We start from the raw sequence: 112,962 nt of genomic DNA, 5'->3' as shown, positions 1-112,962 counted from the left end.
ACGAACTTCTCAACGGCTTCCCAGCGGAGGTAGTCTTCCTTGTACATACCGCCTTCGACGAACGGCACACTTCTCCTGGATTCGATGTCGTAGATGCCGTTGACGTTCATGTGACTGTCAGCGCTGTCGTTGATCATTCCATCATCGACATATTCCACGCACTCGTAGTCAGTGTCATCGACCGTCAAGATTGCTCGGACCATCTGCTCGCCGAAAAACGAAAGTTCGCTCATGCTAGCGTTCTCAATTGCTGTGACCATTGTCTTGCTCCTTGTGATCGGTGGCTCCATGCCGTGTCCGATGACTAAGGCTGTATCGAGAATCCGATACAAGCAAGAGGAAAATCGAAATAATCTATTGTCAACAATTACTTAGGTTAAATTCCTTCGATTTTACGCCACGAAGTCCACGGATTTATCCGTGATATTTGCACCGGCGCATTCTCGATTTGTTGATCTCGGCCGACGAGCGGATCCTGGTCCCAACAAGACAAAGGAGATGTCGAATGGAAAAGAAGAAATCGATGTGGAACTTGGTGAACCCATTCGCGTGGCTCAACGCCGCATTCGGCTTGCTGACATGGATTTTCGGGCCGATCTTGAGATTTTTCGGAATGATGCCGCACCCGCCGACAACCGGATTCGCGAACATTCAGAAAGCCGATGTCGACGATGCTGCTGCGGACGCGACGAACGCGCAAGAAGCTATCGACGCGATCCTCCGCGAGATGTCTCCAGCGGAAGTGGTTCACGCATTCGCGAATGCAGCGCCGGACAACCGTATAACCATGGATTTGTCCGTCATAGATGAGGACGGTCAGAACTGGTTGCTCAATTTGTCGGACGACGATTTGACGCTACTAGCTATGTCGACCGTCGGAGGATGCGCAAGGAGTCTTGAGAGCCGGGCTGTCATTCCTACCTATCCACGGCCGTCAGTGAATGAAAAAGAGGCCGAGATACTGACGATCCCGACCCCTGAAGATATCGATGAGATGAACAGGCAACTCATTGCTGAGCGATTCCGCGAAGAGCTGCGAGCGCTATCGCCGCGTCCTGGAAACTTGAATCCGCAGTACGTTCCCAGCGCCACGCTGCACTGAGATAGCGTTAGACCTGACCCTGAAGCCGCCCGGAACACAGTTCGGGCGGCTATTCATTTCTGATACACGGATCGCGTTCCACAGCTCTGGGATCTCGAAGAGAATGTCACCGAAATGCGCAGCCATCGCTTCATCCGAGAGATCATTGTTACTCATACGGCGGCAACACGGTTACGGGCGATATGAGCCTGACGTTGAGACAGAGCCACACGCAGACGACGGACCTCAGCTTCAAGGGAAGCAACGTGGCGCACGGCACGGACTGCAACGCGGCCTAGCTCGTCAGCGCGACCACGCGCTTCAGACAGCTCGCAAGCGTATTTGTACGCAGCGCGGCGTTCTTTGCGCTCTTCTGCAGCTTGCTTGCCAGCAGCGTGGGCCGCCGTCATGGATTCGACGATGCCGTAAGTTAGGAGAGCAAGTTCGCCAGCGGCGCGGCCTGCAGGGTCTCGGCTTGTAAACATCGTCATACGCAGCACTCCAACAATTGATCCGGATGCCGACGTTATCGGGACCCGAATCGCTTGTGAGCCCCAGTTTTCAACTTTCTCCTGGGAGCGTTAATAGAGTGCGATCGTTCTCATGGAGAAATCCGTGATGTCACCGTTTCGCTTTTCCGGTTGTCCAGGAGTTGTTGCCGCGATTGCCGCATTTCGTACACCGCAGTCGAGGCATGAGTGCGGCGATGACTGCGTGCTTTCCAACTCGACGCGCGAGCGCCCAGCGATCGATGAATCCCTTATGGATGCAGGAACTGCATTTGCCGCCCAGGGTGTACCACTCTTCTAGTTGGCCCAGCGTCAGACGGTCGGCATAATACGATCGGAATGTCGCGGCCCCGCCATCAGTTGGCGTGGCCGCTGCAACTCCGGGAGGGGCGGATCCGGGGCGCGCTCGCACGACATGTGATATCTTGCGTTCATGTGCACCAGCACTTTCCCAGGACGCGCGCGAACCGCAGCTTTTAGAGCGGCGCAGCTCACCGCGAAATCCGTCGACCGTGAGATCGTCTCTACGAGGATGCCGCCTGATCCGGGCTCAGCGGTCCAGACTTCGACGCGATATGCTTGCTCTGGCGTGGATCGACGGCTGCCTCCGCCGAGCGTGTTCCCGATACCGCCGTTCTCGCCGACTAAATCGATGCCGCAGCGGTGCTTCATTCCACGCGCTCGAACTTAGGTGCCCAACCGCGGCCGACACCTTTGCTCATGAGCGAAGAGGCTATGAAGAGTTGGTCTCGGAGGAAATCGGCGTCTGCTATCAAAGAACGGATCGCAACAAGTGCATCTCCTTCGGCGGCTGCGAGTACAGACACGGCGAGATCGTCGAGATCGGGCGACTGGGCGTCAGTTTTTGGCGTGATGATATCGTTCGTTTGTTGCTGTGACATGAGATCTCCAGAGGAATGCTTCCGTTGTCAACGGAATTTGTTCCTATTTTGTTCTCATTTAATGAGGAGTCAATATCTCTAAATGGTTTTCACCAGACGCTTGTTCTTCAAGACGAGGTTTGCCAATTTGCAGTCGCCGGACATCACTGCTAGAAGCTGGTCGATATCCGGCCTGAGCATGTCAAATGCGTAGACTTCAGATGCGGGGAGGTTCTGACCGCCATCTTCGATAAGAATCTCTGCCCGGACGCTGCGCAATTCGTCGACGACGGTCTGGAGGTCACAACCGTACCCGGTTACGCGGCTGATACCTGGCTCGATCGAGTATGCGTACACTGTCACTCCCATGCGTGCCTCCGTTGCTGAGGAGTCTGAACGTAACCGGCGAAAATCGTGGCGTCGAGGCCCTTGTTTCTGGCTCCGCCGGCGACGATCATAATGGGGTGGTCGGCGTAGTTCAGATGGTTAGAACACGGGGGCAACTTTGGCATTAGCTAGCGGTGCTGAAATCCCTGACGAGCCGGGTTCAAGACCCGGGGTCGATCGCAGGCACTGTGCTGCGTAGCTCAGAAGGTCAGAGCACCTGCGGAAGCGGGAGGTCGTTGGTTCGAATCCAACCCGGTAGAGTTGAGGGCGGCACGGAGAGATCCTGCCGCCTTTTCTGCGTCTCAGAGTTGGCAGCCTTTGATCGACTTCTCTTCCGGCCAACCGATGACACCGCCGCCGAGCTTGATGACCAACTTTCTCTCTGGATCAGCTACATCTCTGACCGCCATCGAAACCCTCGCCGTCGGCGGCGTCTCTCTGGACAACAGGCTGAAGCTGGTGGAGAGCGTGCGCGTCTCGCCCGGCTCGATGCCGCCAGAGATGCTCTGGACGAAATTGTTCTCTTCCCAAGGCACCGACCGATTGTCGGACTTGATCGTGTAGTCGATCCAGATGCCTGCGATGGCATATGGAAGGTTGTTCGTCACCTTGAATTCAGAAGAGTAGCCGTAATCCCCTTTTTTGAAGCTAGGTGAAGAGATTGTCACTTTCTTTCGCAGACACGCCGTCAAGTCTGCAATTGCGGAGCCTGCTGCGGCGTGGGAGGTCGACTTGCTTGCAGCCACCAATTCTCTCCCGCGGGCCATGATTTCGTCGGCCGTAACGCCCGCCATGTTGATTTGGGCGGACTCGATGGCTTGAGGCATGAATTGGAGCAGTGCGAATCCCTGGGCACCCGCAGCCGGGGGATACTTCGTAACGATCAGATTGATCAGCCCTTTGCTGAAAACTTCCTTATCCTCCGGAGACAGTTGGCTTGCCATGGCTTTGATCGAACGCTCGTAAGATTCTTTCGAACTCCCGTCGACGCTTCCATCGAGAGCAAACGCCGCTCCGCTCATCGCGAGAAGAATGGGAAAGGAAAGTAGATAGCTGCGCATGCTCTGGCCCCCAAAAAATCGAATGAACTATGTTTATCGTGTTCCAAGATACTTTTCGAGCGGAGTTGACGAGGGGAGTCGAACTCGAATTTTGCAGGGAGATAAGGCAAGATCTATCGGATGACCCGAAAAGTCGAGCCTTCCGGGAATCAGGATTGCCCATGCGGGACTTCGCCACGGTGAAGCTATCCGCCGTTCTGTTCAAAACCGAGTGACGACTTCGTAAGAGCGACCGCAACTCTCATCCGCTAAAGGGGGCGGATCGACCGTACCAGTCATTTGTAGCGATGACGCTTTAGCTACATCAGCGACGAGTTTGGACTTATCCACAGTTCGTTGACAAACGCAGAAATTACGAAGAATTCCTGTCAACAAAATTCCGGTGATTTGCTGGTGATTTTGGGGTCTAGGTGTGTTTTGATTGCTGACTGATCTACCAGCCTAACTCATTGATTTAATGAGAGAAAATGGTGGGTGATGTAGGGCTCGAACCTACGACCCGCTGATTAAGAGTCAGCTGCTCTACCAACTGAGCTAATCACCCGCCGCCGCCGTGTCTGGCGGTGTGAGTGGCCGTATAAAGAGGATAATTCGGCTTGTCCAGCGTGGAAATGACATTTCTGCGAAATTTGTTTCGTAAAAATCTCGACCACGCTGAAAAACCCTTGAGGACCGGGCCTTTTTAAGGCCCGGTCCTTTTGTTCATCAGCCGCGGCGGAAAGCTCGGGCTATCGCAATCAGGACGCAGGCACCGATGAAGCCGGCGATCAGGTAGCCGATCCAGCCCGTCAGCACGACACCGAACACTGCGAGAATTGCGTTGGCGACGATAGCGCCCACGATTCCCAAAATAATGTTCATGAAAACACCCATATTGCTCTTCATGAACTGTTCGGCGAGCCAACCGGCTATGCCACCAATGATAATCGCGGCGATCCAACCAATACCAGCAGTTTCCATGACGTTCTCCTTGTTTGCGCACAACATATATTCGGTGATTGTAATGGTTGAGACCGCTAAGAAGTTCCGCGCTATTCCTGCGCTTGCTTCTTGATACGCAAAACTTGCCGTTTATTTTGATCGAATGATTCGGCAGCAGCACAAAGGGCACTCTTGATGACGTTTTCGATAAGGCAGCAACGGTGGTTACCTGCCCTGTTCCTATTGCCCGTATTATGGTTGCTGCTGTCCTCATTCGCCTTTGCTCAGGTCACGGATCAAGGCGCGTCCAGCGCTTCGCTTCCCATCGTGGAGCAATCCAAGGCCGATCTTGAAAAATCGAAAGCCACGCTGGCGCAAATCAACCAGCAGATCGAGGATGCGAGAGGCGAAGACCCGCGACTGGTCGATCTCAAGGGCAAGGCAGACGATCTCGCCAGCACGGCCAGCGGCACGGTCACCAGCCTGCGCAGCAGGCTCGATGAGATCAATTCGCGCATCACTTCGCTTGGCGAACCGCCCAAGGAAGGACAGCCGCCTGAAGCCAGCGTCGTCACCGACGAGCGGACGCGGCTAAACTCCGAGAAGTCGCAGATCAATGCGGTTCTAGGTGATGCCGAAGCCGTGTCAGGCCACGCCACACAGCTTTCCAACAACATCACGGCAATGCGCCGTGCCCTGTTTGCCGCCACACTGTTCAAGCGCACGGAAATATCGCCATCCGTGCTGGCCGATGCAGGCACCGAATTCGTCGGCGAGATCAGCGCACTCAGCAGTTCGCTGACGGGTTGGGCCATCTTCGTCTGGAACTACAAGCGCCTGTCTATGTTTGGCGCGGTCTCGCTTTCCGTCATGGCTGCGGTGCTGTTCCTTTGGGGTGGATACCGCATTCTGGGTCACCGGATGGAGCGCCGCGCCTTCTCGGGCGAGCCGTCCTACCTCAGACGCCTGTCCGTGGCCTTCTGGTCCACGACCATCCAGGCCATGTCCGTCTTCCTCCTGATGGTTACCTCCGCATTCTTCCTGGATAATTTCGGCGTGCTAAGACCGGATATCGCACCCATCGTCTATGTCGCGATGTCGGTCATTGCGTTCGTCTACTTCGTATCGCGCCTGACCTACGCCATCTTTGCGCCGACGCAGCCGGAATGGCGTTTGCTGCACGTTTCCAACCATGGCGCCCATGTGTTGTCGTCAGCCGTTCTCCTCATGTCCTTGGTCAACGGGCTGGATTACCTCTTCAGCACCATCAGCGAGACGTTGAACTCCCCGCTGATCCTGACGGTCGCCAAGAGTTTCGTCGCCTCGATCATCATCGGCGTCATTCTATTCGCGATGTCGTTCCTGAAGCCGATGATTGGTGAAGGTGAGGATGCCGAAAACGGCCATCATCGCCTGCCCCGCTGGCTATCCATCCTGCTGCGCGTCGGCGGCCTGTTACTCATTGGCGCGTGCCTGACCGGCTATGTCGGCTTGGCGCGTTTTCTGGCAACGCAGATCGTCGCGACGGGCGCGGTGCTTGCCACTGTTTATATCGGCATTCTCTCCGGCAAAGCCATTTCCAAACAGGGCGCTTTTGCAGAAACGCTGGCCGGACGCTATCTCGGCAGACGCTTCGGTCTTGGCCCCGTTCCTCTGGATCAGGCGGGCCTTGCCGCCGGTCTTGGAATTTATGGAATAGCGCTCGCATTCGGCATTCCCCTCATTCTGTTTTCCTGGGGCTTCCAGCCGGGCGATATTGAGGGCTGGGCCTATCGTCTGTTGACGGGCTTCAGCATCGGCAACACCTCCATCTCGCTGATCAGCATTTTCACCGGCATTCTCGTCTTCGTGGTGGGTTATGCGGTTACCCGCTGGTTCCAGAGATGGCTGGACCGCAACGTCATGGCACGCGGTCAGGTGGATGCGGGCGTGCGCAACTCCGTTGGCACCGGCATCGGTTATCTCGGCATCGTAGTGGCCGCCATTTTCGGTATCTCATCCGCCGGTCTCGATCTGTCGAGCCTCGCCCTCGTCGCCTCGGCGCTGTCGGTCGGTATCGGTTTCGGCCTACAGAACATCGTGTCGAACTTCGTGTCCGGCCTTATTCTTCTGGTCGAACGCCCCTTCAAGGTCGGTGACTGGGTGGTGACGGGCACGGTCGAAGGAACCGTCAAGCGCCTCTCGGTGCGTGCGACCGAAATCGAGACTTTCCGAGGCCAGTCCATCATCGTGCCGAACTCGGAGTTCATCAACTCCTCCGTCGGCAACTGGACGCATAGAAACCGCATCCAGCGCGCCGAGATTCCCGTTTCCGTTTCCTACGACACGGACCCACAGCGGGTGATGGATATTCTGCTGGAACTGGTGAAGAAGCAGCAGCCGGTTCTTCGCAACCCGGAACCGCATGTGGAATTCCTGCGGTTTGGAGAGTTCGCACTGGACTTCGAACTGCGTTTCCATCTGGCCGATCTCAGCCATGGCCTGACGGTGAAAAACAATCTGCGAATGGAGATTTTGAAGCGGTTCCACGAAGAAGGAATCAGCATTCCCATGAAGCAGCGCAATCTGAACATTCATGTCGATGCCGACAATAACCCCAATGCGCTGGCCGCCTTGATGGGTGACGAAGGCGACAAGTCGGTGGTGGCACCAGCCCCAACCGCTGCCGCACCGAAGCAGGACGCGCCCAAGCCCGAAGATCATGACGCACCCGCAAAGAATGCGGAAATAGAGACGGCAAGAAGTGCTGCGCGCAACCGCAGAGGCTGATGGTCTGAGACCTTGAAAATCGTCAAAAGGCTCGCCGTCGCGGCGAGCCTTTTGCATGTCGTAATCAGGCGTTTGAGCAACGGTGCGACATTGCATAGTCTGGCCCTGACGGGCTTGATAAAGCCTGCGTGAAAGCGGACGAACAGGCTTCAAGGGGAATTTTCATTATGAAGACACATGCGCGGGCGGTGGTGATCGGTGGCGGCGTCGTCGGTGTTTCGACGCTTTATCATCTGGCCAAGAAGGGCTGGAGCGACGCCGTTCTGATCGAGCGCAAAGAGCTGACCTCCGGCTCCACCTGGCACGCCGCCGGCCTGCTGCCGCTGTTCAACATGAGCTATTCTGTGGGCCAGATCCACAAATATTCGGTGAAGTTCTATGAAGAGCTTCAGGAAGAAACCGGCATGAATGTCGGTTTTTCCAAGGTGTCCAATATTCGTCTCGCCCGCACCAAAGATCGCTGGGACGAATATATGTATTATTCCGGCATTGCTGAAACCATCGGCGTCAACGTCAAGATGCTGACGCCGGAAGAGGTCAAGGACGTCTGGCCGCTCTGTGAGACCGATGGACTGCTGGGTGCCATCCAGCACCCTGACGATGGCTACATTCAGCCCGCAGACCTCACACAGGCGCTTGCCAAGGGCGCGCGCGACCGCGGGGCCACCATCTACCGCAACACGACTGTCACCGCGCTGGAGCAGCTTGAAGATGGTCACTGGAAGGTGATGACGGACAAGGGCGAGATCATTGCCGAACACGTCATTTCCTGTACCGGCAACTTTGCCCGCAAGACCGGTGAAATGGTCGGCATCAACATTCCCGTCATTCCGGTCGAGCACCAATATATCGTCACCGAACCGCATCCGGCCATTCTGGAACGCCGCAAACAGGGCCTGCCAGAAATGGGCGTGCTGCGTGAGTCCGATAGCGCTTGGTACATGCGCGAAGAAGCAGGCGGCCTCATCCTCGGCCCTTACGAAGTTGGCGCGCCCGTCTGTTATGTCGATGGTCCCTCAGACCAGAGCGAATACGAGCTGTTTCAGGAGGAGCTCGACCGCCTGATGCCGCACATCGAAGCGGCTATTGCCCGCGTTCCGGCCTTTGGTGAAGTCGGCATCAAGAAGGTCTATAACGGCGCCATTGCCTATACGCCGGACGGTAACCCTATTGTCGGCCCTGCGCCGGGTCTGAAGAACTTCTGGCTGAACGAGGGCCACTCCTTCGGCATCACCGCAGCTGGCGGCGCTGGCTGGCAGCTCGCTGAATGGATCGTGGATGGCGAACCAACGCTGGACCTGATGGGCGTCGATCCGCGCCGCTTCGGGCCCTATGCCACCGAAGGCTACCTCATCGCCAAGAACGAAGAGGCCTATGCCAATGTCTTCACCATGCACTACCCGGATGAAGAGCGTGCAGCCGCTCGTCCGCTCAAGACGACGCCGATCTATGACCGCCTGAAGAAACTCGGCGCCGTTTTTGGCAGCGTCTATGGCTGGGAGCGCGCCAACTGGTTCGTGCCGGATGGTTACGAACTGAAGCCGGAAGAACTCGGTGTCGGTGCCGACGTCATAACCAACCACAATCACGCACCAGCGCTGGATGATTGTCGTATCGTTGAGAAATGGTCGTTCCGCCGTTCGAACTACTTCGAGCATGTCGGCAACGAGGTGAAGAACGTCAGCCAGAATGTCGGCGTGCTGGATATGTCGGCCTTTGCCAAGATGGAAGTCTCCGGCCCCGGTGCGCGCGCTTGGCTCGACAGCATCCTCGCCAACGCCATCCCGAAGAAGCGCGGGCGCATTGCGCTGACCCACCTTCTGACGAAGGATGGTGGCGTGAAGGCGGAATTCACCGTCTATGAGTGGGCACCGGGTCGATTCTACCTCGTTTCCGCCGGTGGTCTTGAAAACCACGACCACGACGTCCTGCGCCGACTGGCACCGACGGATGGCTCTGTTATCCTCCAACCCATCACGCAGAAATATGGCGTGCTGGCATTGGCTGGTCCAAAGTCGCGCGATGTCCTGAAGAAGCTGACCCGCACCAGCCTCGACAACAAGGATTTCCCGTGGCTGACCGCCAAGGAGATCTCGGTTGGTGTCGCGACGGCGCATGCGCTGCGCGTCAACTTCGTCGGCGAATTGGGCTGGGAACTCCACCATCCCATCGAAATGCAGGCCTATATCTTTGATCGCCTGATGGAAGCCGGTGCCGAATTCGGCATCAAGCCCTTCGGCATCCGCGCGATGGTCTCGATGTCGCTGGAAAAATCCTACCGCAACATGGGCCGCGAACTCTCGGTCGAATACAATGCCTACACGTCAGGCCTCGACCGCTTCATCAAGCCGGAAAAACAGTTCATTGGTCGTGACGCCGTGGTGGCGGGCAAGGAAAAAGGGCTGAAATGGCTCTTCTCCACCCTCGTGGTCTCCGGCAACACGACAGTGGACGCCCGCGGCTCGGAAGCCATCTACAACGCCTCTGGAGACGTCGTCGGTCGCGCCACGTCAGGCGGCTTCGGCTGGCGTATCGGCAAATCGCTGGCGCTCGCCATGCTGGCACCGGACCATGCGGCGGTTGGTACCAAGCTGAAAATCAAGATACTGGGTGATCTCTACGACGCCGAAGTGGTGGTCGAAAGCCCGTTTGACCCCGATAACGCCGTGCTGAGAGCCTGACGCGAACAACGGTACGACACTCTCCGTTACCTCGGCTTTATCAACAATCGGCCGGGGGGTAACGGAGAGATTATTAGGCACCGATAATCTCTGTGACGGGCGGATAACGGAACGTGCAGGCGCCACAGCCAAACGTCACAACGCGTGTGTCATCAACACGCGCGACTCTAGGGGGCAGCGCTAAGCTGTTCCATACCGCTAAATCATAGGGAATTTAACCCGCCGGACGCGATCAGTCCGCGTCGCCAGCCGAGATGTTTTGTGCAAGCGAGATCGCCACGCGGCGATCGTCTTCTGCTGCCACGGAGAAAGCCTGCTCCTGCAGGTTTTGGATCCATTTGCAGTTGACGGAGGAACACTTGTCCAGCGCAGCCGTCATGAAAGCGAGGCCACGAACGGTCTGGCCTTCCTGAAACAACAGATTGCCGAAGATCGACATTGCACCGGCATGACCGTGCTTGCGGGCCTGGTTCAGCCACTTCTTGGCCTGCTGCGCATCGGCACGACCGCCCTCGCCCGCCAGGATCATCTGCGCGAGTTCGAACTGCGCCTCGGCAACGCCGAAGGTAGAGGCGACCTGGAAATAAAGCTGGCGCGCCTGAGACAGGTCCGTCTTCACGGGGCTGCCGGGAATGCCGTGGCGGTAGTAATCGGCAAGCGAAAGCAGGGCGTTCACGAAAAAGCCCGTGTCTTCGGAACCGGGCTCCACGCCCTGGCTGGCAATCTCGCTGTAAATCTTGAAGGCTTCGAAGTCATTCTTGGCCACGCCGTCGCCAAAGGCATACATATTGGCAAGCGCCCAGCGGGAGCCCGTATGGCCCTTTTCCGCAGCATAGCGGTATGCCTCGACAGCATCGTCCTTCTTGCCGCTCTTGTAAGATTTGAAGCCGAACTTGAACAGGTCGAAAGGACCGGATTCCTTGGTCACGCCGGAATTGATATCAAAAGCAGCAGCAGGCATTGCAAGCGTCGCAAGCAATAACCCGGTACACAGCGGCTTCAAAACGTTGATGTCACATTTCAGCATTTAAACGGACTTCTCTCACTCTTCCCGGCGTATAGCGAATACTCACGCAATACTGCAAAGCCAATTCACACCAGGCTGCAACTTTGGAACACACTGCGTCTTTCCAGCCGCACTTTTGACAGTGCTGCCAGTCATGGCTTCCGGCGATAGATCAGTCTTTGCATGGGAACAAATGTAGGAGCCGTTTCCGGCAATATAACGGCGTCTGACTGCCGTCATGATCGTCTGGAGCAAGACCACGAATTCAATTCGTGCGTTTACTTGCTTAGACACTGAATCCACACTTGTTTTCACATTAACCACTTCCGCAGAACCCCTGTCGAAGCTTGCATATTCTTCCATTTCCCGCGCCCTCGAAGACAAACAAGCAACTTGTTTGTGGCGGGAAATGGACAAATAGGCAGGCATTCTTACGCTACGTGAAGGTTGCAGAAATATGTTGCCAAATCGTCACAATATTGCGAGCGGGCAACAAAAAAACCCGGCCTTGGCGGACCGGGTTTCAGAATAGTTCAAGCGCTGACTAGAACTTGACTTTAAGCGATGTCGAAACAGCCGCAACAAGGTCGTTACCAAAGCTGTAAGAGGCGTCATTACCGTAGACCTGACCGTTGATCGTGGTGAGACCAGAGGAACCACTTGTGAGGATGCCAAGAGCACCAGCAAGACGCAGTTCGACATTTTCGGTAGGAGAGTAGGAGACACCGGTACCCAGCGTCCACGTGTCTGTCTGAGTACCGAAGCCCTGAGAGGTTCCACGATCCCATGTTACGGTTACGGCGCCGCTCCACTGATCATTGAACTTGTGACCTACGCCGCCTGAGATAGTCCAGCCGTCGCGATAACCCAAATCAAGGGAGGTAGCGGGGTTTGCTCCACAGATAGGCACACCTGCCGTCGAGCAGTAAAATGGGACTTTCGAAAATTGGCTCCAGTCAACCCACTTCACAGAACCGAGCGCAAGCCAACCAGGTGCTATACCCGTCTGAAACTTGAACTCAAGCGTGTCTGGCATCGCCTGTGACCCGGAAACAGGCACGACTGGACCACCTAGTGCCGCGACCTGCGAAAGGTTAAGCGTGCCCGTGATGTCGTTCAACTTCACTTCACTATTATAAACAAGGCTCGCACGAAGTGCGTACTCTGGAATTTCATACGCGATGCCTGCGCGCCATCCCCAGCCATCACCTTTCAAATCAAGGCGACCAACACCTGTACCCAAAATATTAGCTGGCAAAACTTGACGTTCTTTAAAGCCAGAAAGCTCCTGATAAAAACCACCCCCAATGAAGCGAAGCTGTCCTTGTCCGACATCAAACTTGTAGGAACATGTTAAAGCATAGTTATCGCTCTCTACCTTGGTTTCGATATTCTCATTTACACCTGCCCAATTTCTTCCCGGCTTAGTATGCGCGCCCCAAGGCTGGGAATAATCAACCATACAATCCGTGGCATCACCGAATCCAGCTTTTAAGCCGACTCGAGGTACCCAGTAATTTTCGCTATCGTCTGTTGATGAAGACAAATTGTTGTTGTCGCCATTCTGTCCGAGAAGCGGGTTATTGCCGGTGTTCGTATCTCTCGCATTCTTCAACTTACGCTGAGGAGCAACGAACGTCGCAGTCGATTCTGCTGCAAATCGTGAACTATCAAAAAGCAGGTCAATATTATACCCGCCGCGCTCCAACCCACCCGCAAACGCAGGCGTCATCGATGTCAAACCGACCGCAAAGCTCAAGGCACCACTTAAAATGATATTTTGTTTTGCCATGTCTCTCCCCAATCAAGGCAATGCGTTGGGAAAAACGTGCCGTGCTTTGAAAAAAAAGGCAATCTACCGCCTGCTGAGCAAAGCGTTTTGCACTGCAAAAATAATTTACGTAAGATGCCCATCTACAGCGTATACGGGTTCTTTACAGCTAATTTGTTCTAACTATTAGGGATTAATCAGGCCAAAGCGGAATGAAATCCCACCAATTGACCGTTGTGTGACTCTGCCACCACAGCCATGTTTTTCACATTCAAAAGCCGTTATTTCGCCTGCTTCGCCCTATGGTCGCATCTGCCATCGAGGTTTCTGCAAAATTGTGAAGCGATTCTCTTGCTCGGCATCATTGCCGTAAGCATGGGGCATAAACCGCTGATCCGTTGCCAGTCTCCTGAAACACAGCTGCCGAAAAAGTTTGGCGGCATTTCCGTGTCGTGGTACTGGATCGACGAAATCGCCTCCTGAAAATGGCTGGCTTCCCAATCAAACCAACATGTCCGCCGGAACGCACATCGCGCTCTATGGCGGTGCGGGTGTACGATGCAAGACAAGACTTATTCCCCCATTCACGTCATCGGCGGCGGGCTGGCCGGTTCTGAAGCGGCCTGGCAGATTGCGCAGGCGGGCGTTCCAGTCATTCTGCACGAGATGCGCGGCGTGCGCGGTACGGATGCGCACAAGGGCGATGCGCTGGCGGAACTCGTCTGCTCCAACTCCTTCCGCTCGGATGATGCGACAGCCAACGCCGTGGGTGTCATTCACGCGGAAATGCGTCTTGCCGGTTCGCTGATCATCGCCTGCGCAGACCGCCACAAGGTGCCCGCTGGCAGCGCGCTCGCCGTGGATCGTGACGGCTTTGCCGATGCGGTGACGGCAGAGCTTGCCGCCCACCCGCTGATCACTGTCGTCCGCGAAGAAATCTCCGGTCTGCCGCCGCAGGAGTGGGACAACACCATCATCGCCACCGGCCCGCTGACTTCGCCGAACCTGGCGGCCGCCATTCAGGCCGAAACGGGTGAGGATGCGCTTGCCTTCTTTGACGCCATCGCCCCCATCATCCACCGTGACAGCATCAACATGGATATCTGCTGGTACCAGTCGCGCTATGACAAGATCGGCCCCGGCGGCAATGGCAAGGACTATATCAACTGTCCGCTGGATGAGCAGCAATACCATGCCTTCATCGACGCGTTGATCGCGGGCGATACGGTCGGTTTCAAGGAGTGGGAAGGCACGCCCTACTTCGACGGCTGCCTGCCGATCGAAATCATGGCGGAGCGCGGACGCGAAACGCTGCGTCACGGGCCGATGAAGCCGATGGGCCTGACGAATGCCCACAACCCGACCGTCAAGGCTTACGCCGTGGTTCAGCTTCGGCAGGACAATGCGCTAGGCACGCTTTACAATATGGTCGGTTTCCAGACGAAGCTGAAATACGGCACGCAGGCGGATATTTTCCGTATGATTCCGGGTCTGGAAAACGCCGAGTTCGCGCGTCTCGGCGGTCTGCACCGCAATACCTATATCGATTCCCCTCGCCTGCTCGATCCATCGCTGCGGTTGAAATCGCGGCCCTCGGTGCGCTTTGCGGGTCAGATCACCGGTTGCGAAGGCTATGTCGAAAGCGCCTCCATCGGCCTGCTGACGGGTCGCTTCGCCAGTGCGGAGCGCAAGGGCGAGCCGGTTAGCCTGCCGCCTGCGACGACAGCCCTCGGTTCGCTGCTCAGCCACATCACCGGCGGCCATCTTTCGACGGATGAAGAACCCGGCAAACGCTCGTTCCAGCCGATGAACGTGAATTTCGGGCTTTTCCCGGAACTCGCGCCCGGCTCCATCGTCAAGCCGGAGGGCGTCAAACGCTTCCGCGGCAAGGACAAGACGATCATGAAGCGGCACCTCATGGCCAAGCGTGCGCTGACCGATTGCGCATCATGGCTTGGCGTTCCCGCCCCTGTGTTCGCTCAAGTAGAAGAGGACGGCGACGGCGTGGAAGCAGGGGCATCCGCCGCCTGATCCTCTGAAATCTCCGGCAGGCTTTCGGCGGCTTCCAGATAGCTGCCGAGCAGCCACAGAGAGACTTCCGCCGCCTCGCCTGCCGATTTGAACCGGTACGCGCCGCTATATTTCGGCGCGTCGACAAAGGTCACCACGAACCCGTCGCCGGTTTCCAGTTGCTCCACCGTAATGCGCTCGGGATCAATGAGCATGCAGGCGTGGTGCTTGCCCATATTTCGCATGAAACCGGCCTTGTTGTCGTGCAGTCGCACGAACACGGCCATGCCATCTGCGGTCATGTGCAAGCTGCGAATGGCTTCGGTTGGAAAAGCGCGCGCGAAGTCGAGAATGGCCTGTCCGGTGTCGTGACTGTCATCGTCACCCGCATCCCGTTTCATCCGCCAGAAATACATGCCCAGAAAGCCGAGCGGAACGAGAATGACGATCCAAATCAAAGGGTCCATCGACGTTGCTCCATGCGGCGGCTGGTGGTGTTGGCGGGGAAGTGTCTCATTGCTGTCGGTTCATAGCCAGCGAGCCTTGCGCGAATATTGAGGAGGCTAAAACCGCTTCAGCACCGAGGCCTTGCCCAGCAGCCACTGCCGCCGCAGCATCGATGGCTGCATATCCTGTTCGAATAGCCCGGCCCCTGCCCGGCGTGCATCGGCGATCACCCTGCCCGTCAGTGCCACCGGAATGAAGGCCGGGAATACGGGCTTAGGTATCGTTGCGCCACGCGCCTTTTTCAGATGGTCTTGCGCGTGGACGCAAAAAATCTCGATGGCTGCGGCGATACGCGACGTGTCCTTGCCTTCCAGAAATGTCTCCCGGTCCAGTCCTGCCGCCGACAGCATGTCGAGCGGAATATAGACCTGACCGCGCCGTCTGTGCAGCGGCGCCAGCAACAGCATTCCCGCCATAGCCTGCGCCACGCCTGCGTGACCGGCGGCATGGGCGCTCAGGGTCGCATCGGCGGGCGATAGCACGAGGCTGCACAGCTGAATCAGTGCCGATGCCGTTTCCCCGGCATAGCCTTCCATCGCGTTGCGATCTTCGAAAGGGTCGTCATAGAGATCGAATATCCTGGCGTCGATCATGTCGATCAACGTCTGGCGCGGCAGGCCGAAGGTTTCGATGGCGCTCAGCAGCCCCGCGGCGACAGGGTTGGCAAGGCTTTCGCCATGCGGCGATCCGTCCAGAAAATCACGCCACCATTGCATCCGTACCTCACCCGGCAAAGCTTCGCGCACGAGGTCGCGAATGCGGGCAATCTCGGCGTTGAAGGCGTAGAGCGCAGAAAGAGCGGGGCGTTTGTCTTCAGGCGAAAGCAGACAGGCGAGATAGCGGTCTCGGTCGAGATCACGCAACATCGTCAGGCACGCGTCCTTGTCTGCCAACGGCTCGGTCATGACTGTTCCGCTCTTTCAGCCTTCGACGGCAATCAGGGCTGCCGCAACGGCACGCGCTTCCGATAGCATGATGTTGTACGTCCGCACCGCAGCCCCCGTGCTCATCGGGTCAGCGGCAATGCCTGCGTCCCGCAAAGCCTGCTTCAACTCTTTGGGAAGGACACGCATCGTATCGCCCATGCCGACCAGCAAGACTTCGATGTCGCCGGCCTGCGCAATGATCCGCGAAAAATCCTCGACGGACAGTTTTGTCGCATCATCGACGCTCCAACCGTGAATGCCCGAAGGCAAACAGAGGATGGAGCCGCGATGGGACATGTCGGCAAAGCGAAAGCCGCCATTGCCATAGGCATCAATTGGCGCCCGGCCGGGAAAATGGGCCGGGCGTATTTCTATACCAGCCGCCATCAGACCGCAGGCTTGCCGTCAATGGCGTTTGTCTTGCCATTGGACTTGGCATCGGCCTTCTCGTCCTCGGTGTCATTACCACCTGGGCGAAGCTTGAAGGCGATAAGCACTGGTGCAGCGATGTAGACCGACGAGAAGACGCCGATACCCACACCGAACAGCATAGCAAAAGTGAAGGACCGGATAACTTCGCCGCCGAAGAGGTAGAGCGACAGCAGCGCCAGCATCACCGTCAGACCCGTGAGGATCGTACGGGACAATGTCTGATTCAGCGAAACGTCGATGATCATGGACAGCGGCATCTTCTTGTAACGCCGCAGGTTTTCACGAATTCGGTCATAGATGACGACGGTATCGTTCAGCGAATAGCCGATGATAGTCAGGATCGCCGCGATACTGGTGAGGTTGAACTCGATGCCTAAGAACACGAAGAGACCAACCGTCAGCACCACGTCATGCACCATCGAGATGATGGCACCGAGCGCGAACTGCCACTCGAACCGCACCCAGATGTAGGCCATGATAGCGACCATGGCGAGCAGAATGCCGATGGTGGAGGTGAAGGTCAGGTCGCCTGAAACGGCAGGACCGACGACTTCCACGCGCCGGAACTCGTACTTGTCCTCAAGCTCGCCACGCACCAGCGTGATGGCAGACTGTTCGGCATTCTCGCCACCTTCCTGCGCCTGAATGCGGATCAACACGTCCTGTGGCGTACCGAAGCCCTGCGCCTGGATTTCGCCAAGGTTGAGCTGGCTCAACCGGTCGCGAATGTCGGCAATGTCGGCATCACCCTGCTTGGCCTTGACCTCGATGACGGAGCCGCCCTGGAAGTCGATACCCAGGTTGAGACCCTTGGTCATGAATCCACCAACGCAGGCCAGCATCACCGCACCGGTGAAGAGGAACACGTAACGGCGGTAGCGCATGAACGGAATATCCTTGCCATCGAAAATGGCGGTGCGGATACCGTTCGGCAGATGCTTTGGACGGCTGCGGCGAACCCATACACCGAACAGCCATGCCGTCAGCGTGTAAGCGGTGAAGACGGTGGTGACGATACCGACGGCAAGCGTGACCGCAAAGCCCTTGACAGGGCCCGTGCCCATATAGAACAGCACGCTGGCGACGATCAGTGTCGTCAGGTTGGCGTCGATGATGGTCGCAAAGGCGCGCGTAAACCCGTTCTCCAGCGAGGATATCAGCGGTTTGCCGCTTTTCACCTCTTCACGAATACGCTCATAGATCAGCACGTTCGAATCGACGGCCATACCGATGGTCAGCACGATACCGGCGATACCCGGCAACGTCAGCGTCGACCCGATCATACTCAGCACCGCCAGCAGCATGACGATGTTCACGATCAGCGCGATGTTCGCCAGCAGGCCGAAGAAGCCGTAGAAAATGAACATGAAGATGACAACGCCGACCGCACCGATGGCGCTGGCCATCAGACCGGCGTTGATCGAATCGCTACCAAGGCTTGGGCCAACCGTGCGTTCTTCAACAACGGTCAGGGTTGCCGGAAGTGCACCGGCACGCAGCAGAACGGCGAGGTCGTTTGCGCCCTGAACCGAGAAGTTACCGGAAATCTGGCCCGAACCACCGATGATCGGCTCGCGAATCACAGGCGCGGAAATGACTTGGTTATCGAGAATGATGGCGAAAGGCTTGCCGACATTCTGCTGTGTGGCCTGCGCAAAACGCTGCGCGCCACGGCTGTCGAAGCGGAAGGTCACGACAGGTTCGTTGTTCTGCTGGTTAAAGCTCGCCTGCGAATCGACCAGATTGTCACCGGAGACCAGTGCGCGGCGCTCGACCAGATACGGAACCGGCGGATCGTCCTGTGAGTAGAGAATTTCAGATGTTGCTGGCGGACGACCATTCAGGGCCTCCTGCACCGGCATCGACGTATCGACCATGCGGAAGGACAGCTTTGCCGTCTGGTTCAACAGCGACTTCAAACGCTGCGGATCCTGAAGGCCCGGCACCTGCACGATGATGCGGTCGGAACCCTGACGCTGGATCAGAGGCTCGGTGGTACCGACCTCGTCCACGCGGCGGCGAACGACTTCGATGGACTGCGATACGGCAGACGACAAGCGGTAGTTGATGCCGTCATCGGTGAGGTTGAGGCGCAGCAGATTGTCGCCAGCATCGCTCATCGTGACTTCATTGATGGATGTGCCGACCAGCGTACCGGAAGAGACGGGCAGCGTCAGGTCGCGAAGTGCGGTCTTTGCGGCCTCGTACTGGGCCGGATCGCTGATGCGGACCTGCACCTGTTGGCCGTTACCGGCAAGGCCGGAATACTTGATGTTGGCATCACGCAGCTGGGTGCGCACATCGCCCACGATGGTCTCGAGACGTTCCTTCACGATGTCGGAACGCTCGATCTTGAGCATGATGTGGGAGCCACCCTGAAGGTCGAGACCTAGCGTTACCTTATTATCCTTGTACCAGTTGGGCATGCCCTCCAGCTGCTTGTCGGTAAACAGGTTTGGAGAAGCGATAAACACGCTTATCAGCACGGCCAGCCAGATGAAGGCTGTTTTCCAGCGGGAAAAATGAAGCATTGAGGTCTCGGTCAGGGTTGGGTGTCAGAACCCAGGCTGCGGTCGCCGCAGCCTGCTTATTAGGTGCGTCGCGTATGTTACTTCGCGTTGGCAGGCGCTTCGGTCTTCACCGGCTCACCCTTGACGCGGACTTCGGCGATGTAGGTGCGCGATGCACGAACCTTGACGCCTTCGGCGATTTCGACTTCCAGCTCGTTGTCATCGATGACCTTGGTCACCTTGCCGACGATACCGCCACCGAGAACGACCTGATCGCCGCGACGGATGGCCGTCAATGTTTCCTGACGCTTCTTCAACTGTGCGCGCTGTGGACGGATCAGGAAGAAGTACCAGACCACCATCAACGGTGCGAACAGGAAAAGCATTTCGAGGCCAGACCCGAATGCAGATGGTGCGCCCGCTGCATCCTGGGCAAAAGCTTGGCTAATGAACATTAAGAACTCCTCAGATTATCGGGCGCAGTCTTCGCCACTGGCCGGCTTTTCAAGCCGCCGGAATATAGTTGCGATCCCCTAGAATGCAACAGACAGACACTGCGCGCCGTACCGTTTCCACGCCTCATAACCTTTCAACGCAATAAACACCATGCTACCCCGCAGAAATTCTAGGCTTGTGCCGCCTTCATGGCGTGGAAAACACAACGGGAACTGTTTGCAGGGAGACGCGACGATGACGCCGGAAGAAACCAACATGGCTCTGCTTGCCGAAGTTCGACGCATCGCCACCGCGCTGGAGCGCCTGGCGGGCCCCGCCCCCGCCGCAAACGACTGGAACAGCGCCGATTGCTTCGTCTGGGTGCCCGCCAATAGCTGGCTACAGCCCGTGCCCCGGCCAAACCGCATTGCTCTTCAACTTATTCGTGGCGTGGATCATGTACGCGATATCCTGCACGAGAACACGCTTCGCTTTGCGGAAGGCTTTGCCGCCAACAATGTCCTTCTCTGGGGCGCGCGCGGCATGGGTAAATCCTCGCTGGTCAAAGCTGTTCACGAAGACGTGCGTGCAGCCAGCGGCGCGGCCTTGAAACTAGTGGAGGTCCACCGTGAAGACATTCATACCCTGCCCGCCCTCCTCGATATATTGAAAGCATCTGATCAGCGCGTCATTCTCTTTTGCGACGACCTGTCATTCGACCACGATGATACCGCCTACAAATCGCTCAAGGCAGCGCTGGATGGCGGCATAGAGGGGCGGCCTGACAACGTGTTGTTTTACGCCACCTCCAACCGCCGCCACCTCCTGCCCCGTCACATGATGGAAAACGAGCAATCGACCGCCATCAACCCGTCCGAGGCCGTTGAGGAAAAGGTGTCGCTGTCAGATCGCTTCGGCCTGTGGCTCGGCTTCCACAAATGCAGCCAGGATGACTATCTGACGATGATCGATGGCTACAGCGACTACTTCGATCTGGGGATGTCGCGAGAAACGCTCCATCGCGAAGCGCTGGAATGGGCAACCACACGCGGCGGTCGTTCAGGCCGCGTCGCATGGCAATATATACAGGATGCCGCAGGACGTCTGCGCAAACCGCTGGACCGATAGGCTAGATTCGCGACAATCTGCGCGAGTAAAGCCGGAAATATTCGGCGGCGAGACGAAAGTTTTAGCCGTCGAAGATATAATATCGACCTTAATTAGTATTTCAGACGATACTTCGGAACAAACCGATCACGATTTCGTTTTTCGCAGGCGCAAAACAAGCGCTACTGTCAGGAGAGCGAAATGACCGACCAAACAAGATATGCCACTACGACGACAGGTGTTCACGCTCCTGTACTGCGCGATTCGATTGCAAATGTTTCCTGGGGCAGCATCTTTGCTGGTGTCGCCATTGCGCTTTCGCTGCATTTGCTGCTCAACCTCTTAGGCCTCGCTATCGGCGCAGGCGTCATCGATCCCGCGCAGAACGACACGCCAACAGCAGCTTCTCTTTCCACCGGCTCCGTTATCTGGGTCATCGTCAGCGGCATCATCGCAGCCTTCATCGGCGCTTATGTTGCAAGCCGCCTGTCGGGTCGGGTAGTTCGCTCCACGGGCGCTCTGCATGGCCTCGCATCCTGGGCTGTCACGACACTGATCGTCTTTTACCTGCTGACAACATCCGTTGGCGCATTGGTCGGCGGCGCGTTCACAGGCGTAACGAGCGTTTTCTCTGGCGCCGGTTCCACCATCGCAACTGCGGCAACCGCTGCTGCACCATCGCTCGCTACGGCGAACAACCCGATGTCGACAATCGAACAGCGTATCCGTGAAGCAAGCGGCGGCAACGACCCGCAGGCCCTGCGCGATGCAGCCGTCAGTGCCATGCGCGCTGCTCTGACCGGTGATCAGGCTCAGGCAGACGATGCCCGCAACCGTGCTGCCGATGCTCTGGCCCGCGCCCAGGGTATCCCTGTCGATCAGGCCCGCCAGCAGGTTACCGATTACGAAAACCAGTACAAGCAGGCCGTCGAACAGGCAAAGAAGACCGCAACTGAAGCCGCTCAGGCAACCGCCACAGGCGTTTCCACCGCTGCTTACGTTGCTTTCGGTGCACTTCTGATCGGTGCCATCGCAGCCCTCTTCGGCGGCAACATCGGCGCAGCTCATACGGACCGTCGCCGCGAAACCATCATCGAGTAAACAAAAGCATAGTCATCGCGGTGCCCGTAAAAACGGACATCGCGACACTTCCACGGGTCGCTTCCAAGCGGCCCGTTTTTTATTGGAACTCGAAGATTTGCCGGAAGACACCGGGTGCAATCAACGAAAGAGGGTTGATCGTCAGGCGCGGTGAATCGGTCTGGCCGGTCAGCTTGAATGTGATGCCCAGCAATCCGCGATCCCGCCCGTTGCCGAGGAAGATGCCGATAAAGGGCAACTCGCCGAACAGGCGGTTCAGACCATAGGCGGGCATGAACGTGCCGGTCATATCCATATTGCCATTCTGATCCTTGACCAGACCCTGGAATGTCGCGCCGATCTGCTCACCCCTGATGACGCCATTTTCCAGCGCCAGCGTGCCATTGACATAGACCACACGGGCAAAACCACGCTGAAACTTTTCCGAGCTGACATCGATATTGCGGCGAACGGCGTTATTGAGGCTTCGCCCATCCTCGCCCGTGGGCGTGGCGACGATATCCTGAAGCTTGGCTTCGTTCAGAACCGCGAAGTTGCGCATGTCGAGCGATCCGCTCCAGTCGTTGCCGTTGGCCGTCGTCAGTGCAAGGTTCAGTAGGCCGCCACGCACGCGCGAATAGAGGTTGGTGAAGCGGGCAAAGGAACCTGCATCGCTTGTGGTCAGATTGATCGTTCCGCCGCCGCCCCGGTTGGTGGTCTGGGCAACCAGCGCCTGCCCCCGGCTGGTGACGGCCTTCATGTCGATGGTCCGCAGCTTGCCATCGCGCAAATTGACGTCGGCATTGACGTTGCTCATCACCTCGTCATTGAAACCGTAAACCTTATCCAATTGCGCCTTGATGGAGAAAGCACCGAAATCGGTATCGTCGGATGGTACAGCGCCGCCATTCTTCGCCGACGAGTTCCGCAACCTTGCGATCAGGGGCCTTAGATCGATGGACTTGCCGCTGGCGTTGATCGTGTAATTCTTGCGCACTGAGGAAACGCTGACAGAGACATCGTCCTGTGGGGAAAGCTGGAAGCGCGAGAAATTGGCAGCGGTCAGCCCGGATTTGTCGAATGTCAGATCACCCGCCGCGCCGAAACCATCGCCCTTCAGCGAAAAATTCTCGATGGACGTACGGCCATCCGCCGTCTCCATCACGAAGGATGCGGATGCCGGAATGCCCGCACCTTTGGTCCAGCCAATGCCGGGCAGCACGATGGAAGCGTTCGAGAGATCAAGCTTTACGGTCTGGCGACGCGGGTCGGAGGCATTGATCTCGAGCATGGTCGTGCCGCCGAGAAGCTTGGTCAACTCAGGCGCGAGCTTGGCCACCTGACCCGGCTCTAGCGTTGCCTTGATCACCATCTGCCGCGGCACGGTGCTGGTCTTGCGCGTCGGCTGCACGACATCGATATCCATCGCGACATCATCGACGCGCGCTTTGCCCTTTAGCCGCAGGGCGTCGTTGTCGATCGTCAGCGGTCCATTCACCGCCGAGATATTGCGACCCGAGAAGGGCTTGGTCAGCGCGACACCGTCCAGATCCAGCCGCGCAGACCATGCAGGCGGCGGCGGGCTTTGGCTGGCCAGCAGGCCGATCCGCAGCTTGGCATTGGCTTTCACCTGCCCGGCGAAATCACCCGGCTTGAACTCCGTGTCGCGCAGAGCATTGATCGGCTGGAAGGTCGCAAGCTCCGCCACCGCATCCGCCGAGCCCGAGACATTGAGGTCCAGATCAACCATCAGCGGCTTGTCATAGACGGATTTGATCGAGAACGTGCTGTTTTCGAGCGTCAGCGTGCGATTGGAGGGGAAGAACGATGTCGCCTTAATGATATCGACATCGATCGTCTCGCCGATCAGCTCAAAGTGAGCGTATACATCGCGCAGCGGCGGGATATCGCCAGCTACATTAAGACGGGTGTTTTCCACGTCGAACTTAATCTGCAATTCGCTATCGGCAAGTTCCAGCGGGCAACCGGGGCCACACATCCGTCCCTGCGGAATAAAGACGGAAATCGATCCGTTTCTGATCGTACCGCCGAACAGGTTGGACACCACCCAAGGCCTTGCCTTGCGGGCCATCCAGAACGGCCATAACTGCTTGACCGCTGTCGCCTCCATCTTGGCGATCTGGCCGCCGAAACTGATTTCAGGCGAACCCTTGCCGACGAAATGGACCTTGAGAGACCCGGCCATATCGCCGAGTGCACTCTTTACATAGAGCGCTGGCACATCGAGCAGGAGTGTCGATTTGTTGAATGTTCCATCCGCCGTCAGGTCGAAGGTGACGGGCGGTTCTCCACCCGCTTCGGCCAGCGCAGTTGCCCGCTCCATGCGCAGGGCAAGGTCGTAGCCGGTGGCGCTGTCCTTGATTTCGCCCCGCAGCGGCAGAATGGTCTGGCGGAGCGTCAGGTGCGAGTTTTCGAGCGCAATGACGGTCTTGTCGAAATCGTAGCGGGCATTGATCACGCCGCTCGATACCGGCTGCGCATCGCCGCCGATATAGAGCTTACCATCGCCGATGCCGACAGAAACGGACAGAGAAGGCTCCGCATCGCCGTGATCGCGATTGCCGATGATATTGAAGCCCGCCTTGACGTTCAGCCCCTGGTGCATCAGCCCTTCCGGGTCGTGCTGCTCCAGAAGCGGGCCGATATCGAAGCCATCGAGCCGTGCGCTGAAATTGCCGATCGTGCCTTGAGCACCACGGGCCGCGAGCGACAGCGTCGCCACCTCTCCATTAAAGGAAACATTGCCATCCAGCGAATATCCACCGTTACCATCCGGTACCAGCGATAATTCCTCGAGCAAGATGGTGCGCGGCTGGCCGTCGTCGCGCGCAGGCAGGCGCACGGCGATGTCGGAAAGATCGATCTCCTCCGTACCGCTGGCCTCGAAGGCCAGCGCAAAACGGTCTAGTTCTGCAAAGGCGAGATTGAGATAGGAAGGCACATCACCCACGCGCAGGCTTGAAAAATCCAGCCCCTGCCCTTTGGGCAGAAGCGCCGTATCCAACTCCATGCCGGTGGCCTCGAGGCTTTGCACCGAGACGCGACCGGTCAGGAGCGCCAGCGGATTAAGCGCCATGCCAATGGCACGCGCGCGGCTGACATGCTGGCCGGTGCCCTGGTCGATGATATCGACGTCCTGCGCCACCAGCGCCAGGTGAAAGCCGGATGCGAACCGCACGGATGTGGAGCCGATCCGTGCCTCGTATTTGGAACCGAGCGACCGTTCCAGCGCCTGCTTGGCCTGGGTGGACAGCGTGCTGTCGATAGAACCGGTCTCGATCGAAACGATGATGCCACCAATGGAAATGAAGGCGAGGACGACGAGAGCCGCAAACATCTTGAACAGCGATCGCATCATGGAGCGCGGGAGCGGGCAATGCACGATGATAGGATCTTCGACCTGGGCAGAGGGCATCGCATGCAGCGGCGTGATATCGCGCTTGCTGAAGCTTACCTTTTCACCACGAATTTCCGCCATCCGCCTGTGCTTGCTCCCGGAATTGCCACGCCCTGAAAATACCATCAGGGTCTGTTCGGAATGGCGGCTCAACCAACCACACCGTCTGACTCGCCACAAGACTGGACGAAGCTCTTATTCGGTATATATCGAATAATGGCCCATTTACTTAACAATCCGGCGAAAGAAAGGTCACCCATGACAGAACTGAAAATCGGAGATGCTGCACCGGATTTCACCCTTCCCAGAAACGGTACGGGCGAAGTCAATCTCGCAGGCCTCAAAGGCAAGGCTGTGGTGCTCTATTTCTACCCGAAGGACGATACGTCGGGCTGCACGGCGCAGGCCATAGATTTCAGCGCCATGGGCGCGGATTTCGAGGCGGCCAATGCCGTCGTCATCGGCATCTCACCCGATTCGGTAAAGAGCCACGACAAATTCGCCGCCAAGCACGCCCTCACCGTCATGCTGGCGTCCGACGAGGAACGGCAGGTACTTGAAACCTACGGCGTGTGGAAAGAAAAAAGCATGTATGGCAAGAAATATATGGGCGTCGAGCGCACCACATATCTCGTGGCCCCGGATGGCAAAATCGCCCATATCTGGAACAAGGTAAAGGTGCCCGGTCACGCGCAGGACGTGCTCGAGACGATCAAAAAGCTCTGAAATCGACGCGTGGACAACGAGACTGCCCGCGAAAGTCAAAACTTCGTTAACCTTAACAAATTACTATCCAGCTGAACGTGATCTTGGCTGGAGGTGGATTTTGACGGAAGCGGGTAAAAACCTGGCCTTTGGCAAAAAGCGCCAGCAGCACGTTCTCATTCTGGCGAGTGGCGAAAAGGTTCGCCACATCACCGTCCGTCCCTGGCTTGCCGCAACGGCACTGTGCCTCGCAGGCCTCCTCAGCGTCGGTTACATCGGCTCCACCGCCTATCTGATTTTGCGGGACGATCTGGTCGGCGCGACGATTGCCCGCCAGTCACGTATTCAGCGCGAATATGAAGATCGCATCGCCGCGTTGCGCGCGCAAGTGGACCGCGTCACATCCAAACAGCTTCTTGACCAGCAAGTGGTGGAGCGCAAGGTCGAGAAGCTTCTGGAACAGCAGAACGCCCTCACCTCACGCCACGGTCGCATGAGCGAGTTGCTCGAACGGGCCGAGAAATCCGGCCTGTCCGAAACGCCGGTCGATAGCCGCCCCGTCAACGCCTATTCCGCAGACAAGCGCGCCAGCCTGTCTGGCGCTTCCAGCGCGATCGAACACCTGATGGCCCCGCCATCGTCGGCAACCGCCCTCAAGGGCAGCCTCGGTTACGGCACCAGAAGCGACAAACTGTCAGAACGCAGCCTTGCCAAAATGGTCGCTTCGCTGAGCGAGGTCGAAAACGATCAGTTAAGCCGAATCGCTTCGCTGACCACGGGTGCCGCCAGCAAGGCAGATGCCATGGCGGATATCATCCGCAGCACCGGCATCAAGATCGACGACAAATCGAGTGAAAATATCGGCGGCCCCTTTGTCGAGCCGATGACGGGTAGCGTCGAAACCTTCGAGACATCGCTGAGCAATCTCGACGACGCCCTGAACCGTCTGGAAAGCGTGCGCGGCGCAGCCGTGGCACTTCCTTTCGGCAACCCTGCCCCCGGTCGCGAGATATCCAGCCGATTCGGCAACCGGATCGATCCCTTCCTCGGACGCCTCGCTTTGCATGCCGGTGTGGATTTCGTCGCCGAAACGGGCGCCGACGTCCACACGACAGGTGCCGGAACGGTCATTAGCGCCGGGTTTTCCGGCGGTTACGGCAATATGGTCGAGGTCGATCACGGCAAGGGTATCACCACCCGCTACGGCCATATGTCACAAATTCTGGTCAAGGAAGGCGACAAGGTCGCACTGGGTGATGTTCTCGGAAAAGCCGGCAGTACCGGTCGTTCGACAGGCCCGCATGTCCATTACGAAGTACGCCTGAATGACAATCCGGTCGATCCGATGCGGTTTCTGGTTGCCGGAACCGAGCTAAAAACCTATCTTCAATAGAACAGTCGCCAATGCGCGACTTGGTTATTGATACCGATACAATTGCCAGTCTCACTGCAATCAGTGCGGCAACCTGTATTATTTTGGGATAAATCCCTGTTTCCTTGACTTTCTTGCCAATTCGGCCTATTCCGCCGCTACCGGTCTACGGCGTCGCCGTTATGACAGCTAAGTGTTCTTTTCGAACCAACACGGAAACAGTTTTTCCTTTGACAACATTCTCTGATCTTGGCCTGAGCCAAAAAGTTCTTTCTGCTATCGAAAGTGCCGGCTACACGACACCGACACCTATTCAAGAAGGTGCGATCCCGCCAGCGCTGGAACGACGCGACATTTGCGGCATCGCGCAAACGGGTACGGGAAAGACCGCATCCTTTGTGCTGCCGATGCTGACCCTTCTCGAAAAAGGCCGTGCGCGCGCAAGAATGCCGCGAACCCTCATTCTCGAGCCGACGCGCGAACTCGCGGCGCAGGTTGCTGAGAACTTCGAAAAGTACGGCAAAAATCACAAGCTGAACGTGGCTCTCCTCATCGGCGGCGTGTCCTTCGATGAACAGGACCGCAAACTGGAGCGCGGCGCAGACGTTCTGATCTGCACCCCCGGCCGCCTGCTGGACCATTGCGAACGTGGCAAGCTGCTGATGACCGGTGTCGAAATCCTTGTGATCGACGAAGCCGACCGCATGCTCGACATGGGCTTCATCCCCGATATCGAACGCATCGCGAAGATGATTCCCTTTACACGTCAGACCCTGTTCTTCTCGGCCACCATGCCACCGGAGATTCAGAAGCTGGCCGACCGCTTCCTGCAGAACCCGGTTCGCATCGAAGTGGCCAAGCCCTCTTCGACAGCAAAGACCGTGACGCAGCGCATCGTCGCCACGCATGACAAGGATTACGAGAAGCGCGCCATTCTGCGCGATCTCATAAACGCTCAGACGGAACTCAAGAACGCGATCATCTTCTGCAACCGCAAGAAGGATGTCGCCGATCTGTTCCGTTCGCTGGAACGTCACGGCTTCTCGGTCGGCGCTTTGCATGGCGACATGGACCAGAACTCGCGCACGAAGATGCTTGCGGGCTTCAAGGATAACCAGATCACCCTGCTCGTCGCATCCGACGTTGCTGCACGCGGTCTAGACATCCCCGATGTTAGCCACGTCTTCAACTTCGACGTTCCGATCCATGCGGAAGACTATGTCCACCGCATCGGTCGTACGGGCCGTGCAGGCCGCTCCGGCGCTGCCTTCACCCTCGTCAACCGTCGTGACACCAAGTATCTGGACGCCATCGAGAAGCTGATCGGTGAAAAGATCGAGTGGCTTAGCGGCGACCTGACCGAACTGCCTGCCCCGATGGAAAGCTTTGCTGCCGAGCGTCCGCGCCGTGGCAAGGAAAAGGAACCACGGGGACGTGGCCGCGACAGAAATCGTCGCGAAGCCGCACCACAGATAGAAGTCGAAGAAAAGATCATTCAGCCAGCCGCCATCGTTGAAGTTGCGGCAAACGGAGGCGAAAAGTTGAAGGCAGAGCGCAAGCAAGAAAGAGCACCTCGCAATTTCGAGCGGAACCACAACACGACGCCTCCCGCAAACGACGACAATCGCCGTCGTCACTACCGGGATTACGACGACGGCCCGACACCTGTCGGCTTCGGCGATGACATTCCTGCGTTCATGCTGATCGTGGCAAGCGCGAAAGCCTGATATGAAACCCGGCACTCATTTTCCGGGTGTCGGTTCCGGCCTCGTCATTGAACGGGACGGAAAGGTGCTGCTCTACAAGCGGGTCAATCCGCCCGAAGCAGGCCACTGGAACATCGTCGGCGGCAAGGTGGACCATATGGAGCCCGCCGCCATAGCCGCCAAGCGCGAGGCCGAAGAAGAAACCGGCCTTGCCATCGGCGACGTGACATTCCTCTGCATCAGCGAACAGATCATTCCAGAGGATGGCCAGCACTGGCTGTCGCTCATTTATCTCGCCCATGACGTGAAGGGCGAGCCGAGCCTGACAGAGCCCGACAAATTGTCCGATATGGGCTGGTTCGACATGGATGACGCCCCGCAGCCACTGTCGCTTTTCGCACAGGATGCGTTCCGCCATCTGCGCAAGCGGAGCGCGTGAGGGTCACGGAGCCCCTACATTGCTGAAAATACGCCAAAATTCGTCCTGCTGGCGCCTTTTCGAAAGCATTGCCTCTTTTGTAAACGGTTCTGTGTCGATAAACATCGCAGGACAGGAAGAGGACAACAGCCGCCCGATGCCATTATTTCGCCTGCTCATCATTGCTGCCAGTGTCACCTTTGCCGGCACAGCAAGTGCCGCCACCATTGGTGTCGTCGCGCCGCAGAATGGTGCCTATGAGATGCTGGGCCTGCAAATTCGCCAGGGCGTGAAGATCGCAGCGGCCAAGGCTGGCCTCGATGTCATGGAAATTCACGAAAGCTGCGAAGAAGGCAGCGGTGGCGCCATTGCCGATGGGCTGGTTGCCGCCAAAGTTAGCGTCGTCGTCGGCTTCCTGTGCACAGAGACATTGCAGGACGCCCTCCCGACGCTCAAGAACGCAGCCATTCCAGCCATCACCCTGTCCAGCCGCGCCTCCGGCCTGATGGAAGACACGTTGAAGCGTGGCTTGCCGCTGTTCCGTCTTGGCCCGTCCGATGCTGCCGAGTCCGACGCTGCCATCGAAGTTATGCTGCGGGACTGGAAAGGCCACTCCTTCGGGCTCATCGATGACGGCACGATCTACAGCCGCGAACTCGTGGACCGCATTCGCACCAGGCTGGAAGAATCCGGCCTGAAGCCGACCTTCACCGATACCATGCGCCCGTCCCAGGAGCAGCAGGTCGCGCTGGTCAGGCGTCTCAGCCGCACCGGCATCACCCATGCCTTTATCGCCGCCGAGCGCAATGATGTCGCCACTATCGCCCGCGACGTGGCCGCAGAGAAGGCTACGCTGACCATCATGTCCGGTGACACGATGAGGGCGGCCAACAGCCCCGTTGCCTTGCAGCCCGGCGTCCTTGCCATCACCACGCCGGATTATGCCGCTCTGCCATCTGCCTCCGAGGCGGTGAAGGAATTGAGGGCCGCCAATGTGGAGCCCGAGGGCTATGTCCTGCCAGCATTCGCCGCAACGCAGATCACCGCAAAGCTGAACGAGTTGGTGGAAGCGCAGGACAAGCCCGCGCCGACGCTGATGATCGGCACGCCGTTTGACACCGCGATTGGCCAGATCACCTTTACCGACCGCCACGAGCTTCAGGCCAATCCCTACCGCTTGCAGAAGTGGAATGGCACGGCCTTCGTTCCTGTGGACCGCGCCGAACGCTGACCACAATTGCCCGCGCGGTGATTGTTGATCCCGCGCATCGGTGTTAAATGCCCGCCACAGGAGATCGATGGCAGATGAGGCTTCTTGCCTCGGGTCGCGATCCCGCATTCTTGTTCAGGAGCTTTTGCAGATGACCCTCCCCGTCAGAATTGCCCCCTCCATCCTTGCTGCCAATTTTGCGAAACTCGGTCAGGAAGTCTCCGATGTGACGGCAGCGGGTGCCGACTGGATTCATCTGGATGTGATGGACGGACATTTCGTGCCGAACATCTCCTTTGGCCCTGATGTGATCAAGGCGCTGCGCCCGCACAGTGAAGCGTTCTTCGATTGTCACCTGATGATCGCCCCCGCCGATCCCTATCTCGAAGCCTTCGCCAAGGCTGGGTGTGATGGCATCACCGTTCATGCCGAAGCGGGTGCGCATTTGCACCGCTCGCTGCAAACCATCCGCGCGCTCGGCAAGAAGGTCGGCGTCACGCTCAATCCGGCAACGCCGCTGTCGGTTCTGGAAAACGTGCTCGATGATGTCGACCTCATCCTCATCATGAGCGTCAATCCCGGCTTCGGTGGGCAGAAATTCATCCCTGCCATGCTGGACAAAATCCGCGCAGCCAAGGCGATGATCGGCGACCGTCCTATCGAGCTTGAGGTCGATGGCGGCATCACCATCGACACAGCAGGCAGCGCGATTGCCGCAGGCGCAAACGTGCTGGTCGCCGGTTCTGCCATCTTCAAGGGCGACGGCACGGAAGACTATCGCAAGATGGTCAGCGCCGTCAGAACCGCTGCCGAAAAAGGCCGCACCTGACCTTCGTCTAAAGCGGCGGCCTTGCCCTGCCACCGCTTAACCCTCACACGCGCTATGCGTTGAGATTATCGGGACACTTTGCTAAAGGGGCAGAAATATTCCTTCCTGAGAGAAAGTCATTGCTATGATCCCTCGTTATTCCCGACCGGAAATGGTCGCAATCTGGTCGCCGGAAACAAAATTCCGCATCTGGTTCGAAATCGAGGCGCATGCCTGCGACGCGCTGGCCGAAATCGGCGTTATCCCCAAGGATGCGGCCAAGACCATCTGGGAAAAGGGCGGCGCTGCGGAATTCGATGTCGCGCGCATTGACGAGATCGAAGCCGTCACCAAGCACGACGTCATCGCCTTCCTCACGCATCTGGCAGAATTCGTCGGCCCTGACAGCCGCTTCATCCACCAAGGCATGACATCCTCAGACGTACTGGACACGACGCTGAACATCCAGCTCGTGCGCGCAGCCGATCTGCTGATCGCCGATATGGACCGCGTTCTGGCAGCGCTGAAGACCCGCGCCTTCGAACACAAGGACACCGTCCGCATCGGCCGCAGCCACGGCATCCATGCCGAACCGACGACGATGGGCCTGACCTTTGCCCGCTTCTATGCCGAGATGGACCGCAACCGCGCCCGCCTCGTCGCAGCCCGTGCAGAAATCGCCACAGGTGCCATCTCCGGCGCGGTCGGCACCTTCGCCAATATCGATCCGTCCGTTGAGGAGCATGTCTGCAAGGCGCTGGGTCTCGCGCCGGAGCCTGTCTCCACGCAGGTTATCCCGCGTGACCGCCACGCCATGTTCTTCGCGACGCTGGGCGTCATCGCCTCGTCCATCGAAAACGTCGCCATCGAAATCCGCCACATGCAGCGCACCGAGGTTCTGGAAGCCGAAGAGTTCTTCTCTCCCGGCCAGAAGGGCTCGTCGGCAATGCCGCACAAGCGCAATCCTGTGCTGACCGAAAACCTCACGGGTCTTGCGCGTCTGGTGCGTATGTCGGTGGTTCCGGCCATGGAAAACGTTGCCCTGTGGCACGAGCGCGATATCAGCCACTCCTCCGTGGAGCGCGCCATCGGCCCCGACACGACCATCACGCTCGATTTTGCGCTGAACCGTCTGGCAGGCGTCGTCGAAAAGCTGGTGATCTACCCGGACAACATGCTCAAGAACATGAACAAGTTCCGCGGCCTCGTTCACTCCCAGCGCGTTCTCCTGGCACTGACGCAGGCCGGTGTCTCGCGTGAAGATTCCTACCGGCTCGTCCAGCGCAACGCCATGCGCGTCTGGGAAGAAGGCAAGGACTTCCTGGAAGAGCTGCTCGCCGACGAAGAAGTCCGCGCCGCGCTGCCAGAAGAAAAAATCCGCGAGAAGTTCGATCTGGGCTATCACACCAAGCATGTGGACACGATTTTCAATCGCGTGTTCGGAAAGGCTTAAAGGTCGAAAGACTTTCATTCTTTCTTCCGTCATCCTCGGGCTTGTCCCGAGGATCTAATCACGCTTCTGCGGATGCGACGTGGGTAGATCCTCGGGACAAGCCCGAGGATGACGGAGAAAGGATTTACCGTCACTACACAAACCGCCACCTTGATTCCACCCACAATCACACCGAGATATGCGGCATGAAAGCATCTGAAGCAGATATCCTCATCGTTCCCGGTTACACCAATTCCGGCCCTGAACACTGGCAAAGCCGTTGGCAAGAAAAGCTGTCCACGGCTCGTCGTGTCGAGCAGGCGGAGTGGACAAAGCCGGTCAAGGATGACTGGGTGGCAAAGCTGATCGAGGAAGTGAATGCCTGCACCAAGCCGGTCGTGCTGGTCGCGCACTCCCTCGGCGTGCCGACCGTTATGCATGCACTGCCGCAGATCAAGGACAAGATTGCTGGTGCGATGTTCGTTGCCCCGCCGGATGTGGCAAACCCGGATATTCGCCCGAAACATCTCATGACATTCGGTCCATATCCTCGCGATCCCCTGCCCTTCCCGACCATCACCATCGCCAGCCAGAACGACCCCTTCGGCACCTATGAGCATGCGGGCGATATCGCCAATGCCTGGGGCTCGACATTGATCGATGCGGGCATGTCCGGCCACATCAACACCGAGTCCGGTCATGGTCCGTGGCCGGAGGGTACGATGGTGTTTGCGCAGTTTATCAGCAAGCTGAAACCACCTGCCGGTTTCTCCAAGTAATTTCATTAGAAATTTCAAATATTTCACGACCCTAACTTGCGACGCACATTTTTTTGCACGTCCCTTTTAACTGCGACTTAAGTCTGCGAGAATAGGGTGCGAATTGACGGCGTACGCCCGTGCGCTATTTTAATCGATTGAACATATGGCAGGATCGCGTGAACCAAGATCTGTTGCTGAAAGATATTCTTGAAGCTCTGCCCGTTCCCGTCCTCCATCTTCGGGCCAGTGGCGATATCGTCTTCGTTCCGGCCAATTTCAATATGGCCGCCTCCTGCGACACCCCAGGCCATCTGCTGGACTTCATCCACACCGATGACCACGTGGGTGTAACAGAGGCGCTAGCGACGCTGCCGGAGGTCTCGTCGGCGGCGCTGGAGGCCCGGTTGCACGGCACCGGCACTGTGGATCGTTACGCGGTCCTGTCTTTAAGCGCGGTCGGTACCGGCGCCCGTGCCAGAACGTTGGCTCAATTCACAGATATCACCGAGCAGCGACATCGGGAAAAAGAAATCGCCTTTCGCGAAAGCCGCTGGAACAGCGCGCTCGTCAGCTCCGTGTCGGGTGTATGGGACCAAAACCTCGTCACCGGTGCGATGTACGGTTCGGATACCTGGAAGGCCATTCGTGGCCTGGCGCCACACGAGTCGGTCGAAACCGATTACAACAAATGGGTGGATTTGCTGCACCCGGATGACCGGGAACACACGCTGCATTGCATAGAACGGCAGAATGCTGGCGATCCCGCCTATACCGCCTTCCAGTACCGGGAACGGCACAAGGATGGCCACTGGGTCTGGATCGAATGTCGCGGGGCCTGCATAGAGCGCGATGAATACGGCAGGCCGGTTCGGATCGTCGGCACCGATACGGATGTGTCCGACCGCAAGGCCACCGAACACCTCATGGAGCGCATTTCGCGCCATCTGAAGGTGGCGCTCGAAGCCTCGCAGGTCGGCGTCTTCGAAGTCGATTTCGACGAGGGAGAAACCATCTGGGACGAGCGCATGTACGAAATGTACCAGGTCGATCCCAGCACGCCCGTCAAGATCGGCGGCCTGTGGGAATCGCGCGTTCACCCGGACGATTTGAAGCGGGTCGGTAAGAACGTTTCGAACAAGATCGAAGAACTTCAGCCCTTCTCCGAAGACTACCGCGTCATTCTGCCGGATGGCTCCCTGCGCTACATTCGCGCCCGTTCGCTTCCTTTCTTCGATATCGATGGCCGCAAGAAGATGATCGGCGTCAATTGGGACGTGACGGCGGATGTGCAGCTTCGCCACGAACTGGAGCGCGCCAAGACATTGGCGGAAGCCCGCAACCTCGAGCTTGAAGCGGCAAGAGCGAGCATCGAACACAATGCGATGCATGACTATCTGACGGACCTGCCAAACCGCCGCTATCTGGACGACGTGCTGGAGCGCCGCGTGCCGGGAACAGCCGAGAACAAACGCGGCATTGCCATCCTCCACATCGATCTCGACCGCTTCAAACAGATCAACGACACGCTGGGACACCGCACCGGCGATGTCATGCTGCAGCATGTCGCCGATCTGTTACGCGAAAACCTGAAAGCGGACGAGTTCGCGGCACGCATCGGCGGTGATGAATTCGTCTTTGTGTCGCCCTTCAACGGCAACACCCGAAGAGTGGCGGCCATGGCCGACGGGCTGATCAAGGAGCTGCGGAAGCCGGTTCTGCATGAAGGGCATGAATGCCGGTTTGGCGCCAGCATTGGCATTGCCTGCGGCATCGGCGATGACATCGATTACAAGCAGGTGCTGCTCAACGCCGATATCGCGCTCTACAACGCCAAGAAACGTGGTCGTAACCGCTATGAATTCTTCTCCGCCGACACGCAGGATTGGCTGATCAACACCAAGCGCGTCTCGGACGAAATTCTGACGGCGCTGGAGCGGGACGAATTCGTGCCCTACTATCAGTTTCAGTTCGACGCCAAGACGCTTGATATTTCCGGCGTTGAAACGCTAGCCCGCTGGAACCACCCCATTGAGGGCATTCTGACACCGGACAAGTTTCTGGCCGTCGCCGAAGACCTCGACGCCGTGGCGACCATCGACGGCATCATTCTCGAAAAGGCGCTGGCCGATTTCAAGCTGTGGAAAGCGGCAGGCATGGCCATTCCCACGGTTTCCGTCAACGTATCAGCCCGGCGTCTGCACGATCCCGCGCTGACGGACACGCTGGACCGGCTGGATATCGAGCCTGGAACGCTCTCCTTCGAGCTGCTGGAATCCATCTTCCTGGATGACAGCAACGACATCGCCATTTCCAATATGCAGAAGTTGCGCGCGCTGGGCATCGATATCGAAATCGACGACTTCGGCACCGGCCACGCCTCGATCATCAGTCTTCTGAAAGTCAGCCCCAGCACTCTGAAGGTGGACCGGGAGCTCGTGCGCCTCACACCTGAGTCGGCAGAACAGCGCAAGCTGCTCAGCTCCATAATCGATATCGGCCACTCGCTGGGCATCAAGGTCGTGGCGGAAGGTGTGGAAACAGCAGAGCATATCCGCATCTTGCAGGAGATGGGCTGCGATTCGCTACAAGGCTATGCCCTGTGCCGCCCGATCCCCCGGGATCAGGTCCCGGCTTTCGTTGCCGCCGAGGGTTGGCGATCGGCAGCAACGCACATGCGACCGAAGGCGCGTAGAAAAGCCGCCAATCTGCCGGGAGGCGAATAGAGTGGCGGCTGACTGAAACTTTGGATGGTCAGGCTGCGGCTTTCGCCTGGGTTTCCGCCATTCCCTCACGCAGGCTTTGGGCGGCAGCGTTTAGCAAGTCGCGCATGCGGTCATGAATTTCATTATCGGCCACGGCCACGGCGGCTTGCTCGAAATCGGCATGCAACTTCAGAAAAACGGCCTCGTCCTCATTGCCGCTGACCGCACAGCCCGCCAGTTCGCTAGCATAGGCGCTTGCATCTTCCTTCTTCATCAACGCCGCTGCCCAAAGACCGACCAGCTTGTTGCGCATGGCGTGAAGACGAAAAGTTACATACTCTTCGTTGAAATAAATATTTTCGAGTGCTTTACCACGTTCTTTCAATGCAAACATAATTTCACCCCGGTTTTTATTAGATTGTTATTTTCGTCCTCTTCGCTGGGACGTCTCTGTTGTAAAATAAAACTGTTGAAAAAGCGTAATCACGCAGGACGGCTCTCGCAGAAGACACACGCAAAGGCCACAATTGAAGCGAACGCTCCGTGCCTCATTGTGGAATTGCTTCTTTTCCGTTATGGGACCGCCTAAAGACACGAAACAAACGCCGCCCACCGGCGCCAACCAAGAGATTTGCTGATATGAACCGTCGCCGCCGTATTTACGAAGGCAAGGCCAAGATCCTTTACGAAGGTCCAGAGCCAGGAACTCTCATCCAGTTCTTCAAGGACGACGCAACTGCCTTCAACAAGAAAAAGCACGAAGTCATCGATGGTAAGGGCGTTCTGAACAACCGTATTTCGGAATATCTGTTCACGCACCTCAACAAGATCGGCATTCCTACGCACTTCATCCGCCGCCTCAACATGCGCGAGCAGTTGATCAAGGAAGTGGAGATGATCCCGCTTGAGATCGTCGTGCGCAATGTCGCCGCTGGCTCGCTCTCCAAACGGCTGGGTATCGATGAAGGCGTGGTTCTGCCGCGCTCCATCATCGAGTTCTATTACAAGTCCGACGCGCTCGAAGACCCGATGGTGTCCGAAGAGCACATCACCGCATTCGGCTGGGCGAACCCTGCGGAACTCGATGACATCATGGCGCTCGCCATCCGCGTCAACGACTTCCTGTCGGGCCTTTTCCTCGGCGTCGGCATTCAGCTGGTCGATTTCAAGATCGAATGCGGTCGCCTTTACGAAGGCGATATGATGCGCATCATTCTGGCCGACGAGATTTCCCCAGATAGCTGCCGCCTGTGGGACATCGAGACGCAGGAAAAGATGGACAAGGACCGTTTTCGCCGCGATATGGGTGGGCTTCTGGAAGCCTATTCGGAAGTCGCGCGCCGTCTCGGCATCATCAACGAAAATGAACCGATCCGTGGCACCGGCCCGGTTCTGGTCAAGTAAATTCAGGAGAGCAACAGGTGATCAAGGCACGGGTGACTGTTACGCTGAAGAACGGCGTTCTCGATCCGCAGGGTAAGGCAATCGAAGGCGCGCTCGGCAGCCTCGGTTTCGATGGCGTCGGCCAGGTCCGTCAGGGCAAGGTCTTCGATCTGGAACTGAACGGCGACGCGGCAAAAGCCGAAGCCGACCTGAAGGCGATGTGCGAAAAGCTGCTCGCCAACACGGTGATCGAAAACTACTCTATCGCTATTCTCTGACGCTCAGGAGCCGCCCCATGAAATCCGCAGTCGTCCAGCTTCCGGGCCTCAATCGCGACCGTGACATGATCGCGGCTTTGACACGGATTTCCGGCAAGGCACCCGTCACCATCTGGCAAACGGAAACCGAGATTCCCGATGTCGACCTGATCGTCATCCCCGGTGGCTTCTCCTATGGTGACTACCTGCGTTGCGGTGCCATTGCCGCGCGCATGCCCGTCATGCAGGCCATCCGTGAAAAGGCCGAACAGGGCGTGAAGGTTCTGGGTGTTTGTAACGGCTTCCAGATTCTCGTCGAGGCCGGCATGCTGCCGGGCGCCCTGATGCGCAACGCATCGCTCAAATTCGTCTGCCGTGAAGTGAAGCTCGAAGTCGTCAACAACGACACAGAATTCACCCGCGCCTACGACCAGGGCCAGATCATCCGCTCGCCTGTCGCCCACCACGATGGCAACTACTTCGTGGACCAGGAACAACTGAAGGCACTCGAAGATAACGGCCAGGTCGTGTTCCGTTATGCCGAAGGCACCAATCCGAATGGTTCGCTCAACGACATTGCCGGTGTGATCAACACCAAGGGCAATGTACTGGGCATGATGCCGCACCCGGAAAACCTCATCGAAGCCGCCCACGGCGGCAATGACGGTCGCGGCCTCTTCGCCTCCGCTCTCGGCGTCATCGCAGCTTAATTGTTAATAAAGCCGGGATATACCCGGCTTTATGATCTCTCCCAGTCATGGATTGAAGCGATGAACCGCCTGCCCCGTCGTTACGCACTCAACATTGCAGGCCTCGGCCTCATTGCGCTGTCTCTCGCAGCTTGTCAGTCCGAAAGAAAACCGGCCGCTTCGTCCTCATCGTCCTCGCAGGCAGCCTTGCCTGTTATGGAACGTGTGGCGTTGGGTGCCAATGCCTGCTGGTTCAAGTCAGGCGACCCGGCCTTCAAAGCCTACCGCCTCGCGCCTGAGCTCAACTCCTTCTCCGGTCGTCCCCGCATTCTACTGGTGCCGCGCAACAGCCCGGAATCCCGCCCTATGCTCGTCGTGCATGCGGAAGGCAACCCGGCCAAACTGGACGCCTTCGGTCCTGCTATGAACGAGCCCCATGCCGCGCGCATCTCCGCCGATGTGAAGCGTTGGGCGAATGGCGGCAAGGGCTGCTGATCCACGCGACCTCAGAACGAGCGCGGCAGTGAGAACAGGCTTGCCTTGGAAAACTCGCGCATTGCATCCTGCCGCGTAATCCCAATGTCTGCCAATTCCTCTGCGGTCAGTTCACGCAGTGCCAGACGGGTGTTACGCTTACGCTGCCATTGGCCGATTACACCCAACAGCCGCTCGAAGACGGTGCGTGGCTCGGCCTGAAATGGCGCAGGGTTGACCATATCGCCATCATCCCGGAAAACACGCTCCCGCGCATAGCTATCCGGGTACATTGTATCTATTGTCGAGAGATATTGATCCAACTTGCGCATATTGTACCCCTTCGGGATTTTTTTCAGAAATCATTCAATTGAAACAATCAATACAATTGACTCGAGAACGAGTACAATGCATAAATTGTCACCATGACAAATTGGCTTCCAGATTTATCGCAAGGCACCGGTCCGATTTACGTACGACTTGCCGACCATATTGAAACCGCCATATCAGAAGGCACCCTGCCGCCTGGGACCAAACTGCCGCCGCAGCGAAATCTCGCCTTCGATCTGGGGGTGACAATCGGCACGATCAGCCGCGCCTACGCGCTGATCCACGAGCGCGGCCTCGTCAGCGGCGAAGTCGGACGTGGTACCTATGTCAATGCAAGCGAGACACCCCGGCCCGCGACGAAGCCGGACCATGCGGTCTCTGATTTGGGCGGCACGCGGCCAAGCGCCGAAACACCCAACAAATATCGGCTGAACACGACAGCCGCTCCCGATATCGGCCAGAACCTGCTGATCGACCGGCACATCGCCGATATCGTAAAGGAATGCTCTCCAAAGATCGCCGATTATATCAGAGCGTTCCCGCCGGAGTGGGCACAGGCGGGTGTTCGCTGGCTGAGCCAGGGCGATTGGTCACCGATGGTCGACAACATTGTTCCTACGCTGGGTGCGCATGCGGCCATCATGGGCATCATCACCGCCATGACCTCGCCGGGCGACAGGATCGTGTTCGAGCCCGTCACCTATTCCCAGATTGCTCGCGCTGCCATTCTGGCCGGTCGCCGTGCGTCTGTGGTGGAGAGCGACGAACAGGGCATCATCCCCGACGATTTCGAGCGGGTCTGCGCACAGCAGCACCCGAAAATGATCTTCCTCATGCCGACAGGCCAGAACCCGACCTGCGCCGTGTTGCCCGAGGAGCGCCGTCGCGCCATTGCCGATATCGCTCACCGCTACAATGTCTGGATCATCGAAGACAATCTCTACGGCGCGATGGTCAGCAGCCAGCCGCCGATGATTGCGCAATTCGCGCCCGACCTCACCTTCGTCGTGGGCGGCCTGTCGAAGTCCGTGTCTGCTGGTGTGCGTGGAGGCTGGGTCTCCTGCCCGTCGAATTTCGCTACGCGCATCCGGATTTCCCACGCCATGATGACCGGCGGCTTGCCCTTCCTCTTGGCGGAACTCAGTGCCCGCATGGTCAATAGCGGCGATGCGCATGACATCCGCAGAGACGTCACAGACGAGATCAATGCCCGCGAACTGATCGCCCGCAAGGCCTTTGCCAGTTTCGAATTCAATTCGATGCCGGACATTCCCTTCCTCTGGCTCAAGCTGCCGGAACCGTGGCTTTCGGGAACCTTCCGCAGTGCGGCCATGAAGGAAGGCATTCTCATCGATGACGAGGATGAGTTCAAAGCCGGACGCTCGGAAAAGGTCTTCCACCGCGTCCGCATCAGTTTTTCCGCACCGAGAACCCGCGAAGAGCTGACAGACGCTTTCGGCATTCTGCGGCAACTCCTGGACAACGGCTCTGCCGGGTATGAAGGCGTGGCCTGACAGCAAAAACTGGGGTGAAGACTGATTTTGCCCGGGCATCAGGACATTTTCCTGTCGCACCTTCCCGTCTCTTGCGGTAAAGAACCGGAAACTCCCGTACCGGCTCGAACCCCGTGAGACCTATGACACTTCCAAATCATATCCAGATCACCCCGGAACTCATTGCATCCCATGGGCTCAAGCCCGATGAATACCAGCGCATCCTCGACCTCATCGGACGCGAACCGAGCTTTACCGAGCTTGGCATCTTCTCCGCCATGTGGAACGAGCACTGCTCCTACAAGTCTTCCAAGAAGTGGCTGAAGACGCTGCCGACCACAGGCCCACGCGTCATTCAGGGCCCCGGCGAAAACGCAGGCGTCGTGGATATCGATGATGGCGATGTCGTCGTCTTCAAGATGGAAAGCCACAACCACCCCTCCTACATCGAGCCCTATCAGGGTGCAGCGACCGGCGTCGGCGGCATTCTGCGCGATGTCTTCACCATGGGCGCGCGCCCCATCGCCGCCATGAACGCCCTGCGCTTCGGCGCACCCGATCACCCGAAGACCCGCCACCTCGTGGCTGGCGTCGTCGCCGGTGTCGGCGGTTACGGCAACTCCTTCGGCGTTCCGACGGTCGGCGGCGAAGTCGAGTTCGACGCCCGCTATAACGGCAACATTCTCGTCAACGCCTTCGCAGCGGGCCTCGCAAAATCCGACGCCATCTTCCTCTCGGAAGCCAAGGGCGTTGGCCTGCCGGTCGTTTATCTCGGCGCAAAGACGGGCCGTGATGGCGTCGGCGGCGCGACCATGGCATCTGCCGAGTTCGACGAATCCATCGAGGAGAAGCGTCCCACCGTTCAGGTTGGCGACCCCTTCACCGAAAAGTGCCTGCTGGAAGCCTGCCTTGAACTGATGAAGACAGGCGCCGTCATCGCCATTCAGGATATGGGTGCCGCTGGCCTCACCTGCTCCGCCGTCGAAATGGGTGCCAAGGGTGACCTCGGGATCGAGCTGAACCTTGATCAGGTTCCGGTTCGCGAAGAGCGTATGACCGCTTACGAAATGATGCTGTCGGAAAGCCAGGAGCGCATGCTCATGGTGCTCGAGCCTTCCAAGGAAGAGGTCGCAAAGGCGATTTTCGTCAAGTGGGGTCTGGATTTCGCCATCGTCGGCAAGACGACAGACGACCTGCGCTTCCGCGTTCTGCACAATGGCGAAGAAGTCGCCAACCTGCCGATCAAGGAACTCGGCGACGAAGCCCCGGAATATGACCGCCCATGGACGCCCGCCAAGGTACCTGCACCGCTGGCGCAAAATGACGTGCCGGACGCCGATGTTGCCGATGCGCTGCTGAAGCTCGTCGGTTCCGCCAACAACTCGTCTCGCCGCTGGGTTTACGAGCAGTACGACACGCTCATCCAGGGCAACTCGCTTCAGCTGCCGGGCGGTGACGCCGGTGTGGTCCGCGTCGAAGGCCACGCCACCAAGGCACTCGCCTTCTCGTCCGACGTGACCCCTCGCTATGTCGAAGCAGATGCTTTCGAAGGCGGCAAGCAGGCCGTGGCCGAATGCTGGCGCAACATCACGGCTACAGGCGCGTTGCCGCTGGCCGCAACCGATAACCTGAACTTTGGCAACCCCGAAAAGCCTGAGATCATGAGCCAGCTCGTCCATGCCATCAAAGGCATTGGCGAAGCATGCCTCGCGCTCGAATTCCCGATCGTGTCCGGCAACGTCTCGCTTTACAACGAGACCAACGGTCAGGCGATTCTACCGACGCCAACCATAGGCGGCGTCGGTCTGTTGGCCGATTGGGCCAAGATGGCGCGCATCCGCTTCGCTGCCAGCGATGAGGTCATTCTTTTGGCAGGCGCACCCGACGGTTTGGGCACCCACATCGCGCAGTCCGTCTACATGCGCGACGTCCATGGCCGCACCGATGGCCCTGCTCCGCATGTGGATCTAGCGCATGAAAAGAAGACCGGTGATTTCGTTCGCTCAGTCATCACCGATGGATTGACGACTGCCGTCCACGATTGCTCGTCCGGCGGCCTCGCTCTTGCGGTTGCCGAAATGGCCATCGCATCGGATATCGGTGCCACAGTGGATGCGGTCGAAGGCCACAACCCCGTCGCGACATTCTACGGCGAAGATCAGGGCCGTTACGTGCTGACTATTCGCCATGCGGACCTCGAAACGGTGAAATCACGTGCCGCTGCGGCTGGCGTTTCCGTCACTGTAATAGGCAAGACCGGTGGCTCTGCCGTAAAGCTGGGTACCGCGCGCGCAGTCGAGATTAATGAATTGCGCAACGCCTATGAATCATGGTTCCCTCACTTCATGGATGGCGAGTTTCTCGCCGCTGCAGAATAAGAATTGAGGAGTGAACACCATGCCCATGAAGCCTGGCGACATTGAGGACATGATCAAAGCCGGAATTCCCGGCGCAAAGGTAACCATCCGTGATCTGGCCGGTGACGGCGATCACTACGCGGCAGAAGTCGTGGCCGAAGCCTTCAAGGGCAAAAGCCGCGTGCAGCAGCACCAGATGGTCTATGACGCCTTGAAGGGCAATATGGGCGGCGTCCTGCATGCTCTCGCCTTGCAGACATCAGCACCGGAATAATCAACGTCCGAGTTAAAGATCAAAGGCCTGCGCGAACCCCTCGCGCAGGCCTTATACATTGTCCAGTTAACCTCCGTCATACCGGCCTTGAGCCAGTATGACGGAGTGAGTGGCAACCTAAATTGCTCTACCGAAACATGTCCGGTGGCGTGTCGGAACGCAAATCCGCGAACGACGCCGCGGGCAGCGGACCTGCCGTCATCAGCGTGAAATCAAACCCGGACTTACGGTCGGAACCCAGCACATATTGCCGGTGCATGCGCAGAAAATTGCGCCGGTTCTTGCCATAGCGTTCCTCGGACATCGAATGCTTGAAGCGGATCGGCACGATTTTCGGCTGTCGGGCATCGGGATGGCCCGTCAGCTTTGCCGTATGGCACTTATAGAGATGGATCGGGTCGGTCAGACACTGAATGTCGAACCAGTTCACATCTCCATGTTGCGCGACAATGCCGATGCTTTTGCGCAGCCGTGCAGCACTTTTCAGCAAGGCGCATTGCAGTGCCGCGCCACCCAGCGTGACGAAGGAAACAGCGCGTCCATCGAAGGCGTCCGGCTTCTGCTGCAGCACCCTGCCCGCAACCGCCAGCGCCAGACTGGCGCCCATGCTGTGGGATACGAACAGAACCTCCTGCGAGGGCTGCTGGAGGGCAAGGAGGACCTTTGCCGCCACCGTATCGATCCAATCCCGTGCCATCGGCTCATCCCGCCCTACGGCCAGCGCAAAGCGCCAGTCGGCGAACAGATGCAGGGTATGAAAGCGCTCCGAAAACGGCATAACGCCCTTTACGAAAAACAGATAGCCGAGAGGAACGCCGATCAGGCACCAAAGGGGCGAGAAACCCGCCAGCCAGGGCAATGCCGCAATCAGCACTGCGGCAGCAATCCCTGCTGCAATCAGCAGGAACGGAAACAGGAAAAACAGTCCGAAACGCCAGGCATGGCGAAAATAGGCCAGAGCACCGCCTTCAGCGATAATCCCCGCCCCCGCCTTGAAACCCAGTGCAATCTGTTTCCAGATCGATGCGGCGCGAAGCTGCGAAATCAGCGCGTTATGGTCGTGGATGTAAAGCGCGGTCTGCGTGGTATCACCACCATGCACCGCCGCAATATCGACCCGCTGCCCCGCCTCCGTCGCCACCACGTCGCCAACGGCGAAATCCACGCCGAAGGTCTTTGCGGATTGCGCGGCACTGCGCTGATAACGGCGATGATGCGCAGCCGCATCCAGTGGATCGAAGCCCGGAAAATAAAAGACGAGTCGCGACGAAACCTTCGCCATCAGAAGCAATCCTTGAACGGCAACCACGAAAGGATCGCTTGATACATTGAGCGCCGCAGCTATATTCTAAATGGTGACATTTTATAGGCAGCCAGCAGCATAAGAGGCCCCATTGTCAAAAATAGTTGACCAACTCATCAGTGGCGTCGTCAAAGGTGCGATGTCCGAAATTCTCAAGAAGACCGGCGTGAGACAAACACGGCGTACCAAGCGTCGGGCGAAAGCCAGCACGTCAGTTGCAGGCGGTATTCTGGGAGGCATTCTCGAAGCAGCTCTCGGCAAGACAACAACCCGCGCCACCAAAGCCCGCCCTGCCAAAAAACAGGTCAGCAAACGCCGCACCGCTGCGGCCAGAAGCCGCCAGCGCTGAGGCGCTGGCACCACCGGAAACCGGCTGCGTGGCACTTTAACAAACGCCGAAAACATATTGGTAAAAAAGAAAAAACCCGCCGAAGCGGGTTTCTTTGGTGCGGTCGAGAAGACTCGAACTTCCACGGGTTGCCCCACAGCGACCTCAACGCTGCGCGTCTACCAATTCCGCCACGACCGCATCGTGGTAGATCCGACTTGCGCCGACGAAGGTGCATGTACCAAAAGCACTTTGGGTGCACAAGAGCGTCATGACAGATTTTTGAAATTAAAAATCAGGCCCGTCGTTCCTATATGAAAGAAGCCCGCAAATGCCGGGCTTGCGGCCTGGAAATCATTCTGCGAGAAGGCTGTGGAAAGGACATTTTCATGCTGACACGCACCGACATCCAGACAAACATGTTCCCGCAGGAAGGTTCCGCCGCCGTTCGCTGGCGAATCTCCGAGGGGTTGGTGCCCTATGAAGAGGCCGTCGCCGAGATGGAGCGGCAGGTTGCAGCCATTGCAGCAGGCGAAGCGGATGAACTTGTCTGGCTTCTGGAGCACCCGCCCCTCTACACGGCTGGTACCAGCGCCGATGCCAGCGACCTGATCGAACCCAATCGCTTCCCCGTCTTCGCCACCGGTCGCGGTGGGGAATACACCTATCACGGCCCCGGACAGCGGGTGGTCTACGTCATGCTGGACCTCAAACGCCGGAAGCAGGATGTGCGCGCCTATGTCGCCGCACTGGAAGACGTCATCATCCGCACGTTGGACAAGATGAATGTACGGGGCGAGCGGCGCGAAGACCGCGTCGGCGTGTGGGTGCGTCGTCCTGAAAAACCGCTTCTGCTCGATGGCGGCATGAGCGAGGACAAGATTGCGGCATTGGGCATTCGCCTGCGCAAATGGGTGAGCTTCCATGGCCTTTCCATCAATGTGGAGCCCGACCTTACGCATTTTTCCGGCATCGTGCCCTGCGGCATCACGCAATATGGCGTCACCAGCCTTGTCGATCTGGGATTGCCGGTTATGATGGAAGATGTTGATATTCTGCTGCGCGAAGCTTTCGAGGAAGTTTTCGGCCCGGCAGAAAACGAAGTGGCCTGAAGGCTGGCACCCAGCCAGAAGGCAACCTTCCGTATCAACGGACGTTTCTTCAGGGCTCAAAACCCGGATCGCGATCCGGTCGTTTGCCCAATCCGATAAACCAGAAAATAGGTGACATCTCAATGTTCACAACTTCCGCCTATGCTTGCGACGATGGCTCCTCGCCGCTAAAACTCGCCACCATCAAGCGTCGCGATCCTGGCCCTCGTGATGTCGAAATCGAAATCGAATTCTGCGGCGTCTGCCACTCCGATATTCACACGGCGCGCGGCGAATGGGCCGGTTCGCTCTACCCTTGCGTTCCCGGCCATGAAATCATCGGTCGCGTTGGCCGCATCGGTGCCGAAGTCACCAAGTTCAAGGCAGGGGACCGCGTCGGCGTTGGCTGTATCGTCGATAGCTGCCGCGATTGCCCAAGCTGCGCCGAAGGCCTTGAGAATTATTGCGAAAAGGGCATGACCGGCACCTACAACGCGCCTGACAAGGCCATGGGTGGCGATGCACATACACTGGGCGGTTATTCCGCACATGTCGTCGTTGATGACCGCTACGTCCTCAGCATTCCCGAAAACCTCGATCCAGCAGCCGCAGCACCCCTGCTCTGCGCTGGCATCACCACCTACTCACCGCTGCGTCACTGGAATGCCGGTCCCGGCACCCGCGTCGGCGTCGTCGGTCTCGGTGGCCTTGGCCACATGGCAGTCAAGATCGCCAGCGCCATGGGTGCGACGGTCGTCATGATCACCACCTCCCCCGGCAAGGCAGAAGACGCCAAGCGTTTAGGCGCGCATGAAGTCATCGTGTCGAAAGACGACGAGCAGATGAAGAAGGCCGCCTCCAGCCTCGATCTCATCATCGACGCCGTGGCAGCAGACCACAACATCGATTCCTACCTCGCTCTTTTGAAGCGTGATGGTGCACTGGTACAGGTCGGCGCCCCGGAAAAGCCACTGTCGGTTCACGCCTTCAGCCTCATCCCGGGCCGCAAGACCTTCGCAGGCTCCATGATCGGCGGTATTCCAGAAACCCAGGAAATGCTGGATTTCTGCGCCGAAAAAGGCATCACTGCCGACATCGAGATGATCACTATCGATCAGATCAACGAAGCTTACGAGCGCATGATCAAGAGCGACGTCCGCTACCGCTTCGTCATCGACATGAAGAGCCTGCCAAAACAGGCCGCCTGATTTTGCGGGACGTGTGACGTGTAGTTAAGATTCGCACGTCAGAAAATGAAAAAAGCCGCGTCAGGTACTGCACCGGGCGCGGCTTTTGATTTTGACTATGGCAGAATATTGTTTCGAGTTGCGCGCGTATTAAATTTGTCGCCCTTTGACGGCGCAATAAGACAACACAACTCAGGCCATGACAAACCCTCTGACGTCATCCTTGGGCTTGTCCCAAGGATCTAACCACGCTTCTGCGGATGCGACGTGGCAGATCCTCGGGACAGGCCCGAGGATGACGAAGAAACATACCGCCCCTGCGCCAAGCCCCCCTCCCAAACAGCAAAAACCCGAAAGCTGTCTCCAACCACCGGGTCTACACAAATCAAATCGGACTTAGTCACGTCTCAGCGGCGCGGGCCGCGGGCCACGCGTTCGATTTCTTCTCGCACAAGACGCTCTACCAGCGTTGGGAGATTATCTTCCAGCCAGTCCTGCAACATCGGGCGCAACATGTCCTGCGCCATCTGCTCGACCGATGGGCGCTCCACGCCGTCGAAGAGTTCGGCAAGCTCGCCGAAGGACTGCGCGATTTGTGCGCCGGCCGCAGCGGAAATGAGGTTCAGCGACAGACCCGTCTCTTCCGGCTTCTGCTCTGGTTCCAGCTTCTGCTCTGGTTCTGCAACGAAAGGCTGCGGTACAACGAGTTCGGGCATGACAGGCGCTGGCTGTTCCGGCTCCACGGGGCCACGAAGCTCCATCGTTTCCCACACGGTCAGAGGCCGCTGCGGTGCATGAGCTGCTGCGGGTTGCACCAGGCTCGGTGCTGGCTGGGCCTGGGGCGCTGGTTGCGTGCGGGGTGTCGGTGCTGCGTTCAGCAGCGGGCGGATATCCGTTGGGCGCGGCGGTGGTACCGGGCGTTCCTGCTGAAACACAGGCTGCGGGAACGGCGTTGGCTCGTTCATGTGTGTCGGCTCTGCTCGCGGCGCTGGCTCAGCCACGCGCTGTTGGGTCGCGAAACCCTGCGGCCCCAAAGATGCATTGCGATCTGCTGCTGCGCGAACGCGCGCTGCAACATCGGCCAGAGACATCGTCTTTTCTGCGGCATTGGACGCGGCCATATCAACGGCTTCAGACATGCCAGTCTCATGCTGCTGGCGTGCGCCATAACCCTGGTTTGCGGCAGGCGGCACATGGGCGGGCGGGCTTGCCAGCTCAGCGGAATAGGACATCTCCGCCTCTTCTTCCTCATCGTAAACCGGAGGCAGAGGGGCAGAAAACGCATCGCCAGATGCGGGCTCGTTGCTTTCGATAATGCGGCGAATGGATGCCAGAATTTCTTCCATCGATGGTTCGCGCGCGACGCTGGGCTGAGCCATTCTTTATCCCCGATTTACACATTCAAGTCGGATCGGAGGCAAACACGCACACTCCGAATCACCCTCAGTGTAGGCCACCGTGGACGAGAAATGAATCCACACCTTTGCAGTAAGCTGCTTGTTGCACAGCTTTATTTCGCGCGTGCTTGAGCAACCAATAAAAATGCCGGACCTGTTGGGGCCCGGCATCAAAGCATGCGAAGAGGCTAAACCTCGATTAGAAAACGAATTCGCGCGCCTTGGCAAAACCGGGCACCGGCTTGACCGAAGCATTGAAGAACGCCGTCGAAGACGTGCCCTTGCCATCGCGTCGGTACACGACGGCCTTGGCCGAATTGCCGTAACCGACAACTGCAATCAAACGTCCGCCATCGCGCAACTGGTCGAGAAGTGAAGCAGGCACCTCCTCCACGGAGCCGTTGACGAAGATGACATCGTAAGGCGCTTCAGCGGCGTGGCCCTGAGAGAGTTCGCCGGTGACAACAGCGACATTGTCATAGCCCAGCGCGGCAAGCTTGGCGCTAGCACTGGCGCTCAGCTCTTCGTCGCTTTCCAACGAAACGACCGAACCGGCCAGCTCACCCAGAACGGCTGAGACGTAGCCCATCCCGGCGCCGATCTCCAGCACCACATCATCCTTGGTGATAGCGGCAAGCTGCAAAAGCTTTGCCAGCGGAGAAGCCTTCATCACATAGCGCGCGCCGCGCCCGTCCTTGGCCGGACAGATTTGCAAATCCTCATCCGCATAGGCGATCTGCTTCACACCGGCGGGAACGAACTCCTCGCGCGGCACGGCCAGAAACGCCTTCAATACAGAATGCGAGGTCACATCTGTCGTGCGCAACTGGCTGTCCACCATCTTGCCGCGTGCGGTTTCGAAATCCATCATGTCGTTTTCGCCTCAATATCAGCTTCATTGCAGCCACACATGACGGCTGCCGTTGCCTACCGTCTTAATTGGCCACGCCTTAGCTTTCAAGCACAAGCACGCACGCTCAACGTTAAAAATAGGACAATGTGAGCAGGGTCGGCCAACATCCAAAATTCTATTGGAGTTTCAGAAGATTATGGAGTGGATTTGAAATTTGGAGGCCTCGCCCGGAATTGAACCGGGGTACGAGGATTTGCAGTCCTCTGCGTCACCACTCCGCCACGAGGCCTCACAAGCTTGATTGCTCAAGCTATGGCGGGGATTTAGAACGAATCCATTTTTCGTGCAATAGGGTAGGTTTGAAAAAGGGCAAGAAGTTATGTGGAAAAGCCGCAGCTTCGCTCGTGGGAAGATGCGGCTTTTATTTGGGAGATTAGATGCGGCCCAGCAACACCAAAATCAGCACGATCACGAGAACGAGCCCGAGGCCACCCGAAAGGCCATATCCATAATTGTGGAAACCCCAATTGGGCAGCGCGCCGATGAGGAAGAGAATAAGCAGGATGACGAGGATTGTGCCGAGCATGCTGGCCTCCTAATGTTGTTGAGCGTTTCCAGTCTCTTATGAATGATTAGGCGGATAAAAAGTTCCCGTATAAGGGGAGCTTTTGCGCCGTGGCGAAAATAAAATCGCGGTTAGTTCCGCTGCGTTCATCGACGTGTGGAGATTGCTATTGGCTTAACGCGACCTTCCACCTGTTCACCTCCGGTTAAGCGCAGTTGCAGCACTCTTCAACCCAATGGAACTGCATGCGTCAGCGCACGTTAGAGTCCGTCATTGGAGAGGAAGCACCATGAAACTTTTGAGCGCAGCTATCTGCCTTTTATCGGTCGGAATTCTTAGCGGGTGCGTGGACGATCGTGGATACCGGAGCGGTTATTATTCGTCCGGCGTCACCTATCGCACATACGACCGTGACCGTTCCTACCGTGACTACGATCGCCGTGACTGGCGGCGGGATAACGGTCGCTACAGCCGTGACGACCGCGGATGGCGCAATGGTCCCCGTTACCGCCCACCCGTGGCTAGCGGCCAACAGGAATACGGCGTAATCATTCGATAACGTCAACCTTCAAGTACAGGTAATGCGAGGCACGCTGAGCAGACTGGCGTGCCTTTTTTTGCGCAATCGAAATGTCGAATGCCCACATTGGGCGCTGACTTCACAACTCGCTCGGTGTTTGCGCGTCGCGGATGCGTCGCCTATGGAACTGCGCTCGCTTTCGCCAGTTTATTTCATCAGACCCCCAATCATTTCGGAGAGCGTTATGAAACTGACCACCGCATTCGTGAGTGCCGGACTGGCGCTTGGCCTCGTGGGTTGCACCACGCCCGTTTCTTCCTACAACGTCGAGCCTATTCCCGGCAGCATCACCTATAAGGGTCAGCCGAGAACGAAGCTGACGAAGTCTCCGATCGGCAGCACCTTTACCCATAATTTCCGCCGCTTCGATGATCGGGTGATCGAGACCTATCAGATCCAGCCGGATCGCTCGTTGCGGATCATCGATCGTCGCATCGTGCGTGACTGGTCCCTGTTCGGGCGTGATGACTGAGCCGATTACCCATTGAATAGCGCCGCATAAGCTTCTAAACGCTGGTTCCAGATTTGAAACGAGCGAGAACGATCATGCAGACGCCTTGGAAAAAGCCGGTTCTTGTTGCGCTGGAAGAGCCCGGCGTCTACGTCAGCATCGAATCGACGCAGGCCGCATCTTGGGCGCTGATCGAAGACTGGCCGGAAGAAGACGGCGAGAAACTCGACCGCGCGCTTTTGGTGTTTGCAGCGGTGGATGCGGGCAAAAAGAAACCCGAAGATGCGCGTCAGGCCTTTATCGAGGCCGCACTGGAAGCGGGCCTTGACGTAAAGTCATAATGACGCAGCAGCACTTCCTCTCTTAATATATGCGCCTCGTGCCGCTAAGACCTGAGGAACATCAAAACACCGAGTGACGCAGATCCATGAAGAAATTCGTTTTCATTCTCATTCTGGCCTGCCTTATCATCAGCATCGTCGGGCACTGGATTTTCGCGCTCGTCGTGATGTGAGCCGCCTGCACAGACGCCCGGCCACGAAATCTTCATAATTCACGCCTGTGTCACGGAACTTCGTTAAGTTATGCACGTTCTTCTTCCACAGATAATGGAGGGTAAAGCGATGCGTGACGGTCTCAACAGTCTTCTTGAAGTATCACTGCTCGGCTTTGTGGTCATTACATGCCTTATGATGGTTAACCCCATTTTTTAATGGCTAGCGATACTTTCACACTTTGATACGCTACTCGGTTAGCGATAACAAAATGCGGCCTTAGCGCCGCATTTTGTTTGTCTGAATTTCTTTTAAACAGCATTCGCGTCCACGATTTTTTCATGAGATGCCTTATTGCATTCGGCGCTCATCGCGCTAACGTCTGCACAGACCCCACTGCGAGTGACCCCCATGTCTGCACCCTCCTCCGCCTCGAATGTCGTTTCAGCTGCCATGCTCGCCATTGGTGATGAGCTGCTATCAGGGCGCACAAAGGACAAGAATATCGGGCATCTGGCGGATGTGATGACGATGTCGGGCATCGACCTCAAGGAAGTGCGCATCGTGGCAGATGAAGAGCCTGCCATTGTCGAGGCGCTGAATGCGCTGCGCAGCCGGTACGATTACGTTTTCACCTCCGGCGGCATCGGCCCCACCCATGACGATATTACCGCCGATGCGGTTTCAGCCGCATTCGGCCTGCCCTGCGAGCACGATGCGGATGCCATGCGCCTGCTGGGTGAGATGTATCGCACCCGCGAAATGGAATTTACCGATGCGCGCAAGCGCATGGCGCGCATGCCACGCGGTGCCAGACATATCGTCAACCCTGTGTCTGTTGCGCCCGGTTTTATCGTCGAAAATGTCTACGTCATGGCAGGCGTGCCGCAGGTGTTTCAGGCCATGCTGGACAACGTCATCCCCACGCTGCGCACAGGCTCGAAAATCCTGTCGCAAGCCGTGCGCTCTCCCTTCGGCGAAGGCGACATAGGCACGTTGCTCAGCGGCGTCCAGAAATCCCATCCAGAAACCAGCATCGGCTCCTATCCGAAATATGATGGCCAGCGATTCTCGACCGAGATCGTCGTGCGCGCCCGTGATGCCGATGCGCTTCATGCCGCAGCACAGGATGTGTCCGCGATGATCGATGCCATCGCCCGCGAAAAGGCCGCGCATTCCGCTTGAGCCGAAGGTGCAAGCACCACTGACCACGATGAGGAGACTGATCATGGGTTACAAGACGATACTGGCAGTGATGGACACTGCGGAAAACGCTGGCAAGCTCGGAGATTTCGCCGCGGCTTTGGCCAACACCTTCTCGGCCCACGTCGTTGGCCTTCACATGGAAACCTTCGCGACCGTTCCACTCGTGGCGCCGATGGAGATGCCAGACCCTGCTACCGTTCAGGCCGTGCAGGAGGTCGCCCATCAGGAAACCACCGACGTCGCCTCCATTTTCGCCCGCACGATGGCAGCGGAAAATATCTCCAACGAGTGGCGCAGCTTCGTCTCTTCGGTCGGCTACTCCTCCAACACCGCGATGCAGAGCGCCCGTTGCGCCGATCTCGTCATTGCTCGCCAGTCTACGTCCTCATCGATCTCCGACAGCCGCGCCGACCTCGATAATTTCCTCTATGAAAGCGGACGTCCCATCCTGCTGGTGCCGCATGTGCTCGACCAGCCAAAGCCGATCAAGCGCGTGCTCATCGCCTGGAACGGCTCACGCGAAGCCACCCGCGCAACCTTCGATGCCCTGCCCTTCCTCATCGCCGCAGAAACCGTGGAGATATTTTCGGTGGGCGCCGATGATGACGATAAGGGGTCTCCTACCCTTGCCGGTTCGGAGATTGCCTCGACACTCGCACGTCATAGCATCAACGTCACGGTGACATCGGAAGAAAAAAGCCACGGCCTGTCGGCTGAAAAAGCCATCGAAAAGCGTCTTTCCGACAACAGCATCGATCTGCTCGTCATGGGCGCTTACGGCCACTCTCGCTGGTGGGAAATGCTGTTCGGCGGCGTCACGCGCACGCTGTTGGACAAGATGACGGCGCTGACGCTGCTGTCGCGATAGGCTGACGATTACTGTCAAGGAATGGAGCCGCAGATTCTGCGGACTCCATCACCCGGGCTATCAAGCCTTCGCCAGAACTCCACCCGTCACCGGCTCCTTCACGCCCGTCGTACCGGGATAGGTGAGCGGCAAACCACGCAACGACCGCACGGCCAGATAGGCCCAGGCCTCGGCCTCCATCGCCCCACCATCAAAACCCGCGGCTTCCGCTGCGATCACGCCAGCGCCGCGTGTTTGCGCCTGATCCGTGAACTCCCGCATGATAACAGGGTTCAGCCTGCCGCCTCCGCACACAACATAGGTCTTTGCTGCTTCCGGCAAATAACTGGCAGATTTGAGAATGGCTGCACCCGTTAGATGGGCTAGCGTCCGCGCACCATCTTCCAGCGAGACCTCACCCTTGGCGGGCGGCAGGAAATCGGAACGGTCCAGCGAACGACGGATATTGGCGGAAAAGAACGGGCTCTCCATGTAACCCGCGACCAGCGCCGGAGCGACCGCACCCTTCGCCGCCGTCGCACCGCCCTTATCGTAAGCCGCGCCCGTATGCACTTCGATCCATTGGTCGATCAGCATGTTTCCGGGCCCGCTATCGAAGGCGGCCAGTGCGCCATCCGCGCCCACGAATGTCAGATTGGAAATGCCGCCGATATTAACGAACACGGCGGGCGTCTCAAACTGTTGCGGCAGGTTGGCGGCAAGCGCCGCGTGGTAGATGGGGATCAGCGGCGCACCCTGCCCGCCATGCACCATGTCATTGGCGCGCATGTCATAGACCACATCGATGCCGGTTTCTTCGGCCAGCAAGGGACCATCGCCAATCTGCACCGTCAACGCATCATCCGGGCGATGCAGCACCGTTTGACCATGAAAACCGATGACGTCGATATCCTGCGCACTCAATCTGTGGCGGTGCAGAAAGGATTTGACGGCGGCAGCATGGGCCAGCGTCAATTTGCGCTCGGCATCGGCAAGATCGCCGGGCCGCTCACCGCGTTGCTGTATCGCTTTGGCGGTAATTAGCGCCCGTTTCCACGTTTCGCGAAGCTGCTGATCATAGGGAAAATACTGGCTTGGCCCGTGGTCAACGACAGCTTCTCCATCCGTGCGCAGGAGGGCAATGTCGATGCCGTCCATGGACGTGCCGCTCATCAGCCCTATCGCTGTTCTGATCTCGCCCATATCAACGCTCCTGCCTGATGGAATCATCTCGTCACTCATTGCCAACATTCATGGCGCAAACGGGTGCACTTTTCAAAAAACAATGCTAAAGGCGCGGCATTCATTGGCTTTTCCAGTGAGCACGAAGACCCAACCAGAAAGAAAAAGGTTATGTCCAGGTTCAAGTCCGATTTCCTCCGCACGCTCGATGAGCGCGGCTTCATTCACCAGATCTCCGATGAGGCAGGTCTCGATGAACTTTTCGCCAAGGAAACCGTGACTGCCTATATAGGCTTTGACCCGACGGCACCCAGCCTTCACGCTGGCGGTCTGATCCAGATCATGATGCTGCACTGGATGCAGAAAACTGGCCACCAGCCGATCTCCCTGATGGGCGGCGGCACCGGTATGGTCGGCGATCCCTCGTTCAAGGATGAAGCCCGTCAGTTGATGACGGTCGATACCATCGAAAGCAACATCGCCTCGATCAAGCGCGTGTTCTCGAACTACCTCGATTACGACGCCTCGACCGCGCCTGCCCTGATGATCAACAATGGCGACTGGCTGCGCGATATCAACTACCTCGAATTCCTGCGCGATGTCGGCCGTCACTTCTCTGTCAACCGCATGCTGTCGTTTGAAAGCGTGAAGACGCGGCTGGAGCGCGAGCAGTCGCTGTCGTTCCTCGAATTCAACTACATGATCCTTCAGGCCTACGACTTCGTGGAGCTGAACAAGCGTACCGGCTGCCGTTTGCAGATGGGCGGTTCGGACCAGTGGGGCAACATCATCAACGGCATCGATCTCGGCCACCGCATGGGCACGCCACAGCTCTACGCGCTGACCTCGCCGCTTCTGACCACCTCTTCGGGTGCCAAGATGGGAAAGTCGATGAACGGTGCCGTGTGGCTGAACCCGGATATGCTGTCGGCCTATGATTTCTGGCAATACTGGCGCAACACCGAGGACGCCGACGTTTCTCGCTTCCTGAAGCTCTACACGACGCTGCCGATGGACGAGATCGCACGTCTTTCGGCTCTGGGTGGTTTGGAGATCAACGAGGTCAAGAAAATCCTCGCGACCGAAATCACCGCCATGCTGCATGGCCGCGACAATGCCGAACAGGCTGCCGAAACCGCCCGCAAGACCTTCGAAGAAGGCGCGCTGGCCGACAACCTGCCGTCTATCGAAGTGCCCAAGGGCGAACTAGAGGCAGGCCTCGGCCTTCTATCGCTCATCGTCCGCGCCGGTCTTGCGGCGTCCAATGGTGAAGCCCGCCGTCACGTTCAGGGTGGTGCTGTGAAGATCAACGACCATGCTATCTCGGATGAGCGTCAGGTTATCGGTGCTGGTGAAGTCACGGCAGATGGCGTGATCAAGCTTTCGCTAGGCAAGAAGAAGCACATTCTGGTGCGGCCTGTTTGACAATAAATCAGGGAGATAGCGCGAGCTTCTCCCTGTATTTCCAAGGCGAGAGAACCCCTCTTCCGTCATGCTAGGGCTTGTCCCGAGCATCTAACGAACCCCAAGATCAAACGTGGTCAGATCCTCGGGACAAGCCCGAGGATGACGTAGAGTGCGTGTAAACCGCTCTCGGTCAGTTTCTCAACTTATACCCAGTTTTGAACATCCACGCCACCAGACCAAGGCAGGCGGCGAGGAAGGCTGTGATAATCACGAGGCTGATGACGGGATTGACGTCGGCGATTTCGTAAAAGCTCCAGCGGAAGCCGCTGATCAGGTACAGCACCGGGTTGAAGTGGCTGACCGTCTGCCAGAAGGGTGGCAGCATGTTGATGGAATAGAAGCTGCCACCGAGGAATGTCAGGGGCGGCACCACCAGCATGGGAATGAGGTTGAGCTGCTCGAAATTCGTGGCCCAGATGCCGATGATGAAGCCAAACAGGCTGAAACTGATTGCCGTCAGCACAAAAAACAGCACCATCATGAACGGGTGCGCGATCGATATATCAACGAAGAAGGACGCGGTGATGAGGATGATGGTGCCGATCATCAACCCTTTGGTCGCGGCGGCTCCGACATAACCGATCACGATTTCCGTCATCGCCACGGGAGCCGATAGAATCTCATAGATCGTGCCGGTGAATTTGGGGAAATAAATTCCAAATGCGCCGTTGCTGATGCACTGTGTCAGCAAGGTCAGCATGATCAGGCCAGGCGTGATGAAGGCACCGTAGGAAACACCCTCGACCTCCTGAATGCGCGAGCCGATGGCCGTGCCGAAGACGATGAAGTAGAGCGAGGTGGAAATGACCGGCGACACCACGCTTTGCAGCAAGGTACGGCGCGTACGGGCCATTTCGAACAGATAGATGGACTTGATAGCCTCGAAGTTCATTTTTGACCTCCCACCAGCGCCACGAAAATGTCTTCGAGCGAGCTCTGGCGTGTCGAAATATCCTTGAAATGAATGCCTGCAGCAGACAGTGCCGCCAGCACATCGGCGATACGGCCCTGTTCGCCGTTACCCTCATATTCGTATGTCAGGCAACTGCCGCCTTCGGAAAGAGACAGCTGGAATTCGGACAGACTGTCCGGCAGAACCTTCACCGGCTCGGTCAGCTCCAGCATCAACTGCTTGCGACCGAGCTTTTGCATCAAGGCCGTCTTGTCTTCCACCAGCAGCAACTCGCCGCCATTGATGACACCAACACGGTCGGCGATTTCCTCGGCTTCCTCGATGTAGTGCGTGGTAAGGATAATGGTGACGCCGGTGGCACGAAGCTCTTCAACCACCTTCCACATGTCCCGGCGCAGCGCGACGTCCACGCCCGCTGTCGGCTCATCCAGAAACAGGATTTTCGGCTCATGCGCCAGAGCTTTGGCGATCAGCACACGCCGCTTCATGCCGCCGGAAAGCTCCCGCAGCATGTTGTCTTTCTTGCTGAACAGCGACAGCGATTTCAGGATGCGCTCGATGAGCTGAGGATTGGGCTTTTGCCCGTGCAGACCACGCGAGAAGGACACCGTGTTCCAGACCGTCTCGAATTGGTCTGTTGTCAGCTCCTGGGGAACGAGGCCGATGAGCTCGCGCGTCTTGCGAAACTCGCTGACGACATCATGTCCGCCCACCAGAACCCGGCCCTCGCCGGGGTTTACCAGCCCGCAGACGATGGAAATCAGCGTCGTCTTGCCAGCGCCATTGGGGCCCAGCAACGCCAGGATTTCCCCCTGATGGATGTCGAGAGAGACGCCTTTGAGCGCCTGAAAGCCATTGGCGTAGGATTTCGTCAGATTTTGAATGGAAACGATCGGTTTAGTCGGGGAATTCATGAGAAATCTTTCAACACAATCATGTTCCCAAGGATATAGGTTCAAGATTGCTCAAAAGCCATCCCTTTGGCGAAATCATACTCATTCGCGCGTTGAATTTGGTCGTTCATTCTCAATCGCAGTGGCGATAGCCAGATTTGCGCGTGCGCAGATCGAAATGGAAGTGATTCCAATGGTTTGGGTCGCTACCCGGTCCAAGCACCGTGGAGAAATATTTGCAACTGTCACTGCGAACGGTTTTCAGAAGTCCTTTTTCACGGAAAGCGAAGAAGCTCTTCTTGCGAACATCGATTTCCTTGCCGTTCTTCAGAGTGATGGTGCCGATATCGATGGCATTGCCACGCGCATGCTCCGACCATGGATTGCTGGAGCGCGAATTCATCTTGCGGCAGGAATAGCCGCCCATCGGCGTAATGCGCTCGACGCCCGAGAGATAGCGGAAGCGCGAAGATGGCACGAGTTCGAATTTGACCCACTTGGCGAAGGCGAGCGTGATCTGACAGTTCAGCTTGACGGCAGGGCGGATCGCCACGCCGCTCGAAAGGCCGCTAAGTTCGATCGGGTAATCGATGCCGCAGGTCGGACCATCGGCAACGCGCGCGACATCCCGGAAAGACACGCCGAGCCTGCGCAGTTCGGACCGGCAGGACACTTCGGCTTGCGGCATCATGCCCGGAGGCGTGGACATGCGGCGTTCCTGTGTCGGATTGTCCGGCATCAGCATCGCCACCTCCTGCACCGGCTGGCGCTGGCGCTGGCCTTCGCCGGGCGGTGGAATGAGGCGGGATTGACTTGCCGACTGCCTGCGTGGTGCAGGAGACATCGGCATCTGGCTCTCCGCCTCGTTCGCCATGGGCTGGCTGGATTGGGCACCGGAGACCTCCATGTCCTGCTCTTCGGCAAGACCGCGCACTGGTGCGACGCCTAAGCCATCGTCCATATTGACGCCGTCCTCACCCTCCGCCATTTCGCTGGGCATCTGTGGCGCGGTGCCACCACCCAGCCTCTGCTGTTGGGCATCCAGCGTCGAATATTGCTCGCCCGGACCGGCCTGCAACAACGGATCACGAGAGGGTGCCATCTCGGCAGGCATCGGCTGCGACAAAGGCGCATAATCGTTGACGGGTTGGCTTGGAACGCTTGTCGCCGATGGCGCGCTATAATTCTGCTGATGGCTGGAGCGGATAGAGCTGACACGCGTGGCGCCGTCGACATCGGCGGGCGGTACGAGCCCTTCTGCCGAACACGAAGCAATTACCGTGGAGATCGTCAGCAACGTCACAAAACGACGCGGAAGGGAAACATACGCCATACCAGAACCTGTACCTTCAGCGGCCACAATGCGTGGCAATCAAGCTAAATCTTAAACAAATTTGGTAAACGAACCGTTTTTAAGCGCGCCATGGAAATTACAGGCAAAGGTCTGGGTGAAAAACAAACGGGCGCCGCAAATGGGCGCCCGCTATATCCTTTAGAGAAACGTCAGGCTGCGCGGGAAACGCTCTGTCGCATCGATGCCTGATCCAGCTGGAAACGGGACAGCAACGTGCGCAACTGACGGCTTTCTTCAGCCAATGTCTGGCTCGCAGCCGTGGTTTCCTCCACCATAGCGGCGTTCTGCTGGGTCATCTGGTCCATGTGGTTGACCGAGGTGTTGATCTCGCGAAGACCGGTCGCCTGCTCCCTTGCCGTGGTGGCAATGGTATTGACGTGACCATCGACGCGGTTGACCAGCGCCATTATTTCGTCCAGCGCATCCCCGGTGGAACGTACCAGTGACACGCCGCCATTGACCTGTTCGGCAGAACTGTTGATCAGCGTCTTGATCTCTTTCGCCGCATTGGCGGAACGCTGTGCCAGTTCGCGCACTTCCTGTGCCACCACAGCAAAGCCTCGACCCGCCTCACCTGCACGCGCGGCTTCCACACCGGCATTGAGGGCGAGAAGATTGGTCTGGAAGGCAATCTCGTCGATGACGACGATGATCTGGCCGATCTTTTTGGACGAGTCCTCGATACGGCCCATCGCCTCGACAGCATCGCGAACGATATCGCCAGAGCGGCCAGCGCTAGTCTTGGTCTCGCTGACCATGGTGCGCGCCTCATTGGCACGTTCCGACGCCGTGTGGACAGTGGCGGTGATCTGCTCCAGTGCGGCAGCGGTTTCCTCAAGCGCTGCGGCCTGCTGCTCTGTGCGGCGTGACAGGTTGCCGGTTGCCTGGCTGATATCACCAGCGCTGTCATTGACGACATGGCTAGTGTTGGAGATAGCGCCAATGACATTGTGAAGCTCACCGACGGCATTGTTGAAATCCGCCCGCAGCTTTGCGTATTCATGGCCGATATCGCCCACCTGCACGGTCAGATCGCCATGCGACAGCCGCTCCAGTGCACCTGCCAGTTCCGACATGGCATAGGCCTGCTGGCTGGATGCGGCGCGAAGCGTCTCCTCATTGCCGCGACGTGTATCTTCAAGCGCTTTCTGCTGCTCGGCTTGGCGCTGCTGCAACTGGCTGCGTTCATTGACTGAATCGCGCAGCACCACCAGCATCTTCGCCATGGCACCGATTTCGTTGCGACGGTCGGTAAAGGGAACGTCGGCATTGCCATCACCATCGGCGATGCGGCCCATGCTGTTTCGGATGCTGGCAATCGGCTTCGTCACACCACCAACGACAAAGGCCGCGCCAGCCAGAACGACGAGCGCGCTGATGGCGCAGATACCGGCGATCCAGAGAGCTTCGCCCCAGAAGGCCGCCTTCAGGTCATCAACGTAGACACCGGTGCCGACAATCCAGCCCCAGGGCGCAAAACCGGCAACATGCGAGAATTTCTCTACCGGATCAGGCGAGCCGGGCTTTGGCCAATAATAATCGACGAAGCCTTTGCCGCCCGCCTTAACCGTGTTGACGAACTCCACGAACAGCTGCTTGCCATTCGGGTCCTTGTTCGCCGTCAGGTCGGTGCCGTTCATCTCCGGCTTGATGGGATGCATGACCATCTTCGGACCCATATCATTGATCCAGAAATAGCCGCTGCCATTTTCATATCGCATGGCGGCAAGCGTGGCTTTCGCCTGTTGCTGCGCCACGTCGCGCGTCAGCGCACCGCTTTGTTCCAGACGATAATATTGATCAAGAATACCGACGCCCGTCTGCGTCATTGATTCCAGTCCCGCTTTGCGCTCCCGCTCCATCCCCTGGTAACTGCCAAACAGACTGAACGTTAAAGCGCCAGCTAATATTACAAAGAACAATCCAACGAGCGCATATAGACGCATCGAAATCGTAAGATGTTTCATCCCGACAAACACTCCCCCACTATTACACACCGTGAAATTGTATTGCGGAAAAATTTATTATTGATAAATCGCAATTATCAGCCGGAAATAGCAATCTGCCCTTCCATCGGAAAATAGCCTTGCACGTTAATTCGGGCCGTTGGCGTGGATATTGAACATCCAGAGCCGCAAAATAAAAACGACAGTAAAAGCCATCTCATTTTCTTTTTATATTTCAGAAACAAGAGAATGCGGCGCACGCTAAAGAAGCGTTAAGGATCGTTTCGTATCGTTATGAAACATATCTCATCATGACGGGGCTCATCATGGCCGTGCCCGGCTTTCGCTATACCCACTACGATCTGAGACAACTGCGCGAAGGCGCTATCATCGAGGTATCGTTGAATGCGGTGAACAATGTGCGGCTGATGACGTCGGGAAATTACCAGCGCTTCACGGAAATGCTGGATTTCAAATATCTCGGCGGCGTCGCCAAGATATCGCCGTTGCGCGTTATCATCCCCGAGACATCGCACTGGCATCTGATCGTGGATTGTGAAGGCCATCTCGATCTGGCGGAATCATCGGTCAAGATGATACCGCCGCGCACTGCGACACTGCTTCGCAAAGCATCCTGACCGACATCGACCGGCAAACCTATTTGCCGCCACGCTCACGGCGAAGCTTCGCCCACCAGTCCAGCCGTTTGCGAATATCACGCTCGAAGCCCCGGTCCGGCGGGTCATAGAATGTCGTGCGACCCATTTTTTCGGGGAAATAATCCTGCCCTGAGAAGGCATCGGGCTCATCGTGGTCATAGCGATACCCATCGCCATAGCCCTCGCCTTTCATCAGCTTGGTCGGTGCATTGAGAATGTGCTTGGGTGGCAGCAGCGAGCCATTTTCCTTCGCCGCCCGCATCGCAGCCTTGAAAGCGGTATAGACGGCGTTGGATTTCGGCGCCGTCGCGAGATAAACGCAGGCCTGCGCCAAAGCGAGTTCACCTTCCGGCGAACCCAGATAGTCATAGGCGTCCTTGGCAGCGTTGCAGACGACCAGCGCCTGCGGATCGGCAAGGCCGATATCTTCCACTGCCATGCGCACCAACCGCCTGCCCAGGTAAAGCGGGTCTTCACCCGCATCGAACATGCGCGCCAGATAGTAAAGCGCTGCATCCGGGTCGGACCCGCGCACGGATTTATGCAGCGCCGAAATCAGATTGTAGTGACCGTCCTGCCCTTTGTCATACACCGGCGCACGGCGCTGAACGATCTGGGTCAGGGCTTCCGTATCGAACATCTCGCCTTTGCGAGCCGCACGCCAGACCTCTTCCGCCAGCGTCAGCACCGCACGGCCATCCCCATCGGCCATGCGCACCATGGACGCACGCGCATCCTCATCCAGCGGCAGCGGTTTGCCTTCCACCTGTTCTGCGCGCTTCAGCAGCTCGAGAAGACTTTCTTCGTCATGGCTTTGAAATGTCAGAACCCGCGCCCGCGACAGAAGAGCGGCGTTGAGTTCGAAGGATGGATTTTCCGTCGTGGCACCAACCAGAATGATGGTGCCATCTTCCATGACGGGCAGAAAACTGTCCTGTTGGGCGCGGTTGAAGCGGTGAATTTCGTCTACGAACAACAGTGTCTGCCGCCCGTTCATGCGGCGTGTGCGAGCGCTTTCGAAGACCTTCTTGAGATCGGCAACGCCGGAAAAAATCGCGGATATCTGCTCGAACGCCAGCCCCGCCTCGCCTGACAGCAGCCGGGCGACCGTGGTCTTGCCGGTGCCGGGCGGGCCCCAGAAAATCATGGAGCCCAGCGAGCCGCTTTCGATCATGCGGCGCAGGACGCCTTCTTCGCCCGTCAGATGCGACTGGCCCGTAACCTCACCGAGCGTTGTCGGGCGCAGCCTGTCTGCCAGAGGTCGCCGGTTGGCGACCTCCGCTGGTATCTGTGGGGCGAAGAGATCGCCGCTCATCGCAGGAATTGCCGGATGCGCTGGCCATCGCGAATGATTTCCAGACGCCAGAAGCCCGGATTGTCTTCCAGCGCATGCTCCACATCTGCCGTGGATGCCATATCCGCTCCGTTCAGGGAGACGATGATATCCTTGGGCTGGAAGCCGACACGGGCAGCGGGCGAGCTGCGTTTGACATCCGTAATGACCACGCCCGTCGTGCTGGTCGACATGCGCAACTCATCGGCAAGCTTGGGCGAAAGATTGGCGACCGTCGCACCCGCAAACGGATTGCGGCCTTCCAGCAGGCGCTCGTCACGCGGTGCCGTTTCCGGCGCCGTATCGAGCGCGATGGTAACGGTCTTTTCCTTGCCCTTGTCGATCAGGCTGATCTTGGCCGATTTGCCGATGCCGGCTGTCGTCAGACGATAGCCGAGCGCATCGGGATGCTCCACCTCGATGCCGTTGACCGCGGTGACGACCTGCCCCGGTTCGATACCCGCTTTTTCAGCCGGGCCGTCTTTCACGACGCTGACCACAAGCGCACCACGGGCACGCTTCAGGCCCAGCGCTTCGGCTACTTCCGATGTCACGGGATCGAATGTCGCTCCGACATAAGGACGCTGGAACGACGTATCGCCTTTTTCGGCAGCAGCCAAGAACACGCGAACCAGATTGGCCGGAATGGCAAAGCCGATGCCGTTGGAGCCGCCACCGCGCGAGAAGATGGCCGTGTTGATGCCGATCAACTCACCCGCCATGTTCATCAGGGCACCGCCGGAGTTACCGGGGTTGATGGAGGCATCGGTCTGAATGAAGAAACCGAAATCACCCTGCGTCACCTGATTTCGCGCCAATGCCGAGACGATACCGCTGGTCACGGTCTGGCCGACACCGAACGGGTTGCCGATGGCCAGAACGAGATCACCGACTTCGGTGGCATCGGAATTGCCGAGCGCCAGAACCGGGAACTGTTCCTTCGCATCGATCTGCAACACCGCAAGATCCAGACGGTCGTCCTTCAGCAGCACTTTGGACGAAAACTCGCGACCATCGGCAAGTGCGACCTTGATATCGTCGGCACCGTCGATGACGTGGTTGTTCGTCACCACCAGCCCGCTGGCCGTGGCGATGACACCGGAGCCGAGCGAGGACTGTTTTTCCGTGCGGTTGGGCGATTGCTGGCCAAAAAACTGCTCGAAGAAGGGATCGCCTGCAAAGGGCGAGGCCCGCTTCTGGACGAGACGTTCGGCGTAGACATTCACCACGGCGCCCGCCGTGCGTTTTACCAGCGGCGCAAAGGACAGCTGCATTTCAGCCGTGCTGGATGGCACGGTCTTGTTGTCCTGCGCCAACAAAGGCGCTGGCAAAAACAGCAGCGACGCAAGAAGGCCGGTGGTCAGATACTTCACCATGCTTGGCATGTGATTCCTCATCCTCATCAATATGATGGAGTTATAACGCTTGAGCCTATAAATCAAAGGGCGGCAAGATCATGACGGACTGACGTCAAACACGGAAATGGAACAACTTGCCATGATCAAGGCTTTAGACGGCTTATAGGACTGTTCATGGAAAAGAGATCCACATGCATTTCAAGAAACATATTCTTGCTGCTCTGATTGTCACCGCATCATACTCCCATGGCTCGCCGGTGGGTGCCGCCAGCTTCGATTGCGCCAAGACTGATCTCGCCGCCGACGAAAAGACGATATGCGAAAACCTTGCGCTGAACGACCAGGACGTACGCATGGCCACGACCTTCGACATCGTCACGCAATTGATGGCGATGGGCGCACGCGACGAGCTAAAAACGCAACAAAGCGAATGGCTAAAACATCGCCAGAGTTGCGGCGCAGACGTCGCCTGCCTCACCACCGCCTATGACGAGCGCATGAAGAAGCTCGGCGAAGCCTTTCAAAACATCAACCGCCCGCTTTAAACCGCGGTAATGATCTCAGCCATCAGCCCGTGTAACTGGTCCCGATAACCGGTCCGGGCGGATGGCGCATCCTCGCGCGAGGTCATGACGACCGAAAGCCGCTTCGACGGCACGATGTAGAGCATCTGCCCACCATAGCCCCAGGCGTAATACACCATCTCCCCCGCCATTTCCTTGATGAACCAGCAATAGCCGTAACCATCGCCGTTGAAGACGGAATTGGTACGCTGGACCCATGATTGCTCGATCCAGTTTTGCGAAATCAACCGCGTGCCATCAACCGTGACACCGCCACGCCGGTACAATTCACCGAAAGCCAGCAAAGATCGCGATGTCATCGCCATCTGGTTTCCGCCGAGATAAATGCCCTGCGGATCGCGCTCCCAAGACCCGATCGAAAACCCATCCAGCGGCGAGAACCAGTCTCGCGCCAGCGCCAGCGTGGATTTGCCCGACGCCTTAGTGAGAATGGCAGACAGCAGATGGGTAGAGCCCGTGGAATACAGCATTCCGCCGCCCGGCTCTCCGGCAAAACCGGAGCCCAGCGCCATACGCACCCAATTGCGGCTGGAAACCCAACGGCCGTAATTCGGCCCCGACATTCGTTCCAGACCAGACTGCATGGATAGCAGATTGCCGATGGTTACGCGCTCGATACGCGGGTCGGGTTTGGCTGGAAAATCAGACCGCAGCACGGATGAGATCGGCTGATCGACGCCATCCAATATTTTGCGATCAATCGCGATGCCCACCAGCGCCGAAACGATGGATTTGGACGCAGACTTGATATTCGTCAAGCCATTCAGCGACGCGCCGTGATAGGCGCGAGTGGCAACCTCTTTGCCATCGATACTGACGATGACTGTTTTCAAGCTGTCGAGAGCATCTGCTTTTTCGAGAAGCTTCGGAATACCGTCGCGTGCTTGCGCACGGAGGCTCGAAGCGAGAGGAAGCGTGGCGATGAGGGCAAGTGCGGTGCGTCTTTTCATGGAGAGTACGTAATGCCTTTCGAAGAAGGCGGTAGCCCTCTCACCGCTTTGTTACTTCACCTGACAGTGACAAAACACATTCGAACAAGGGTTTCGATCCTTTTGCTGAATCAGTTTGCCAACGCGTTGAATCGTTTTCGAGTTCTATTCCTCGTAAATCATCTTCTTTGTCATACCGCCATCCAGCACCATGACCTGCCCGTTCATGAAACCTGCGCTGGCGAGATAGACCACCGCATCCGCAATATCTTTCGGGCAACCGACGCGACCGACAGGGTGCTGCATCTGATCCTTCTTCCGCAGGTCGGTATCATCGGTGATCCAGCCGGGCGCAATCGCATTGACGCGAATCTTCGGCCCCAGGCTGACGGCCAGCGCATGGGTCAGCGCCACCAGACCGCCCTTCGATGCCGCGTAAGCCTCGGTTTCCGGCTCAGACATGAAGGCACGGGTGGAGACCATGTTGACGATGCTGGCACCCTCTCCCATCAAGGGCACCGCAGATCGCGTCATCAAAAACGCGCCGGTCAGATGGCTATCCGTCACCCTGCGCCAATCGGCCAGAGACAGTTCATGGATTGGCCCATTGTTCGGCAAGGCGATACCGGCATTGTTGACGAGAAGCTCCAACCCGTTCCAGCCAAGCTGCGCAAACGCCTCTGCGACGGACGCCTCATCACCAACATCACAATGAATGTGAAAAGCTTTCGTGGTGCTTTCCTTGATATCGAACGATGCAACGGTCCAGCCTTGCTCGAGAAGAGTTTCGATAATGCCGGTCCCGATCAATCCGGCACCACCTGTTACGATTGCGCGCTTCATGTATTTTCCATTTCTTCCGTTTTTCACTGTCAGCCAACGTGCTGGAGGAGCACCAGTTCCGGTGCAAAAAATCGCAGTTGGCATAAACGCCCGTATCGAACATGCTGCGACCCATGCGAAAAGTAGACAGCACAGTGCCGCGATTGGTGTCGAACCGACTTACGCTCCGGCCTTTCGGCATAATTGACGCACCCGCGTTGGCGCGCATCACAAACGATCCGCTGGTCTTACGCAATCTGCTTCGCACGTCATCTCCCTTCGCGATGGGCGATGCCCGAACGAGGATACTGCGCTTTCGGAAAAACAATCGGCCCGTATGGGCCATCGATAACGGCCAACTGATCGGCCTCATCGGCCTTGCCGGAGAATTCGGACTGTGGCTGGCTCGCAGTGCATGGGGCATGGGTTACGGCGAAGAAGCCAGTCGCCTCATCATCGACCACGCGTTTACGCAGATGAGAATGAAAACACTTCACGCCAACCCCATCAGCAATAACAGAGCATCTTGCCATTTGATGGAGAAGCTTGGGTTCAGGGATGTCGGGAGGACGCAGTCATTCTGCAGGCAGCGGAAGATGGTGGTTTCGCTGCGCCGTTATGAGCTAAAAAACGTTCGGTGAAAAAGGCACAACGTCCTTTTCACCGCCATCCTCGGGCTTGTCCCGAGGATGGCGGTGAATGTCAGGTTTACTCCGGCAAAATCCGAACAGCACCCTTATCCGCGCTAGACGCAAACGCCGCATAGGCCTTCAGCGCCGTCGTGACATTGCGCTTGCGGTGTTCCGCTGGCTTCCAGCCTAGCTGATCCTGTTCGGCGCGGCGTGCTGCAAGTTCCGCATCTGGAACCTTTAGATTGATGGTCCGGTTGGGGATATCGATCTCGATAGGGTCACCCTGACGCACCAGCCCGATGGCGCCGCCCTGGGCTGCTTCCGGCGAAGCGTGGCCGATGGAGAGGCCTGACGTGCCACCGGAGAAGCGTCCGTCGGTGATCAGCGCGCAGGCTTTGCCCAGCCCCTTGGACTTTAGATAGCTGGTCGGATAGAGCATTTCCTGCATACCCGGGCCACCCTTGGGGCCTTCGTAGCGGATGACGACGACATCGCCAGCCTTCACCTCGTTGGACAGAATACCCTTCACGGCTGCGTCCTGGCTTTCATAGACCACGGCGGTACCGTTGAATTTCAGGATGGATTCATCCACGCCCGCCGTCTTCACGATGCAGCCGTCCAGCGCGATGTTGCCGTAAAGCACGGCCAGACCACCATCCTTGGAGAATGGCTTTTCAACCGAGCGGATGACGCCGTTATCGCTGTCGGTATCGAGCTCATCCCAGCGCGAGGACTGGCTGAAAGCCACCTGCGTCGGCACGCCGCCGGGGGCGGCCTTGAAGAACTGGCGCACATTTTCGCTGTTGGTGCGTGTGATATCCCAACGGTTGATGGCATCGCCCAGCGTCGCCTCATGTACCGTGTAGCAATCCGTGTTGATCAGCCCACCGCGCTCAAGTTCGCCCAGAATACGCATGATGCCGCCTGCGCGGTGAACGTCTTCCATGTGCACATCACTCTTGGCAGGCGCGACCTTAGACAAGCACGGCACCCGACGGGACATGCGGTCGATGTCTTCCATGGTGAAATCGACACCGCCTTCATGCGCCGCTGCCAGAATATGCAGCACGGTGTTGGTGGAGCCGCCCATGGCGATATCCAGCGCTATGGCGTTCTCGAAAGCAGCCTTAGTAGCAATCGAGCGTGGCAGAACGGTATAATCATCCTGCTCATAATGGCGACGCGCCAGATCGACGATCAGATGACCCGCCTCAACGAACAGACGCTTACGATCCGAGTGCGTGGCGAGCGTCGAGCCGTTACCAGGCAGAGCCAGACCCAATGCTTCCGTCAAGCAGTTCATGGAATTGGCCGTGAACATACCGGAGCAGGAACCACAGGTAGGACATGCGGCACGCTCGATGGTGTCGACTTCCTCGTCCGTCATCTTGTCGTCGGCAGCAGCAACCATCGCGTCCACGAGGTCGAGCGCGACGGTCTTGCCGTGCAGAACGACCTTGCCCGCTTCCATCGGCCCACCCGAAACGAAAACGGCAGGAATGTTGAGACGCATAGCAGCACTCAGCATGCCGGGTGTGATCTTGTCGCAGTTGGAAATGCACACCATCGCGTCAGCGCAGTGGGCATTGACCATATACTCGACGCTATCGGAGATGATTTCGCGCGATGGCAGCGAATACAGCATACCATCGTGACCCATCGCGATGCCGTCATCGACCGCAATCGTGTTGAACTCCTTGGCAACGCCGCCAGCCGCTTCGATTTCGCGCGCAACCAATTGACCGAGGTCCTTGAGGTGGACGTGGCCCGGCACGAACTGCGTGAACGAGTTGACGACGGCGATGATCGGCTTGCCGAAATCGCCATCCTTCATACCAGTGGCGCGCCAAAGGCCACGCGCACCGGCCATGTTGCGGCCATGGGTTGTCGTTCTGGAGCGATAAACTGGCATGTGCTTATTCCTCGATTTGTCTGTCGCGAAGGCTATCTCCCGCAGAGCAAACTGCCCCGCTCTTCGCTTTTGCAAGGCTTTTACTCCAAAGCCGTGCGCCTGTCACTGTCACCTTGCGGCAAAACAGTACGGTTCGGTACGGTACGGTTTATTCCGCCGCATCCCGCAGGTCGTTCGAATAGCTGGGTGCAATGTGGGCCAGGAACGTCTCATGATCAGGGCATTGCGACAGGCGCTGCTCAAACGCATCCACCAGCCATTTTGCCGCCGGTCCGCAAGGCGTGTCCGTCTTGCGCAATGCATACAGCGGGTATTCGCCGCCCTCATAGGAATCAAGCTCCAACGCTTTCAGATCGCCATTGATGATGTCATTGCGCACCACGGATGCCGGAAGCCCACCCCAACCGAGCCCACCCTTGATGAGTTGATATTTGGTGGCAATATCGCTGACGCGCCATTTTTTGTAGGACAGAACGTTGAAATCCTTGCCCTTGGTCAGGCCCGACGTGTCTGTCACAACAAGCTGCACCTCTTCGCGCACATCGGCCAAGGTCAGCGGCCTGTTCAGACGCACCAGCGGATGGTCTGCCGCCGCAACCGGTATCATGAAAGAGTGGCCAACCTTATCGATAACGAGACCGTCATCCTGATGGAACATGGCCCCGCCGATACCGATGCCCGCCTTGCGGTTCAGCACCATCTCCATGACCATGCCGAGTTCGCCGACACTGAGGTTCAGCGTCACGGTTGGAAACTGCACGCGAAAATCCCGCAACACCTCGACCACCGCTTCGGCAGGCACCATGGTGCTAATGGCCAGCGAAACCTCCGCTTCCAGCCCTTGCTTCAAACCCTTGGCCCGGGCGCGCAAATCCTGAAGTCCGGCGACGATGCGGCGCGCATGCTCCAGCATCGCCACACCCTCTTCCGTCAGCTTCGGCTGGCGCACGCCGTTGCGCTCGAAAAGCGTGACCTCCAGCTGCGCCTCGAGATTGGCAATGGTATAGCTGACAACCGATTGCGCCCGGTTCAGCGCGCGAGACGCGGCTGAAAAACTGCCGGTTTCGGCAACGGAAAGAAACACCTGCAATTGGTCGAGTGTGGGGTTGGCTTCCATGGTCCATCCAGTTTTTCGATAGGTGACTTCCAGATTATCACAGTTTTCTAGATGACAACATTGACCGATACAAGCGGCAACGATTGGGTTCCCCTGCCCCGTCCGACCTCCGAAATTGAAAACAAGGATATTTCAAATGTCGAAGATTCTTCTCGTAACCTCCAGCCCACGCGGTGGCGAATCGCTGTCGAACAAATTCGCAGGCGAGCTGGCTGCGAAGCTTCAGACTCAGACGAACGGCTCCATCACGCACGTTGATCTGGGTCAGAACCCGATCAAACACCTCGACACTGTAACCACCTCTGCCATCCGCAAGGCTCCCGACCAGCGTACGCCGGACGAAGCATCCGCCGCAGACGATTCCGACAAGCGCGTTGCCGAATTGCTGGAAGCCGATACGATCGTCATCGGCACCGGCATGATTAACTTCAACATCTATTCCGGCCTCAAGTCCTGGATCGATAACGTTGCTCGCGCAGGTCAGACGTTCACCTACACTGAAAAAGGCCCTATTGGCCTTGCCACCGGCAAGAAGGTTTACATCGTCATCGCTTCCGGCGGCGTCTATTCCGAAGGTCCGGCTGCTCCTCTCAACCACGCTGTCCCATACCTCAAGACCGTTCTGGGCTTCATGGGTATGACGGACGTTGAAGTTGTTTATGTCGAAGGTCTGGCATTCGGCCCGGAAGCTGCCGAAAAGGCAATCGCTTCCGCAACCGCCAAGGTTGAAGAACTGGCCAAGGCTGCCTGATATAAAAAAGCGGCGTTTCGCAACGCCGCTTTCAAGCACTTCCATAACGGCTGCGAGCCTATCGCGGCCGTTATTTTTTATCGGAAAACAACGACGCACCATTCTGGTCGATGATCAGCTGCGCCTTGCGCACGGTGCATTCCACGGCATCATCAAGGCTGGTGAACACATCGGCTCGCACGAATTCATGCGTCAACGTTTCCTCTCCCACCTTCTTTTCGATGCGTCCGGCCAGCCGATACTGCCCGCCTTCCTTCATCGGCGTCGCGTAGATGACGCAATCCTTGTAAGCATGCGGCTCTGATGTTTCGGCCTTCTTCGGTGCGTCATCCGATGCGGAAGAGCCGAAGGCGGACAGGATTTTCGAGAAAAACGAAGCCATGGTTACATTCCTTTTTTCTTGCCGCAGGAAGGGACGAGCCCTCCCTGCCCGGTCATGAATTGCAATCAGATGATCAGATTGGCGAGGATTTCGTTTTCGGTTATGTCCTCATAGCCCAATCCCGCATCTTCGAAACGCTGGAACAGCCCGTTGAAATTTTCCCGGTCCGTCGTTTCGATGCCTATCAGGATCGAGCCGAAGTTGCGGGCGGATTTCTTCAGATATTCAAAACGCGCAACGTCATCGTCGGGTCCCAAAAGATTGAGGAAGTCGCGAAGCGCGCCCGGGCGCTGCGGCAGGCGCAGAATGAAGTATTTCTTCACACCCGTGTAGCGCATGGCGCGCTCTTTGACATCAGGCAGACGGTCGAAATCGAAATTGCCCCCGGAAACGACGCAAACAACGCGCTTGCCTTCCAGCCTTTCGCGACCCAGTTTCTCCAGTGCCGCGATGGACAGCGCACCGGCAGGCTCCAGCACCACGCCTTCCAGATTGAGCATGTCGATGATCGTCACGCAGATCGCATTTTCAGGGATCAACTGAACCTGTTCGGCAGAAAAATGCTGCAAGGCTTCGAAGTTGAGGTCGCCAATGCGCGCCACTGCCGCGCCATCCACGAAATTATCGACCTTGTTCAGCGTCACAGCCTTGCCCGCTTCCAGGCTTTTCTTCAGGCTCGGCGCACCCTCGGGCTCGCAGAAAATGAAGTTGTCGCTGGCGACCTTGCCAGCAAAAAAACCGGTCAGGCCAGCCGATAGACCACCGCCGCCAACCGGCATGACCAGCAGATCCGGTACCTTGCTGTCCGGCAACTGGTCGACAATCTCGGCGGCGACAGTCGCCTGTCCTTCGATGATATCCTTATGGTCGAAGGGCGGCACCATATAGGCATTCGTCTCTTCCACATAAGCGCGAGCGGCGGCATAGCACTGGTCGAAAATATCGCCGATCAGCCTGATCTTGATGAATTCACCACCAAAAATGCGGGTCTTGTCGATCTTCTGCTGCGGCGTCGTCACCGGCATGAAGACCACACCATGCACGCCGAAATGGCGGCAGGCAAAAGCAAAGCCCTGCGCGTGGTTACCCGCAGACGCGCAGACGAAAACTTTATTCTTGCCCGTGGTGGACACCGCCTTGCGCAGAAAATTGAACGCGCCTCTAATCTTGTAGGAACGAACGGGCGTGAGGTCTTCACGCTTCAGCCAAATCTCGGCACCATACCGACGGCTGAGATGTTCATTCAACTGCAACGGCGTTTCGGGGAATATTTCCCGGACTTCCCGCCGTGCGGCTTCTACAAGCAATTTATCCACGATTTTCAATCCATTGAATTTCACGATGGCACCCGCTATGCCATAGGAAAACGCCTGACACAAAGACTCTTTACGCGCTTTCGGTACGGCTCACTCCATGAAGGTTCCCTTTTTTGAACAGCAACCTTTTGCGCGCAGTCCTCTACATCGCTTCGGTCTTCGGGCTTTACATGGCAACTGCCATGTTCGTGCCCGCCATGGCAGACCTCTATTACGGAAACAATGACTGGGCGGTCTTTGCCACCTCCGGCTTCCTGTGCGGCGGGCTGTCACTGGCCTGCGCGCTGGCCACACGCGCGCCCATGCCAACCTTCAACAAGCGGTTCGGCTTCCTGCTGGTCAATGTCCTGTGGCTGGTCTTTTCACTGATCGGCGCCGTTCCGCTCTATCTGTCGGAGCTCAATCTCTCCTTCGGGCGCGCTTTGTTCGAATCCGTTTCCGCCATCACCACCACCGGCTCCACCGCCATTTACGGGCTGGACAAGGCGCCGCAGGGCATTCTCATCTGGCGCTCGCTGCTGTGCTGGCTGGGCGGTATCGGTATCGTGGCACTCGGCCTCTTCATCCTGCCGCTGCTGCGCGTTGGCGGCATGACCTTCTTTCGAATGGAATCCTCAGATACCGCCAACGACCGGCCCTTCGCGCGGCTCGCGAGCTTTACCAAGGCTTTCGTCGGCATTTATGTGGTCATGACGCTCGCCTGCACCATCGCATTCGATTTCGCAGGCATGACCCATTTCGATGCGCTGAACCACGCCATGTCGACAGTAGCCACCGGCGGTTTCTCCACCCACGACGCATCCTTCGCCTTCTTCGGCAACAACGTCGCGCTGCTGTGGATCGCCACCTTCTTCCTCATCCTCGGAAGCCTGCCCTTTTCCGTGATGATCCTGCTCGCCGTGCGTGGACGTATGGATATTCTCCACGACCCGCAAATCCGCGTCTTCATCGGCTATCTCTGCGCCATCTCGCTTGCCATCGGCATCTACCACCACATCACGAACGGCGTTCCGCTGGACATCGCGCTGAGCCATTCCTTCTTCAACATGACGTCGATCCTGTCCACCGGCGGCTTTGCCAGCGACGACTACACGCTGTGGGGACCCTTTGTGGTGGTCGTCGCCTTCTTCGCCACCTTCATGGGCGGCTGTTCCGGGTCCACCGCAGGCGGCATCAAGGCCTACCGCTTCGTCATCGTCTACAATGTCGTAAAAACCGGCCTGAAAAAGCTGCTCTACCCGGATGCGGTCTACACAGTGCGCTACGGCGCTCAGGTCGTGGACGCCGAAACCATCCGCAACGTCTTCCTGTTCCTGAGCTGCTTCATAGCCCTGTGGATCGGCGGCAGCCTGGTCATGAGTGCGATGGGCTACGACTTCCTGACGGCCACCTCCGCCGTCGCCACCTCCCTCGCCAACGTCGGCCCCGGCATCGGCCCCACCATCGGCCCCGCCGGCAACTTCTCCACCATCAGCGACCCAGCGCTCTACCTGCTATCGCTGATGATGCTGCTGGGACGTCTGGAGATTTTGACGGTGCTGGTGCTGCTGATGCCGCTGTTCTGGAAGGGTTGAGACAAAAGGACTGCGTGTCTACCGTCCGTCATAGGCCGGTTTCATTTTCTCCATCGTCTCATCGATGACCTTGCGAACCTCCGGCTCATCAACGATCTCAGAACAATAAAACACCGGCATTGGCTTGGAAGAAATACTCTCTCCCTTGATTACAGCCATCGACGTCTTGCCGGTCGCGGTTTTGACAGCTTCGATCAGTGGCTGCCAGTCTTCCACATTGCCAAAGCCACGCTGGACGATAATGCTCGCCCACCCATCTCCCTGATCCCTCAAGGCCTCATCGTCCAGTCCAGTCAGGCAAGTCGCAACCGCATAACCTTCAACATCCTGTTGAAGTTGCGACCGCGGCGCGGCGGCAGCACTGCTCACACAAAAAACGACACCACTAACAGCCGATATAATAATGTGGCGCATAGTCATCACGGCATCTCCCAGAATTCACCTTTGAACGTAGCCGCACTACCCTCTGAATATTGCGAGTAGTTGTCGAAGCTGGGCTCACGAAACGGAACTATTCTGAGGGCAAATAGCCTAGTTGCGCTGCCGATGCGCGGCTATCAAAGGTCTGGTGCGGACGGCGGGACTTGAACCCGCAAGACCAGAGGCCGGCAGATTTTAAGTCTGCTGCGTATACCGATTCCGCCACGTCCGCTTGCGGGGTTTATCTACACAGCGCAGGCGGGTGTGGTCAACGGGGCGTTGAGGGTGCGGGGTGGATTTAACCGCACCAACTCTGATTTCTCGCGCCAGCCGGGCGTGCCAGCCCCTCGCGAACAAGCTGATCGGCAAAGGATACGCCGGACCTTGATAGGGTGGATGCACCGCCAGCAGATGCGACCTGGAAGCCGCCGGAGTTCAGCATGTCGCGCAGACGGACCTTGGCGGTAAAACCTCGCTGACGCTCCTCCAGGCAGCGGGCCTGATCGGTTTGCGGCACGTCGATGCCGGCCAGCTTCATTTTCTCGCCCTTCAGCCAGAACGTGTTGCCGTCAGCCACGCAATTGTTGAGGCCGGAACGACCACAAAAGGCGAAGGTGCCGGGCTTTGCGGTCAGCGATACCTTTTCCACCGATGGGCGGGGGGATGGCAGCGTGGCGCTTGCCGTCTGCGTCGAGGCGCCTGCCAAGGGCATGGCGATGCTGCGCGGTGGCACCGGTGCGCCGCTTGCCGGAAGTGCCACGGTCTGTGTTGCGGCAGGCCTTGTCCGCTCGCTCGCCACGTCACGTGTTACGGGTTTGGGTGGGGTCGTCACCGGTCTGGAGACGGCAGCGACGGTGCCTTTCAGGGCTGGCATCAGGCTGTCGCGGTGCTCATAAACCTGGATGCCGCCGACGGCGACACCGAGCAGCAACAGCCATGACCACATGCCCGAACCGCCAGACTTGGCAGATGAACGGCGGCGGCTTGTCGGTTTTCTCTTGCTCACGGGGATCACTCCTTGTCCGTGCGCATTATCGGCCCAAGGGGTTTCCGAAAGGTTGGCATTTGACACAAATGCGGATCAAAAAATGAATTTATCCACAACTCATGTGCGTCACCCCACCCCCTAATCCTGCACGTGTCGCACAAACGAGGGGACGTTAGCGCACCTGATCCAGCAGGCGCTTGCATTCCAAGAGGTCGAACAGCGCTTCCTGCAACAGTGCCCGGTCATCCTTGCTGATGCTGGATTTACCGATGGAAATCTCCGGTGTGTCGTCTCCAGCACCTCCGAAGCCGAAGAATCGGCCACTTGGTTTGGCCTTGGGACGTCCGACGACTTCGTCTTCCTCTGCGTTCGTGACACGTGGCTCAACCGTCTCACCGCTGGCCGCCATGATGGCTTCCATCGTTGCCATATCGCCTGAGGCGATAGCCGAGACGAAGCGGTTGCCGTTGGTCTTCAGCAGCTTCTGCACGCCCTTGATCGTGTAGCCGTGGTCGTACAGCAGATGGCGAATGCCCTTCAGCAGATCGACGTCATCGGGGCGATAATAGCGGCGGCCGCCGCCGCGCTTCATAGGCTTGATCTGCGGAAAGCGGGTTTCCCAGAAGCGCAGCACGTGCTGCGGCAGGTCCAAATCCTCAGCCACTTCACTGATGGTTCGAAAGGCGTCGGGGCTTTTATCCAAGGTCCACTCCCATCCACACCAGAGGCAGGATTTCAAAACACCATTTAAGCTACGATGCGAATCGCACTGATTTCAACGGCTTGAAGGTTGAAATTCAACTATGTTCACAGGAGATAAGGAATCCTAGCGTGCAGAAATTGAAGACCTGCACGATGGCGACTGTGTCAGGAGACCGCTTTTTGAGTCTTCTGCTTTGCCTTGCGGGCGGAGTGCGCCTTGAGGATGCGCTGCTTCAAAACGTTGGAGGCCTTGAAGGTCATGACGCGGCGTGGTGAGATCGGAACCTCTTCGCCGGTCTTGGGGTTGCGACCGATACGCTCGTTCTTCTCGCGTATCTGGAACGTCGCGAAGGAGGATAGTTTTACAACCTCCCCACGTGTTATCGCGTTGCAGATCTCGTCGATCACGGTTTCAACCAGTTCGGCGGATTCGGTTCGGGACAACCCCACTTTTCGAAACACAGACTCGGCTAGATCCGCACGTGTCACTGTTTTCCCGGCCATATTTCCCCGCACCGCTCTCTTTTATCTCGTTGAAGCCGTCCAAGATTATTGCCCTTGGGACGACCGGTCAAGCAAAGTTTCAGAATCGTTTAGGCATTTCCAGCAATGGTGGCAATGGCTTACACGGCTGCGTAAAGAGAATTTTACCAGCGCAGCAGAACTGCACCCCAGGTAAAACCGCCACCCATGGCTTCCAGCATGACCAGATCGCCCTTTTTGATGCGGCCATCGGCGGCTGCAACGGCCAGTGCAAGCGGAATGGAAGCGGCAGATGTGTTGCCGTGCTGGTCCACCGTAATGACGACTTTTTCACCGGGAATACCGAGCTTTTTGGCCGAACCGTCGATGATCCGACGGTTTGCCTGATGCGGCACCAGCCAGTCCAGATCATCAGCAGTCGTGCCCGTGGCCTCAAATGCAGCTTCGATGACATCGGTGATCATGCCCACCGCATGCTTGAAAACCTCACGGCCTTCCATGCGCAGCTGACCAACGGTGCCAGTAGTGGAAGGTCCGCCATCGACGTAGAGTTTGTCCTTGTGCGATCCGTCGGAGCGCAGGTTGGATGTCAGAATGCCGCGATCAGACGTCTTGCCCTCTCCCTCGCCCGCCTCGAGCACCACAGCACCCGCACCGTCACCGAACAGCACGCAGGTCGTGCGGTCGGTCCAGTCGAGAATGCGCGAGAAGGTCTCGGCGCCAATCACCAGCACGCGCTTGGCCATGCCGCCGCGTATGTAGAGATCGGCGGTTGCCATGGCATAGACGAAGCCGGAACAGACGGCCTGAACGTCGAATGCAAAGCCACTGGTAATGCCAAGGCGGTTCTGGATGTTGACGGCGGTTGCAGGAAACGTGTTGTCGGGCGTCGACGTCGCAACGATGATGAGATCGATCTCGTCAGGCTGAAGACCGGCGTTTTCAAGGGCGGCGCGGGCCGCAGCCTCGCCCAGAGACGAGGTCGTTTCGCCCTCGCCCGCAATGTAGCGCTGCTTGATGCCGGTGCGCTGGACGATCCATTCGTCCGTGGTATCGACGATCTTTTCGATGTCCTGGTTCGTCATGACTTGCTTCGGAAGCGCTGCCCCGAAACCACGTACTACTGAGCGGATCATCCGTTATTCCTCATCGACCACGAGAGCTTCCGGCGCCGGTGGCGGCAGCCGTCTTGCGTGGTATGCTTTCAAATCGTTTTCTATTTTTGCTGTCAGGCCGTTGTGGGCCATATCATAGCCCACATCGACCGCAGACGCGAAACCAAGCGCATCCGTGCTGCCATGGCTTTTGATGACGATGCCGTTCAGACCGAGGAAAACGCCGCCATTGACCTTTCGCGGGTCCATCTTCTCGCGCAGCACATCGAATGCGCTCTTGGCCAGGATGTAACCGATCTTGGCGATGAAGCTGCGAGAAATCGCCTCGCGCAACAGCGTGGTGATCTGTTTTGCCGTGCCTTCCGCTGCTTTGAGCGCAATGTTGCCGGTGAAACCTTCGGTGACGACAACATCCACGGTGCCCTTGCCGATATCGTCACCTTCCACGAAGCCGCGATAATCGATGGTGCCAAGGTCGGCTTCGCGAATGAGGCGACCGGCTTCCCGGACCTCTTCCTGCCCCTTCACTTCCTCGACGCCGACATTCAGCAGTCCAACCGTCGGGCGGTCGATGTCGAACAGCGCGCGCGCCATGGCGCCGCCCATGATGGCAAAGTCGAGAAGCTGCTGCGAATCCGCGCCGATGGTCGCACCGACGTCCAGAACGATGCTTTCGCCCTTCAGCGTCGGCCATATACCGGCAATAGCGGGGCGTTCCACACGCGCCATAGTGCGCAGGCAAAACTTCGCCATGGCCATCAGCGCGCCAGTGTTACCAGCAGAAACAGCCACATCCGCTTCGCCAAGCTTCACCGCTTCGATGGCGCGCCACATGCTGGAGACGTAGCGGCCACGGCGCAGCGCCTGGCTCGGCTTTTCGTCCATGGCAACGGAAACTTCGCAATCGAAAAATTGCGACTTGTCCCGAAGCTTAGGAAATTGCGCCAGAATAGGATCGCATTTGCTCTTCTGCCCGTAGAGCAGGAAGGTCACATCGTTATGACGGTCCAGCGCCGCAGCAGCGCCAGCGATGGCAACATCAGGGCCAAAATCCCCGCCCATGACGTCAATTGCTATTCTGATCACTCGTCCCTGATCCTTTTTACCGCCCTGCGGCGAAATTTTGCGCGAAAATACCGTTTCCGCACCTGCTTACAACTGAATTCTCGATCGCATGCGATCCGTTCAGTCCTTTTTCCAGTCCTTCAATGCTGCAAAAGGCGACGGTTTTTTGTCCTCTTCCGCCTTTGTCTCACCATAACCCGCGAAATCCACATCCGGTTTGCGCGGATATGGGTCGATGCCAAGCGCCGCAAACTCCGTCACCACGGCACCAACATCGATCGTATCACCGGTGAACTGGTCCGGCGTATCGGGACCATCGGGGTCCAGCACGATTTCGCCCTGCTCATTCGTCATCATCCGCGCCAGCTTCGAACCCTCCGGCACGAAGATGTGCTCGAACGTCTCATCCAGAACGCTTTCCACCGGCTCCAGTGTGACGACGCAGGACTGCGTCAACGCCGCCTTCACATCCCCGGTAATCTTGACACCATCGCGTTTCCAGCGTGTGACCTGCAATTCGCTTTTCAGATATTCAACGGACAGCACATTCCACAGCTTCGCCAGCGCCTTAAGCTCATCCTCGCTGGCGGACAGACGAATCCTGACGGGATTGGCGGAAATATGGCCTACCTTGACGGGGTAGGAAAAAGGAACGTCGTCATTGGCCGCGTTTTGCGAATTCATTAAAACCTCTTAAACTCCGGGGCGGGCAGCGTCACATTGCCCGTCGCGATCACGTCTTCCGACTGTGCAGACAGGGCGTCGGACGCCATCATCATCCAGTTGGCAAGGCCGTCCATCGAAGGGACCGGCGCTTCTGCCTGTGGGTATATATTGCGCGCAAGGGCTGCGGCAAGGGCTTGCGCATCCCCACCATCCAGAGCTGCGGCGTAGGATTCGAGACGACCGTAGAACATTCCAGCGAATTTCTTCATGCGCTTGGGAACACCCTGGTCGCCAATGCCCAGCTCGCGCATGGAGTGGTCCAGATCCTGAAAAAACGCGTCGATGATCTCCTGGGCAATCTCCTGCCCGCTGGTTTCAGACGATTTCGTGCGGCGGAAATACAGAATCATCACGATCGCCAGAAGCTCGAAACGGCCCATGACGGTATCGGGCACATTGAGGTGCAGATAGAAGTCAGGCTGGCGTGCAGCCGTCGTCAGCGCGGTATATTGCCTGTCAACGATCGCGCCATTGCTGTTTTTCTTCTTGAAGAGACCGAAGACCATCGAAATTTCCGAATATTGATCGACGAAATCGCGTCTCGTCCATTGCCCTTGTTGCATGATTGCCAAAGCTGGTTTACCGAAGCATCCGAGAATTGCAATGCCGTTGAGGTCACGTTCATCGTTGGGCTGAAACAGTCGAAGAGAAGCGCCGGAGGAAGCGTCATTTTCACGAAGCCATTGCATTCCTTTGTGAAGCGGGGGTTTTGTGTCCCCGGATTGACATAATCATGTGTACAGAAGCGGTACACACGTCAGCATACCGGAAGGTGCCATTCATGATCGCAGTCGGGGAAACGCAGGTGAGCAAGCAGAAGTCCGCAACGCAGACACGTTTTCTGAGCAAGACTGCCGTGGCAATCGTCATCGCATCCAGCCTGTTGACGGCCTGCTCCAGCACCACCGACGTCTTCCACAACGGTTATGTCGCCGATGAACAGTCGCTGCAACTGATCCCCGTCGGCTCCAGCCGCGAACAGGTGTTGCTGACCATGGGCACACCATCGACCACCGCCACCTTCGGCAACGAAGTTTTCTACTACATCTCCCAGAAGCGCGTGCGTAAGGCAGCCTTCATGAAGCCGAAGCTGGTCGAGCAGAGCATTCTTGCGATCTACTTCGACAAGAACGGCGTCGTATCGCAAAAGGCGAACTACACGCTTCAGGACGGCAAGGTCTTCGATACGATTTCGCGCACCACCCCAACAGGCGGCAAGGACCTCACCTTCCTGCAGCAGCTTCTGTCCGGCGGCACGGCAGGCGCGGGTATCGCCAAGAGCATCCTGGGTCAGTCCAGCGGTAGCAGCGACGGCTTCTGATCCAGCAAACGGACATGCAAAAGGCCCGCGAGATGATCCTCTCGCGGGCCTTTTTTTGTTTTGCGCTGACGCTCTCTCCACTTCCGTCATACCGGCCTTGAGCCGGTATCCAGTCAGCTCAAGTCCTTGAGCTGAAAGAACTTTTCTCGAGGCGCAGACGCGCGTCGGCTAGACCCCGGCTCAAGGCCGGGGTGACAGCGGTGGATGTATTCCGCCAAACTGCCCTCCCATTTAAACCGGACAGCAGTGGACCAAGTCTGAGGTGAAAGAGAGGATGGGGCATTGCGACCGTCTCACACACCCCCTCACCTGCGTTTGCTCAATGCGCCAGCACAGCCAGCAACAACAACGCCACGATGTTGGTGATCTTGATCGCCGGATTAACAGCGGGACCAGCCGTGTCCTTGTAGGGATCGCCGACCGTATCCCCGGTCACCGATGCCTTGTGCGCATCCGAACCCTTCATATGCGTCACGCCGTCCTTGTCGATGAAGCCATCTTCGAAGCTTTTCTTGGCGTTGTCCCACGCGCCACCGCCGGATGTCATGGAGATCGCCACGAACAGACCGTTGATAATCACACCCAGCAGCGATGCACCAAGGGCAGCGAAAGCCGAGGCTTTCGAACCTGAAATCAGCAGCACACCGAAATAGACAACCAGCGGAGCCAGAACCGGCAGCAGCGATGGAACAATCATTTCGCGGATCGCCGCCTTCGTCAGCAGATCCACCGCTCTGCCGTAATCCGGCTTTTCCGTGCCCTGCATGATGCCCGGCTTTTCGCGGAACTGACGGCGCACTTCCTCCACGATGGCGCCCGCAGCCTTGCCGACAGCCGTCATGGCGATGCCGCCGAAGAGGTAGGGGATCATGCCGCCGAACAGCAGGCCTGCGACGACATAGGGGTTGGAGAGGCTGAAGGAAATCTCGCCGATATCCTTGAAGTAGGGATAGAGATCGCCATTGGCCGCAAAGTAGGCAAGGTCGTTGGAATAGGCCGCAAACAGAACCAGCGCGCCAAGGCCAGCCGAGCCGATAGCGTAACCCTTGGTCACCGCCTTGGTGGTGTTCCCCACGGCATCCAGCGCATCCGTCGCCTTGCGGACATCCGGGTCGAGACCCGCCATTTCCGCAATTCCACCGGCATTGTCTGTGACAGGGCCGAAGGCATCGAGGGCCACAATCATGCCCGCAAGCCCCAACATAGCCGTCACGGCGATACCCGTGCCGAACAGGCCTGCGAGCTGATAGGTCGAGATGATGCCACCGACGATGACGATGGCAGGCAGAGCAGTCGACTCGAGCGAGACGGCAAGCCCCTGAATGACGTTGGTGCCGTGCCCCGTGACGGAGGCCTGCGCGATGGAATTGACCGGGCGCTTGTTGGTGCCGGTATAGTATTCGGTAATGACCACGATCAGTGCGGTAACGAGAAGCCCCAGAAGGCCGCAGAAGAACAGGTTGGTGCCGGTAATGTCCTGTCCGGCCACCGTGCCGATGGTTCCCCAACCGATGGTGAGCGACGTAGCTGCCGCCAGACCCGCGACGGAAAAGACGCCGGTTGCGATCAGGCCCTTGTAGAGCGCGCCCATGATGGAATTGTTGGTGCCAAGTTTGACGAAGAATGTCCCTGCAATCGACGTCAGGATGCACACGCCGCAGATGGCCAGCGGATAGAGCATCGCGCTTTCGAGCACAGGCGCACCGGCAAAGAAGATCGCAGCGAGAACCATGGTCGCGACGACTGAGACCGCGTAGGTCTCGAACAGATCCGCCGCCATGCCAGCGCAATCGCCGACGTTGTCGCCGACATTGTCCGCAATGGTGGCAGGGTTGCGTGGATCATCCTCTGGAATACCCGCCTCAACCTTGCCGACGAGATCGCCGCCCACATCCGCACCCTTGGTGAAGATACCGCCACCAAGCCGGGCGAAGATGGAGATCAGCGACGCGCCGAAGCCGAGTGACACCAGCGCATCGATGACTTCACGCGAGCCCGTGGCATGGCCAAGGCCTGCCGTCAGCACCAGATAATAGATGGACACACCCAGGAGCGCGAGACCGGCCACCAGCATGCCGGTGATGGCGCCGGATTTGAACGCGATGTCCAGACCTGCGGCCAGGCTGTGGGATGCGGCCTGCGCGGTGCGCAGATTGGCACGCACCGAGACATGCATACCGACGAAACCGGCAGCACCTGACAGGACGGCACCGATGATGAAACCGATAGAGGCTTCCGGCGAGAGCAGGAACCAGACGGCGATTGCGACGATGATACCGACGATTGCAATGGTAAGATATTGACGGGTGAGATACGCCTGCGCGCCCTCGCGGATGTAGCCTGCTATTTCTTGCATGCGCGCGGTGCCCTGATCGGCATCCAGAACGCTTTTCGTTGCCCAGACCGCGTAAACCACGGACAGGACACCGCATAAAATTACCAATGCAATAACGGTCATTCGCACTTACCTCCTATGTGCCGGGCTCACTCCCTTCCCGGCGGGCGAAACCATGCGCGGCGCGAGAAACCAAGCCCTGACGCCGAGGTAAGCCGCTCATTCTCCTCCAAGGACGAACGGCTTGCGCGGCAAAGATGCGTTGGCAAAACCCGCCGCGTCAAGTGCGAAGATGACTGGCGGAAATCTTATCACTCTGATTCAGAGTGGTTTTCGCTTTTGTTTTAGAAAAAGGAAAAGAATAAGCAGGAGGCATGTACCTGCGACTGGCCATATCACGAGGTTCATGACCGACCAGCCCCATGTTGTGAACACCTGCCCCGAGGCAAAGGACGACAGCGCGACGGTGCCGAACAGGATGATATCGTGAAAGCCCTGCACCTTGTCCGCTTCATGCGGGCGATAGCTGGAAGACACGATGGATGTCGCGCCGATGAAACCGAAGTTCCAGCCCATGCCTAAAAGAATGAGCGCCGCCCAGAAATTCCAGAGTTCAATGCCCATATGCGCAACCACGGCACAGGCCATCAGAACCAGAAGCCCTGCAGCCACGACCTTCTCCGCGCCGAAACGGGAAATCAGCATGCCGGTGAAGAAACTCGGGCCGAACATGGCCAGCACGTGCCACTGAATGCCGAGCGTCGCCATTTCGCTGGGAAAGCCGCAGCCGATGACCATTGCCAACGGCGCTCCGATCATCATGAATGTCATCAGCGCATAGGAACCGATGCCGCAGATCATACCGGTCATGAAACGATGCGTGAGAACGATCTCTCTTAGGGGTCGCGCCGGTTCGGAGATCGCGGATACGCTGCGCAATTCGGGAAGTTTGAGAAAGGAAAAAACGGCAGCAGCGATGAGCCCCAGAGGAATGAGCGCCATGAAAGCACCGGCAAACAACACGGGTTCGAACGCATCCTTGCCGAAAATGGCCAGTTGCGGGCCGAGAATGGCGGAAATCACCCCGCCTGCCAAAATCCAGGAAATGGCCTTGGGCTTGTAGAAAGAGGGAGATGCGTCCGCAGCAGCAAAGCGGATTTTCTGGGTAAAGCCACCGGCAACGCCGATCAGAAGCAAGCCGAACGCAAACAGCCAGAAGTCGGCACGAAACAGCGCAAGTGACGCAAGCCCTCCCCCGGTGGAGCAAAGCAGCGCGCCTAAAATGAAGCCCGTCTTGCGGCCCAGAAAGCGGGCGGCGAAAGCCACCGCGATGGCGCCAACGGCAACGCCGACGTTGAAACCCGTCAGCGGTGCCGTTGCCAGCGATTTGTCCGCGCCCAGCAATTGATAGCCCGCCAGAGCCCCGACGGAAAAGCTAAGCGGCCCGGCAGATCCCATGACGGCCTGCGCCATGGTCAAAAGGAAGACATTGCGTTTGGCGTCGTTCAGTTGATGTTCAAGTCCCGGAACAGAAACGGCGCTCATGTCTTCCTCGTGTGTTTTTAGCGCTTTACCTCGCCGCGGATCTGCTTGGCAATGCGGTCCAACACTGCATTGACCAACTTGGGCTCGTCATGTTCGAAGAACGCCCGGGCAATCTCGACATATTCGGTCACGATCACCGCGACCGGAACGTCCTTGCGCTCCAGAATTTCGAACGTTCCAGCACGTAAGATTGCACGAACGGTGGTGTCGAGACGCGACAGCGGCCAGTCTTCCTGAAGGGCGGAGCGCACCAGCGGGTCGATCTTGGTCTGGTCACGCACGACGCCCGCCACGATGGAGCGGAACCACGACGGATCGGCCTTGAGATAGGTCTCGCCGTCCACTTCCTGACCCAGACGGTGCGCCTCGTATTCAGCAACCACTTCCATCACGCCGGTACCGCCGACATCCATCTGGTAAAGCGCCTGCACGGCAGCAAGCCGCGCAGCACCGCGCTGGTTGACGGGCTTCGTGGAAGGCTGGCGTGGCTCGGAACCGTTATCGGTATTGCTCATGCTTTCAGCCACCCAGCTTTTTCTTCAGTTCGATCATGGTCAAGGCAGCGCGGGCTGCAAAGCCACCCTTGTCCTTGTCGGACCGGCGCACGCGCGCCCAGGCCTGATCTTCGTTCTCAACGGTCATGATGCCGTTGCCGATTGCAAGCGATTCACTGACCGCGAGGTCCATCAGCGCGCGCGAGGATTCATTGGAAACGATGTCGAAGTGGTAGGTCTCACCGCGAATGACCATGCCAAGTGCAACGAAACCGTCATATTCCGCGCCTTCATCGTCAGCAGCATCAAGCGCCATGGCGATCGCAGGTGGAATTTCCAGCGCGCCGGGAACGGTGATGATGTCATAGGTGGCGCCAGCTTCATCGAGCGCAAACTTCGCGCCATCGAGAAGAGCATCGGCCATATCGTCATAAAAACGTGCTTCCACGATGAGAAGATGAGGCTTGGACATGGGAATTTCCTGAAAAGCTGCGCCGGATCATCCCGGCTTTTGGCGCGGTCAAACCATGGCTTGCCCCGATTGGCAAGTATTTTTAATGCAATGCTGATCACCCGCCGCCCGCGACGGGTGCTGCCAGAGGCCAGTCATGCGCCTTACGTCAGGCAGATTGGGTCGGAAATTCCGCGAGCCTAGCCGCATAGCGCGCCATCGTATCGACCTCGAAATTCACGAAATCACCAGCCTGACGGTCGCCCCATGTGGTGACGGACAGCGTGTGGCGGATGAGGAGAACGTCAAAATCCGTGCCGTTGACGGCGTTTACCGTCAGCGATGTGCCATCCAGCGCGATGGAGCCTTTGGGAGCGACGAATTTCGCCAGATGCTGTGGAGCACGCAGGCGGATGCGCACCGCCTCGCCTTCCGGTTCGATGGATAGTATCTCGGCCTTGTCATCCACATGACCTGATACGATATGCCCGCCAAGCTCGTCACCGATTTTCAGCGCCCGCTCCAGATTGACGCGGGTGTCCTTGGTCCAGCTGGCGATGGTGGTCAGCCGAAGCGCCTCTTCCCACGCCTCGACCTCGTACCAGCGCTCGTTGCTGCCCTCTTCAGGAAGCTTCGTCACCGTCAGGCACACACCGCCATGGGAAATCGATGCGCCGATGTCGATGGTTTTGGGATCGTAGCTCGTCGCAACGCGCAGACGCACACCTTCCGGCAGCGCCTCAAGCTCGGACACGGTTCCCACGTCGGTGACAATTCCGGTAAACATCAAAGCGGCCTTTCAAATTCAAAACAGCGATCCGGCCCGTAAGCGGTTTCGCCAACAAATGTAAATTCCTGTGGGATATCGGCCCGGGTGACCGGACTTTCAAGCCCGCCCGCGCCGATGATCATGGGGCTTTCGAACAGCAGAATACGATCCACGAGGCCAGCTTCAAGGAAGGATTTTGCGACATGAGCGCCACCTTCGACCAGAAGTTCGGACATTCCGCGGTTGGCGAGAATGGTGAGGAGAATGGCGAGGTCTGGGACTTCCAGGATTTCGACGCCCGAGGCTTCGAGGTGTTGGCGTTTGTGGGCAACAGCCCCCTCTGGCCTGCCGGCCATCTCCCCCACAAGGGGGGAGAGACTCGGAGTGATGCCTTGCTCAGTATTTGTTGTTGCAGACTGGGATACGAGGGCTGAGATAGTCTTAGACGCTTGAGGCTGGTCTGTCTCCCCCCTTGTGGGGGAGATGCCCGGCAGGGCAGAGGGGGTCTTCGCCTCAACCACCGCCACCACAACACCCACATCCCCAGCCGTCCGCACCAGCTTAGACCCCACAGGCAACTCCAACCGCCGGTCCAGCACAATCCGCACCGGCGAGCGATGCTCAAGCCCTGCAATCCGCACCGTCAACTCCGGGTCATCGGCCAGCGCCGTACCAATCCCAACGAGGATGGCATCGCATCGCGCCCGCAGCTCATGCACGGCCTGCCGCGATTCCGGCCCGGTGATCGCTACCTGCCCTTCCCCAACCCGGCCAATCATACCATCCGCAGAAATTGCAATTTTTAAAACCACATGCGAACGTTTCTTCATCTTCCGCGTGAGATATCCGGACATCAAACGCTCGCCCTCACGGCGCAGCAAGCCGGTTTCGACCGCAATCCCAGCATCGCGTAAAATCTGGTAGCCACGCCCGGAAACCCGCTCGTCCGGGTCATCGACGGCGACAACCACGCGGGCGACGCCGAAATCCACCAGCGCGTTGGCGCAGGGCGGTGTTCTGCCGAAATGGGAGCATGGTTCGAGCGTGACATAGGCCGTAGCACCCCTCGCCGCCTCGCCTGCGATCTCCAGTGCCTGACGCTCCGCATGCGGGCGTCCGCCAATCGCCGTCACGGCTTCCGCGATGATCTCGCCATGTTTGACGAGAACGCAGCCGACGGAGGGGTTGGTATCTGTGAGGCCTGTATGGCTGCGGGAAATCTCGATTGCCCGTGCCATGAACCGTTCATCATCGGCGCGGGTCGTCACGGGTCTACGCTCCGGCGTCCGTATCACGCGCAATCTTGGCGTTGATCTCGGCAATCACGTTCTCGAAATCTTCGGCATGGCTGAAGTCGCGATAGACCGAGGCATAGCGAACGAAGGCCACGTCATCGAGACCCTTCAGCGCTTCCAGCACCTGCAAACCGATTTCTTCCGATGGAATTTCCGTCTCGCCAGAGCTTTCCAGGCGACGCGCAATGCCGGACACCGCCCGCTCTATGCGGTCACGGTCCACCGGGCGCTTGCGCAGTGCGATCTCGAAGGATCGCACCAGCTTTTCACGGTCGAAGGGCAGCTTGCGACCGCTCTTTTTGATGACCATCAGCTCGCGCAACTGCACGCGCTCATAGGTCGTGAAGCGACCGCCGCAATCCGGGCAGATGCGCCGCCGGCGAATAGAGGTGTTATCCTCCGCCGGACGCGAGTCCTTGACCTGCGTATCTTCCGAGCCGCAAAAAGGGCAGCGCATCGCTCACATCCCTCTTATAGATATGGGTACATCGGGAAACGGTCCGTCATTGCGACGACCTTTTCACGAACCGCAGCTTCGACGCTGGCATTGCCTTCATCGGAGTTGGCAGCCTTGAGGCCATCCAACGTCTCGACGATCAGCTTGCCGATTTCGCGGAATTCCGCTTCCTTGAAGCCACGTGTCGTACCAGCCGGAGTGCCGAGGCGAACGCCCGATGTCACGAACGGCTTTTCAGGGTCGAACGGAATGCCGTTCTTGTTGCAGGTGATGTAGGCGCGACCGAGTGCTGCTTCCGCCCGCTTGCCGGTGGCGTTCTTCTTGCGAAGATCGACCAGCATCAGGTGGTTGTCGGTGCCGCCGGACACCACGTCCAGACCGCCTTCGACCAGCGTTTCGGCAAGTGCCTTGGCGTTCTTGACGACCTGTGCGGCGTAGTCCTTGAACTCAGGCTGAAGCGCTTCACCGAAGGCAACAGCCTTTGCGGCGATGACGTGCATCAGCGGCCCACCCTGAAGGCCGGGGAAAACAGCCGAGTTGAACTTCTTGGCCAGATCCTCGTCATTGGTCAGGATCATACCACCGCGTGGGCCGCGAAGCGACTTGTGGGTCGTCGTCGTGGCAACGTGGCAATGCGGGAATGGCGATGGATGCTGGCCACCGGCAACGAGACCGGCAATATGCGCCATGTCGACCATCAGGTAGGCGCCGACTTCATCGGCAATCTCGCGGAAACGCTTCCAGTCCCAGACGCGGGAGTAAGCCGTGCCACCAGCCAGAATGAGCTTCGGCTTGGTTTCCTTGGCCTTGCGCTCGACTTCGTCCATATCCAGCAGGTTGTCGCCTTCGCGCACGCCATAGGACACGACGTTGAACCATTTGCCGGACATGTTGACCGGAGAACCGTGCGTCAGGTGACCACCGGAATTGAGGTCGAGACCCATGAAGGTATCGCCCGGCTGAAGCAGCGCGAGGAATACGGCCTGGTTCATCTGTGAACCGGAGTTTGGCTGAACGTTGGCAAAGTTCACACCGAACAGCTTCTTGGCGCGCTCAATGGCCAGCTCTTCCGCAATATCCACGAACTGGCAGCCGCCGTAATAGCGCTTGCCCGGATAGCCCTCGGCATATTTGTTGGTCATGATCGAACCCTGCGCTTCCAGAACGGCGCGGGAAACGATGTTCTCAGAAGCGATCAGCTCGATTTCGTGGCGCTGACGACCCAGCTCCTTCTCGATCGCGCCGAAGATATCGGGATCAGCGTCGGCAAGCGGGCGGGAGAAGAAGGCATCTGTATTCGTCATGATGATAGCTCCTGAGACAGTCATGCGATGGCGTCTTAACGCCCTGCCCTTTCAAGAGCAAGACAGCCTGCGAGATTTGCCCGTCAAACTGCGACCTTCAGCGGAAATATTCCATCCAAGCCCCAAACAAAAAAGCCGCGCTTCGAAAAACGCGGCTTTTGACAGGTCTGATGTGGCAGATCAGTTGCGCGGCAACAGATCGTCATCGATGGAGCCGGAAGGCTGCTCCTGCGTATAGGTGGTGTTCAGCGCCAGTTCGGCATTGCCGTCCTTGCTGTAGATGTCGTCGCGGAACTGGACGACGCCATCGCGTGTCGACCATGCCGTGATGTAAACGAAATACACCGGAATTTCCTGCGCCAGCTTGATCGGCGTGTTGACGCGAGTGGCGATGACCCGTTCGATTTCCTGACGCGACCAGCCGGGCGTGTCACGCAGCATCCACGATGTCAGGTCGCGAACGTTCTGAACGCGAACACAGCCGGACGACTCGAAGCGCATCAGCTTGTTGAACAGGCCTTGCTGCGGCGTGTCGTGCATGTATTCGTTATTCGGGTTGTGGAAGTTGATCTTAGTCGAGGACATGGCGTTGTTCTTGCCCGGGTCCTGACGGAACATCAGGTTCGGTGCCTTCGGCGCGTTCCAGTCGATCGTCGTCGGCGACACTTCCTGCCCACGGCCATCCAGAAGACGGATATTGTTGCGCTCCAGATAGGTCGGGTCCTTCTGCATCAAAGGCACGATGTCCTTTTCGATGATCGAGCGCGGAGCCGTCCAGTAAGGGTTGAGAATGATCTCGTAAATCTTGGAGTTGATGATGTGGGTCGGGCGCGTATCCTTGCCAACGACAGCCGTATTGCGCAACACGACGCGGTTGTTCTCGACTGCTTCGATGGACGCTGCCGGAATATTCACCATCACGTGGCGCGGGCCGAGATCGCCCGACATGGTGTTGATGCGAACAAGGTTGGTCTGAAGCTGCCCCAGACGGATCTGTGCGGAAACATTCAGCGCCTTCAAGGTGTATTCACCGATAACGCCGTCAGCCGGAAGGCCGTGGCGCGCCTGGAAGCGCTTCAAGGCACCATCGACATAGGAATCGAATGCGCTGGAAATACCGGCTTCACGCGGCAGGTCGCCGGAGATCATCAGACGCTGGCGCAGGGCCTGAATGGATGGATCGCTGACGCCGATCTGAAGTTTCTGTTGGCTTGGCGGTACTTCCGGCCAGCCGCCGTTGGAAACGATCTGCTGATACTGCATCATCGCCTGCTGCACGAAGCCGGGCGATTCGGGGCTCAGAACCGGGGTGTTGGACGCAACACCGGCAGCGGCGCGCGAAGAGTTGGCATCGAACTGATCGTCCCAGTTACCACGACGCGACGATCCGATGAGATCGTTGAACGCATCCTGCGCAAATGCGGGCGCGGCCAGAGCCACAGCGCCGAGGGAAACGGCAGAGCGCAACATGGCGCGCCGTGAAACAACTTCGGGGACGATTTTCTTTGTCATTTTACCTACCAGCCACTTATCAGGCATCATAAACAACGCCTAAAACAACATCGTTAACAAACACGTATGGACGCGCCTGCCGGCAGGAAGAACTCTATGCGAACGATGGATGACGCATGACGCGAACACAGGAGAAACCGCCGGCTCCTAGCATGTGGCGGTCCCATACCAATATGGCCAATTCGTGTCACCTGATGGCGCCTCACGAACCCGTGTTGCCAGGTGATTTTGCGATTGCAGCGCACAAAAATGCAACAAGCCGGATGCGCCCCCACATCCGGCTTTGCTTGATGATACGATATTGCCGATCGATTACAGGCGGTAAGCGATCGAGTCGTTCCAGAAACGGTCCAGACGCTGGAGCATCTTGTTCATTTCTGCGAACTCGCCGGTGCCGATGCCGCCGACTTTTTCGATGGAGCCGATGTGGCGCTCATAGAGGCCTGCAACGGTTTCTGCGATGTCCTGGCCCTTTTCGGTCAGGCTGATGCGAACCGAGCGGCGGTCGATGCGGGAACGCTGGTGGTTGATGAAGCCGAGGTCTACCAGCTTCTTGACGTTGTAGGACACGTTGGAGCCGAGGTAGTAACCACGCGAGCGCAGCTCGCCGGCGGTCAGTTCGGATGTGCCGATGTTGAAAAGCAGGAGCGCCTGAACTGCGTTGACATCATCGCGACCCTGACGGTCGAACTCGTCCTTGATGACATCGAGAAGGCGGCGGTGGAGGCGCTCAACCAGATGAAGCGATTCCATGTAGAGAGAGCGGATGGTTTCGTCCTGAGCGTCGGAAACGATGGCCTGTGGCTTTGCTTTGCTATTGATCATGACTGCCTCACTGTTTTGTTTGGCGGTGTTTGTTTGTTTCCCGCCTTGAGACCAAATCTAAGCAATGCGCATAAAATTCTACTTAAAATGCACGATTAATGAAACGTTACTTGCATGTCTCGCTTTTGATGAGGGTTGTACCGAATTCAAAATCGCCCCGGTCACGGCTATATTTTTCAAAGGCTTACGCCGAAAAATCTGCCAAAAAACGGCCCCAATAGCTTTAATTTTATGGTAAATCAATTCTTGAGCGTTCGTCGTTTTGGCGTGCATCGAGCCAGAAAGCGACCTGGAATAGTATATAAACAGTTGAGATTATGCCGTGCATGATGGGTACCATGGTGTTGTGCCCGAATATATTCGGCCACACCCTGTACATGGCGATCTGGGTTCCGGCGCCGATGACCCACATGACGGCGCCCCAGGACGCACCGAGCCACAGGCCAAGGGCCGCAACCGGGAAAACGACGGCCAGACTGGTGCCTGCCACGCGCCACGGCATGTTGAGCATATCGAACCGCGCCTGCCCGCCCACCGAATAGCCCGTCAGCATCGCCCAATATTGCAGGCCGAACCAGAAACACGACAGCGCCACCAGTCTCAGAAAGACGATGTAGAGAATTTCCGCGAAAGGTCGTTTGGGATGAGGGAGAGAATCAGGTTCCATGGGGCGAAGATAATGACCTGTTGCGGGCGCGACCAGCAGATATTGCGCTGCGACACGGTGACTGTCAAAACCCCGCAACGATCTGCCGCATTCGCATGTGCGTTACATTGTGTTATGGGCAGCACAATACACGACAAGGGCCGTTTTTAGACGTCGACATTCCCCTTGCCCTCATTCCTGTGCTTGTCACAGGAATCCAGTCGTCGCGCGTCTGCGCGGCGGAGCGAGTCTTCTCAGCCCAAGGACTTGGGCTGGCTGGATTCCTGTGACAAGCACAGGAATGAGGAAGAGAATACGTCGGCATCTAAAAACGGCCGTGCCGCGCGTCATACGCGCGGACATTACCGGCTACGGAAGGACATGATGATGAACGACAAGACCCATCTGGTAGATCACATTACCGGTCACCGCCGGATGCGCAGAAACCGCAAGGCAGACTGGACGCGCAGGCTGGTGCGCGAGAACCAGTTGACGGTGGATGATCTGATCTGGCCGGTTTTCATCGTGCCGGGCACCAACATTGTGGAGCCCATTCCCGCCATGCCGGGCGTCAACCGCATGAGTGTAGACCGCTTGGTGGAGGCCGCGAAGGAAGCAGCTGATCTGGGCATTCCCGCCATCGCGACCTTCCCCAACATCGAGATGAATCTGCGCGACGAGACTGGATCTCAGTCGCTGGAGGCCAATAACCTCATCAATCAGGCCACCGTCGCCATCAAGCGATCCGTCCGCAACATCGGCGTCATCACCGATGTGGCGCTGGACCCTTTCACCAGCCACGGCCATGACGGCATTTTGCGCGGTGACGATATCCTCAACGACGAGACCGTGGATCAGGTCGTTAAGGCCTCGATCATGCAGGCGGATGCAGGTGCCGATATCATTTCCCCCTCAGAGATGATGGATGGCCGCATCGGCGCCATCCGTCGCGGGCTGGATGCTGCAGGCCACCAGAATGTCGGCATCATGGCCTACGCCACCAAGTTTTCTTCCGGCTTTTACGGTCCCTACCGCGAGGCGATCTGCACCAGCGGCCTGCTGAAGGGTGACAAGAACAGCTATTACATCAACCCCGCCAACGGCATGGAAGCCATGCGCGACGCGGCGCTCGACGTGGAAGAAGGCGCCGATATGCTGATGGTCAAACCCGGCCTGCCCTATCTCGACATCTGTTGGCGCCTGAAGGAAGCCTTTGGCCTTCCGACCTTCGCCTATCAGGTCTCCGGCGAATACACCCAGATCAAGGCAGCCGCCATGCAGGGCTGGATAGACGGCGAACGGGTGATGATGGAAACCCTGCTCTGTTTCAAGCGCGCAGGATGCGATGGCATCTTGACCTACTTCGCGATCGAGGCCGCAAAGAAGCTCGCAAAGGGTTGAGCTACGGCTCATTGCATTGCACGGTTTTCCACACCATATAATTTTGCGAACAGGAGAACCCGTCGATGACACTCGACCCGAATACGACATATGTACCCACCGAAGACTGGCGCGCCTATAGCGGCGTGCTAAGCCGCCGCGTGTTCGCCTTCATCATCGATTACATCATCGTTGCTCTGCTGTGCATTCCGGCCGCCGTGATCGTCTTCTTTCTCGGTGTCATCACGCTCGGTCTCGGCTTCGCCCTCTATCCGATCCTCATCTTCGTCGTTGCCGTGCTGTACTTCGGCCTGACGCTGGGCAGTTCCGCCCAGGCAACGCCCGGCATGCGCGCCATGGGCCTTGCAATGGCGCGAACGAACGGTCGGCGAATCGACTTCCTGCTGTCCACGATGCATATCGCGCTTTTCTGGATTCTGAACTCGGTCCTGACGCCATTGATCCTGCTGGCAGGCCTCTTTACGGAACGTTCGCGGCTGCTGCACGACTTTCTGATGGGCACCGTCATGGTCCGAACGACTTGATTGACACGCTCATATAAGGAAAGTCGCATGGGCTGCCTCAATTTGATGTGCAACCCCCATCTGCCAGTTGACGTTTCAGGGCTTTTTGCCATTCTGGTACCAAGGTCTTGACGGGCGAAGGGAGCGATCAGGGTTCGATGAACACGCAGGCGACGCCTTCTCCGCAATTTTATCTGACAGCTCCGGCCACCTGCCCCTATCTGCCCGGCCAGTTGGAGCGGAAGGTTTTCACGCATCTTGTCGGTCCTCGCGCGACCGAAATGAACGACCTGCTGACCCAGGGCGGTTTCCGTCGCTCCCAGAACATCGCCTATCGCCCGGCCTGCGAAACCTGTCGCGCCTGTGTTTCCGTACGCATTCTGGTTGATCGTTTCGTGCCCACCAAGTCCATGCGCCGCGTTCTCAGCCACAACAACGACCTCGTGGCAACGGTTCACCAGTCTGAACCCTCCACCGAGCAGTTTTCCCTCTTCCGCCGCTATCTCGACCACCGCCATCAATCCGGCGGCATGTCGGATATGTCGGCGCTGGACTATGCCGTCATGGTGGAAGACACGCACGTCAACACCCGCATCATCGAGTATCGCAAGCGCGAGCCGGGTGCTGGCATCGATGACAGCAAGCGCGGCGAGCTGATCGCCGTAGCGCTGACGGACACGATGAGCGACGGCCTGTCCATGGTCTATTCCTTCTTCAACCCCGACTATGAGAAACGCTCGCTCGGCACCTTCCTCATTCTCGATCACATCGCCCGTACTCGCACGCTTGGCCTGCCGCATGTCTATCTTGGTTACTGGGTCAACGGCTCGGAGAAAATGGGCTACAAGGTGCGCTACCACCCGCAGGAACACCTGACTCCGCGCGGCTGGGAACTCTACGAGCCCGAGCAGGTCTGAACAGGCCACCTTCCCGATATAATGCCAGAACAGCAGGACGTTTCAGTGCCGAAATCCTTTAAGACAGCTCTGCTCACCGCCGCGCTGATGACCATAGCCACGCCTTTCGCCCATGCGCAAATGGCCAGCTGGAAACCTTCCGAGCAGATCAAGACCTACGCCATCACAGGCAGTTCCGGCATCGATCTCTACCGATCCATCGGTGAGCGTGGGCCGCAGGCCGGTGTTCAGGCCGTGGCACACACCACTTTCAAGCTGACATGGCGGCGCGATTACCGCCCCCAGCCAGACGGTGCCTGCGTGCTGGCAACCGCCCGCCCCAATCTCACTATTATCTACACTTGGCCGAAAGCACCGGCAAAACTGCCACCAGATGTCGCCGCAAGCTGGCAACGCTTCATCGCAGGCGTCGAAAAACACGAGCGCGTTCACGGCCAGCACATTCTCGAAATGGTCAAAAAGATCGAAGCCTTCAGCGTTGGCCTTCGGGCCGAGGACGATCCGAAATGCCAGAAGGTGCGCGTCGTTCTCCAGCAACGGCTGGGCGAGCTCTCGGACGAGCAGCGCCAGCGCGGGCGTGATTTCGACAAGGATGAGTTATCAAACGGCGGCGCGGTGCATCAGTTGATTCTGACACTGGTCAACGGCCCTTGAGGACAAAGGCTCACTACTCCGCCGCCTCGCCCTTCAGAACCGGCTCTGCCAGAATGGCGATCTCCAGTTCATAGGAATAGCCTTCCAGCATCGTATAGGCCTGCTCGATGACCTCGATCTGCGTCTCGGCGTTGCGAATGGCATCGGCGATGGACTGGCTGCGCGCCCGCAGCATCGAGCCAAGCACATCCGTTTCCGGCCTGCGGCCAATACGGTCCATGTGCTTGCGCACGCGGGCACGGTGACGCTCCAGCTCCAGAATATGAAAACGGCTCTTCAGAATATCGTCCGTCAGCTTGCGCCGCATGGCCGCGACGGGATCGAAGCTGCCCGGCTCGCGCTCATCCAGAATGAACTCGTTGACCAGCGTTTCCAGCATCAGCAAACCCTTGAGGTCCTTGGCATCGGCCAGTTGCGGATCATAGCCCGTGTCATCGAACACCCGGCGGCGCACAGGGTCTTTCAGCAACTCATAGGCCAGTTGCAGCTTCGCGAACTGATCGGCATCGCCACCGCTGTCGGGGTGCGCGCTTTTAGCCACCTTGCGATAGGCAGACTTGATCGCCGCCTCATCGGCATCGCGCTCAACACCCAGCAAAACATAAGGATCGATCACCGAAACACCCGCACTCGCATTCTCGAAAACAGCCCTCGCCCACACCAAGCGGCCAGCACCATAAAGGGATCATACGCAATTTTAGCCGCCCAAGGCACCCCTTGCATGAGGTTTTGAACGTAAAACAACATCACCCGCCAGCATTCACCAGCCGCGCTACGCCATTGCCCGCAAATTTGTCCAGCGCATGGCAGAACCGAAAAACCGCTCGCCATACACCATCCAGGCAGGCCTTTCGGATTATAGCGCAGCCCATAAAACCGGTGTAGATTAGCGTAAACTTCTGGAGGGAGGATCACGCCATGGCAGAAACCATTACCCAAACGGTAACCGACTACGTGCAGGCCATGAGCTACGGCGATGCCAGCCTGCTGCGCGAAGTCTTCGACCCGCGCGCCAGCATCGTCGGCAATTACGAAGGCGCCACCGAGTGGCTATCGCTGGAAGACTTCATCCACCAGATCCGCTCCGCAGGCAGCGGCCTGCAGGAACATCAACCCGACCACGAAATCCACGGAATAGACCGCACCGGCGACACCGCCTCCGTCAAACTCACCAACCGCTTCGCCGGCATGCATTTTTCCGAATATCTCTGTCTGCTGGAACGCGACAAAAACTGGACTATCATCCACAAACTCTACGCCCTACAGGAATAACCCAAGCACCCCACCCCCAACTTTTTTCACGCGCAGACAGAATTTCTGCTTTACACCACCAGAGAATCTGATAATTCCACCCGCACTGGAATGCCCTTGTAGCTCAGTTGGTAGAGCACCTGATTTGTAATCAGGGGGTCACGAGTTCGAACCTTGTCGGGGGCACCAGTTTCTTTCCCAAAGAAATAAATCGGCGTTCTGGTACGTAGTTTGCGCACCACTTTCTAATAAGCTGTCCATCCAATGATGGTCGAGAACACGCCTCGCTTTTGGTAAGACTAATTTTTCCTGATCTAAACGGACCAGACGGAAAAGATTCCGTAGGCGGCGCCTATCGGGAATCCCATGTGAAAACTATAGCGACGCCACCAAGGATATTCTTTAGGCAGCGGCTCAGGCTCATCCTCTGGTATTTTTTTAAAAAAACTCATTATGAAGAATGACATACGATACAGGCCCGCTTCAAACAGAAATTGAATCAAAAGAAACGGCAGCATCAGGACCAGAACTATCCAAAAGCCGCGCACGACCAAGACTCCCAGCGTGGCCACCATCAACCCGACGATTGCTCCGAAAGCCAGCGTCGCAGCTGCCCACGCTAAATCGGTTGGTCTGATTTTCTTTCCGTCCGATTCCAAGAAATGCTCCGAGGCAATTGAAAATAAATTAAGTCCACATCACCCCAAATCCAGCGTCATCACCACAGGGCAATGGTCCGAGGCCTTGGGCCTGTCCCAACCCGTCCGTGGATAGCGCTCTACTTCCTGCCCCGGCGGAAAGATAGTCCGATAGGGCTGACCACCGCGGATGATTTCGGGCGCGCTTTTGGCGTTTATCTCGGCCAGATGCGGAGAGAGCCAGATGTAGTCGAGTTGGCAGAGATGCTGTTCCTGCGGGCCGCGGGAGTGGTAGAGGGTCCAGCGGTCCATCTCGTCACGGCGCTGCATGGGGTTTATGGCAAAGCCGTCCTTGCTGAGAATATCGAGCGCGCTGCGCTCCTCTTTTGCCGGCGCAAAGCTGTAGCCAGTGCGGCGGTTGCCGGAAATGACGACGCGTTCCTGATAGTCGTTCATATCGCCGCAGATGGCGAAATTCATGGAGCGGGCCTTGTCCGCGCCGAAGCGGTTTTCGATGATGCGGCGGATCGCTCTTACCTCGGCTTCGCGCACCGGCATGGTGGAAAGCCTTGCATCCCCGGCCTCACGGGCATTGGACATGGATTTCAGATGCGTCACATACAGCGTGAACGGTTTGCCACCAATGCGCAGGTCGAGCTCGAGGCAATCCCGTTTGAAAATCTTGTCGTCGATGCGGTTGGTCAGCGCCAGTTCCGGCGTGAACAGTTCAAGCTCACGATAGGGCAGCGTCGCATGGCTTTTGATCTCGACAAGCTCGATCTTTTCGCCATGCAGCGTTTCGTCGCGCATGATGACGGCGACATCGATGCCGCGGCTGTCATTGCCTTCCACCAGATATTTCTGGCGATAGCCATTGCCCACCATGCGGTAGAGATAGCCGTATTCGAAGGCCTGCAAGGCGGCCATGTTATCGACTTCCTGAAGGCAGAGAATGTCGGCATCCGCATCGGCAATGGCCAGAGCCGAAAGCTGGCGGGTATCATCGGTCGATGCCAGCATGCGCGCGCTTTCCAGCGCCTGATAGGTCGCCTCGTCGCGCACATCGAAAAGCTGCATGGCCCGGTCGCGCCGCGTCTGATTGCGAAAGCCGGTATAATCGAAACGCGTCATCAGGTTTTCGATGTTGAACGTGGCAAGCCGCAGCGACATGAATCATTCCCGGTTGGTCTCAGGTCAGACTATCCGTTAATCCTGTCACGGCAAGCATTAGAGCCGCCATGCGGACCTGATGACGATGGAAAGAAGCGAACCAATGGCAGCAGGTTCGCGGGAATAGGCGCGCAGCGCCTGCCCATCCGGTAGCGTCAACCGCAGGGAATAGCGCTCGCCCTCGTAGAGAATGTTGGCAACCCGGCACGGTATGCCATCGCCATCCTGTATCACATCCTGCGGGCGCACCAGAATATCACCGCGCGGTGATGACGAGCGTTCCGCCGCCATCAGCGGTCGCAACTGGCTCCAGTCCAGAGACCGTGGCGTACTTTCCGGCAAGGCCAAGGACAGGATAGCACCCTGCCCCACCAGCCCACCGACGAGCCTACCTTCAGGCCTCGCATAAAGGTCAGCGGGGGCTGCCATCTGCAACAACTTGCCTTCTGACATCACGGCGACATCGGTCGCCAGTGCCATGGCTTCGGCCTGATCGTGGGTGACGTAGATCATCGTTGCGCCTGAGGTGGCGTGGAATTCGCGGAAGGTTTCTTCCATCTCCTGGCGTAGATGCCTGTCGAGATTGGCGAGCGGTTCGTCCAGCAGAACGACGTCGGGTTCGGTCACGAGGCAGCGGGCCAGTGCCACGCGCTGCCGCTGGCCGCCCGATAATTCGGATGGGCGGCGGTCTGCATAGGCTTCCAGCCGCACGGTGGCGAGCGCGTGTGCCACCTTGCGCTTGTACGTCTCGCCGGAAATGCCACGCACTTTCAGTGGGTATCCGGCATTGTCGGCCACCGTCATATGCGGCCACAGCGCGTAGGACTGGAAGACCATGGCCATGTTGCGCCGCTCCGGCGGCACCATGCTGCCGGCATCGGCCAGCACACGTTCGCCCAGCAGAATGGAGCCATCCGTTGGTTGTTCGAAACCGGCAATCATGCGCAGCACCGTCGTCTTGCCGCAGCCGGATGGGCCCAGCAGCGCCAGAAATCCGCCATCACGAATGGTGATGGACACATCGTCCACCGCTGGCTTTCCGGTGCCAAAACGCTTGGACAGGCGGTTGAGGATCAGTTTCGCCAAGGCACAACTCCCTTTGGCAGCTTTGCGCCGAGAAGTTCGAGAAGCAGCATCAGCACCACCACCATGATCACTACCAGCACGGACAATGCCGAGGCCAGGTTGAAGCTGCCGCTATCATCGAGATTATAGATCACTACGCCCAGCGTTTGCGTGCCCGCAGACCACAGCAGCGCCGAAACGGTCAGTTCGTTGCAGGCGATGAGAAACACCAGAATGACCGATGCACCCGCAGCAGGCCCGACCAGCGGCAAGATGATATCGAACATCCTCCGCCAGAAACCGGCTCCTGCCAGCCGTGCCGCCTCCTCCAGTGCCGGGTCGAACTGCGTGAAGGCACTGACCATCGGCTTCAGGCTGACGGCGAAGAAGGAGGAGAAATAGGCCAGCAGAATGATCCACAGCGTGCCGTAGAGCGTCACGCCGAGCAGCGGGATGGGTGCGGCAAACAGCAAAACATAGGACACGGAAGTCACCACACCCGGAAGCGCATAGGGAATGTCCACCAGCGCCGACAGCAAGAACATGAAGCGGCTTTTGCCGCGCACGAGGAAATAGGCCGTCAGAATTGTGACCACAAGGAGACAAAGCGATGTCGCTGTGGCCAGAAACAAGGAGTTGGCAAAGGCCGTGCGCGTCACCGCCTGCCGAAACAGAATTTCCTCATAGGCATGCAGGCTCGCGGTTTTAAGACTGAGCGGAACGCCATAGGCAGGCGCCAGCGAACTCGAGACCAGCGCCATCAGCGGCGCGACCAGCATGAAGAATATGCCGAGCCACAGTGCTGTTTCCACCAGCCCCCGCCATGGCCCCAGCGTGAAGGTCGCAGCCTTGCCGGATAGGCCGATGATGCGATAATCGCGCCCCTTCATTGCCCGTTCCTGAATGGCAAGGCCGAGCACGGAGATGATGGCAATCATGCCGGAGAGCATGGCGATGTCGCCGAAGGTGCTGCTGCCGAAGCTTGAGAAACGGCTATAGATCAGCGTCGGCAAGGTGAAGATGGAGGCTGGAATGCCGAGGATGGCCGGAATGCCGAAATTGCCCACGCCTGAGACGAAGGAGATGGCAGCACCCGCAATCAGCCCCGGCATGGCCAGCGGCAGGATGATGTTTTTCAGCACCTGCCAGGAAGACGCGCCGGAAAGCTTCGCCGCCTCGATACCATCCTGCGGCAGGGCCAGCAGCCCGGCGCGAAGCGACAGATAGACCAGCGGCGCATGCTGCACGCCCAGCAGCAGCGCAATGCCCGCGATGGAATAAAGCGGCTGCGGCGAGCCCAGACGCGGCGCAAGGCCGATGGCTTTCAACAGCGTGCTGGAAGGACCGGTCATACCGATCCACGACAGGGCGGTCACCTGCGGTGGGATCATCATCGGCAACATAAACAGAAAGCTTAAGATCGATTTCCCACGGATGTTGCACAGTGTCAGCGCCAGCGCGAAACCTGCCCCAATGGCGAGCGAAATGACCATGCCGAAGAAGGATGTGGACAGTGTGTTCAGCACCGCGTCCCACAGCGCCGGATCGCTCAGCAGCGGCCACATGTCACCTTTGAGTGACGAGACCACACCGGTATAGGCCAGCCGCCCCAGCGGCAGCGCGCTCAGCATGAAAACGACTGAGATCACAAAGGGAAACAGCCAGCGCGGCTGGCTGTTTCCACTGTTCGAACGTGTGGGCATGAAGCTGGATCAGCCCTTGGAGTCGAAGATGTCGGAGAAGGTCTTCAGATCCCTCTCGGAATTCTTCAGCGCTTCGGACGCGTTGATCGGCAGCACCTTGATCTTGTCGCGCGCAGGAAAACCTTCCGGCAGGGCAACGTCGTTGCGGGCCGGGATATAGCCGAGCTTGACGAAGCCTTCCTGTCCCTTCGCGGACAGAACATAATCCACGAACTTCTTGGCAGCTTCGGCATGCTTGGTGTTGGCCAGAATGCCGACTGGCTCGGTCACGGCAGAAACGCCCTCTTCCGGGAACACGAACTCAACCGGTGCGCCCTTGGCCTTTTCGCGGATCGGCATGTAATCCACCACGACACCGTAAGCCTTTTCGCCTGATGCAACCGACTTCAACACCGCACCATTGCCGCCAGCAGCAATCGCGCCATTGGCTTTCAGGGCCTTGTAGTAAGCCCAACCCAGGCTGTCGACACCGGCCAGTGTCTGCGCGTGGATCAGGGCCGCACCAGAGGTCAGCGGGCTTGGCATGGCAACCAGCCCCTTGGCGTCCGGCTTTGCCAGATCCGCCCAGCTCGTCGGCTTCATCGAGGCCTGCGTGTTGTACATGATGCCGGTCGTGATCAGCTTAGTGGAGTAGTAATAGCCATCCGCATCATAAAAAGCCGCATCGTAATGGGCAGCTTCCGGCGACTTGTAGGCCAGCAATTGCTTGGCCTGCTTCATGCGCTCCAGCGTCACGGTATCGGCAATCAGCAGAACGTCGGCAACCGGGTTGCCCGCTTCGATCTCGGCCATCAGCTTGGCCATGATCTTCGGCGTTCCATCCCGCACCCACTGAATGTCAATGTCGGGATTGGCCGCCTTGAAGCCATCGACGGTCGCCTGCGCATCCTCGTTCGGCTGGCTGGTGTAGAGCACCAGATCGGCCGCCTGGGCGCTGCCCAAGAGAATGCCGAGCGAAACGATGGCCGTGAAGGCGGAAAGAAGCGTTTTCATGAATGCGGTTCCAGTTGCGATCTGGCACCGCTAAAACACACGTCCATAACATGTGTGTGACAGGCAGGTTTTAAGCGCCCGTCACAACGTAACAGTACCCTCTATCAACACCGTCACCGCACCACCGATCCAGATATCGTCGCCAATCTTGTCGACACTGACGCGCCCCGCGCGACCCAGAACCGTGCCCTGGCTGGCGACATAATGTTGTGGCGCAATGCCCTGCCCGATCAGCCATTGCGCGATGCCCGCATTCAGGCTGCCGGTGACAGGGTCTTCGTAACCATCCGCAAAGGCTCTCAGCTCGAAATCCGCCTCAATGGCATCGTCCGCGCTGCACGCAGCGGCCACACCAACCTTCAGCCCGCCAAGAACCGGATAATTCGGCTTGATGTTCAACACATCTTGGCGAGTGCGCAGGAGCAGCGAAACCCAGCCCGGACCGTTATCCGTCCAGTTCGCATCGACAACGGCGTCTTTGGAAAGACCAAGACCCGCGATGACTTTTTCAAGCGTATCGGTTTCCACCGGGCCGGATTTGCGCAACGGCGGCGCCGCAAAGGCAAGCTTGCCATCCGAAACCCTGATCCTGACGAGACCCGCCTCACACTCCTGCACGACCTCGCTCTTGTCTGTCTTGCCCTGACGCGAAAGCCAGACATGGCATGTGCCAAGCGTCGGATGACCGGCGAAAGGCAACTCACTATGCGGCGTAAAAATTCGCACCCGGTAATCGGCATCCGGCGATGTGGGTTTCAGAATGAATGTCGTCTCGCTGAGGTTCGTCCAGTTAGCAAAAGCCGCCATCTGCGCGTCAGACAGGCCATCCGCATCGAAGACAACGGCGAGAGGATTGCCCTTGAGCGGCTGCGACGAGAAGACATCCACTTGCTGGAAAGCGTGCTGGCTGGTCATGACGAACTCCTTTTATTGGGGGTTTGAAGACGCAAATCTTCGCCACCCTCGGGCTTCTCCCGAGGGTCTGATCACGTTCGATGTTTGGGTGCGTCAGTTCCTCGAAGCGAGCCCGAGGATGACGCAAAAAGACGACCGCTTAAACCAGCGGCATCGTCGCATTCGACTTCGTTTCAGCACCGGCAATCAAACGGCCAAGGCGCTTGATGCCTTCGTCGATCATCTGCTCGTTGGCACAGGAGAAGCTGATGCGCAGCGTGTTGGCGCCGGAGCCATCCGCGAAGAAAGCCTTGCCGGGAACGAAGGCCACGCGCTCGGTGGAAAGCGATTGCGCCAGCAGTTCCGCGCCATCGAGGCCTTCCGGCAGCGTGACCCAGACGAACATGCCGCCTTCCGGCTTCGTCCAGCGGGCAGATTTCGGCATGTACTTGTCCAACGCAGCCAGCATAGCATCGCGACGGGCACTATAGGCTGCCTTGATCTTGGCGACCTGTTTGTCGAAACCGCGCGATGCCACATGCTCAACGGCCATCTGGTTGATGGTCGAGGAATGCAGGTCCGCTGCCTGCTTCATCAGCACCAGCTTGCGAATGACCGGCATGGACGCAACCACGAAGCCGACCCGAAGACCCGGCGCCAGCGTCTTGGAGAAGCTGCCGGAATAGATCGTGCGGGTCTTTTCGATGCCACCGCTGCGGGCAATATCCAGCGCCATGATCGGTGTGACCGGCTCTCCATCGAAACGCAGGTTCTGATAGGCCCCGTCTTCGATAACGGCGATATCCAGTTCATCCGCCAGTTCCAGCAACTTGTGACGACCGGCCAGATCGACGGTTTCGCCCGTTGGGTTGGAGAAATCCGCCGAGAGATAGGCAAACTTCACCGCACCGCCAGTCTTCGCCGCCGTGTCGCGGTAAGCCTGCGGCGTGCGGTTACCGTTCGGGTTCAACTGATCGTAGGTCGGCTCATAGGCGTTGAACGCCGAGAGAGCGCCGAGATAGGTCGGCCATGTCACCAGCGCGGTGTCGTTGGGCGAAATGAACAGCTTGCCGAGATAATCCAGCGCCTGCTGCGAACCAGAGGTGATGAAAACGTTATCAACGGCGCAGTCGATACCGATCTTCGCCATGTCCTTGACGATCCATTCGCGCAGCGGCTTGTAGCCTTCGCTGACGGAATATTGCAGGGCCGAGTTCACCTGCGGACCAGAGAAGATATCCGCGTAAGCCTGCTTGAATTCCTCATCGGGAAATAGCGCTGGGTCAGGAATACCGCCTGCAAAGGAAATGATGTCAGGCTGGTCCAGAAGCTTCAAAAGCTCGCGGATTTCAGAGGCTTTCATCCGCGATGAGCGCGTGGCGAAAATTTGTTCCCAATCAAGCATAGGGTGGTTTCCTCATATTTCGTTTTCTTGCGCAAATATGTACAGAAATCACGATAGGTCAGCAATGCTGACTTATCAGTTTTCGGTACGGTTTTTCAGATTTTTTGCGCCTGCTCCCAAATTGCCGATACCCAATACAATCTCTCCGCAGACTTCACAATCTGCTTCACGATGGATTGACGGCAGGGCATTTTCCGGCTCGATTGCGGGCCGATTGATTTGATCTCTGGAGGAGACGACATGCTCAAGAATATTGACCCGGCGCTGAACGCAGATGTGCTGCATGCTTTGCGCGCCATGGGCCACGGCGATACGCTCGTCGTCACCGACACCAACTTTCCATCAGACAGCGTCGCCCAGTCGACCAATGTCGGACAGGTGCTGCGCATGGAAAACATTTCCGCTGCCCGCGCCATGAAAGCCATCCTCTCCGTCTTCCCCCTAGACACCCCCCTCCAGCCCTCCGTCGGCCGCATGGAAGTCATGGGCGCGCCTGACCAGATCGAGCCGGTGCAGGCCGAGGTACAAGCGGAAATCGATGCCGCCGAAGGCAAATCGGCGCCGATGTACGGCATCGAGCGCTTTGCGTTTTATGAGCAGGCGAAGGATGCATACTGCGTGATTACGACGGGCGAGACCCGGTTTTACGGGTGTTTTATTCTGACGAAGGGTGTGATTGCGCCGGGGACGTAAAAACGAGCAACGGGACAATAAAAGACCGGAGCTTTCGCACCGGTCGCCAAACCTGCCTAGTTGGTGATCCGTTCCGACTGCGGGGGCATCGCCTGTAAAGTCTCGAGAATGACGCTGGTCTTCATCATGCCCTTGGCGCACATGCCGGTCGCAGCCTCACCAAAATCGACAAGACTATGGTACTTGGGAGCTGGAGCTTTTTTGAGCGCCAGCATCCAGGCGGCATGGCCCCTCGATTTCAATCCGTCGAAATAGAGTTTCTGGGTTGAAAAAGGGATATTCGTTTCACGCGGATCAGCCAGCACAAAAATACGGCGATCAGCTTGGATGGGTATCCGATCCAGCGCATCGTAGGGATCGAAAAACACTTCCGTTTTCAACCGCCCTGTGAACCCGCGTTGCTTCAGTCGTTCCCGATACGCCGCAGCTGCCGAGGACAAAACAGCGCATTGAATGTCGTTGCGACGGGAAAGAAACTCTGCGGCGAGTGTGCCGCCTCCGCTATGCCCTCCAAATGCCCAACGACCGATGTGGTAGCGGGCTTTCAAGGAATCGATCTGCGCCGCGACCAGCTTCGCTTCCAAAGGCTTGTGCCGGATATCGTAGTGCTTGCCGGCGCTGCCATAGCTGCCGGGTCGTGCAAGGAATATCCAGGGGATGCCGTAGCGTTCAGATAGGGACTTCGATTGCGATATCATTGACGCGACGCCAATCCCTTGCTGGTGACCAACGCTTTTAGGACCGCCCATGACATCTCCCGGCATCCAGGCAGCAACCACCGCATTTTCGCCGACCAGATCGAGCCCGGCGGCATAGTATCTAAGGCAATAGCCGTTTCCCTCTACGTTCACCCAAACTGCTGTGTGCCGCGCTTCCATTTCCTTGCATGATGCCGGGTCGGTTCGGATTCCGGCAATCACCCGCGCCGGATCGAACATTTCATCGTCCGACTTAGATTGGGCCGTTGCTATGGATGTCGAAAAGGCGACCATCGCCATTATGAGCAAAGTTTTTTGTAAATTACGAAAGGTATCGAACATCGTCACACACCCAATCAAGATCCTCGTATTCAATTTTTTAGTGCAAAAGCAATATCGACACCAGTCTACATAAGAAAAAGGCCGGAGCTTTCGCCCCGGCCTTCCGCAAACTCATCCAAGCAAAAATGGCTTAGTTGACAGCCTTATCAACCAGCTTGTTCTTGCCGATCCAAGGCATCATGCCGCGCAGCTTGGCGCCGACCTCTTCGATCTGGTGGGTGTCGTTCATGCGGCGGATGCCCTTGAAGCGCGAGCCGCCGGCGCGGTATTCCTGCATCCAGTCGGATGTGAACTTGCCGGTCTGGATGTCGGTCAGAACGCGCTTCATTTCAGCCTTCGTTTCGGCAGTGATGATGCGAGGACCGGTGACGTATTCGCCCCACTCGGCAGTGTTGGAGATGGAGTAGTTCATGTTGGCGATGCCGCCTTCGTAGATCAGGTCCACGATCAGCTTCACTTCGTGCAGGCACTCGAAATAGGCCATTTCAGGCGCGTAACCGGCTTCGGTCAGCGTTTCGAAACCAGCGCGGATCAGCTCGACGAGACCGCCGCACAGAACGACCTGTTCGCCGAAGAGGTCGGTTTCGCACTCTTCACGGAAGTTGGTTTCGATGATGCCGGAGCGACCGCCGCCAACGCCGCAGGCGTAGGAAAGAGCAACTTCAAGGGCATTGCCCGAAGCGTTCTGATGAACAGCAACGAGGCAAGGAACGCCGCCGCCCTTCTGGTATTCGCCGCGAACCGTGTGGCCTGGGCCCTTCGGTGCGATCATGACGACGTCGAGCGAAGCCTTTGGCTCGATGAGGCCGAAGTGAACGTTGAGGCCGTGGGCGAATGCAATGGCTGCACCGTCACGAATGTTGTCGGCAATGTCTGCCTTATAGATGTCGGCCTGAAGTTCGTCAGGCGTTGCCATCATCAAAAGGTCGGCCCACTTTGCAGCGTCTGCAACGGTCATGACCTTGAAGCCATCGGCTTCGGCCTTCTTGATGGTCGGCGAACCAGCCTTCAGCGCGATGACGACGCCGGTCGCACCGCTGTCCTTCAGGTTCAGCGCGTGGGCGCGACCCTGGGAGCCGTAACCGACGATGGCGACATTCTTCGCCTTGATGAGATTGAGATCGGCATCACGATCGTAATAGACGCGCATTTCGGTAGTCCTTCCTTGATAGATGATGGTGTTGAGACCGGATGTCAGGCGGCCTTTCCGCCCGTTTCCGAATGTACCTTCTCCGTGCCGTAGAGCGTGAGAAAGGCCGAAACGGCCTTGCGCGCCCGCACGGAAAAATCCTTGGCCTGTGCCTCGCCGAGCAACATGCGCACATGCAGATCGGAAACGATCAGGCCGTAAAAACTGCGATAGGCGTCTTCGAGATCATCGAAGCGCAGATAACCTGAGCGGCGACCGGCCTCGATGAGACCCCGCGCCCGCTTGTCAATCTGGCGACGACCGCGCTCGACCAGCAGGTTGCCCAGCTTGGAGCCATCGCGGCTGGCCTGGCCGATGGCCAGACGGTTCAGCGCCAGCGAAACGTCACCCGCCAGAACGTCCAGCAGATCATGGGCAAAGACCTCGAGATGGTCGATCAGCTGCGGCGCAGACACGCGGTCACCCGCCTTTTCAAAGGTGCGGACCTTGCTCTGCTGAAAGGTGATCATCGCAGCCAGCAGGCCGTCACGATCACCGAACCACTTGTAGAGGCTTTCTTTGGAACAGTTGGCAGCGCGCGCCAGACCCGATGTCGTCAGCGCTTTTTCCCCGCCCTCGACCAGCAAACGCAATGCCTGTTCCAGAACGGCGTTCTGGCGCGGCGAAAATTCCTGCGATGTGTTCGGATCGGTCCCCACCTTGTCCACTCCATCTCGAATGTTATGTACCGTACGGTACGGTTCGAGTGTTGTTTAAGGGGAGCGATGGGAAGGGTCAAGAACTTTTTTGAAGGAGTCGCGCGATTTGACGCGGCGCAATATGAGCGTTTTCGCAGATGGCGGAAGGCTCAGGCTTCGGTCTCGAAGCGCTGCCGCGCCACCTTGACCGCATCGTGGTTTTCCAGCGCCCAGTTGATCACCTCAGACAGGGGCCGGTAAAGCGAGCGCCCCAACGGCGTCATGCTATATTCCACGCTGGGTGGCTTGGTGGGAAACACTTCGCGGTGAATGTAACCGTCGCGTTGAAGGTCGCGCAATGTCTGCGTCAGCATGCGCTGCGAAATATCCGGCACCATGCGGCGCAGTTCCCCGAAGCGATAAGGCTTTTCCGCCAAGGCCTGCAGCAACAACGTCGACCACTTTCCGCCGATTTGGTTGAGAAGGTCGCGCACCGGGCAATTGTCGAAATCCAGATTGGCAAAATCTGGCGATGGCGCGGATGCCTTCGGCTTCAATCTGGAAATCGTCGCAGTCATGGTGGTTCCCTTCTGGTAACGTACAGCGGAAAACATGCCTTCTTTACAGATGCACCGTAATTCCTATTTTAGCCTTACTCTCTTTTTGAGACTACCGCAAAGGAAACAGTCATGAGCAAGATTCTCGTCACGGGCGCTTCTGGTCAACTCGGTCAGGCCATCATCCGCCACATCATCGAAACATACCACGTGCCCGCCTCCAGCATCGTGGCTGCCAGCCGTGACACTGCGAAACTATCAGACCTCGCCGCCAAGGGCATCGAGACGCGCGCAGCGGATTTCGATGATGCCGCATCTCTGGAAAAGGCCTTCACCGGCATCGATACACTGCTTGTGATCTCCACGGATGCCCTCGCCGTTCCCGGCCAGCGCCTGACACAACACAGGGCAGCGGTTGAGGCCGCGAAGAAGGCTGGCGTCAGGCATCTCGCCTATACCTCCATGCCCAACCCGGACAAATCGCTGGTCTCCTTCGCGCCGGACCATCTGGGCACCGAACAGGCCATCAAGGCAAGCGGCCTGCCCTACACCATCATCCGCAACGCCTGGTACTTCGACAACTATCTGCATTCGGCGCCGCATAATCTTTCCACCGGCCAATGGTTCACCGCCACGCAAAACGGCAAGGTCTCCAACATCAGCCGCGACGATTGCGCCCGCGCCGCAGCCGCCGTGCTGGCCAAGGGCAAGGCCGAAAACAAGACCTACACCATTACCGGATCGCAGGCTGAGACCACCGCACAGATCGCCAAGACCATCTCGCAGGCTGCGGGCAAGCCGCTCGCCGTGGTGCAAGTGTCTCCCGCCGATCTGAAAAAAGGCATCGAAGGCGCAGGCCTCCCCGGCTTCGTGGCAGACATGCTAGTCTCATCGGAAGAAAACGTCGCAGCCGGCAATTTTGATATCGTGACGACGGATTACGAGACCCTGACCAGTGAGAAGCCGCAGACGGCAGTGGCATTTTTCGAAGCGCATAAGGCTGCGCTGGCTGGTTAAGGGTAGATTGGCTCGCCTCCCTTCTCCGTCACCCCGGCCTTGAGCCGGGGTCCAGCAGACGCGCGTCTGCGCGTCAAAGAGTCTTTTCAGCCCGAGGACTTGTGCTGACTGGATACCGGCTCAAGGCCGGTATGACGGAAGATGGGACGTCGCAGACATACACGGCCATCCAGGGGCGTAAAAAGAAAGAGATATTACGCGCCTAAAGCCCCTCGGCCTCATACCCATACAACCAGTCGAAATCCGCCAGAAACGCTTCCGGCGGTCGCATGGAAAGCAGCACATCGCGCCCGATCCGCATCGGCCCGCTGGCGTGATAGGCAAATCTGTTCAGCGCCGCGCGCTTGCGGGCCTTGTCGATGCGCGGCACACGATGCGCCTCGAAATGTGCCAGCGTTTCCGCCAATGGCTGATCCCGCCCGACAAATGCGGCAAGTTCGAACGCGTCTTCTATCGCCATCGCTGCACCTTGCGCCGCGAACGGCATCATCGCATGGGCGGCATCGCCGATCAGCACCGTGTCGCGGCCATTGTGCCAGCGCCCTTGACCTGCCTGAAACAGCGGCCAGAATGTCGGCTGGGCAGCGGTTTGCAGCATGCTGGCAAATACCGGGTTCCAGCGCCGAAACTGCTTCAGCAGCAGCGCCTGTTGCTGGCCCTGCGCCTCCGCCTTCCAGGTATCGCCGGGATTGGCGCCCGCTGCAATGGCAACGATGTTAAACCCGCCGGTTTCCGCCAGCGGATAGGCGACCAGATGCGCGGATGGGCCGAGATAGGCGGTCACGCCACGGCTGTTCAGAAAATCAGGCGCACCCTGCCCCGGCACGGTAAACCGCCACGCTATATTACCCGAGAACGTGGCCGATGGACTGCCCGGCACGGCATAACGTGCGCTCGACCACACACCATCGGCACCCACGATCAGGTCATGCTCCTGAAACGTGATCGCCGTAAGGATTGCTTTGTTGACCGCATCAAGCCGCTTGCCCAGATGAAGATGGCAGAGCGGGTTTGCTTTCACCGCCGCCAGCAGCGCGCTTTGCATCGTCGCCCGGTGCAGCACGCCATAGGGCGCACCCCAGCGCTGCCGAGCCACTTGGCGCATGGGCAGCGAGACCAGCGTTTTGAGCGACTTGCCGGAGGCGAGATCGACCGTTTCGGGCTCAAGCCATTGCGCCTCGATCTGCGGCAGTACGCCCAGCGTCGATAAAATGCGGACGGCATTGGGCGATATCTGTAAACCCGCGCCAACCTCTTCCAGATTGTCGGCCTGCTCGATGATATCGCACCGCACGCCATACCTGGCAAACGAAAGGGCAGCCGTCAGACCGGCAACGCCGGCACCGATGATCGCAACGGATTTTACGGGCATGGAAAGCCCCAGCTAAAATGGCAGGTCAGGCCGCCTTGACGTGGAAAACACAACCGGGCGGGTTCGTCTGGGTTGCCTTCAGCGATCCATTGAAACGGAAGAGCGTCGAGCAGTAGGAAC

Annotated in this window: 111 protein-coding genes and 5 tRNA genes (2 of these 116 running past the window's edge); 46 read left to right on the top strand and 70 right to left on the bottom strand. The window is 58.0% G+C overall.

All coding sequences use genetic code 11. The annotated features are described in order from the left end of the window. Positions 1-260, bottom strand: the 5' portion of a protein-coding gene (locus QRN55_RS09955; RefSeq protein ID WP_284776556.1) for a hypothetical protein. Its footprint begins 46 nt before the window's first position; 260 of the gene's 306 nt are visible here — the first part of the coding sequence; its start codon is at positions 258-260; its stop codon lies off the left edge, out of view. Between the two features lie 245 nt (positions 261-505). On the opposite strand from QRN55_RS09955, the gene QRN55_RS09950 reads away from it, so the two are divergent. Beyond that, positions 506-1,102 carry a hypothetical protein gene (locus QRN55_RS09950; protein ID WP_112961592.1) on the top strand — a complete coding sequence of 199 codons (597 nt, stop codon included), beginning with the start codon at positions 506-508 and terminating at the stop codon, positions 1,100-1,102. Positions 1,103-1,254: 152 nt separating this feature from the next. Here QRN55_RS09950 and QRN55_RS09945 read toward each other — a convergent pair whose 3' ends face one another. From QRN55_RS09945 to QRN55_RS09920, 6 genes are all read right to left on the bottom strand, one after another. Continuing rightward, positions 1,255-1,572, bottom strand: a complete 318-nt coding sequence (locus QRN55_RS09945; protein WP_112961590.1) for a hypothetical protein — start codon at positions 1,570-1,572, stop codon at positions 1,255-1,257. 686 nt (positions 1,573-2,258) lie between these two features. Next, positions 2,259-2,492, bottom strand: coding sequence for a hypothetical protein (locus tag QRN55_RS09940; RefSeq protein WP_112961584.1), 234 nt, complete (start codon positions 2,490-2,492; stop codon positions 2,259-2,261). Positions 2,493-2,570: 78 nt separating this feature from the next. After that, a complete protein-coding gene (locus tag QRN55_RS09935) occupies positions 2,571-2,840 on the bottom strand; it encodes a hypothetical protein (protein ID WP_112961582.1) in 270 nt (89 codons plus the stop codon). 320 nt (positions 2,841-3,160) lie between these two features. Continuing rightward, a complete protein-coding gene (locus QRN55_RS09930; protein WP_112961580.1) occupies positions 3,161-3,919 on the bottom strand; it encodes a hypothetical protein in 759 nt (252 codons plus the stop codon). A 468-nt stretch (positions 3,920-4,387) separates the two neighbouring features. Then, a tRNA-Lys gene (locus QRN55_RS09925) sits at positions 4,388-4,463 on the bottom strand. 161 nt (positions 4,464-4,624) lie between these two features. Further along, positions 4,625-4,879 carry a GlsB/YeaQ/YmgE family stress response membrane protein gene (locus QRN55_RS09920; RefSeq protein ID WP_284776555.1) on the bottom strand — a complete coding sequence of 85 codons (255 nt, stop codon included), beginning with the start codon at positions 4,877-4,879 and terminating at the stop codon, positions 4,625-4,627. Positions 4,880-5,035: 156 nt separating this feature from the next. Between QRN55_RS09920 and QRN55_RS09915 the strand changes: the two genes are divergently transcribed. Then, complete coding sequence (locus tag QRN55_RS09915) at positions 5,036-7,609, top strand: mechanosensitive ion channel family protein (RefSeq protein WP_284776554.1); 2,574 nt, start codon at positions 5,036-5,038, stop codon at positions 7,607-7,609. Between the two features lie 167 nt (positions 7,610-7,776). Next, complete coding sequence (locus QRN55_RS09910; protein WP_284776553.1) at positions 7,777-10,290, top strand: GcvT family protein; 2,514 nt, start codon at positions 7,777-7,779, stop codon at positions 10,288-10,290. 232 nt (positions 10,291-10,522) lie between these two features. Here the strand turns inward: QRN55_RS09910 and exoR are convergent, their stop codons facing one another. After that, positions 10,523-11,317 carry an exopolysaccharide production regulator ExoR gene (gene exoR / locus QRN55_RS09905; RefSeq protein ID WP_233121156.1) on the bottom strand — a complete coding sequence of 265 codons (795 nt, stop codon included), beginning with the start codon at positions 11,315-11,317 and terminating at the stop codon, positions 10,523-10,525. 523 nt (positions 11,318-11,840) lie between these two features. Next, complete coding sequence (locus tag QRN55_RS09900) at positions 11,841-13,088, bottom strand: OmpP1/FadL family transporter (protein WP_502871308.1); 1,248 nt, start codon at positions 13,086-13,088, stop codon at positions 11,841-11,843. A gap of 330 nt (positions 13,089-13,418) precedes the next feature. Between QRN55_RS09900 and QRN55_RS09895 the strand changes: the two genes are divergently transcribed. Together QRN55_RS09895 and trmFO are read left to right on the top strand one after the other, a co-directional pair. Next, on the top strand, positions 13,419-13,550 hold the full coding sequence (locus QRN55_RS09895; protein ID WP_284776552.1) for a hypothetical protein: 132 nt from the start codon (positions 13,419-13,421) through the stop codon (positions 13,548-13,550). Positions 13,551-13,625: 75 nt separating this feature from the next. Further along, on the top strand, positions 13,626-15,098 hold the full coding sequence (gene trmFO / locus QRN55_RS09890; protein WP_284776551.1) for a methylenetetrahydrofolate--tRNA-(uracil(54)-C(5))-methyltransferase (FADH(2)-oxidizing) TrmFO: 1,473 nt from the start codon (positions 13,626-13,628) through the stop codon (positions 15,096-15,098). Here the strand turns inward: trmFO and QRN55_RS09885 are convergent. From QRN55_RS09885 to yajC, 5 genes are all read right to left on the bottom strand, one after another. After that, positions 15,047-15,544 (bottom strand): hypothetical protein, encoded by a 498-nt coding sequence (locus tag QRN55_RS09885; protein WP_233134541.1) that lies wholly within the window; start codon positions 15,542-15,544, stop codon positions 15,047-15,049. The genes trmFO and QRN55_RS09885 overlap by 52 nt on opposite strands. A 96-nt stretch (positions 15,545-15,640) precedes the next feature. Beyond that, the gene (locus QRN55_RS09880; RefSeq protein ID WP_284776550.1) at positions 15,641-16,489 is read right to left on the bottom strand and encodes a phytoene/squalene synthase family protein; all 849 of its coding nucleotides are present in this window, start codon (positions 16,487-16,489) and stop codon (positions 15,641-15,643) included. Between the two features lie 15 nt (positions 16,490-16,504). Next, on the bottom strand, positions 16,505-16,897 hold the full coding sequence (locus tag QRN55_RS09875) for an Mth938-like domain-containing protein (RefSeq protein ID WP_284776549.1): 393 nt from the start codon (positions 16,895-16,897) through the stop codon (positions 16,505-16,507). Next, positions 16,897-19,473 (bottom strand): protein translocase subunit SecDF, encoded by a 2,577-nt coding sequence (gene secDF / locus QRN55_RS09870; protein WP_284776548.1) that lies wholly within the window; start codon positions 19,471-19,473, stop codon positions 16,897-16,899. The genes QRN55_RS09875 and secDF overlap by 1 nt, the downstream gene beginning before the upstream one ends. Before the next feature lie 77 nt (positions 19,474-19,550). Beyond that, a complete protein-coding gene (yajC, locus tag QRN55_RS09865) occupies positions 19,551-19,907 on the bottom strand; it encodes a preprotein translocase subunit YajC (RefSeq protein ID WP_042619276.1) in 357 nt (118 codons plus the stop codon). A gap of 235 nt (positions 19,908-20,142) precedes the next feature. Here yajC and QRN55_RS09860 point away from each other — a divergent pair, with 235 nt between their 5' ends. Both QRN55_RS09860 and QRN55_RS09855 read left to right on the top strand, forming a co-directional pair. Continuing rightward, the gene (locus tag QRN55_RS09860; protein WP_112499747.1) at positions 20,143-21,015 is read left to right on the top strand and encodes an ATP-binding protein; all 873 of its coding nucleotides are present in this window, start codon (positions 20,143-20,145) and stop codon (positions 21,013-21,015) included. Positions 21,016-21,195: 180 nt separating this feature from the next. Then, a complete protein-coding gene (locus tag QRN55_RS09855; RefSeq protein ID WP_112499746.1) occupies positions 21,196-22,095 on the top strand; it encodes a BAR domain-containing protein in 900 nt (299 codons plus the stop codon). 79 nt (positions 22,096-22,174) lie between these two features. Here QRN55_RS09855 and QRN55_RS09850 read toward each other — a convergent pair whose 3' ends face one another. After that, positions 22,175-25,573 (bottom strand): YhdP family protein, encoded by a 3,399-nt coding sequence (locus QRN55_RS09850; protein WP_284776547.1) that lies wholly within the window; start codon positions 25,571-25,573, stop codon positions 22,175-22,177. Between the two features lie 177 nt (positions 25,574-25,750). Between QRN55_RS09850 and bcp the strand changes: the two genes are divergently transcribed. The 9 genes from bcp to QRN55_RS09805 all read left to right on the top strand — a co-directional run bounded on the left by bcp (position 25,751) and on the right by QRN55_RS09805 (position 36,627). Further along, positions 25,751-26,218, top strand: coding sequence for a thioredoxin-dependent thiol peroxidase (gene bcp, locus QRN55_RS09845; protein WP_284776546.1), 468 nt, complete (start codon positions 25,751-25,753; stop codon positions 26,216-26,218). 100 nt (positions 26,219-26,318) lie between these two features. Continuing rightward, a complete protein-coding gene (locus tag QRN55_RS09840; RefSeq protein ID WP_284776545.1) occupies positions 26,319-27,590 on the top strand; it encodes a M23 family metallopeptidase in 1,272 nt (423 codons plus the stop codon). A gap of 209 nt (positions 27,591-27,799) precedes the next feature. Further along, the gene (locus QRN55_RS09835; RefSeq protein ID WP_233121167.1) at positions 27,800-29,296 is read left to right on the top strand and encodes a DEAD/DEAH box helicase; all 1,497 of its coding nucleotides are present in this window, start codon (positions 27,800-27,802) and stop codon (positions 29,294-29,296) included. Position 29,297: 1 nt separating this feature from the next. Beyond that, positions 29,298-29,714: an NUDIX domain-containing protein gene (locus QRN55_RS09830; protein ID WP_284776544.1), complete on the top strand. Its 417-nt coding sequence runs from the start codon at positions 29,298-29,300 to the stop codon at positions 29,712-29,714. A 136-nt stretch (positions 29,715-29,850) separates the two neighbouring features. Beyond that, positions 29,851-30,924 (top strand): branched-chain amino acid ABC transporter substrate-binding protein, encoded by a 1,074-nt coding sequence (locus QRN55_RS09825; protein WP_284776543.1) that lies wholly within the window; start codon positions 29,851-29,853, stop codon positions 30,922-30,924. Between the two features lie 130 nt (positions 30,925-31,054). Continuing rightward, positions 31,055-31,732: a ribulose-phosphate 3-epimerase gene (gene rpe, locus QRN55_RS09820; RefSeq protein ID WP_284776542.1), complete on the top strand. Its 678-nt coding sequence runs from the start codon at positions 31,055-31,057 to the stop codon at positions 31,730-31,732. A gap of 124 nt (positions 31,733-31,856) precedes the next feature. Then, positions 31,857-33,164: an adenylosuccinate lyase gene (gene purB, locus QRN55_RS09815; protein WP_112499740.1), complete on the top strand. Its 1,308-nt coding sequence runs from the start codon at positions 31,857-31,859 to the stop codon at positions 33,162-33,164. A 185-nt stretch (positions 33,165-33,349) separates the two neighbouring features. Then, positions 33,350-33,922, top strand: a complete 573-nt coding sequence (locus QRN55_RS09810; protein WP_284776541.1) for an RBBP9/YdeN family alpha/beta hydrolase — start codon at positions 33,350-33,352, stop codon at positions 33,920-33,922. 158 nt (positions 33,923-34,080) lie between these two features. Further along, positions 34,081-36,627 (top strand): sensor domain-containing protein, encoded by a 2,547-nt coding sequence (locus QRN55_RS09805; protein WP_284776540.1) that lies wholly within the window; start codon positions 34,081-34,083, stop codon positions 36,625-36,627. 28 nt (positions 36,628-36,655) lie between these two features. Here the strand turns inward: QRN55_RS09805 and QRN55_RS09800 are convergent, their stop codons facing one another. Further along, a complete protein-coding gene (locus tag QRN55_RS09800) occupies positions 36,656-37,000 on the bottom strand; it encodes an ATPase inhibitor subunit zeta (RefSeq protein WP_284776539.1) in 345 nt (114 codons plus the stop codon). Positions 37,001-37,245: 245 nt separating this feature from the next. On the opposite strand from QRN55_RS09800, the gene purC reads away from it, so the two are divergent. From purC to QRN55_RS09780, 4 genes are read left to right on the top strand one after another with little or no spacing between them, the layout of a single operon-like run. Further along, a complete protein-coding gene (purC, locus tag QRN55_RS09795; protein WP_045230303.1) occupies positions 37,246-38,010 on the top strand; it encodes a phosphoribosylaminoimidazolesuccinocarboxamide synthase in 765 nt (254 codons plus the stop codon). A 17-nt stretch (positions 38,011-38,027) separates the two neighbouring features. Then, positions 38,028-38,267 (top strand): phosphoribosylformylglycinamidine synthase subunit PurS, encoded by a 240-nt coding sequence (purS, locus tag QRN55_RS09790; protein WP_112499738.1) that lies wholly within the window; start codon positions 38,028-38,030, stop codon positions 38,265-38,267. 17 nt (positions 38,268-38,284) lie between these two features. Continuing rightward, positions 38,285-38,956, top strand: a complete 672-nt coding sequence (gene purQ, locus QRN55_RS09785; RefSeq protein ID WP_112499737.1) for a phosphoribosylformylglycinamidine synthase subunit PurQ — start codon at positions 38,285-38,287, stop codon at positions 38,954-38,956. Between the two features lie 60 nt (positions 38,957-39,016). Beyond that, on the top strand, positions 39,017-39,430 hold the full coding sequence (locus tag QRN55_RS09780; protein ID WP_284776538.1) for a hypothetical protein: 414 nt from the start codon (positions 39,017-39,019) through the stop codon (positions 39,428-39,430). Between the two features lie 11 nt (positions 39,431-39,441). Here QRN55_RS09780 and QRN55_RS09775 read toward each other — a convergent pair whose 3' ends face one another. Next, positions 39,442-39,741, bottom strand: a complete 300-nt coding sequence (locus QRN55_RS09775) for a DUF1127 domain-containing protein (protein ID WP_284776537.1) — start codon at positions 39,739-39,741, stop codon at positions 39,442-39,444. 93 nt (positions 39,742-39,834) lie between these two features. Between QRN55_RS09775 and QRN55_RS09770 the strand changes: the two genes are divergently transcribed. The 3 genes from QRN55_RS09770 to QRN55_RS09760 all read left to right on the top strand — a co-directional run bounded on the left by QRN55_RS09770 (position 39,835) and on the right by QRN55_RS09760 (position 43,863). Further along, a complete protein-coding gene (locus tag QRN55_RS09770) occupies positions 39,835-41,253 on the top strand; it encodes an aminotransferase-like domain-containing protein (RefSeq protein WP_284776536.1) in 1,419 nt (472 codons plus the stop codon). 122 nt (positions 41,254-41,375) lie between these two features. Then, positions 41,376-43,610: a phosphoribosylformylglycinamidine synthase subunit PurL gene (gene purL, locus QRN55_RS09765; protein ID WP_284776535.1), complete on the top strand. Its 2,235-nt coding sequence runs from the start codon at positions 41,376-41,378 to the stop codon at positions 43,608-43,610. Positions 43,611-43,629: 19 nt separating this feature from the next. After that, on the top strand, positions 43,630-43,863 hold the full coding sequence (locus QRN55_RS09760; protein WP_062449602.1) for a BolA family protein: 234 nt from the start codon (positions 43,630-43,632) through the stop codon (positions 43,861-43,863). A gap of 127 nt (positions 43,864-43,990) precedes the next feature. Here QRN55_RS09760 and QRN55_RS09755 read toward each other — a convergent pair whose 3' ends face one another. Next, positions 43,991-45,145 carry a hypothetical protein gene (locus QRN55_RS09755; protein WP_284776534.1) on the bottom strand — a complete coding sequence of 385 codons (1,155 nt, stop codon included), beginning with the start codon at positions 45,143-45,145 and terminating at the stop codon, positions 43,991-43,993. Positions 45,146-45,257: 112 nt separating this feature from the next. Here QRN55_RS09755 and QRN55_RS09750 point away from each other — a divergent pair, with 112 nt between their 5' ends. Beyond that, complete coding sequence (locus QRN55_RS09750; RefSeq protein ID WP_233134558.1) at positions 45,258-45,515, top strand: hypothetical protein; 258 nt, start codon at positions 45,258-45,260, stop codon at positions 45,513-45,515. 95 nt (positions 45,516-45,610) lie between these two features. On the opposite strand, the gene QRN55_RS09745 is transcribed toward QRN55_RS09750, so the two are convergent. Continuing rightward, positions 45,611-45,695: transfer RNA gene (locus tag QRN55_RS09745), tRNA-Leu, on the bottom strand. 188 nt (positions 45,696-45,883) lie between these two features. Between QRN55_RS09745 and lipB the strand changes: the two genes are divergently transcribed. Together lipB and QRN55_RS09735 are read left to right on the top strand one after the other, a co-directional pair. Then, the gene (gene lipB / locus QRN55_RS09740) at positions 45,884-46,606 is read left to right on the top strand and encodes a lipoyl(octanoyl) transferase LipB (RefSeq protein WP_284776533.1); all 723 of its coding nucleotides are present in this window, start codon (positions 45,884-45,886) and stop codon (positions 46,604-46,606) included. 122 nt (positions 46,607-46,728) lie between these two features. Continuing rightward, positions 46,729-47,793, top strand: a complete 1,065-nt coding sequence (locus QRN55_RS09735; RefSeq protein ID WP_284776532.1) for an NAD(P)-dependent alcohol dehydrogenase — start codon at positions 46,729-46,731, stop codon at positions 47,791-47,793. Positions 47,794-48,179: 386 nt separating this feature from the next. Here QRN55_RS09735 and QRN55_RS09730 read toward each other — a convergent pair whose 3' ends face one another. From QRN55_RS09730 to QRN55_RS09715, 4 genes are all read right to left on the bottom strand, one after another. Next, complete coding sequence (locus QRN55_RS09730) at positions 48,180-49,151, bottom strand: PopZ family protein (protein ID WP_284776531.1); 972 nt, start codon at positions 49,149-49,151, stop codon at positions 48,180-48,182. Positions 49,152-49,368: 217 nt separating this feature from the next. After that, entirely contained in the window at positions 49,369-50,040 is a 672-nt protein-coding gene (locus QRN55_RS09725) for a protein-L-isoaspartate O-methyltransferase family protein (RefSeq protein ID WP_233134561.1), read from the bottom strand. A gap of 197 nt (positions 50,041-50,237) precedes the next feature. Beyond that, a tRNA-Cys gene (locus tag QRN55_RS09720) sits at positions 50,238-50,311 on the bottom strand. A gap of 144 nt (positions 50,312-50,455) precedes the next feature. Further along, complete coding sequence (locus tag QRN55_RS09715; protein ID WP_065701140.1) at positions 50,456-50,608, bottom strand: DUF3309 family protein; 153 nt, start codon at positions 50,606-50,608, stop codon at positions 50,456-50,458. Positions 50,609-50,876: 268 nt separating this feature from the next. On the opposite strand from QRN55_RS09715, the gene QRN55_RS09710 reads away from it, so the two are divergent. From QRN55_RS09710 to QRN55_RS09690, 5 genes are all read left to right on the top strand, one after another. After that, the gene (locus QRN55_RS09710) at positions 50,877-51,146 is read left to right on the top strand and encodes a hypothetical protein (RefSeq protein ID WP_111838144.1); all 270 of its coding nucleotides are present in this window, start codon (positions 50,877-50,879) and stop codon (positions 51,144-51,146) included. 205 nt (positions 51,147-51,351) lie between these two features. Continuing rightward, positions 51,352-51,639, top strand: coding sequence for a hypothetical protein (locus tag QRN55_RS09705; protein WP_284776530.1), 288 nt, complete (start codon positions 51,352-51,354; stop codon positions 51,637-51,639). Between the two features lie 74 nt (positions 51,640-51,713). Then, positions 51,714-51,959 (top strand): DUF982 domain-containing protein, encoded by a 246-nt coding sequence (locus QRN55_RS09700; RefSeq protein ID WP_233134562.1) that lies wholly within the window; start codon positions 51,714-51,716, stop codon positions 51,957-51,959. A 564-nt stretch (positions 51,960-52,523) separates the two neighbouring features. Next, entirely contained in the window at positions 52,524-53,297 is a 774-nt protein-coding gene (locus tag QRN55_RS09695) for a competence/damage-inducible protein A (RefSeq protein WP_111838141.1), read from the top strand. A 43-nt stretch (positions 53,298-53,340) separates the two neighbouring features. After that, positions 53,341-54,186 (top strand): putative universal stress family protein, encoded by an 846-nt coding sequence (locus QRN55_RS09690; RefSeq protein ID WP_111838140.1) that lies wholly within the window; start codon positions 53,341-53,343, stop codon positions 54,184-54,186. 60 nt (positions 54,187-54,246) lie between these two features. Here the strand turns inward: QRN55_RS09690 and QRN55_RS09685 are convergent, their stop codons facing one another. Continuing rightward, on the bottom strand, positions 54,247-55,368 hold the full coding sequence (locus QRN55_RS09685; RefSeq protein WP_111838139.1) for an anhydro-N-acetylmuramic acid kinase: 1,122 nt from the start codon (positions 55,366-55,368) through the stop codon (positions 54,247-54,249). A 150-nt stretch (positions 55,369-55,518) separates the two neighbouring features. Here QRN55_RS09685 and tyrS point away from each other — a divergent pair, with 150 nt between their 5' ends. Further along, positions 55,519-56,772, top strand: a complete 1,254-nt coding sequence (gene tyrS / locus QRN55_RS09680) for a tyrosine--tRNA ligase (protein ID WP_284776529.1) — start codon at positions 55,519-55,521, stop codon at positions 56,770-56,772. A 172-nt stretch (positions 56,773-56,944) separates the two neighbouring features. Here tyrS and QRN55_RS09675 read toward each other — a convergent pair whose 3' ends face one another. The 4 genes from QRN55_RS09675 to QRN55_RS09660 form a co-directional block, all read right to left on the bottom strand. Then, a complete protein-coding gene (locus QRN55_RS09675; RefSeq protein ID WP_111838137.1) occupies positions 56,945-57,706 on the bottom strand; it encodes an ABC transporter permease in 762 nt (253 codons plus the stop codon). After that, on the bottom strand, positions 57,703-58,641 hold the full coding sequence (locus QRN55_RS09670; RefSeq protein WP_111838136.1) for an ABC transporter ATP-binding protein: 939 nt from the start codon (positions 58,639-58,641) through the stop codon (positions 57,703-57,705). The genes QRN55_RS09675 and QRN55_RS09670 overlap by 4 nt, the downstream gene beginning before the upstream one ends. A gap of 112 nt (positions 58,642-58,753) precedes the next feature. After that, positions 58,754-59,953: an extensin-like domain-containing protein gene (locus QRN55_RS09665; protein ID WP_284776528.1), complete on the bottom strand. Its 1,200-nt coding sequence runs from the start codon at positions 59,951-59,953 to the stop codon at positions 58,754-58,756. Between the two features lie 170 nt (positions 59,954-60,123). Further along, on the bottom strand, positions 60,124-61,941 hold the full coding sequence (locus tag QRN55_RS09660; RefSeq protein WP_111838134.1) for a methyl-accepting chemotaxis protein: 1,818 nt from the start codon (positions 61,939-61,941) through the stop codon (positions 60,124-60,126). Between the two features lie 305 nt (positions 61,942-62,246). Between QRN55_RS09660 and QRN55_RS09655 the strand changes: the two genes are divergently transcribed. Next, positions 62,247-62,558: a DUF1883 domain-containing protein gene (locus QRN55_RS09655; RefSeq protein WP_112499993.1), complete on the top strand. Its 312-nt coding sequence runs from the start codon at positions 62,247-62,249 to the stop codon at positions 62,556-62,558. Positions 62,559-62,577: 19 nt separating this feature from the next. On the opposite strand, the gene QRN55_RS09650 is transcribed toward QRN55_RS09655, so the two are convergent. Both QRN55_RS09650 and QRN55_RS09645 read right to left on the bottom strand, forming a co-directional pair. Beyond that, the gene (locus QRN55_RS09650) at positions 62,578-63,894 is read right to left on the bottom strand and encodes a replication-associated recombination protein A (protein WP_284776527.1); all 1,317 of its coding nucleotides are present in this window, start codon (positions 63,892-63,894) and stop codon (positions 62,578-62,580) included. Continuing rightward, entirely contained in the window at positions 63,891-65,297 is a 1,407-nt protein-coding gene (locus QRN55_RS09645) for a DegQ family serine endoprotease (RefSeq protein ID WP_111838132.1), read from the bottom strand. Before QRN55_RS09645 ends, QRN55_RS09650 begins: the two co-directional genes overlap by 4 nt. Positions 65,298-65,461: 164 nt before the next feature. On the opposite strand from QRN55_RS09645, the gene QRN55_RS09640 reads away from it, so the two are divergent. Further along, positions 65,462-65,815, top strand: coding sequence for a lysozyme inhibitor LprI family protein (locus QRN55_RS09640; RefSeq protein WP_233134568.1), 354 nt, complete (start codon positions 65,462-65,464; stop codon positions 65,813-65,815). Here QRN55_RS09640 and QRN55_RS09635 read toward each other — a convergent pair. Together QRN55_RS09635 and QRN55_RS09630 are read right to left on the bottom strand one after the other, a co-directional pair. Then, a complete protein-coding gene (locus QRN55_RS09635; protein ID WP_284776526.1) occupies positions 65,812-66,804 on the bottom strand; it encodes a serine hydrolase domain-containing protein in 993 nt (330 codons plus the stop codon). The genes QRN55_RS09640 and QRN55_RS09635 overlap by 4 nt on opposite strands. Positions 66,805-66,948: 144 nt before the next feature. Beyond that, a complete protein-coding gene (locus QRN55_RS09630; protein ID WP_284776525.1) occupies positions 66,949-67,626 on the bottom strand; it encodes an SDR family oxidoreductase in 678 nt (225 codons plus the stop codon). A gap of 101 nt (positions 67,627-67,727) precedes the next feature. On the opposite strand from QRN55_RS09630, the gene QRN55_RS09625 reads away from it, so the two are divergent. Further along, the gene (locus QRN55_RS09625) at positions 67,728-68,246 is read left to right on the top strand and encodes a GNAT family N-acetyltransferase (protein ID WP_350225182.1); all 519 of its coding nucleotides are present in this window, start codon (positions 67,728-67,730) and stop codon (positions 68,244-68,246) included. A gap of 67 nt (positions 68,247-68,313) precedes the next feature. Here QRN55_RS09625 and ilvD read toward each other — a convergent pair whose 3' ends face one another. Continuing rightward, complete coding sequence (gene ilvD, locus QRN55_RS09620; RefSeq protein WP_045228984.1) at positions 68,314-70,149, bottom strand: dihydroxy-acid dehydratase; 1,836 nt, start codon at positions 70,147-70,149, stop codon at positions 68,314-68,316. A gap of 148 nt (positions 70,150-70,297) precedes the next feature. Beyond that, positions 70,298-71,266 (bottom strand): LysR family transcriptional regulator, encoded by a 969-nt coding sequence (locus QRN55_RS09615; RefSeq protein WP_284776523.1) that lies wholly within the window; start codon positions 71,264-71,266, stop codon positions 70,298-70,300. Between the two features lie 136 nt (positions 71,267-71,402). On the opposite strand from QRN55_RS09615, the gene QRN55_RS09610 reads away from it, so the two are divergent. Continuing rightward, entirely contained in the window at positions 71,403-72,017 is a 615-nt protein-coding gene (locus tag QRN55_RS09610) for an FMN-dependent NADH-azoreductase (protein WP_111838126.1), read from the top strand. A gap of 70 nt (positions 72,018-72,087) precedes the next feature. Here QRN55_RS09610 and QRN55_RS09605 read toward each other — a convergent pair whose 3' ends face one another. Together QRN55_RS09605 and ilvA are read right to left on the bottom strand one after the other, a co-directional pair. Next, entirely contained in the window at positions 72,088-72,399 is a 312-nt protein-coding gene (locus QRN55_RS09605; protein WP_112498815.1) for an HlyU family transcriptional regulator, read from the bottom strand. Positions 72,400-72,464: 65 nt separating this feature from the next. Then, positions 72,465-73,739, bottom strand: coding sequence for a threonine ammonia-lyase (gene ilvA, locus QRN55_RS09600; RefSeq protein ID WP_284776522.1), 1,275 nt, complete (start codon positions 73,737-73,739; stop codon positions 72,465-72,467). A gap of 89 nt (positions 73,740-73,828) precedes the next feature. Here ilvA and QRN55_RS09595 point away from each other — a divergent pair, with 89 nt between their 5' ends. After that, on the top strand, positions 73,829-75,289 hold the full coding sequence (locus QRN55_RS09595) for a TrkH family potassium uptake protein (protein WP_284776521.1): 1,461 nt from the start codon (positions 73,829-73,831) through the stop codon (positions 75,287-75,289). A gap of 18 nt (positions 75,290-75,307) precedes the next feature. On the opposite strand, the gene QRN55_RS09590 is transcribed toward QRN55_RS09595, so the two are convergent. The 9 genes from QRN55_RS09590 to QRN55_RS09550 all read right to left on the bottom strand — a co-directional run bounded on the left by QRN55_RS09590 (position 75,308) and on the right by QRN55_RS09550 (position 81,294). Continuing rightward, positions 75,308-75,709: a hypothetical protein gene (locus tag QRN55_RS09590; RefSeq protein ID WP_284776520.1), complete on the bottom strand. Its 402-nt coding sequence runs from the start codon at positions 75,707-75,709 to the stop codon at positions 75,308-75,310. Between the two features lie 146 nt (positions 75,710-75,855). Next, positions 75,856-75,941, bottom strand: a tRNA-Leu gene (locus tag QRN55_RS09585). Positions 75,942-76,007: 66 nt separating this feature from the next. Further along, on the bottom strand, positions 76,008-76,715 hold the full coding sequence (locus QRN55_RS09580) for a nuclease (protein WP_284776519.1): 708 nt from the start codon (positions 76,713-76,715) through the stop codon (positions 76,008-76,010). A 154-nt stretch (positions 76,716-76,869) separates the two neighbouring features. After that, positions 76,870-77,400 (bottom strand): MerR family transcriptional regulator, encoded by a 531-nt coding sequence (locus QRN55_RS09575; RefSeq protein WP_111838122.1) that lies wholly within the window; start codon positions 77,398-77,400, stop codon positions 76,870-76,872. A 164-nt stretch (positions 77,401-77,564) separates the two neighbouring features. Then, positions 77,565-77,903 carry an integration host factor subunit alpha gene (locus QRN55_RS09570; protein WP_111838121.1) on the bottom strand — a complete coding sequence of 113 codons (339 nt, stop codon included), beginning with the start codon at positions 77,901-77,903 and terminating at the stop codon, positions 77,565-77,567. Between the two features lie 143 nt (positions 77,904-78,046). Further along, the gene (locus QRN55_RS09565; protein ID WP_233121220.1) at positions 78,047-79,018 is read right to left on the bottom strand and encodes a beta-ketoacyl-ACP synthase III; all 972 of its coding nucleotides are present in this window, start codon (positions 79,016-79,018) and stop codon (positions 78,047-78,049) included. 3 nt (positions 79,019-79,021) lie between these two features. Continuing rightward, positions 79,022-80,083, bottom strand: coding sequence for a phosphate acyltransferase PlsX (gene plsX, locus QRN55_RS09560; RefSeq protein WP_111838119.1), 1,062 nt, complete (start codon positions 80,081-80,083; stop codon positions 79,022-79,024). 99 nt (positions 80,084-80,182) lie between these two features. After that, complete coding sequence (locus QRN55_RS09555; RefSeq protein WP_111838118.1) at positions 80,183-80,746, bottom strand: YceD family protein; 564 nt, start codon at positions 80,744-80,746, stop codon at positions 80,183-80,185. Next, positions 80,746-81,294 (bottom strand): ubiquinol-cytochrome C chaperone family protein, encoded by a 549-nt coding sequence (locus tag QRN55_RS09550; RefSeq protein WP_284776518.1) that lies wholly within the window; start codon positions 81,292-81,294, stop codon positions 80,746-80,748. Before QRN55_RS09550 ends, QRN55_RS09555 begins: the two co-directional genes overlap by 1 nt. A 275-nt stretch (positions 81,295-81,569) precedes the next feature. Here QRN55_RS09550 and QRN55_RS09545 point away from each other — a divergent pair, with 275 nt between their 5' ends. Then, the gene (locus tag QRN55_RS09545; protein ID WP_112498813.1) at positions 81,570-82,109 is read left to right on the top strand and encodes an outer membrane protein assembly factor BamE; all 540 of its coding nucleotides are present in this window, start codon (positions 81,570-81,572) and stop codon (positions 82,107-82,109) included. Positions 82,110-82,428: 319 nt separating this feature from the next. Here QRN55_RS09545 and QRN55_RS09540 read toward each other — a convergent pair whose 3' ends face one another. The 11 genes from QRN55_RS09540 to QRN55_RS09490 all read right to left on the bottom strand — a co-directional run bounded on the left by QRN55_RS09540 (position 82,429) and on the right by QRN55_RS09490 (position 93,763). Further along, complete coding sequence (locus QRN55_RS09540; RefSeq protein WP_284776517.1) at positions 82,429-84,567, bottom strand: sodium-translocating pyrophosphatase; 2,139 nt, start codon at positions 84,565-84,567, stop codon at positions 82,429-82,431. Positions 84,568-84,765: 198 nt separating this feature from the next. Then, positions 84,766-85,989, bottom strand: a complete 1,224-nt coding sequence (locus tag QRN55_RS09535) for an MFS transporter (protein ID WP_284776516.1) — start codon at positions 85,987-85,989, stop codon at positions 84,766-84,768. Positions 85,990-86,006: 17 nt separating this feature from the next. After that, positions 86,007-86,504 carry a transcription antitermination factor NusB gene (nusB, locus tag QRN55_RS09530; protein ID WP_111838450.1) on the bottom strand — a complete coding sequence of 166 codons (498 nt, stop codon included), beginning with the start codon at positions 86,502-86,504 and terminating at the stop codon, positions 86,007-86,009. A 4-nt stretch (positions 86,505-86,508) separates the two neighbouring features. Further along, positions 86,509-86,955, bottom strand: coding sequence for a 6,7-dimethyl-8-ribityllumazine synthase (gene ribH, locus QRN55_RS09525; RefSeq protein WP_431355618.1), 447 nt, complete (start codon positions 86,953-86,955; stop codon positions 86,509-86,511). Positions 86,956-87,103: 148 nt separating this feature from the next. Then, complete coding sequence (locus QRN55_RS09520; RefSeq protein WP_284776515.1) at positions 87,104-87,721, bottom strand: riboflavin synthase; 618 nt, start codon at positions 87,719-87,721, stop codon at positions 87,104-87,106. Continuing rightward, positions 87,721-88,971 carry a bifunctional diaminohydroxyphosphoribosylaminopyrimidine deaminase/5-amino-6-(5-phosphoribosylamino)uracil reductase RibD gene (ribD, locus tag QRN55_RS09515; protein ID WP_284776514.1) on the bottom strand — a complete coding sequence of 417 codons (1,251 nt, stop codon included), beginning with the start codon at positions 88,969-88,971 and terminating at the stop codon, positions 87,721-87,723. The genes QRN55_RS09520 and ribD overlap by 1 nt, the downstream gene beginning before the upstream one ends. A gap of 4 nt (positions 88,972-88,975) precedes the next feature. Continuing rightward, positions 88,976-89,455 (bottom strand): transcriptional regulator NrdR, encoded by a 480-nt coding sequence (nrdR, locus tag QRN55_RS09510; protein ID WP_045228943.1) that lies wholly within the window; start codon positions 89,453-89,455, stop codon positions 88,976-88,978. A 14-nt stretch (positions 89,456-89,469) separates the two neighbouring features. Then, entirely contained in the window at positions 89,470-90,759 is a 1,290-nt protein-coding gene (glyA, locus tag QRN55_RS09505; RefSeq protein ID WP_112498807.1) for a serine hydroxymethyltransferase, read from the bottom strand. A gap of 180 nt (positions 90,760-90,939) precedes the next feature. Next, complete coding sequence (locus QRN55_RS09500) at positions 90,940-92,271, bottom strand: L,D-transpeptidase family protein (protein ID WP_111838110.1); 1,332 nt, start codon at positions 92,269-92,271, stop codon at positions 90,940-90,942. Between the two features lie 312 nt (positions 92,272-92,583). Next, positions 92,584-93,093, bottom strand: a complete 510-nt coding sequence (ldtR, locus tag QRN55_RS09495) for a transcriptional regulator LdtR (RefSeq protein ID WP_173645921.1) — start codon at positions 93,091-93,093, stop codon at positions 92,584-92,586. Between the two features lie 232 nt (positions 93,094-93,325). Next, entirely contained in the window at positions 93,326-93,763 is a 438-nt protein-coding gene (locus tag QRN55_RS09490; protein WP_162694384.1) for a DUF6163 family protein, read from the bottom strand. 366 nt (positions 93,764-94,129) lie between these two features. Between QRN55_RS09490 and hemB the strand changes: the two genes are divergently transcribed. From hemB to QRN55_RS09470, 4 genes are all read left to right on the top strand, one after another. After that, positions 94,130-95,143, top strand: a complete 1,014-nt coding sequence (gene hemB, locus QRN55_RS09485; protein ID WP_284776513.1) for a porphobilinogen synthase — start codon at positions 94,130-94,132, stop codon at positions 95,141-95,143. 65 nt (positions 95,144-95,208) lie between these two features. Next, the gene (locus tag QRN55_RS09480; RefSeq protein ID WP_111838106.1) at positions 95,209-95,667 is read left to right on the top strand and encodes an RDD family protein; all 459 of its coding nucleotides are present in this window, start codon (positions 95,209-95,211) and stop codon (positions 95,665-95,667) included. A gap of 137 nt (positions 95,668-95,804) precedes the next feature. After that, entirely contained in the window at positions 95,805-96,563 is a 759-nt protein-coding gene (locus tag QRN55_RS09475) for an arginyltransferase (protein ID WP_112498804.1), read from the top strand. Between the two features lie 87 nt (positions 96,564-96,650). After that, positions 96,651-97,217: a DUF922 domain-containing Zn-dependent protease gene (locus QRN55_RS09470; protein ID WP_284776633.1), complete on the top strand. Its 567-nt coding sequence runs from the start codon at positions 96,651-96,653 to the stop codon at positions 97,215-97,217. Positions 97,218-97,230: 13 nt separating this feature from the next. On the opposite strand, the gene QRN55_RS09465 is transcribed toward QRN55_RS09470, so the two are convergent. Further along, the gene (locus QRN55_RS09465; RefSeq protein ID WP_111838103.1) at positions 97,231-97,833 is read right to left on the bottom strand and encodes a J domain-containing protein; all 603 of its coding nucleotides are present in this window, start codon (positions 97,831-97,833) and stop codon (positions 97,231-97,233) included. Positions 97,834-98,135: 302 nt separating this feature from the next. Here QRN55_RS09465 and QRN55_RS09460 point away from each other — a divergent pair, with 302 nt between their 5' ends. Both QRN55_RS09460 and QRN55_RS09455 read left to right on the top strand, forming a co-directional pair. Beyond that, positions 98,136-98,489, top strand: a complete 354-nt coding sequence (locus QRN55_RS09460; protein WP_111838102.1) for a nuclear transport factor 2 family protein — start codon at positions 98,136-98,138, stop codon at positions 98,487-98,489. A gap of 92 nt (positions 98,490-98,581) precedes the next feature. Further along, positions 98,582-98,657: transfer RNA gene (locus QRN55_RS09455), tRNA-Thr, on the top strand. Between the two features lie 125 nt (positions 98,658-98,782). Here QRN55_RS09455 and QRN55_RS09450 read toward each other — a convergent pair. The 7 genes from QRN55_RS09450 to QRN55_RS09420 form a co-directional block, all read right to left on the bottom strand. After that, the gene (locus QRN55_RS09450; RefSeq protein WP_284776512.1) at positions 98,783-99,127 is read right to left on the bottom strand and encodes a hypothetical protein; all 345 of its coding nucleotides are present in this window, start codon (positions 99,125-99,127) and stop codon (positions 98,783-98,785) included. Positions 99,128-99,166: 39 nt separating this feature from the next. Continuing rightward, positions 99,167-100,276, bottom strand: coding sequence for an endonuclease/exonuclease/phosphatase family protein (locus QRN55_RS09445; protein ID WP_284776511.1), 1,110 nt, complete (start codon positions 100,274-100,276; stop codon positions 99,167-99,169). Between the two features lie 57 nt (positions 100,277-100,333). Continuing rightward, complete coding sequence (locus QRN55_RS09440; protein ID WP_284776510.1) at positions 100,334-101,362, bottom strand: ABC transporter ATP-binding protein; 1,029 nt, start codon at positions 101,360-101,362, stop codon at positions 100,334-100,336. Continuing rightward, on the bottom strand, positions 101,350-103,044 hold the full coding sequence (locus QRN55_RS09435) for an ABC transporter permease (RefSeq protein ID WP_284776509.1): 1,695 nt from the start codon (positions 103,042-103,044) through the stop codon (positions 101,350-101,352). The genes QRN55_RS09440 and QRN55_RS09435 overlap by 13 nt, the downstream gene beginning before the upstream one ends. Before the next feature lie 9 nt (positions 103,045-103,053). Next, complete coding sequence (locus tag QRN55_RS09430; RefSeq protein WP_284776508.1) at positions 103,054-104,037, bottom strand: ABC transporter substrate-binding protein; 984 nt, start codon at positions 104,035-104,037, stop codon at positions 103,054-103,056. Between the two features lie 81 nt (positions 104,038-104,118). Further along, a complete protein-coding gene (locus QRN55_RS09425; protein WP_284776507.1) occupies positions 104,119-104,952 on the bottom strand; it encodes a PhzF family phenazine biosynthesis protein in 834 nt (277 codons plus the stop codon). 139 nt (positions 104,953-105,091) lie between these two features. Beyond that, positions 105,092-106,336 (bottom strand): aminotransferase-like domain-containing protein, encoded by a 1,245-nt coding sequence (locus QRN55_RS09420; protein WP_112498796.1) that lies wholly within the window; start codon positions 106,334-106,336, stop codon positions 105,092-105,094. A 240-nt stretch (positions 106,337-106,576) separates the two neighbouring features. Here QRN55_RS09420 and QRN55_RS09415 point away from each other — a divergent pair, with 240 nt between their 5' ends. Then, positions 106,577-107,029, top strand: a complete 453-nt coding sequence (locus tag QRN55_RS09415; RefSeq protein WP_284776506.1) for an RbsD/FucU family protein — start codon at positions 106,577-106,579, stop codon at positions 107,027-107,029. A gap of 56 nt (positions 107,030-107,085) precedes the next feature. Here the strand turns inward: QRN55_RS09415 and QRN55_RS09410 are convergent, their stop codons facing one another. The 4 genes from QRN55_RS09410 to QRN55_RS09395 form a co-directional block, all read right to left on the bottom strand. After that, the gene (locus tag QRN55_RS09410; RefSeq protein ID WP_284776505.1) at positions 107,086-108,069 is read right to left on the bottom strand and encodes an alpha/beta hydrolase family protein; all 984 of its coding nucleotides are present in this window, start codon (positions 108,067-108,069) and stop codon (positions 107,086-107,088) included. A 130-nt stretch (positions 108,070-108,199) separates the two neighbouring features. Continuing rightward, positions 108,200-109,219, bottom strand: a complete 1,020-nt coding sequence (ilvC, locus tag QRN55_RS09405) for a ketol-acid reductoisomerase (RefSeq protein WP_111838093.1) — start codon at positions 109,217-109,219, stop codon at positions 108,200-108,202. 44 nt (positions 109,220-109,263) lie between these two features. Then, positions 109,264-109,917, bottom strand: coding sequence for a TetR/AcrR family transcriptional regulator (locus QRN55_RS09400; protein WP_284776632.1), 654 nt, complete (start codon positions 109,915-109,917; stop codon positions 109,264-109,266). A 149-nt stretch (positions 109,918-110,066) separates the two neighbouring features. After that, a complete protein-coding gene (locus QRN55_RS09395; RefSeq protein WP_284776504.1) occupies positions 110,067-110,474 on the bottom strand; it encodes a winged helix-turn-helix transcriptional regulator in 408 nt (135 codons plus the stop codon). A gap of 111 nt (positions 110,475-110,585) precedes the next feature. Here QRN55_RS09395 and QRN55_RS09390 point away from each other — a divergent pair, with 111 nt between their 5' ends. Beyond that, positions 110,586-111,470, top strand: coding sequence for an SDR family oxidoreductase (locus QRN55_RS09390; RefSeq protein ID WP_284776503.1), 885 nt, complete (start codon positions 110,586-110,588; stop codon positions 111,468-111,470). A 202-nt stretch (positions 111,471-111,672) separates the two neighbouring features. On the opposite strand, the gene QRN55_RS09385 is transcribed toward QRN55_RS09390, so the two are convergent. Both QRN55_RS09385 and QRN55_RS09380 read right to left on the bottom strand, forming a co-directional pair. Continuing rightward, positions 111,673-112,842 carry an FAD-dependent monooxygenase gene (locus QRN55_RS09385; protein ID WP_284776502.1) on the bottom strand — a complete coding sequence of 390 codons (1,170 nt, stop codon included), beginning with the start codon at positions 112,840-112,842 and terminating at the stop codon, positions 111,673-111,675. A gap of 25 nt (positions 112,843-112,867) precedes the next feature. Next, positions 112,868-112,962 carry the final stretch of a zinc-finger domain-containing protein gene (locus QRN55_RS09380; RefSeq protein WP_111838089.1) on the bottom strand. The gene runs 151 nt beyond the window's last position, so only the last 95 of its 246 coding nucleotides appear in the window; the start codon falls outside the window, past its right edge — the gene reads right to left on this strand; its stop codon occupies positions 112,868-112,870.

The organism is Agrobacterium sp. lyk4-40-TYG-31 (genome assembly GCF_030209855.1).
Lineage (GTDB): Bacteria > Pseudomonadota > Alphaproteobacteria > Rhizobiales > Rhizobiaceae > Agrobacterium > Agrobacterium vaccinii.
This window is presented reverse-complemented; position numbering and strand designations above follow the sequence as displayed.

Bases quoted from the DNA above. Each gene is read 5' to 3' on its own strand.
- QRN55_RS09950 (WP_112961592.1), top strand. From the start codon at position 506: ATGGAAAAGAAGAAATCGATGTGGAACTTGGTGAACCCATTCGCGTGG.
- QRN55_RS09945 (WP_112961590.1), bottom strand. From the start codon at position 1,572: ATGACGATGTTTACAAGCCGAGACCCTGCAGGCCGCGCCGCTGGCGAA.
- QRN55_RS09940 (WP_112961584.1), bottom strand. From the start codon at position 2,492: ATGTCACAGCAACAAACGAACGATATCATCACGCCAAAAACTGACGCC.
- QRN55_RS09935 (WP_112961582.1), bottom strand. From the start codon at position 2,840: ATGGGAGTGACAGTGTACGCATACTCGATCGAGCCAGGTATCAGCCGC.
- QRN55_RS09930 (WP_112961580.1), bottom strand. From the start codon at position 3,919: ATGCGCAGCTATCTACTTTCCTTTCCCATTCTTCTCGCGATGAGCGGA.
- QRN55_RS09920 (WP_284776555.1), bottom strand. From the start codon at position 4,879: ATGGAAACTGCTGGTATTGGTTGGATCGCCGCGATTATCATTGGTGGC.
- QRN55_RS09915 (WP_284776554.1), top strand. From the start codon at position 5,036: ATGACGTTTTCGATAAGGCAGCAACGGTGGTTACCTGCCCTGTTCCTA.
- QRN55_RS09910 (WP_284776553.1), top strand. From the start codon at position 7,777: ATGAAGACACATGCGCGGGCGGTGGTGATCGGTGGCGGCGTCGTCGGT.
- exoR (WP_233121156.1), bottom strand. From the start codon at position 11,317: ATGCTGAAATGTGACATCAACGTTTTGAAGCCGCTGTGTACCGGGTTA.
- QRN55_RS09900 (WP_502871308.1), bottom strand. From the start codon at position 13,088: ATGGCAAAACAAAATATCATTTTAAGTGGTGCCTTGAGCTTTGCGGTC.
- trmFO (WP_284776551.1), top strand. From the start codon at position 13,626: ATGCAAGACAAGACTTATTCCCCCATTCACGTCATCGGCGGCGGGCTG.
- QRN55_RS09885 (WP_233134541.1), bottom strand. From the start codon at position 15,544: ATGGACCCTTTGATTTGGATCGTCATTCTCGTTCCGCTCGGCTTTCTG.
- QRN55_RS09880 (WP_284776550.1), bottom strand. From the start codon at position 16,489: ATGACCGAGCCGTTGGCAGACAAGGACGCGTGCCTGACGATGTTGCGT.
- QRN55_RS09875 (WP_284776549.1), bottom strand. From the start codon at position 16,897: ATGGCGGCTGGTATAGAAATACGCCCGGCCCATTTTCCCGGCCGGGCG.
- secDF (WP_284776548.1), bottom strand. From the start codon at position 19,473: ATGCTTCATTTTTCCCGCTGGAAAACAGCCTTCATCTGGCTGGCCGTG.
- yajC (WP_042619276.1), bottom strand. From the start codon at position 19,907: ATGTTCATTAGCCAAGCTTTTGCCCAGGATGCAGCGGGCGCACCATCT.
- QRN55_RS09860 (WP_112499747.1), top strand. From the start codon at position 20,143: ATGACGCCGGAAGAAACCAACATGGCTCTGCTTGCCGAAGTTCGACGC.
- QRN55_RS09855 (WP_112499746.1), top strand. From the start codon at position 21,196: ATGACCGACCAAACAAGATATGCCACTACGACGACAGGTGTTCACGCT.
- QRN55_RS09850 (WP_284776547.1), bottom strand. From the start codon at position 25,573: ATGGCGGAAATTCGTGGTGAAAAGGTAAGCTTCAGCAAGCGCGATATC.
- bcp (WP_284776546.1), top strand. From the start codon at position 25,751: ATGACAGAACTGAAAATCGGAGATGCTGCACCGGATTTCACCCTTCCC.
- QRN55_RS09830 (WP_284776544.1), top strand. From the start codon at position 29,298: ATGAAACCCGGCACTCATTTTCCGGGTGTCGGTTCCGGCCTCGTCATT.
- QRN55_RS09825 (WP_284776543.1), top strand. From the start codon at position 29,851: ATGCCATTATTTCGCCTGCTCATCATTGCTGCCAGTGTCACCTTTGCC.
- rpe (WP_284776542.1), top strand. From the start codon at position 31,055: ATGACCCTCCCCGTCAGAATTGCCCCCTCCATCCTTGCTGCCAATTTT.
- purB (WP_112499740.1), top strand. From the start codon at position 31,857: ATGATCCCTCGTTATTCCCGACCGGAAATGGTCGCAATCTGGTCGCCG.
- QRN55_RS09810 (WP_284776541.1), top strand. From the start codon at position 33,350: ATGAAAGCATCTGAAGCAGATATCCTCATCGTTCCCGGTTACACCAAT.
- QRN55_RS09800 (WP_284776539.1), bottom strand. From the start codon at position 37,000: ATGTTTGCATTGAAAGAACGTGGTAAAGCACTCGAAAATATTTATTTC.
- purC (WP_045230303.1), top strand. From the start codon at position 37,246: ATGAACCGTCGCCGCCGTATTTACGAAGGCAAGGCCAAGATCCTTTAC.
- purQ (WP_112499737.1), top strand. From the start codon at position 38,285: ATGAAATCCGCAGTCGTCCAGCTTCCGGGCCTCAATCGCGACCGTGAC.
- QRN55_RS09780 (WP_284776538.1), top strand. From the start codon at position 39,017: ATGAACCGCCTGCCCCGTCGTTACGCACTCAACATTGCAGGCCTCGGC.
- QRN55_RS09775 (WP_284776537.1), bottom strand. From the start codon at position 39,741: ATGCGCAAGTTGGATCAATATCTCTCGACAATAGATACAATGTACCCG.
- QRN55_RS09770 (WP_284776536.1), top strand. From the start codon at position 39,835: ATGACAAATTGGCTTCCAGATTTATCGCAAGGCACCGGTCCGATTTAC.
- purL (WP_284776535.1), top strand. From the start codon at position 41,376: ATGACACTTCCAAATCATATCCAGATCACCCCGGAACTCATTGCATCC.
- QRN55_RS09760 (WP_062449602.1), top strand. From the start codon at position 43,630: ATGCCCATGAAGCCTGGCGACATTGAGGACATGATCAAAGCCGGAATT.
- QRN55_RS09755 (WP_284776534.1), bottom strand. From the start codon at position 45,145: ATGGCGAAGGTTTCGTCGCGACTCGTCTTTTATTTTCCGGGCTTCGAT.
- lipB (WP_284776533.1), top strand. From the start codon at position 45,884: ATGCTGACACGCACCGACATCCAGACAAACATGTTCCCGCAGGAAGGT.
- QRN55_RS09735 (WP_284776532.1), top strand. From the start codon at position 46,729: ATGTTCACAACTTCCGCCTATGCTTGCGACGATGGCTCCTCGCCGCTA.
- QRN55_RS09730 (WP_284776531.1), bottom strand. From the start codon at position 49,151: ATGGCTCAGCCCAGCGTCGCGCGCGAACCATCGATGGAAGAAATTCTG.
- QRN55_RS09725 (WP_233134561.1), bottom strand. From the start codon at position 50,040: ATGATGGATTTCGAAACCGCACGCGGCAAGATGGTGGACAGCCAGTTG.
- QRN55_RS09715 (WP_065701140.1), bottom strand. From the start codon at position 50,608: ATGCTCGGCACAATCCTCGTCATCCTGCTTATTCTCTTCCTCATCGGC.
- QRN55_RS09710 (WP_111838144.1), top strand. From the start codon at position 50,877: ATGAAACTTTTGAGCGCAGCTATCTGCCTTTTATCGGTCGGAATTCTT.
- QRN55_RS09705 (WP_284776530.1), top strand. From the start codon at position 51,352: ATGAAACTGACCACCGCATTCGTGAGTGCCGGACTGGCGCTTGGCCTC.
- QRN55_RS09700 (WP_233134562.1), top strand. From the start codon at position 51,714: ATGCAGACGCCTTGGAAAAAGCCGGTTCTTGTTGCGCTGGAAGAGCCC.
- QRN55_RS09695 (WP_111838141.1), top strand. From the start codon at position 52,524: ATGTCTGCACCCTCCTCCGCCTCGAATGTCGTTTCAGCTGCCATGCTC.
- QRN55_RS09690 (WP_111838140.1), top strand. From the start codon at position 53,341: ATGGGTTACAAGACGATACTGGCAGTGATGGACACTGCGGAAAACGCT.
- QRN55_RS09685 (WP_111838139.1), bottom strand. From the start codon at position 55,368: ATGGGCGAGATCAGAACAGCGATAGGGCTGATGAGCGGCACGTCCATG.
- tyrS (WP_284776529.1), top strand. From the start codon at position 55,519: ATGTCCAGGTTCAAGTCCGATTTCCTCCGCACGCTCGATGAGCGCGGC.
- QRN55_RS09675 (WP_111838137.1), bottom strand. From the start codon at position 57,706: ATGAACTTCGAGGCTATCAAGTCCATCTATCTGTTCGAAATGGCCCGT.
- QRN55_RS09670 (WP_111838136.1), bottom strand. From the start codon at position 58,641: ATGAATTCCCCGACTAAACCGATCGTTTCCATTCAAAATCTGACGAAA.
- QRN55_RS09665 (WP_284776528.1), bottom strand. From the start codon at position 59,953: ATGGCGTATGTTTCCCTTCCGCGTCGTTTTGTGACGTTGCTGACGATC.
- QRN55_RS09660 (WP_111838134.1), bottom strand. From the start codon at position 61,941: ATGAAACATCTTACGATTTCGATGCGTCTATATGCGCTCGTTGGATTG.
- QRN55_RS09655 (WP_112499993.1), top strand. From the start codon at position 62,247: ATGGCCGTGCCCGGCTTTCGCTATACCCACTACGATCTGAGACAACTG.
- QRN55_RS09650 (WP_284776527.1), bottom strand. From the start codon at position 63,894: ATGAGCGGCGATCTCTTCGCCCCACAGATACCAGCGGAGGTCGCCAAC.
- QRN55_RS09645 (WP_111838132.1), bottom strand. From the start codon at position 65,297: ATGCCAAGCATGGTGAAGTATCTGACCACCGGCCTTCTTGCGTCGCTG.
- QRN55_RS09640 (WP_233134568.1), top strand. From the start codon at position 65,462: ATGCATTTCAAGAAACATATTCTTGCTGCTCTGATTGTCACCGCATCA.
- QRN55_RS09635 (WP_284776526.1), bottom strand. From the start codon at position 66,804: ATGAAAAGACGCACCGCACTTGCCCTCATCGCCACGCTTCCTCTCGCT.
- QRN55_RS09630 (WP_284776525.1), bottom strand. From the start codon at position 67,626: ATGAAGCGCGCAATCGTAACAGGTGGTGCCGGATTGATCGGGACCGGC.
- QRN55_RS09625 (WP_350225182.1), top strand. From the start codon at position 67,728: ATGCTGCGACCCATGCGAAAAGTAGACAGCACAGTGCCGCGATTGGTG.
- ilvD (WP_045228984.1), bottom strand. From the start codon at position 70,149: ATGCCAGTTTATCGCTCCAGAACGACAACCCATGGCCGCAACATGGCC.
- QRN55_RS09615 (WP_284776523.1), bottom strand. From the start codon at position 71,266: ATGGAAGCCAACCCCACACTCGACCAATTGCAGGTGTTTCTTTCCGTT.
- QRN55_RS09610 (WP_111838126.1), top strand. From the start codon at position 71,403: ATGTCGAAGATTCTTCTCGTAACCTCCAGCCCACGCGGTGGCGAATCG.
- QRN55_RS09605 (WP_112498815.1), bottom strand. From the start codon at position 72,399: ATGGCTTCGTTTTTCTCGAAAATCCTGTCCGCCTTCGGCTCTTCCGCA.
- QRN55_RS09590 (WP_284776520.1), bottom strand. From the start codon at position 75,709: ATGACTATGCGCCACATTATTATATCGGCTGTTAGTGGTGTCGTTTTT.
- QRN55_RS09570 (WP_111838121.1), bottom strand. From the start codon at position 77,903: ATGGCCGGGAAAACAGTGACACGTGCGGATCTAGCCGAGTCTGTGTTT.
- QRN55_RS09565 (WP_233121220.1), bottom strand. From the start codon at position 79,018: ATGATCCGCTCAGTAGTACGTGGTTTCGGGGCAGCGCTTCCGAAGCAA.
- QRN55_RS09555 (WP_111838118.1), bottom strand. From the start codon at position 80,746: ATGAATTCGCAAAACGCGGCCAATGACGACGTTCCTTTTTCCTACCCC.
- QRN55_RS09550 (WP_284776518.1), bottom strand. From the start codon at position 81,294: ATGGTCTTCGGTCTCTTCAAGAAGAAAAACAGCAATGGCGCGATCGTT.
- QRN55_RS09545 (WP_112498813.1), top strand. From the start codon at position 81,570: ATGATCGCAGTCGGGGAAACGCAGGTGAGCAAGCAGAAGTCCGCAACG.
- QRN55_RS09540 (WP_284776517.1), bottom strand. From the start codon at position 84,567: ATGACCGTTATTGCATTGGTAATTTTATGCGGTGTCCTGTCCGTGGTT.
- QRN55_RS09535 (WP_284776516.1), bottom strand. From the start codon at position 85,989: ATGAGCGCCGTTTCTGTTCCGGGACTTGAACATCAACTGAACGACGCC.
- nusB (WP_111838450.1), bottom strand. From the start codon at position 86,504: ATGAGCAATACCGATAACGGTTCCGAGCCACGCCAGCCTTCCACGAAG.
- ribH (WP_431355618.1), bottom strand. From the start codon at position 86,955: ATGTCCAAGCCTCATCTTCTCATCGTGGAAGCACGTTTTTATGACGAT.
- QRN55_RS09520 (WP_284776515.1), bottom strand. From the start codon at position 87,721: ATGTTTACCGGAATTGTCACCGACGTGGGAACCGTGTCCGAGCTTGAG.
- nrdR (WP_045228943.1), bottom strand. From the start codon at position 89,455: ATGCGCTGCCCTTTTTGCGGCTCGGAAGATACGCAGGTCAAGGACTCG.
- glyA (WP_112498807.1), bottom strand. From the start codon at position 90,759: ATGACGAATACAGATGCCTTCTTCTCCCGCCCGCTTGCCGACGCTGAT.
- QRN55_RS09500 (WP_111838110.1), bottom strand. From the start codon at position 92,271: ATGACAAAGAAAATCGTCCCCGAAGTTGTTTCACGGCGCGCCATGTTG.
- QRN55_RS09490 (WP_162694384.1), bottom strand. From the start codon at position 93,763: ATGGAACCTGATTCTCTCCCTCATCCCAAACGACCTTTCGCGGAAATT.
- hemB (WP_284776513.1), top strand. From the start codon at position 94,130: ATGAACGACAAGACCCATCTGGTAGATCACATTACCGGTCACCGCCGG.
- QRN55_RS09480 (WP_111838106.1), top strand. From the start codon at position 95,209: ATGACACTCGACCCGAATACGACATATGTACCCACCGAAGACTGGCGC.
- QRN55_RS09475 (WP_112498804.1), top strand. From the start codon at position 95,805: ATGAACACGCAGGCGACGCCTTCTCCGCAATTTTATCTGACAGCTCCG.
- QRN55_RS09470 (WP_284776633.1), top strand. From the start codon at position 96,651: ATGACCATAGCCACGCCTTTCGCCCATGCGCAAATGGCCAGCTGGAAA.
- QRN55_RS09460 (WP_111838102.1), top strand. From the start codon at position 98,136: ATGGCAGAAACCATTACCCAAACGGTAACCGACTACGTGCAGGCCATG.
- QRN55_RS09445 (WP_284776511.1), bottom strand. From the start codon at position 100,276: ATGTCGCTGCGGCTTGCCACGTTCAACATCGAAAACCTGATGACGCGT.
- QRN55_RS09435 (WP_284776509.1), bottom strand. From the start codon at position 103,044: ATGCCCACACGTTCGAACAGTGGAAACAGCCAGCCGCGCTGGCTGTTT.
- QRN55_RS09430 (WP_284776508.1), bottom strand. From the start codon at position 104,037: ATGAAAACGCTTCTTTCCGCCTTCACGGCCATCGTTTCGCTCGGCATT.
- QRN55_RS09425 (WP_284776507.1), bottom strand. From the start codon at position 104,952: ATGACCAGCCAGCACGCTTTCCAGCAAGTGGATGTCTTCTCGTCGCAG.
- QRN55_RS09420 (WP_112498796.1), bottom strand. From the start codon at position 106,336: ATGCTTGATTGGGAACAAATTTTCGCCACGCGCTCATCGCGGATGAAA.
- QRN55_RS09415 (WP_284776506.1), top strand. From the start codon at position 106,577: ATGCTCAAGAATATTGACCCGGCGCTGAACGCAGATGTGCTGCATGCT.
- QRN55_RS09410 (WP_284776505.1), bottom strand. From the start codon at position 108,069: ATGTTCGATACCTTTCGTAATTTACAAAAAACTTTGCTCATAATGGCG.
- ilvC (WP_111838093.1), bottom strand. From the start codon at position 109,219: ATGCGCGTCTATTACGATCGTGATGCCGATCTCAATCTCATCAAGGCG.
- QRN55_RS09395 (WP_284776504.1), bottom strand. From the start codon at position 110,474: ATGACTGCGACGATTTCCAGATTGAAGCCGAAGGCATCCGCGCCATCG.
- QRN55_RS09390 (WP_284776503.1), top strand. From the start codon at position 110,586: ATGAGCAAGATTCTCGTCACGGGCGCTTCTGGTCAACTCGGTCAGGCC.
- QRN55_RS09385 (WP_284776502.1), bottom strand. From the start codon at position 112,842: ATGCCCGTAAAATCCGTTGCGATCATCGGTGCCGGCGTTGCCGGTCTG.